The sequence below is a fragment of the Pantoea sp. X85 genome (assembly GCF_029623675.1).
Classification (GTDB): Bacteria; Pseudomonadota; Gammaproteobacteria; order Enterobacterales; family Enterobacteriaceae; genus Pantoea; species Pantoea leporis.
The window spans coordinates 4084589-4198224 of sequence record NZ_CP121108.1 but is presented as its reverse complement, the minus strand read 5'-3'; the positions used below and the strand labels follow the sequence as shown (position 1 = coordinate 4198224).

General features: G+C 52.3%; 114 protein-coding genes, 1 tRNA gene, 3 rRNA genes and 1 pseudogene (2 of these 119 running past the window's edge). 37 read left to right on the top strand and 82 right to left on the bottom strand.

Annotated features, from left to right (window positions below):
• From atpD to ravA, 15 genes and pseudogenes are all read right to left on the bottom strand, one after another.
• Positions 1-1128 carry the 5' portion of a F0F1 ATP synthase subunit beta gene (gene atpD / locus P6287_RS19635; RefSeq protein WP_008106718.1) on the bottom strand. The gene continues 270 nt to the left of window position 1, outside the view, so the window shows 1128 of its 1398 coding nt (coding positions 1-1128); its start codon is at positions 1126-1128; its stop codon lies beyond the left edge, outside the window.
• Positions 1129-1191: 63 nt separating this feature from the next.
• Entirely contained in the window at positions 1192-2058 is an 867-nt protein-coding gene (atpG, locus tag P6287_RS19630) for a F0F1 ATP synthase subunit gamma (protein WP_101763910.1), read from the bottom strand.
• Between the two features lie 52 nt (positions 2059-2110).
• A pseudogene (gene atpA / locus P6287_RS19625) lies at positions 2111-3651 on the bottom strand (F0F1 ATP synthase subunit alpha).
• A gap of 14 nt (positions 3652-3665) precedes the next feature.
• Positions 3666-4199 (bottom strand): F0F1 ATP synthase subunit delta, encoded by a 534-nt coding sequence (gene atpH, locus P6287_RS19620; RefSeq protein ID WP_008106723.1) that lies wholly within the window; start codon positions 4197-4199, stop codon positions 3666-3668.
• Positions 4200-4213: 14 nt separating this feature from the next.
• Entirely contained in the window at positions 4214-4684 is a 471-nt protein-coding gene (gene atpF, locus P6287_RS19615; protein ID WP_007893603.1) for a F0F1 ATP synthase subunit B, read from the bottom strand.
• Between the two features lie 107 nt (positions 4685-4791).
• The gene (gene atpE, locus P6287_RS19610; RefSeq protein ID WP_003849523.1) at positions 4792-5031 is read right to left on the bottom strand and encodes a F0F1 ATP synthase subunit C; all 240 of its coding nucleotides are present in this window, start codon (positions 5029-5031) and stop codon (positions 4792-4794) included.
• Between the two features lie 49 nt (positions 5032-5080).
• Positions 5081-5899: a F0F1 ATP synthase subunit A gene (atpB, locus tag P6287_RS19605; RefSeq protein WP_007893608.1), complete on the bottom strand. Its 819-nt coding sequence runs from the start codon at positions 5897-5899 to the stop codon at positions 5081-5083.
• An 8-nt stretch (positions 5900-5907) separates the two neighbouring features.
• Positions 5908-6288, bottom strand: a complete 381-nt coding sequence (gene atpI / locus P6287_RS19600; RefSeq protein WP_064738312.1) for a F0F1 ATP synthase subunit I — start codon at positions 6286-6288, stop codon at positions 5908-5910.
• Between the two features lie 713 nt (positions 6289-7001).
• Positions 7002-7619, bottom strand: a complete 618-nt coding sequence (gene rsmG, locus P6287_RS19595) for a 16S rRNA (guanine(527)-N(7))-methyltransferase RsmG (RefSeq protein ID WP_110868235.1) — start codon at positions 7617-7619, stop codon at positions 7002-7004.
• Positions 7620-7666: 47 nt separating this feature from the next.
• Positions 7667-9556: a tRNA uridine-5-carboxymethylaminomethyl(34) synthesis enzyme MnmG gene (mnmG, locus tag P6287_RS19590; RefSeq protein WP_192414273.1), complete on the bottom strand. Its 1890-nt coding sequence runs from the start codon at positions 9554-9556 to the stop codon at positions 7667-7669.
• 442 nt (positions 9557-9998) lie between these two features.
• Positions 9999-10439 (bottom strand): FMN-binding protein MioC, encoded by a 441-nt coding sequence (gene mioC / locus P6287_RS19585; protein WP_277974303.1) that lies wholly within the window; start codon positions 10437-10439, stop codon positions 9999-10001.
• A 154-nt stretch (positions 10440-10593) separates the two neighbouring features.
• Positions 10594-11055, bottom strand: a complete 462-nt coding sequence (gene asnC / locus P6287_RS19580) for a transcriptional regulator AsnC (protein WP_008106733.1) — start codon at positions 11053-11055, stop codon at positions 10594-10596.
• A 106-nt stretch (positions 11056-11161) separates the two neighbouring features.
• On the bottom strand, positions 11162-13288 hold the full coding sequence (gene ovoA, locus P6287_RS19575) for a 5-histidylcysteine sulfoxide synthase (protein ID WP_277974302.1): 2127 nt from the start codon (positions 13286-13288) through the stop codon (positions 11162-11164).
• Positions 13289-13355: 67 nt separating this feature from the next.
• Positions 13356-14816: an ATPase RavA stimulator ViaA gene (viaA, locus tag P6287_RS19570; protein WP_192236792.1), complete on the bottom strand. Its 1461-nt coding sequence runs from the start codon at positions 14814-14816 to the stop codon at positions 13356-13358.
• Positions 14813-16309 carry an ATPase RavA gene (gene ravA, locus P6287_RS19565; RefSeq protein WP_192414269.1) on the bottom strand — a complete coding sequence of 499 codons (1497 nt, stop codon included), beginning with the start codon at positions 16307-16309 and terminating at the stop codon, positions 14813-14815. The genes viaA and ravA overlap by 4 nt, the downstream gene beginning before the upstream one ends.
• A 297-nt stretch (positions 16310-16606) precedes the next feature.
• Between ravA and kup the strand changes: the two genes are divergently transcribed.
• Positions 16607-18475 (top strand): low affinity potassium transporter Kup, encoded by a 1869-nt coding sequence (gene kup, locus P6287_RS19560; protein ID WP_101763918.1) that lies wholly within the window; start codon positions 16607-16609, stop codon positions 18473-18475.
• A gap of 11 nt (positions 18476-18486) precedes the next feature.
• Here kup and qseC read toward each other — a convergent pair whose 3' ends face one another.
• Positions 18487-19818: a quorum sensing histidine kinase QseC gene (qseC, locus tag P6287_RS19555; RefSeq protein ID WP_277974301.1), complete on the bottom strand. Its 1332-nt coding sequence runs from the start codon at positions 19816-19818 to the stop codon at positions 18487-18489.
• The gene (qseB, locus tag P6287_RS19550) at positions 19815-20477 is read right to left on the bottom strand and encodes a quorum sensing response regulator transcription factor QseB (protein ID WP_137386813.1); all 663 of its coding nucleotides are present in this window, start codon (positions 20475-20477) and stop codon (positions 19815-19817) included. Before qseB ends, qseC begins: the two co-directional genes overlap by 4 nt.
• 180 nt (positions 20478-20657) lie before the next feature.
• Here qseB and P6287_RS19545 point away from each other — a divergent pair, with 180 nt between their 5' ends.
• From P6287_RS19545 to rbsR, 7 genes are all read left to right on the top strand, one after another.
• Positions 20658-21053 carry a YgiW/YdeI family stress tolerance OB fold protein gene (locus P6287_RS19545; RefSeq protein WP_277974300.1) on the top strand — a complete coding sequence of 132 codons (396 nt, stop codon included), beginning with the start codon at positions 20658-20660 and terminating at the stop codon, positions 21051-21053.
• A 172-nt stretch (positions 21054-21225) separates the two neighbouring features.
• Complete coding sequence (rbsD, locus tag P6287_RS19540) at positions 21226-21645, top strand: D-ribose pyranase (RefSeq protein ID WP_101763922.1); 420 nt, start codon at positions 21226-21228, stop codon at positions 21643-21645.
• Between the two features lie 7 nt (positions 21646-21652).
• Positions 21653-23161: a ribose ABC transporter ATP-binding protein RbsA gene (gene rbsA / locus P6287_RS19535; protein ID WP_101763923.1), complete on the top strand. Its 1509-nt coding sequence runs from the start codon at positions 21653-21655 to the stop codon at positions 23159-23161.
• Entirely contained in the window at positions 23158-24129 is a 972-nt protein-coding gene (gene rbsC / locus P6287_RS19530) for a ribose ABC transporter permease (protein ID WP_008106756.1), read from the top strand. Before rbsA ends, rbsC begins: the two co-directional genes overlap by 4 nt.
• 26 nt (positions 24130-24155) lie before the next feature.
• Entirely contained in the window at positions 24156-25031 is an 876-nt protein-coding gene (rbsB, locus tag P6287_RS19525) for a ribose ABC transporter substrate-binding protein RbsB (RefSeq protein WP_137386809.1), read from the top strand.
• 64 nt (positions 25032-25095) lie between these two features.
• A complete protein-coding gene (gene rbsK / locus P6287_RS19520) occupies positions 25096-26025 on the top strand; it encodes a ribokinase (RefSeq protein ID WP_101763925.1) in 930 nt (309 codons plus the stop codon).
• A 13-nt stretch (positions 26026-26038) separates the two neighbouring features.
• Positions 26039-27022 carry a ribose operon transcriptional repressor RbsR gene (rbsR, locus tag P6287_RS19515; RefSeq protein WP_210081088.1) on the top strand — a complete coding sequence of 328 codons (984 nt, stop codon included), beginning with the start codon at positions 26039-26041 and terminating at the stop codon, positions 27020-27022.
• Here rbsR and mdtD read toward each other — a convergent pair.
• Complete coding sequence (mdtD, locus tag P6287_RS19510; RefSeq protein WP_101763927.1) at positions 27019-28422, bottom strand: multidrug transporter subunit MdtD; 1404 nt, start codon at positions 28420-28422, stop codon at positions 27019-27021. The genes rbsR and mdtD overlap by 4 nt on opposite strands.
• Here mdtD and P6287_RS19505 point away from each other — a divergent pair.
• From P6287_RS19505 to rrf, 5 genes are all read left to right on the top strand, one after another.
• Positions 28361-28573, top strand: a complete 213-nt coding sequence (locus tag P6287_RS19505) for a hypothetical protein (protein WP_277974956.1) — start codon at positions 28361-28363, stop codon at positions 28571-28573. The genes mdtD and P6287_RS19505 overlap by 62 nt on opposite strands.
• Positions 28574-28976: 403 nt before the next feature.
• A 16S ribosomal RNA gene (locus P6287_RS19500) occupies positions 28977-30516 on the top strand.
• Positions 30517-30604: 88 nt separating this feature from the next.
• A tRNA-Glu gene (locus P6287_RS19495) sits at positions 30605-30679 on the top strand.
• A 215-nt stretch (positions 30680-30894) separates the two neighbouring features.
• Positions 30895-33810: ribosomal RNA gene (locus P6287_RS19490) — 23S ribosomal RNA — on the top strand.
• A gap of 102 nt (positions 33811-33912) precedes the next feature.
• Positions 33913-34028: ribosomal RNA gene (rrf, locus tag P6287_RS19485) — 5S ribosomal RNA — on the top strand.
• The 16S, 23S and 5S rRNA genes sit together here with 1 tRNA gene alongside, the layout of an rRNA operon.
• Before the next feature lie 75 nt (positions 34029-34103).
• Here rrf and mobB read toward each other — a convergent pair.
• Both mobB and mobA read right to left on the bottom strand, forming a co-directional pair.
• A complete protein-coding gene (gene mobB, locus P6287_RS19480; protein ID WP_277974299.1) occupies positions 34104-34607 on the bottom strand; it encodes a molybdopterin-guanine dinucleotide biosynthesis protein MobB in 504 nt (167 codons plus the stop codon).
• On the bottom strand, positions 34604-35179 hold the full coding sequence (gene mobA / locus P6287_RS19475; RefSeq protein WP_277974298.1) for a molybdenum cofactor guanylyltransferase MobA: 576 nt from the start codon (positions 35177-35179) through the stop codon (positions 34604-34606). The genes mobB and mobA overlap by 4 nt, the downstream gene beginning before the upstream one ends.
• A gap of 72 nt (positions 35180-35251) precedes the next feature.
• Between mobA and P6287_RS19470 the strand changes: the two genes are divergently transcribed.
• The 4 genes from P6287_RS19470 to polA all read left to right on the top strand — a co-directional run bounded on the left by P6287_RS19470 (position 35252) and on the right by polA (position 40376).
• Positions 35252-35527, top strand: a complete 276-nt coding sequence (locus tag P6287_RS19470; protein ID WP_277974951.1) for a YihD family protein — start codon at positions 35252-35254, stop codon at positions 35525-35527.
• Between the two features lie 46 nt (positions 35528-35573).
• Positions 35574-36560: a serine/threonine protein kinase gene (locus P6287_RS19465; protein ID WP_277974950.1), complete on the top strand. Its 987-nt coding sequence runs from the start codon at positions 35574-35576 to the stop codon at positions 36558-36560.
• Between the two features lie 26 nt (positions 36561-36586).
• On the top strand, positions 36587-37216 hold the full coding sequence (gene dsbA / locus P6287_RS19460; RefSeq protein ID WP_110868418.1) for a thiol:disulfide interchange protein DsbA: 630 nt from the start codon (positions 36587-36589) through the stop codon (positions 37214-37216).
• A 367-nt stretch (positions 37217-37583) separates the two neighbouring features.
• The gene (gene polA, locus P6287_RS19455; RefSeq protein WP_192415274.1) at positions 37584-40376 is read left to right on the top strand and encodes a DNA polymerase I; all 2793 of its coding nucleotides are present in this window, start codon (positions 37584-37586) and stop codon (positions 40374-40376) included.
• A 395-nt stretch (positions 40377-40771) separates the two neighbouring features.
• Here the strand turns inward: polA and yihA are convergent, their stop codons facing one another.
• Positions 40772-41413 (bottom strand): ribosome biogenesis GTP-binding protein YihA/YsxC, encoded by a 642-nt coding sequence (gene yihA / locus P6287_RS19450; protein ID WP_101760721.1) that lies wholly within the window; start codon positions 41411-41413, stop codon positions 40772-40774.
• A gap of 555 nt (positions 41414-41968) precedes the next feature.
• On the opposite strand from yihA, the gene yihI reads away from it, so the two are divergent.
• Together yihI and hemN are read left to right on the top strand one after the other, a co-directional pair.
• A complete protein-coding gene (gene yihI / locus P6287_RS19445; RefSeq protein WP_101760720.1) occupies positions 41969-42490 on the top strand; it encodes a Der GTPase-activating protein YihI in 522 nt (173 codons plus the stop codon).
• A 236-nt stretch (positions 42491-42726) separates the two neighbouring features.
• Positions 42727-44100, top strand: coding sequence for an oxygen-independent coproporphyrinogen III oxidase (gene hemN / locus P6287_RS19440; protein WP_277974297.1), 1374 nt, complete (start codon positions 42727-42729; stop codon positions 44098-44100).
• Positions 44101-44151: 51 nt separating this feature from the next.
• Here the strand turns inward: hemN and glnG are convergent, their stop codons facing one another.
• The 3 genes from glnG to glnA form a co-directional block, all read right to left on the bottom strand.
• Positions 44152-45561: a nitrogen regulation protein NR(I) gene (glnG, locus tag P6287_RS19435; protein ID WP_008109800.1), complete on the bottom strand. Its 1410-nt coding sequence runs from the start codon at positions 45559-45561 to the stop codon at positions 44152-44154.
• A 7-nt stretch (positions 45562-45568) separates the two neighbouring features.
• Positions 45569-46618, bottom strand: a complete 1050-nt coding sequence (glnL, locus tag P6287_RS19430) for a nitrogen regulation protein NR(II) (protein ID WP_277974296.1) — start codon at positions 46616-46618, stop codon at positions 45569-45571.
• Positions 46619-46805: 187 nt separating this feature from the next.
• The gene (gene glnA / locus P6287_RS19425) at positions 46806-48215 is read right to left on the bottom strand and encodes a glutamate--ammonia ligase (RefSeq protein ID WP_007885243.1); all 1410 of its coding nucleotides are present in this window, start codon (positions 48213-48215) and stop codon (positions 46806-46808) included.
• Between the two features lie 439 nt (positions 48216-48654).
• On the opposite strand from glnA, the gene typA reads away from it, so the two are divergent.
• The 5 genes from typA (at position 48655) to fabY (ending at position 53570) form a co-directional block, all read left to right on the top strand.
• Positions 48655-50475 (top strand): ribosome-dependent GTPase TypA, encoded by a 1821-nt coding sequence (gene typA, locus P6287_RS19420; protein WP_008109794.1) that lies wholly within the window; start codon positions 48655-48657, stop codon positions 50473-50475.
• A gap of 184 nt (positions 50476-50659) precedes the next feature.
• Positions 50660-51256, top strand: coding sequence for a glucose-1-phosphatase (gene yihX, locus P6287_RS19415; RefSeq protein ID WP_101760718.1), 597 nt, complete (start codon positions 50660-50662; stop codon positions 51254-51256).
• Complete coding sequence (locus tag P6287_RS19410) at positions 51257-52129, top strand: virulence factor BrkB family protein (RefSeq protein WP_101760717.1); 873 nt, start codon at positions 51257-51259, stop codon at positions 52127-52129. It abuts the gene before it with no gap.
• On the top strand, positions 52126-52563 hold the full coding sequence (dtd, locus tag P6287_RS19405) for a D-aminoacyl-tRNA deacylase (RefSeq protein ID WP_101760716.1): 438 nt from the start codon (positions 52126-52128) through the stop codon (positions 52561-52563). Before P6287_RS19410 ends, dtd begins: the two co-directional genes overlap by 4 nt.
• Before the next feature lie 59 nt (positions 52564-52622).
• Complete coding sequence (gene fabY / locus P6287_RS19400; protein ID WP_101760715.1) at positions 52623-53570, top strand: fatty acid biosynthesis protein FabY; 948 nt, start codon at positions 52623-52625, stop codon at positions 53568-53570.
• 92 nt (positions 53571-53662) lie between these two features.
• On the opposite strand, the gene P6287_RS19395 is transcribed toward fabY, so the two are convergent.
• From P6287_RS19395 to P6287_RS19385, 3 genes are all read right to left on the bottom strand, one after another.
• Positions 53663-55342: an AsmA family protein gene (locus P6287_RS19395; RefSeq protein ID WP_277974295.1), complete on the bottom strand. Its 1680-nt coding sequence runs from the start codon at positions 55340-55342 to the stop codon at positions 53663-53665.
• Between the two features lie 122 nt (positions 55343-55464).
• A complete protein-coding gene (locus P6287_RS19390; protein WP_277974294.1) occupies positions 55465-56850 on the bottom strand; it encodes a uracil-xanthine permease family protein in 1386 nt (461 codons plus the stop codon).
• A gap of 92 nt (positions 56851-56942) precedes the next feature.
• Positions 56943-57878 (bottom strand): zinc-binding alcohol dehydrogenase family protein, encoded by a 936-nt coding sequence (locus tag P6287_RS19385; RefSeq protein WP_277974293.1) that lies wholly within the window; start codon positions 57876-57878, stop codon positions 56943-56945.
• A gap of 70 nt (positions 57879-57948) precedes the next feature.
• On the opposite strand from P6287_RS19385, the gene P6287_RS19380 reads away from it, so the two are divergent.
• Positions 57949-58434, top strand: a complete 486-nt coding sequence (locus P6287_RS19380; protein ID WP_110868425.1) for a MarR family winged helix-turn-helix transcriptional regulator — start codon at positions 57949-57951, stop codon at positions 58432-58434.
• On the opposite strand, the gene recG is transcribed toward P6287_RS19380, so the two are convergent.
• The 5 genes from recG to gmk are packed head-to-tail and all read right to left on the bottom strand — an operon-like array spanning position 58431 to position 64293.
• The gene (gene recG / locus P6287_RS19375) at positions 58431-60509 is read right to left on the bottom strand and encodes an ATP-dependent DNA helicase RecG (protein WP_277974292.1); all 2079 of its coding nucleotides are present in this window, start codon (positions 60507-60509) and stop codon (positions 58431-58433) included. The genes P6287_RS19380 and recG overlap by 4 nt on opposite strands.
• Complete coding sequence (gene trmH, locus P6287_RS19370; RefSeq protein WP_101760710.1) at positions 60506-61201, bottom strand: tRNA (guanosine(18)-2'-O)-methyltransferase TrmH; 696 nt, start codon at positions 61199-61201, stop codon at positions 60506-60508. The genes recG and trmH overlap by 4 nt, the downstream gene beginning before the upstream one ends.
• A gap of 3 nt (positions 61202-61204) precedes the next feature.
• Positions 61205-63316, bottom strand: a complete 2112-nt coding sequence (gene spoT / locus P6287_RS19365; RefSeq protein WP_101760709.1) for a bifunctional GTP diphosphokinase/guanosine-3',5'-bis pyrophosphate 3'-pyrophosphohydrolase — start codon at positions 63314-63316, stop codon at positions 61205-61207.
• A 20-nt stretch (positions 63317-63336) separates the two neighbouring features.
• Positions 63337-63612, bottom strand: coding sequence for a DNA-directed RNA polymerase subunit omega (gene rpoZ, locus P6287_RS19360; RefSeq protein ID WP_007885265.1), 276 nt, complete (start codon positions 63610-63612; stop codon positions 63337-63339).
• Between the two features lie 57 nt (positions 63613-63669).
• Complete coding sequence (gene gmk, locus P6287_RS19355; protein WP_008109768.1) at positions 63670-64293, bottom strand: guanylate kinase; 624 nt, start codon at positions 64291-64293, stop codon at positions 63670-63672.
• Between the two features lie 240 nt (positions 64294-64533).
• Between gmk and ligB the strand changes: the two genes are divergently transcribed.
• Entirely contained in the window at positions 64534-66303 is a 1770-nt protein-coding gene (ligB, locus tag P6287_RS19350) for an NAD-dependent DNA ligase LigB (protein WP_277974291.1), read from the top strand.
• Here ligB and P6287_RS19345 read toward each other — a convergent pair.
• The gene (locus P6287_RS19345; RefSeq protein ID WP_008109765.1) at positions 66217-66834 is read right to left on the bottom strand and encodes a trimeric intracellular cation channel family protein; all 618 of its coding nucleotides are present in this window, start codon (positions 66832-66834) and stop codon (positions 66217-66219) included. The genes ligB and P6287_RS19345 overlap by 87 nt on opposite strands.
• Before the next feature lie 292 nt (positions 66835-67126).
• Here P6287_RS19345 and P6287_RS19340 point away from each other — a divergent pair, with 292 nt between their 5' ends.
• Positions 67127-67819 (top strand): LuxR C-terminal-related transcriptional regulator, encoded by a 693-nt coding sequence (locus P6287_RS19340; protein WP_101760707.1) that lies wholly within the window; start codon positions 67127-67129, stop codon positions 67817-67819.
• An 80-nt stretch (positions 67820-67899) separates the two neighbouring features.
• Here the strand turns inward: P6287_RS19340 and P6287_RS19335 are convergent, their stop codons facing one another.
• The 15 genes from P6287_RS19335 to P6287_RS19265 all read right to left on the bottom strand — a co-directional run bounded on the left by P6287_RS19335 (position 67900) and on the right by P6287_RS19265 (position 82348).
• The gene (locus P6287_RS19335) at positions 67900-68544 is read right to left on the bottom strand and encodes an oligosaccharide flippase family protein (protein ID WP_101760706.1); all 645 of its coding nucleotides are present in this window, start codon (positions 68542-68544) and stop codon (positions 67900-67902) included.
• Positions 68545-68618: 74 nt separating this feature from the next.
• Positions 68619-68885, bottom strand: coding sequence for a hypothetical protein (locus tag P6287_RS19330; protein ID WP_137386792.1), 267 nt, complete (start codon positions 68883-68885; stop codon positions 68619-68621).
• Between the two features lie 436 nt (positions 68886-69321).
• Positions 69322-69717, bottom strand: a complete 396-nt coding sequence (locus P6287_RS19325) for a polyketide cyclase (protein WP_101760704.1) — start codon at positions 69715-69717, stop codon at positions 69322-69324.
• A 106-nt stretch (positions 69718-69823) separates the two neighbouring features.
• Complete coding sequence (locus P6287_RS19320) at positions 69824-70966, bottom strand: alanine racemase (protein WP_277974949.1); 1143 nt, start codon at positions 70964-70966, stop codon at positions 69824-69826.
• A 115-nt stretch (positions 70967-71081) separates the two neighbouring features.
• Positions 71082-72521 carry an efflux transporter outer membrane subunit gene (locus tag P6287_RS19315; protein WP_277974290.1) on the bottom strand — a complete coding sequence of 480 codons (1440 nt, stop codon included), beginning with the start codon at positions 72519-72521 and terminating at the stop codon, positions 71082-71084.
• A 138-nt stretch (positions 72522-72659) separates the two neighbouring features.
• Positions 72660-73583 carry a kdo(2)-lipid IV(A) palmitoleoyltransferase gene (gene lpxP / locus P6287_RS19310; protein ID WP_101760701.1) on the bottom strand — a complete coding sequence of 308 codons (924 nt, stop codon included), beginning with the start codon at positions 73581-73583 and terminating at the stop codon, positions 72660-72662.
• Positions 73584-73880: 297 nt separating this feature from the next.
• Positions 73881-75593 (bottom strand): PglL family O-oligosaccharyltransferase, encoded by a 1713-nt coding sequence (locus P6287_RS19305; RefSeq protein ID WP_277974289.1) that lies wholly within the window; start codon positions 75591-75593, stop codon positions 73881-73883.
• Positions 75594-75606: 13 nt separating this feature from the next.
• Positions 75607-76404, bottom strand: a complete 798-nt coding sequence (locus P6287_RS19300; RefSeq protein ID WP_277974288.1) for a hypothetical protein — start codon at positions 76402-76404, stop codon at positions 75607-75609.
• The gene (locus P6287_RS19295) at positions 76404-76919 is read right to left on the bottom strand and encodes a fimbrial protein (RefSeq protein ID WP_277974287.1); all 516 of its coding nucleotides are present in this window, start codon (positions 76917-76919) and stop codon (positions 76404-76406) included. Before P6287_RS19295 ends, P6287_RS19300 begins: the two co-directional genes overlap by 1 nt.
• Positions 76920-76924: 5 nt before the next feature.
• Complete coding sequence (locus tag P6287_RS19290) at positions 76925-77392, bottom strand: fimbrial protein (RefSeq protein ID WP_277974286.1); 468 nt, start codon at positions 77390-77392, stop codon at positions 76925-76927.
• On the bottom strand, positions 77393-77884 hold the full coding sequence (locus P6287_RS19285; protein WP_277974285.1) for a fimbrial protein: 492 nt from the start codon (positions 77882-77884) through the stop codon (positions 77393-77395).
• An 11-nt stretch (positions 77885-77895) separates the two neighbouring features.
• Entirely contained in the window at positions 77896-78399 is a 504-nt protein-coding gene (locus tag P6287_RS19280) for a fimbrial protein (protein ID WP_277974284.1), read from the bottom strand.
• An 11-nt stretch (positions 78400-78410) separates the two neighbouring features.
• A complete protein-coding gene (locus tag P6287_RS19275) occupies positions 78411-79160 on the bottom strand; it encodes a fimbria/pilus periplasmic chaperone (RefSeq protein WP_271461475.1) in 750 nt (249 codons plus the stop codon).
• A gap of 71 nt (positions 79161-79231) precedes the next feature.
• Positions 79232-81748 (bottom strand): fimbria/pilus outer membrane usher protein, encoded by a 2517-nt coding sequence (locus P6287_RS19270; RefSeq protein WP_277974283.1) that lies wholly within the window; start codon positions 81746-81748, stop codon positions 79232-79234.
• A 72-nt stretch (positions 81749-81820) separates the two neighbouring features.
• Entirely contained in the window at positions 81821-82348 is a 528-nt protein-coding gene (locus P6287_RS19265; RefSeq protein WP_101760694.1) for a fimbrial protein, read from the bottom strand.
• Between the two features lie 478 nt (positions 82349-82826).
• On the opposite strand from P6287_RS19265, the gene P6287_RS19260 reads away from it, so the two are divergent.
• Complete coding sequence (locus tag P6287_RS19260) at positions 82827-83756, top strand: haloacid dehalogenase-like hydrolase (protein ID WP_277974282.1); 930 nt, start codon at positions 82827-82829, stop codon at positions 83754-83756.
• A gap of 1199 nt (positions 83757-84955) precedes the next feature.
• A complete protein-coding gene (locus P6287_RS19255) occupies positions 84956-85351 on the top strand; it encodes a hypothetical protein (protein ID WP_277974281.1) in 396 nt (131 codons plus the stop codon).
• Between the two features lie 25 nt (positions 85352-85376).
• Here the strand turns inward: P6287_RS19255 and P6287_RS19250 are convergent, their stop codons facing one another.
• The 4 genes from P6287_RS19250 to P6287_RS19235 all read right to left on the bottom strand — a co-directional run bounded on the left by P6287_RS19250 (position 85377) and on the right by P6287_RS19235 (position 87278).
• Positions 85377-85778 (bottom strand): protein-export chaperone SecB, encoded by a 402-nt coding sequence (locus P6287_RS19250; RefSeq protein ID WP_277974280.1) that lies wholly within the window; start codon positions 85776-85778, stop codon positions 85377-85379.
• Between the two features lie 2 nt (positions 85779-85780).
• The gene (locus P6287_RS19245; RefSeq protein WP_277974279.1) at positions 85781-86014 is read right to left on the bottom strand and encodes a hypothetical protein; all 234 of its coding nucleotides are present in this window, start codon (positions 86012-86014) and stop codon (positions 85781-85783) included.
• A 15-nt stretch (positions 86015-86029) separates the two neighbouring features.
• A complete protein-coding gene (locus P6287_RS19240) occupies positions 86030-86599 on the bottom strand; it encodes a hypothetical protein (protein WP_277974278.1) in 570 nt (189 codons plus the stop codon).
• A gap of 337 nt (positions 86600-86936) precedes the next feature.
• A complete protein-coding gene (locus tag P6287_RS19235) occupies positions 86937-87278 on the bottom strand; it encodes a helix-turn-helix domain-containing protein (RefSeq protein WP_277974277.1) in 342 nt (113 codons plus the stop codon).
• Between the two features lie 541 nt (positions 87279-87819).
• On the opposite strand from P6287_RS19235, the gene P6287_RS19225 reads away from it, so the two are divergent.
• Positions 87820-88161, top strand: coding sequence for a hypothetical protein (locus P6287_RS19225; RefSeq protein WP_277974275.1), 342 nt, complete (start codon positions 87820-87822; stop codon positions 88159-88161).
• Positions 88162-88257: 96 nt separating this feature from the next.
• On the opposite strand, the gene P6287_RS19220 is transcribed toward P6287_RS19225, so the two are convergent.
• The 26 genes from P6287_RS19220 to P6287_RS19095 all read right to left on the bottom strand — a co-directional run bounded on the left by P6287_RS19220 (position 88258) and on the right by P6287_RS19095 (position 105902).
• Positions 88258-88437 carry a hypothetical protein gene (locus P6287_RS19220; RefSeq protein ID WP_277974274.1) on the bottom strand — a complete coding sequence of 60 codons (180 nt, stop codon included), beginning with the start codon at positions 88435-88437 and terminating at the stop codon, positions 88258-88260.
• Positions 88438-88525: 88 nt separating this feature from the next.
• A complete protein-coding gene (locus tag P6287_RS19215; protein WP_277974273.1) occupies positions 88526-88849 on the bottom strand; it encodes an HGGxSTG domain-containing protein in 324 nt (107 codons plus the stop codon).
• Positions 88850-88912: 63 nt separating this feature from the next.
• Positions 88913-89182, bottom strand: coding sequence for a ribbon-helix-helix domain-containing protein (locus tag P6287_RS19210; RefSeq protein ID WP_277974272.1), 270 nt, complete (start codon positions 89180-89182; stop codon positions 88913-88915).
• A 161-nt stretch (positions 89183-89343) separates the two neighbouring features.
• Positions 89344-89502 (bottom strand): hypothetical protein, encoded by a 159-nt coding sequence (locus P6287_RS19205; protein WP_277974271.1) that lies wholly within the window; start codon positions 89500-89502, stop codon positions 89344-89346.
• A gap of 95 nt (positions 89503-89597) precedes the next feature.
• Positions 89598-93008 carry a tape measure protein gene (locus tag P6287_RS19200; RefSeq protein ID WP_277974270.1) on the bottom strand — a complete coding sequence of 1137 codons (3411 nt, stop codon included), beginning with the start codon at positions 93006-93008 and terminating at the stop codon, positions 89598-89600.
• A gap of 11 nt (positions 93009-93019) precedes the next feature.
• Positions 93020-93346, bottom strand: a complete 327-nt coding sequence (locus tag P6287_RS19195; protein ID WP_277974269.1) for a hypothetical protein — start codon at positions 93344-93346, stop codon at positions 93020-93022.
• Positions 93346-93519, bottom strand: a complete 174-nt coding sequence (locus P6287_RS19190; RefSeq protein ID WP_277974268.1) for a hypothetical protein — start codon at positions 93517-93519, stop codon at positions 93346-93348. Before P6287_RS19190 ends, P6287_RS19195 begins: the two co-directional genes overlap by 1 nt.
• Positions 93520-93712: 193 nt before the next feature.
• Complete coding sequence (locus P6287_RS19185; RefSeq protein ID WP_277974267.1) at positions 93713-94852, bottom strand: hypothetical protein; 1140 nt, start codon at positions 94850-94852, stop codon at positions 93713-93715.
• 42 nt (positions 94853-94894) lie between these two features.
• Positions 94895-95251, bottom strand: a complete 357-nt coding sequence (locus P6287_RS19180; RefSeq protein ID WP_033752613.1) for a hypothetical protein — start codon at positions 95249-95251, stop codon at positions 94895-94897.
• Between the two features lie 103 nt (positions 95252-95354).
• Positions 95355-95624: a PerC family transcriptional regulator gene (locus P6287_RS19175; protein WP_277974266.1), complete on the bottom strand. Its 270-nt coding sequence runs from the start codon at positions 95622-95624 to the stop codon at positions 95355-95357.
• Between the two features lie 172 nt (positions 95625-95796).
• On the bottom strand, positions 95797-98580 hold the full coding sequence (locus tag P6287_RS19170) for a TOPRIM and DUF927 domain-containing protein (RefSeq protein ID WP_277974265.1): 2784 nt from the start codon (positions 98578-98580) through the stop codon (positions 95797-95799).
• On the bottom strand, positions 98573-98929 hold the full coding sequence (locus P6287_RS19165; RefSeq protein ID WP_277974264.1) for a hypothetical protein: 357 nt from the start codon (positions 98927-98929) through the stop codon (positions 98573-98575). Before P6287_RS19165 ends, P6287_RS19170 begins: the two co-directional genes overlap by 8 nt.
• Before the next feature lie 10 nt (positions 98930-98939).
• Positions 98940-99551, bottom strand: coding sequence for a hypothetical protein (locus P6287_RS19160; protein ID WP_277974263.1), 612 nt, complete (start codon positions 99549-99551; stop codon positions 98940-98942).
• Positions 99548-99775 (bottom strand): hypothetical protein, encoded by a 228-nt coding sequence (locus P6287_RS19155; protein WP_277974262.1) that lies wholly within the window; start codon positions 99773-99775, stop codon positions 99548-99550. Before P6287_RS19155 ends, P6287_RS19160 begins: the two co-directional genes overlap by 4 nt.
• Complete coding sequence (locus P6287_RS19150) at positions 99775-99960, bottom strand: hypothetical protein (RefSeq protein WP_277974261.1); 186 nt, start codon at positions 99958-99960, stop codon at positions 99775-99777. The genes P6287_RS19155 and P6287_RS19150 overlap by 1 nt, the downstream gene beginning before the upstream one ends.
• Complete coding sequence (locus P6287_RS19145; protein WP_277974260.1) at positions 99957-100136, bottom strand: hypothetical protein; 180 nt, start codon at positions 100134-100136, stop codon at positions 99957-99959. The genes P6287_RS19150 and P6287_RS19145 overlap by 4 nt, the downstream gene beginning before the upstream one ends.
• A complete protein-coding gene (locus tag P6287_RS19140; protein ID WP_277974259.1) occupies positions 100129-100302 on the bottom strand; it encodes a hypothetical protein in 174 nt (57 codons plus the stop codon). Before P6287_RS19140 ends, P6287_RS19145 begins: the two co-directional genes overlap by 8 nt.
• Positions 100286-100504, bottom strand: a complete 219-nt coding sequence (locus tag P6287_RS19135) for a hypothetical protein (protein ID WP_277974258.1) — start codon at positions 100502-100504, stop codon at positions 100286-100288. Before P6287_RS19135 ends, P6287_RS19140 begins: the two co-directional genes overlap by 17 nt.
• On the bottom strand, positions 100497-101213 hold the full coding sequence (locus P6287_RS19130) for a host cell division inhibitor Icd-like protein (RefSeq protein WP_277974257.1): 717 nt from the start codon (positions 101211-101213) through the stop codon (positions 100497-100499). The genes P6287_RS19135 and P6287_RS19130 overlap by 8 nt, the downstream gene beginning before the upstream one ends.
• Positions 101210-101389, bottom strand: a complete 180-nt coding sequence (locus P6287_RS19125) for a DUF4222 domain-containing protein (protein WP_277974256.1) — start codon at positions 101387-101389, stop codon at positions 101210-101212. Before P6287_RS19125 ends, P6287_RS19130 begins: the two co-directional genes overlap by 4 nt.
• Positions 101389-101976 carry a BRO family protein gene (locus tag P6287_RS19120; protein WP_277974255.1) on the bottom strand — a complete coding sequence of 196 codons (588 nt, stop codon included), beginning with the start codon at positions 101974-101976 and terminating at the stop codon, positions 101389-101391. Before P6287_RS19120 ends, P6287_RS19125 begins: the two co-directional genes overlap by 1 nt.
• A 13-nt stretch (positions 101977-101989) precedes the next feature.
• Positions 101990-102409, bottom strand: coding sequence for a hypothetical protein (locus P6287_RS19115; protein ID WP_277974254.1), 420 nt, complete (start codon positions 102407-102409; stop codon positions 101990-101992).
• The gene (locus tag P6287_RS19110; RefSeq protein WP_277974253.1) at positions 102409-102618 is read right to left on the bottom strand and encodes an AlpA family phage regulatory protein; all 210 of its coding nucleotides are present in this window, start codon (positions 102616-102618) and stop codon (positions 102409-102411) included. Before P6287_RS19110 ends, P6287_RS19115 begins: the two co-directional genes overlap by 1 nt.
• 109 nt (positions 102619-102727) lie before the next feature.
• Complete coding sequence (locus P6287_RS19105; protein ID WP_277974252.1) at positions 102728-103582, bottom strand: hypothetical protein; 855 nt, start codon at positions 103580-103582, stop codon at positions 102728-102730.
• An 11-nt stretch (positions 103583-103593) separates the two neighbouring features.
• Positions 103594-104853 carry a site-specific integrase gene (locus tag P6287_RS19100; RefSeq protein WP_277974251.1) on the bottom strand — a complete coding sequence of 420 codons (1260 nt, stop codon included), beginning with the start codon at positions 104851-104853 and terminating at the stop codon, positions 103594-103596.
• A gap of 185 nt (positions 104854-105038) precedes the next feature.
• Positions 105039-105902 carry a YicC/YloC family endoribonuclease gene (locus P6287_RS19095; protein WP_061720336.1) on the bottom strand — a complete coding sequence of 288 codons (864 nt, stop codon included), beginning with the start codon at positions 105900-105902 and terminating at the stop codon, positions 105039-105041.
• Between the two features lie 156 nt (positions 105903-106058).
• On the opposite strand from P6287_RS19095, the gene P6287_RS19090 reads away from it, so the two are divergent.
• Positions 106059-106502: a DUF3574 domain-containing protein gene (locus P6287_RS19090; protein WP_210081787.1), complete on the top strand. Its 444-nt coding sequence runs from the start codon at positions 106059-106061 to the stop codon at positions 106500-106502.
• A 31-nt stretch (positions 106503-106533) separates the two neighbouring features.
• Here the strand turns inward: P6287_RS19090 and P6287_RS19085 are convergent, their stop codons facing one another.
• Positions 106534-107718: a nucleoside transporter C-terminal domain-containing protein gene (locus P6287_RS19085; protein WP_277974948.1), complete on the bottom strand. Its 1185-nt coding sequence runs from the start codon at positions 107716-107718 to the stop codon at positions 106534-106536.
• Positions 107719-107862: 144 nt separating this feature from the next.
• Between P6287_RS19085 and rph the strand changes: the two genes are divergently transcribed.
• Positions 107863-108579 carry a ribonuclease PH gene (rph, locus tag P6287_RS19080; RefSeq protein ID WP_101760691.1) on the top strand — a complete coding sequence of 239 codons (717 nt, stop codon included), beginning with the start codon at positions 107863-107865 and terminating at the stop codon, positions 108577-108579.
• Between the two features lie 49 nt (positions 108580-108628).
• The gene (gene pyrE / locus P6287_RS19075; RefSeq protein WP_008109749.1) at positions 108629-109270 is read left to right on the top strand and encodes an orotate phosphoribosyltransferase; all 642 of its coding nucleotides are present in this window, start codon (positions 108629-108631) and stop codon (positions 109268-109270) included.
• A 41-nt stretch (positions 109271-109311) separates the two neighbouring features.
• Here the strand turns inward: pyrE and slmA are convergent, their stop codons facing one another.
• The 3 genes from slmA to coaBC form a co-directional block, all read right to left on the bottom strand.
• Positions 109312-109908, bottom strand: coding sequence for a nucleoid occlusion factor SlmA (gene slmA, locus P6287_RS19070; RefSeq protein ID WP_008109747.1), 597 nt, complete (start codon positions 109906-109908; stop codon positions 109312-109314).
• A gap of 116 nt (positions 109909-110024) precedes the next feature.
• Entirely contained in the window at positions 110025-110483 is a 459-nt protein-coding gene (dut, locus tag P6287_RS19065) for a dUTP diphosphatase (RefSeq protein ID WP_167391166.1), read from the bottom strand.
• Complete coding sequence (coaBC, locus tag P6287_RS19060) at positions 110461-111681, bottom strand: bifunctional phosphopantothenoylcysteine decarboxylase/phosphopantothenate--cysteine ligase CoaBC (RefSeq protein WP_192415293.1); 1221 nt, start codon at positions 111679-111681, stop codon at positions 110461-110463. The genes dut and coaBC overlap by 23 nt, the downstream gene beginning before the upstream one ends.
• Positions 111682-111866: 185 nt before the next feature.
• Here coaBC and radC point away from each other — a divergent pair, with 185 nt between their 5' ends.
• The 4 genes from radC to mutM all read left to right on the top strand — a co-directional run.
• Complete coding sequence (radC, locus tag P6287_RS19055; protein ID WP_101760688.1) at positions 111867-112523, top strand: DNA repair protein RadC; 657 nt, start codon at positions 111867-111869, stop codon at positions 112521-112523.
• Between the two features lie 243 nt (positions 112524-112766).
• Positions 112767-113003: a 50S ribosomal protein L28 gene (gene rpmB / locus P6287_RS19050; RefSeq protein WP_007885297.1), complete on the top strand. Its 237-nt coding sequence runs from the start codon at positions 112767-112769 to the stop codon at positions 113001-113003.
• 11 nt (positions 113004-113014) lie between these two features.
• Positions 113015-113182 (top strand): 50S ribosomal protein L33, encoded by a 168-nt coding sequence (gene rpmG / locus P6287_RS19045; protein ID WP_001051798.1) that lies wholly within the window; start codon positions 113015-113017, stop codon positions 113180-113182.
• A 69-nt stretch (positions 113183-113251) separates the two neighbouring features.
• Positions 113252-113636, top strand: the 5' portion of a protein-coding gene (gene mutM, locus P6287_RS19040; protein WP_101760687.1) for a bifunctional DNA-formamidopyrimidine glycosylase/DNA-(apurinic or apyrimidinic site) lyase. 425 nt of this gene lie beyond the right edge of the window; 385 of the gene's 810 nt are visible here — the first part of the coding sequence; the start codon lies at positions 113252-113254; its stop codon lies off the right edge, out of view.

Sequence of the window (113636 nt, the reverse complement as noted above, 5' to 3'; positions counted from 1 at the left end):
CAGTTCCTGGTAACGCTGCAGCAGAGACTGCACGCCACGCGCAACGTCATAGTGCTCCTGACCCACGATCAGTGGATCCAGCTGACGGCTGGTAGAATCCAGCGGGTCAACGGCTGGGTAGATACCCAGAGAGGCGATCTGACGGCTCAGCGTAACGGTTGAGTCTAAGTGAGCAAAGGTGGTTGCTGGTGACGGGTCAGTCAAGTCATCCGCAGGAACGTAAACGGCCTGTACAGAGGTGATTGAACCCGTCTTCGTGGAGGTAATACGCTCCTGCAACACACCCATCTCTTCTGCCAGCGTTGGCTGATAGCCTACCGCAGATGGCATACGACCCAGCAGTGCTGATACTTCAGTACCGGCCAGGGTGTAACGATAGATGTTGTCGATGAACAGCAGAACGTCACGGCCTTCATCACGGAATTTTTCCGCCATGGTCAAACCGGTCAGTGCTACGCGCAGACGGTTACCCGGCGGCTCGTTCATCTGGCCATACACCAGCGCTACTTTATCGATAACGTTGGAGTCAGTCATTTCGTGGTAGAAGTCGTTACCCTCACGAGTACGCTCACCCACACCAGCAAATACCGAATAACCTGAGTGCTCAGCCGCGATGTTACGGATCAGCTCCATCATGTTTACGGTTTTACCTACACCCGCACCACCGAACAGACCGACTTTACCGCCCTTAGCGAACGGACACATCAGGTCGATAACCTTGATGCCGGTTTCCAGCAGTTCCTGCGAGTTAGACTGATCTTCATACGAAGGTGCTGCACGGTGAATAGAGGAAACCTCTACTACAGTGCCGTCGTCATTCTGCAGGTCGCCTTTCATGTCGATTGGCTCACCCAATACGTTCATGATACGGCCGAGGGTTGCTTTACCAACCGGAACCTGGATAGGTTTTTTCAGGTCGGTAACTTCCAGACCGCGCTTCAGGCCGTCAGAAGTACCCATGGCGATGGTACGAACCACGCCACCACCCAGCTGCTGCTGAACTTCCAGCACCAGACGAGCATCACCATTTTTCACCTCGAGAGCGCTGTATACCTGCGGTACCGCGTCCTGAGGGAATTCGACGTCAACTACGGCGCCGATAATCTGGACAATCTTTCCAGCTGCCATCTTGAATCCTCTACCTAATACGAAAATACCCAGCCGCGCTCGCGCGACAGGATATATGCCTGGTTAAACCGCGGAGGCTCCCGAGACGATCTCGGTAAGTTCCTGGGTGATGCTGGCCTGACGAGCTTTGTTGTAAACCAACTGCAGCTCTTTGATCAGGTTTCCGCCGTTGTCGGTTGCAGCTTTCATTGCAACCATACGTGCGGCCTGCTCACTGGCCAGGTTTTCCACCACACCCTGATAAACCTGCGATTCGACGTAACGACGCAGCAGAGTATCCAGCAGCGCTTTCGGATCGGGTTCGTACAGGTAATCCCAGGTCTTCGCCTTCATCTCTTCTTCACCTTCCGCTGGCGGTAACGGCAGCAGTTGGGTAATGGTCGGAGTCTGAGACATGGTGTTGTTAAACTTGTTGGCAACGATATACAGCTTGTCGATGCGACCTTCATCGTAGGCCTGCAACATCACTTTTACCGGGCCGATCAAATCAGACAGTGCAGGCTTATCGCCCATACCGGTGACTTGTGCCACGATGTTGCCACCTACAGAGCCGAAGAATGAATTGCCTTTCGAACCGATAACAGCCAGATCGCTCTGTACGCCTTTATCCGCCCAGCTTTTCATATCTGCCAGCAATTTTTTGAACAGGTTAATGTTCAAACCACCACAAAGCCCGCGGTCAGTCGAAACGACCAGGTAGCCGACGCGCTTAACGTCACGCTCATCCAGGTAAGGGTGCTTGTATTCCAGATTACCCAAGGCAAGGTGACCAATCACTTTGCGCATGGTATCTGCATACGGACGGCTGGCCGCCATGCGTTCCTGCGTTTTACGCATTTTGGAGGCGGCGACCATTTCCATCGCTTTGGTGATCTTCTGCGTATTTTTTACGCTTCCGATCTTACTACGTATTTCTTTTGCGCCGGCCATTAGCTTCTCCTCAAAGCCTTGCGGCCTGCCTTTTCAGACAAGCCGCCAGACATTACCAGGACTGGGTTGCTTTAAACGTTTCGAGGAGGCCTTTCAGCTTCTCTTCGATTTCGTTATTGAAGTTACCCGCTTGGTTGATTTCAGCCATCAGCTCAGCGTGATCGCGATCCGCGAACGCCAGCAGAGCGGCTTCGAAGCTGCCGACTTTCGCCAGTTCAACATCGTTCAGATAGCCGCGCTCAGCAGCAAACAGCACCAGACCCTGTTGCGCGACTGACATCGGCGCATACTGTTTCTGTTTCAGCAGCTCGGTCACTTTCTGACCGTGGCTCAGCTGTTTACGCGTTGCATCGTCCAGATCGGAAGCGAACTGAGAGAACGCAGCCAGTTCACGATACTGTGCCAGCGCGGTACGAATACCACCGGACAGTTTCTTGATGATCTTAGTCTGTGCAGCACCACCAACACGGGATACCGAAATACCCGGGTTAACGGCTGGACGAATACCGGAGTTGAACAGGTTAGATTCCAGGAAGATCTGACCATCAGTAATCGAGATTACGTTGGTCGGAACGAACGCAGAAACGTCACCCGCCTGAGTTTCGATGATTGGCAGTGCGGTCAGAGAACCGGTCTGGCCTTTCACTTCACCGTTGGTGAAGCGCTCAACGTAGTCAGCGCTAACGCGTGATGCACGCTCCAGCAGACGAGAGTGGAGATAGAACACGTCACCAGGGAATGCTTCACGACCTGGTGGACGGCGCAGCAGCAGAGAAATCTGACGGTAAGCAACAGCCTGCTAGACAGGTCATCGTACACGATCAGTGCATCTTCACCGCGGTCACGGAAGTACTCACCCATCGCACAACCGGCGTACGGTGACAGGTACTGCAGTGCTGCAGATTCAGAAGCAGAAGCGACAACCACGATGGTGTTAGCCAGCGCGCCGTGCTCTTCCAGTTTGCGTACTACGTTAGAAATGGTTGACGCTTTCTGACCAATCGCAACGTAGACACACTTGATGCCTGAATCGCGCTGGTTAATGATGGCGTCGATTGCCATTGCAGTTTTACCGGTCTGACGGTCACCGATGATCAGCTCACGCTGGCCACGGCCGATTGGAATCATCGCATCGACAGATTTGTAACCGGTCTGAACAGGCTGGTCTACTGACTGACGGTCGATAACGCCCGGTGCAATCACTTCAACAGGCGAGAAGCCGTCGTTTTCGATTGCGCCTTTACCGTCGATCGGTGCACCCAGGGTGTTCACCACACGGCCCAGCAGGCCACGGCCAACTGGAACTTCTAAAATACGACCCGTACATTTTACTTTCATGCCTTCCGCGAGGTCAGCATACGGGCCCATCACTACTGCACCAACCGAGTCACGCTCGAGGTTCAGTGCGATAGCGTAACGGTTGCCCGGCAGGGCAATCATCTCACCCTGCATGACATCGGCCAGGCCGTGTACGCGGATGATACCGTCACTTACAGAAACAATAGTACCTTCGTTGTGAGCTTCACTCACGACATTGAACTGAGCAATGCGCTGCTTGATCAGTTCGCTGATTTCGGTGGAATTCAGTTGCATATGCTCCAGTCCCCTTAAGACTGCAAGACGTCTGCCAGACGATCAAGACGGCCGCGTACGCTGCCATCAATGACCAGGTCACCCGCACGGATAACCACACCTGCCATTACAGACTTATCAATTTTGCAATTCAGCTTAACTTTACGTGACAGACGTTTTTCCATCGCGGCGCTGATTTTAGTCAGCTGACTGTCACTCAGCGTGCTGGCAGAAATCACATCAACTTCGGCTGTCGCTTCATAAGCGTCACGCAGTTGAATGTACTGAGCCAGTACGGCTGGAAGCGCTGTCAAACGTCCGTTTTCGGCCATTACCTTAATCAGGTTCTGGGCGTTTTCATCAAGTTGATCGCCACAAACTGCAATGAAAGAAGCAGACAAAGCTTCCGGTGCGAGCGCACCGGAAAGAAGATCTGCGATCTGTTCGTTGCGAGCCACTTCTGCGGCAAACGCCAGCATTGATTGCCAGCGATCGATGCTTTGATGCTCAACAGCAAAGTCAAAAGCTGCTTTGGCGTAGGGGCGAGCTACAGTAATCAGATCAGACATCAGCCCCTCCCTCCTTACAGTTCAGCGACCAGTTTATCAACGATGTCGCTGTTAGCAGCTTCATCCACGGAACGTTCGATGATTTTCTCGGCGCCAGCTAATGCCAGCAACGCGACTTGCTTACGCAGCTCTTCACGGGCACGCGAACGCTCGGCATCAATTTCTGCCTGCGCCTGCGCCACGATGCGGTTACGTTCAGTCTCAGCTTCGGTTTTCGCTTCGTCCAGAATCTGGGCACGGCGTTTGTTCGCCTGCTCGATAATGACCTGAGCGTCTTCTTTCGCTTTTTTCAGCTGGTCGGTCGCATTGGCCTGCGCGAGATCTAAATCTTTCTTCGCGCGCTCAGCAGAAGCAAGGCCTTCAGCAATTTCTTTCTGGCGCTTTTCGATGGCAGCCATAATCGGCGGCCATACGTACTTCATGCAGAACGCGACAAACAGAATGAACGCGATGGCCTGGCCGAGGATTGTTGCATTAATGTTCACAGCACAATGCCTCTTATTAAGTTAACTTGCTCTGCCGCTATCAGAGATAAACGGCAGAATCCGTCCCTCATCACACCAGGTGCCATGAGTGAACAAGGCTACCAGGTTTAAGCGACAGCAAACATCACGTAGAGACCCAGACCTACAGCGATCATCGGGATTGCATCCACCAGACCCATTACAACAAAGAACTGCGTACGCAGCAGAGGGATCAGATCCGGTTGACGCGCGGCGCCTTCCAGGAATTTACCTCCGAGGATGCCGATACCGATCGCAGCACCGATTGCCGCCAGGCCCATCATCACAGCGGCAGCCATGTACAGCAGATCCATATTCAGGTTTTCCATGACAGTCTCCAGTTTGTTTCAGTTAAAAGCTTAAGTGTTGAGATAAAAATCAATGTTCTTCAGATGCCATCGACAGATAGACGATCGTGAGGACCATGAAAATGAAAGCCTGCAGCGAAATGATCAGGATGTGGAAAATGGCCCAAGGCACATTCAACAACCACTGCGACCACCACGGCAGCAAGCCGGCAATCAGGATAAAGATCAACTCACCCGCATACATGTTGCCGAACAGTCGCAGACCCAGTGAAACAGGCTTGGACAGCAGGCTAACACCTTCAAGAATCAGGTTAATGGGGATGAAGATCGGGTGATTAAAAGGCTGCAGCGTCAACTCTTTGGTGAAGCCGCCAATGCCTTTCATTTTGATGCTGTAGAACAGAATCAAAATAAATACGCCCAGCGCCATAGACAGCGTGATGTTCACGTCTGCAGACGGCACGACGCGCAGCGCCGGCAGGCCTAAATAGTGCTCGCCGATAAACGGCAGCAAATCGATAGGCAGCAGATCCATGAAGTTCATCAGGAAGACCCAGACGAAAATCGTCAGAGCCAGCGGGGCGATAAGTTTGCTTTTACCGTGGTACATGTCGCGCACGTTGTTATCAACGAAGCCGACAACCAGTTCGATAGCCGCTTGTAATTTCCCTGGAACACCGCTGGTAGCGCTTTTCGCCACTTTGCGGAACAACACCAGGAAAATCAGTCCCAGCACCACAGAGAAAAACATGGAATCGATATTTAATACCCAGAACGTCGCGGGAGCGTCGTGCGGATTCACCAACTCGAAAGTACGCAGGTCCAACTGAAGGTTATTCAGGTGGTGACCTATGTATTCTTGCGGAGTAGAGATTTCTCCAGCAGCCATGATGCCTCTTACCCTTTGTTGTTAATTACAGCCGGAGCGACGATCTGCACCACCAGCACCGATAACCACGTGATTGCGAGTGGCCAGAAGACCGCTCCAAACACACCCAACGCCACCGCGAGGAAAATGACGGTTGTGAACACCTTCAACACTTCACCGAGGGCAAAGCTCCAGGCAACACGTCCTTTCGCAGGCGTTTGATCCTGCAGGCGCCAGGCCAAAAACATAAACAACACGTTCGGCAGCCAGGCTGCCACGCCACCCGCGATGGCGGAGGCGCCCCAGGTAACCTCTTTCAGGGTAAAGAGCGCACCGATGATGACAAAGGTCACCAGCTGAATGATCAGCACGGCCCGGGCTAATTTCACACTGTAAAGAGACACTGACATGACGCTGAACTCTCCTGCCCCGAACGGGGTATGTCGCGTGTCGTATAAGACTGCCTTTACTCATTTGAGTCAAGCAGCAAAAGCCGTGCAAATTATACGGGCGCCACCTGCGATTTCAATCGGTAAGTAGCGAAAAGGTGAACAATTATTTAAATTTCTTTCTGAAGGGCTATTTTTCAAAACATCGTCTTCAGGTAATGTCTGACTTTAAGTCTGAAAATGCCCGACCGACTTGCTTTTAAAGCGTGCTTTAGATCACATAATAAACAAGGAATGCCTGACTGAATTTGTTTCAGACAAGATTTATACGATTTCTAAATTGTATTAAGCACTTATAAATCAGAGTCTTAATTTTATTATTTAACTGTTGCGCTTCGATTTTCGAGAAAAACACTCTATTGACATCATGCGCTGCAATAAAAACGCAAAACTGATATTACGTACGCCAATTTATTGCAAAGTTATATTTTCACCAGTGATTATTTGGTTGGGTAAATACACCCAAAAAAGTGATCTCCGTGATAATGAAATGTGAATTATTCGTTAAATGTAACAGAGATTTTCGGATAATTTCCGCCGGGGATGTTAACTCGCGCGCCCTGCCCTGCGAAATAAAAGCTTTTACCTAAAAGTGTTCAATCGCTGCTTTTTCGTTCAGGGCAATAACTAAGACAAACGGCATGAAGCAGCTTAAATCCATACCGTTTAAAAGGCTATTGGCGAGTAATCACCACCAGATGACGTTCACCATCCAGCTCGGGTACCTGCAGCGGTTGAATTTTTTCCACCGTAAAGCCAGCGGGTAATGCAGCAATCTCATCATCCGGACGCACACCTTTCAGGGCATAAAAGCGACCTTCAGGACCCGGCAGATGATGACACCAGGTCAGCATATCCTCGAGTGAAGCAAATGCACGACTGATAACACCGTCGAATGGCGGCTCAGACGGGTACTCTTCAACGCGGCTCTGCACCGGCGTGACGTTAGTAAGTCCTAACTCATGTTGTACCTGACGCAGGAAACGCACGCGTTTGCCGAGGCTATCCAGCAAGGTGAAATGCGATTGCGGGCGCACAATGGCCAGCGGAATGCCTGGCAAGCCCGGACCGGTGCCGACATCAATAAAGCGTTCGCCCTGCAAATGTGGCTCAACCACCACGCTGTCGAGAATATGGCGTACCAGCATCTGCTGCGGGTCGCGCACTGATGTCAGGTTATAGGCCTTATTCCACTTATGTAGCAACTCAACATAGCCAACCAACTGCTGTTTTTGTTGATCGGTAAGGGAAATGTTTGCCGCTTTTAGCAGCGAGGAGAGTTTGTTGATCACAACGAGAATTCCATTAACGGGGGCGAGTTGCCTCGCCCCAAAGTCGATCAGGCGCTTTTACGCAGCAGGCCCTGTTTTTTCAGGTAAATCAGCAGAATTGAGATTGCCGCAGGCGTGATGCCCGAAATACGAGAAGCCTGGCCGATGGAGGTTGGTTTGTGATCGTTGAGTTTGGCGATCACTTCATTCGACAAGCCATTTACCTGACGATAGTCGAGCTCGACAGGCAACAAGGTGTTTTCATTGCGCAGCTGGCGATCAATCTCTTCCTGCTGACGCGCAATGTACCCTTCGTATTTCACCTGAATCTCCACCTGCTCAGCAGCTTGCTCATCTGACAGTGCCGGACCGTAGCTGGCGAGTGACGTCAGCAGCGGATAGGTCATCTCTGGACGACGCAGCAGATCTTCACCGCTGGCTTCTTTGGTGAGAGGCGCACTGATCACCGCGTTCACTTCCGCCACGTTATCCGATTTTGGATGCACCCACAGATCGCGCAGGCGTTGACGCTCCTGCTCAATCGCCTCCAGTTTCTGGTTGTAGCGCGCCCAGCGGTCATCATCAACCAGACCGAGTTCGCGACCGGCTTCGGTCAAACGTAGATCGGCGTTGTCTTCGCGCAGCATCAGGCGGTATTCAGCGCGTGATGTAAACATGCGGTACGGCTCTTTCGTGCCCAATGTGCACAAATCATCAACCAGCACACCAAGGTAAGCCTGATCGCGACGTGGCGCCCAGCCCTCTTTGTCGGCGGAAGCGCGTGCTGCGTTGAGGCCGGCCAGCAAACCTTGCGCTGCCGCTTCTTCGTAGCCAGTGGTGCCGTTGATCTGGCCGGCAAAGAATAGGCCGTGAATAAATTTGCTTTCCAGCGTCGGTTTGAGATCGCGTGGATCGAAGAAATCATACTCGATGGCGTAACCCGGACGGATGATCTTCGCGTTTTCCAGTCCTTTCATCGAACGTACAATCTGCATCTGGACGTCAAACGGCAGGCTGGTGGAGATACCATTCGGGTAGATCTCGTTGCTGGTCAGGCCTTCCGGCTCCAGGAAGATCTGGTGCGCATTACGATCGGCAAAGCGCATCACTTTGTCTTCGATCGATGGGCAATAACGTGGACCAATACCTTCGATGATCCCGGCATACATCGGGCTGCGATCGAGGTTATTGCGGATCACGTCATGCGTCTGTTCGTTGGTGTAGGTGATCCAGCATGGTACTTGTTGTGGATGCTGTGAAACCTTGCCCATGAACGAGAACAACGGCATCGGATTATCACCGTGCTGCGGTGTCAGCACCGAAAAATCAATCGAGCGTGCGTCGATACGTGGCGGCGTACCGGTTTTCAGACGGTTTACGCGCAGCGGCAGTGCACGCAGGCGTTTTGCCAATGGGATTGATGGCGGATCGCCTGCACGGCCACCGCTGTAGTTATCCAGCCCGATGTGGATTTTGCCATCGAGGAAGGTCCCGACGGTCAGCACCACGGTTTTGGCGCGGAACTTCAGGCCCATTTGCGTCACAGCACCGACGACACGATCGTTTTCCACAATCAGATCGTCAACCGCCTGCTGGAAGATCATCAGGTTTGGCTGGTTCTCTAATGCGGTGCGTACCGCCTGGCGATACAGTACACGGTCAGCCTGAGCACGAGTGGCGCGAACGGCGGGGCCTTTACTCGCGTTTAGTATCCTAAACTGGATACCTGCCTGGTCAATTGCCGTGGCCATCAAACCGCCTAAGGCATCCACTTCCTTCACCAGATGTCCTTTCCCGATGCCACCGATCGCCGGGTTACAGGACATTTGTCCAAGCGTATCAATGTTATGGGTGAGTAACAGGGTTTGCTGACCCATTCGGGCTGCGGCCATCGCGGCCTCTGTGCCCGCATGACCACCACCGATTACGATGACGTCAAAAGGATCTGGATAAAACATGAAGTGGGTCCTCGTTAGTGTTTCGGACAGGGATCGTTGCCCTGGGCGGTGGATTCTACTGAAATAATGTCGGCGGCGAAAGTCGCGGGATCCCGAGGTTTAAAAGAAAGGATCTTAAGTCTTTTATATGATCTTTCTGTTAGATCTACTATTAGGATCGCATCCGGCTGTTGATAACCCCAAAAAGTGAAGGCTAAACAGCAAATTAGCGAGGATCATTAGCTGTGAATGATCGGTGATCCTGATCCGTATAAGCTGGGATCAAAATGGCTACTTATGCACAGCCTAAAAAAGAAACAGGCGTTGTTCTTTGGATAACTACTGGTTATACGCATGAAACAGGCCATGTTATCCACAGTCGATCGCGGGTTTAAGGTAAAAAAACAGCGCAATCAACTGGGGATCATTCTATTTTCCCGATCCCCAGCCACTAAAGATCGTTTTAAATCTGCGTTTTCCATGTGGCGACCCACACTTCGGCCGGGTCTTCCGGGATCTCATGCTCCAGCACGTCGATCTCCAGTCGATCGCCAATGCGTTTGGCGCCCAACTGGTTCAATTGCTCTTCCAGCAGTTTGATCGCGCCGCAGAAAAGATCGTATTCATGATTACCAATGCCGACTGCGCCATAACGTAAGCCAGAGAGGTCCGGTTTTGTTTCCTGCAGTGCTTCATATAAAGGAAGCAAATTATCAGGCAGTTCACCGGCACCGTGCGTGGAGGTAACGATCAGCCAAATCCCTTCCGGTTGCAGCTCATCCAGCTCTGGGCCATGCAGCACCTCGGTTGAGAAGCCCGCTTCCTGCAGTTTTTCTTCCAGATGTTCAGCAACATATTCGGCGCTGCCAAGGGTACTTCCACTGATTAACGTAATATCGGCCATGATGCTCTCCCGCACTAAAGGCGAGCATTGTACGCTGTGATCAAGCCGTGATCCACCTGTGGAAAACAGGGTTAATAGTAGAAAGCATCAGGCGGCAAGTCGCGCCATACGCGCGATCTGCCGGGGATAAGTTTGTGCACAGATTAGAGAGGGGTTACGGCTTAATAGTGCGCATGATCGGGTTTTGCAGGGAGATCAGGGTTTCGGTGGACTGAATTTCGTCGATGGTCTGGATCTTGTTGATCAACACCTGTTGCAAGGCATCGATTGATCGGCACATCACTTTGATAAAGATGCTGTAGTGGCCGGTGGTATACCAGGCTTCCACCACTTCATCCAGCGCGTCAAGTTTGCTCAGAGCCGCCGGATAATCGCGCGCGCTTTTAAGGATAATGCCGATAAAGCAGCACACATCGAAGCCGAGCTGACGCGGATCGATCTCCACGCGCGTGCCCAAAATAATGCCCGCCTGACGCATCTTCTCCACCCGCACATGAATGGTGCCGGGGCTGACGTTGAACTGCTTGGCGAGCTCGGCATAGGCGGTACGCGCGTTCTGTAGCAGCGCATTCAGAATCCCGCGATCCAGGTTATCCAGCTGAAGGTGTTCCGCCATTGTCCATCCTCGTTGAGTTCTTCTTCTATGAATAGAGGAGAATGTGCAGCAAATTAGCGGTGCAGGCAAGGTGCAGACAACAGCCATGCCGTTGTCTGCCTGCTTTTTAGCGCTTACGCCAGAAGGTCACTTGCGCCTGCGTGTGCTGGAATTTGCGCGCCGTTTCGCGGATCACAAAGGGTACATCCTGCGGCGGTGCCACTTCGTCAAAGGCATCACGCAACAGACGCTGCAGCGCCTGATAGGTCGTCAGCGCTTCACCATTTTCGCGAACACCGCCCAGCCAGTTCTCTTTCGGCGTGAAATCTTCTAGCCAGGTATACGGCGATGACAGCACCAGCAAACCACCGGCGCGGATCATCGGCGTGACATCCTGCAGGAAACGTTTTGGCTGACGCAGACGATCGATCAGGTTAGAGGCCAGCACCAGATCGTAACGGTCCGGCTGCGGCTTCAGGTTACAGGCATCGCCCTGCACAAACTGAATACGCTGCGCTTGCTCAGCTTCCAGACCAAACTCTTTCAGCCGCACCTGACGATACTCCACCAGATCGCCCTCTTCGGGCACCACATAGCGGAAATCCTCACCGGAGGTCAGCTGCAGCGCAACATCAATAAAGCGCGCCGAGTAATCCATGCCCGTTACTGACTCGAAGTGTCGCGCCAATTCAAAGCTGGCCCGCCCGGTGGCACAGCCGATATCCAGCGCCTGACCAAGCGCAGTACAGTGCGGCAGCAGCTTTTCCACCAGCGCAGCTGCGTAGTTGGGTACGTTGTAGTAGCTCGGCCCGTACTGGAAATCGAGATACTGCGACACCATGCTGTCGGTTTCATAAGGATTGAGCGTCATGCTCTCTTCATGGGAAGAAACGACATAGCGGAAACCGGCGTGCTGGAAAAAGTGACGACGGAAAGCGTAGCGCGCAGATTTCAACGCTTCATTGCCGGTGGAAATCCAGCTGCCACCTTTGATTAGCGCATGTTTGCCATCAAAGGTGGGTGTGGAGAAATCGTCGTAGAGCGGATGCACCTTAAAGCCTTCGAAACCGTTGGTTGGCGTCGTGGTCCACTGCCAGACGTTGCCGACGATGTCGTAAAACTCACCTTGTGCGAAGCGATCGACCGGGCTGGAGGAAGCCCAGTATGCCAGATTGATGTTGCCCGGCGCTTCAGTCCAGTCCGGCTGATCGCCGCCAACTTGCTCACGCAGCTGCGCCCATTCGGCTTCGCAGGGAAGCTGAACAGATTTACCGGTCTCTTCCGCCAGCCAGCGACAAAACGCGGCGGCTTCCAGTTGATTCACTTCCGCTGGCCAATCCCACGGCATCGCCACTTCTTCGGCCAGCACGCGCAGTTTTAGCTGATCGGGCAGCTTTTCGTCACCGACCCAGAATGTCGGCATCTGCGCACCGGAAAATTCACGCCAGCCCCAACCTTCGTCATCCCACCAGCGGCGATCGTTATAACCGTCCGCCGCAATAAAACGATAAAACTCGGCATTGCTGACCAGCATTTTGCTGGCCTTAAACGGCTTCAGTTCGGTTTGCTGGCTACCGTATTCGTTATCCCAGCCATAAGTGTCGTCGGTTTTGCCCTGCTGCACACGGCCGCCGGGCATCGCGATCAGAGAATTTTCCGGTACCGATTGACGATCGTGACGCGCCTGCGGGCAAACTGGCCAGTGCGGCTGCGGCTTAACCCATTCAATCGGCAACTGGCGCATCAGCACGCTGGAGGTTTCCAGATGAATACGTTCGTGTTCGATGCCCATCAAAATCACCCACGCCGGGCTGTCCCAGTCGATCGGCAGTTCCAGCGGCATGGTGCGAATAAACTCACTCACCAGGCTTTTCACTTTGCCACGATAGTCGCGCACTTCTGCGATGGTCGGCCAGTCGTAATGGCTGTCGTTGAGATCGTCCCAGCTCATCTCATCCACGCCGATCGCCATCATCGCCTCAATACGATCGTCAACGCGTTGATCGAGGTAGCGGCCTGCCATCAGCTTATTAATGTAGAAGGTTGCGGTGTGACCAAAATAGAAGATCAGCGGATGGCGCAGCGAAATGGCTTTGTTAAACCAGGCGCGCTCGTCCGCCAGGCAATCAAACAAGCTTTCATACAGTTCCCAGGTTTGGGTGAAGTACGCCAGCAGCTCGGCCCGTTTTTGTTCGGAGTGTTGGCCGGAAAGTTTCAGCGTGCGGGTCGGTGCGGGAAGTTGGGCGGTCGTCACAAGGTGCTCCAGTTTGCTAAATGCTCGAACTTATCAATATAGCAAATTAGCATTTCCGCCAGATGAATTAGCGCTGCCAGCGGCGCAGCAGACGGCTTTTCAGGCCGGTATCGAAGCGCCAGATGTGATCGAAGATGCGCAGAATGCCGGGTTTGCCATGCAGCGACATTGCTACCGCGTGGAAGCGCTGTTGATGTTGGCGCTGACGCTGCTTAATGGTGCTGACGATGTCGTCCGGCAAACGCTGGGCAATAAAATCCGAAACGATCACCGCATCCGCTTCCTGCCACGCGCTGCCTTCCATGCGTTTCACCACCGCCGCAAGGCAGGCAGCGAGATCGGTACCGCCGCGAAAACGCTGGCTGAGGAAACGGATCGCCTGCTCAATGCCGTTATCAGCGGTGAGTTCATAACCGATCACTTCATGAGCAAACAGCATGATGTAGCAGCGGCGCTTATCCGCCAGCGCCACTTTCAGCAGCGCCAGGCAAAAGGCTTTGGCGCAGCGTTCATTGAAACCGCCCATCGATCCGGACGTATCAACGCAGACGATAAACGGGCCGCGCGGTTGCTCTTCATGCTGCTGGTGGCTGACCGGACTCATGGTGATTTTTTCGTGCCACGCATCGCCCTGTAGACGATAAGTCAGCAAGCGTTTCTCGACTAAACGCCGATAAAACTCCAGCTCTAATTCGCTAATGCTCAATGCCGCTAGCTCAGGTGGCAACAGACGCAGCACATCATCGCTTTGATGAATGCCGCTGACTTCTTCCGGTACGTTATCCGGTTCGCGCACCAGCTGGTGAAACGCTTCCAGCGGCGCATCCTGCGACGGCACCGATTTGGCCTCGCGGCTGCGACCCAGCTGCTGCGCCAGCTTCATCAATTCCGGCTGCTGGGCGAGGAAATCGCCGTACTGCACGATCAGTTCATAATCGCCGTGCTGCAGCGGCGCTTTGCTTAAATCCCACAGGCGTCCGGCGGCGGCTTCATCGTCATCGGTCAGGATCGGCGCCAGCTGACCGCTGATCGCCATGCGCTGCTGCAGCTCGGCCATCAAGCGTTCGCGCTGCTCTTCCAGAAGGGTTTCATTCAGCGTCAGCGTTTGCAGCGTCAGGCTGAGACGCCAGCGTTGCAGGAACAAGGTGTGTTGCGCGTTGCTGAGCTGGTCGCTTTCAGCATTCAGCAGCAGTTTGCTGGCTTCTTCGATGAACGGCGACGGCAGGCTTTTCAGCTGCGTCATAATGTTGGGTAACTGCTGGGTGAAATGTTGCGTGCTGAGTAGCTGCATCTGTTGAAACAGCTGAAACTCCTGCGCCAGCGCTTCTGGCACCGGCGTGACTTTGATCTGCTCGGCGATCTCCGATCGCCAGCGCGGCAGATCGCGCATCATGGCTTGTTTCAGGCGGGGAAATTTCTCAAAGAACAGCGCCAGTTGCGGCGAGGCGAGCAGCGCGATAATCAGCTCTTCGATTAACTCGGTTTCGCCAATCGACAACAGCGCACTCAGCGTCTCCAGTGAGATCATTTTCTCGCCTGTTTCAGCTGTTCCGCGACATCCTGCAGGCTGGTTTCGATGCGCGCCAGCCAGTCATCGCTAATGAACAGACAGCGCTGATGCTGGCTGAACAGCGTGCGCTGCGCGCGCAGCTGGGTTTCCAGCGCGTCATATTCATCAGCGATCTCCTGCGGCATCTCGCTGCTGCTGCTGGCGCCCGGCAGCGTCAGACGCGTGGATTGCAGGCTGGCATCGCGCAGCGTCAAACAGTGATGAGTATCCACCAGCATATCCAGCGTCTGACCAAAGCCGATGCCGTTCAGCTTGCCACGGATTTCACCGCCCTTCAGCAGCCACTGATCCAGCGCTTCGCGGCCAATCAGAATGTGCGTCACCTGCATGTCGTGCAGCATCAACGGTTGTTGCAGCATTAGCGTCAGTTGATCATCGGTGATGGCGGCGGGTAATTCGTAGTGCGGTTTGCGGCTGAACATGCCGCTGTGTTTCTCCAGCGTCAGCGCTTGCGCCACGCTTTGCTGCTGTTGCAGCGCCAGCTGGCGGCTTTTGATCTGCTGCAGCTTATGTAGCAGCGCCTGTTGCTGCCACGCATGTTGCGACATTAGCGTATCGATTTCGCGATCCAGCATTTTCATCGACGCCACGTCATGCCACAGGCAATCTTTCAGCAGCACTAAGTCGATGGGCGCGATGGCCACGCGGCCGCTGTAAAAGGCGCTAGCCTGCAACAGGTGAATGGCTTTCTTCCAGCGACGATCGGAAATGTACGGCGCGTCCGGCAGCGTTTCTAACTGCTGACGAAGCTGATAAATCAGTTCAAACACATGATCCGGCAAACTGACCTGGCTGATGCCTTTCTGCCACTGCTCATACTCTTCGTCGCTGATGCGCAACGATTCCGCCACTGGATTGTCGTTTTCATCCTGCTGGTGGGTGAGCATGCTGCGGAAGTTCTGCTTCTCATGCACGTTATCCAGCCACAGGCGAATCAACATGCGGTCATACAGCGCTTCGAGGCCACTATCGGCTTCCGGCAATTCGTTGGAAGCGGTAACCAGCAGGCGCATTGGGATTTTTTCTTCGCTGTCGCCATTGCGGAAGCGGCGTTCGTTAATGGCAGTCAACAAGGTATTAAGAATTGCCGGGCCGGCTTTCCAGATTTCGTCGAGGAAGACTATTTCGGCATCCGGCAGATAACCTTTGGTCAGACGCTGATAACGCCCTTCATCTTTTAGTGCCTGAATCGACAGCGGGCCAAACACCTCTTCGGGGGTGGAAAAACGGGTCATCAGGTATTCAAATGCGCGGGCGTGCTGGAAGGCATATTTCAATCGGCGGGCAATCAGACTCTTGGCGATGCCCGGCGGCCCGAGCAGAAACACACTTTCGCCACTTAAGGCAGCCAGCAAACAGAGGCGGATCGCATGATGGCGTTCATACAGCCCTTTTTCCAGAGCGTTGCTCAGGCGAGAAATTCTTTCTGCCAAAAGATGGGGTTGAGCCATAATCACATCATTATCCTTTTGATCCTGGTGCCGTCATAGTCTGGCGAGCGCAATACTCTACTGATTATCATGCGCGATTGCGTTGATAGCCGTCAGCTTTTTTGTTTCAGAAGGTTGATGCGAGAAAACTCGCCGCTTCCAACGGTTTTTTGGCGCTATTTTCGGCGAAAAACCGCGTCACCGACGCGATGGTGACACTTTGTAAGAGTAGGTTTTTTTGGGAATATGTGCATACTGTGCGCTTTTTGATGGCTTGAGCGGAAGGCAAGCGCCTCCGGCTCCAACAAAAGACAACTTATGAGCTCGGATAAGAAACAGTCCCTTGGGGCAGTCACGCTGGCGGCAATTGGCGTGGTGTATGGCGATATCGGTACCAGCCCACTCTATACATTGCGTGAATGCCTCTCTGGTCAGTTTGGATTTGGCGTGGAGCGCGAAGCGGTTTTTGGCTTCCTGTCGCTGATTTTCTGGCTGCTGATTCTGGTGGTGTCGCTAAAGTACATCAGCTACGTAATGCGTGCAGATAACGCCGGTGAAGGCGGGATTTTAACGCTGATGTCACTGGCCGGACGAAACACCGGCGCCAGAGCCACCGCGATACTGGTGATCATGGGCCTGATCGGCGGCAGCTTCTTCTACGGGGAAGTGGTGATCACGCCGGCGGTGTCGGTGTTATCGGCGATAGAAGGTCTGGAAATTGCCGCGCCGAGCCTCGATACCTACATCGTGCCGTTGGCGATTGCGGTGCTGACCTTGCTGTTTGTCATCCAGAAGCACGGCACCGGCATTGTCGGTAAGCTGTTCGCGCCGGTGATGCTGCTGTGGTTTATCATCCTCGCCGTATTGGGTGCGCGTAGCATCATTAATAATCCTGACGTGCTGCACGCCATGAATCCTTACTGGGCGCTGCACTTCTTTATTCAATACAAAAGTGTCTCTTTCTTCGCGCTGGGCGCCGTGGTGCTGGCGATTACCGGCGTGGAAGCGCTGTATGCCGATATGGGCCACTTCGGTAAATTCCCGATTCGTCTCGCCTGGTTTATCGTGGTGCTGCCTTCACTGGTGCTCAACTACTTTGGTCAGGGCGCGCTGCTGCTCAAACATCCTGAAGCGATCAAAAACCCGTTCTTCCTGCTTGCGCCGGATTGGATGCTGATCCCGATGTTGATTCTCGCCACCTTAGCCACAGTGATCGCCTCGCAAGCGGTGATTTCCGGCGTGTTCTCATTAACGCGTCAGGCAGTGCGTCTCGGCTATTTGCCGCCGATGCGCATTGTGCACACCTCAGAAGAGGAGTCCGGGCAGATCTACATTCCGGTGATTAACTGGCTGCTCTACTTCTCGGTGGTGATTGTGATTGTCGGCTTCGAACACTCCAGCAATCTGGCGGCGGCTTATGGCATCGCGGTCACCGGCACCATGGTGCTGACCGCCATTCTCTGTTCTACCGTGGCGATTCAAAACTGGCACTGGAACCGCTATCTGGTGGTGCTGATTCTGATTGCCATGCTGATCATCGATGTGTCGCTGTTCTCCGCCAACCTGATCAAGGTGTTCTCCGGCGGTTGGCTGCCGCTGACGCTGGCGCTGATGATGTTCATCATCATGACTACCTGGAAAAGCGAGCGTTTCCGTCTGCTGCGTCGCATGCATGAGCACGGCAATTCACTGGAAGCGATGATTGCATCGCTGGAGAAATCGCCGCCGGTACGCGTGCCGGGCACCGCGGTGTATATGTCGCGTGCGTTGAATGTGATTCCGTTTGCCATGCTGCATAACCTCAAGCACAACAAAGTGTTGCATGAGCGCGTGGTGCTGCTGACGCTGCGTACGGAAGATGCGCCTTACGTGCACAACGTCCGTCGTGTGACTATCGAACAGTTGTCGCCCACCTTCTGGCGCGTGGTGGCGAGTTACGGCTGGCGCGAAACGCCAAACGTCGAAGAGATTTTCCACCGCTGCGGTCTTGAAGGCCTGAACTGCCGCATGATGGAAACCTCCTTCTTTATGTCGCATGAATCGCTGATTATCGGCGATCGTCCGTGGTATCTGCGCCTGCGCGGCAAGCTGTTCCTCGCGCTGCAACGCAATGCGCTGCGCGCGCCCGATCAGTTTGAAATCCCACCGAACCGCGTGATCGAACTGGGAACCCAGGTCGAGATTTAACGCTGTGCGCGTCACCAACTTAAGGTGACGCGCAATCCTCCGCTGGCGCGCTGGCTGAACTGCAAGCGAACGCCGTGCAACTGGGCAATATTTTTCACGATGGAAAGCCCTAATCCGCTGCCGGTTTGCGCCTGTCCTGGCGGTCGCCAGAAGCGTTCACCCAACCTTATCAACTGCTCATCGCTGACGCCTGGCCCGTTATCATCAACGGTAATGGCGCGGGCATTGAGCTGCACATCAACAGTGCTGCCCGACGGCGAATAGCGCAGCGCGTTATCCAGCAGATTGCGCACCATCAACCCCAGCAACAGCGGATGACCGTTCATCACCGGTTCGGCATGGCTGGTGAACTGCAAAGCGGTGGTTTGTTGTTCTGCCTGCGGGAAGTGCTCCGCCAGCAGGTTTTGCAGCAGCGGCGCCAGCGCCACCGGTTGAAACTCGCTGCGCAGATCGTCTGCTTCCACGCGTGACAGCGTTAAGAGCTGATCCACCAGACGCGTGGCGCGCACGATGCCGCTATCCAGTTGCTGAATGGCGCGTTTGCGCATCGCCTCATCATCATCAGCCAGTTGAATCACTTCACTCTGCACGCGCAGCGCCGCCAGCGGGCTGCGCAGTTCATGGGCGGCATCGGAGGTAAAACGACGTTCGCGCTGCACCAGATGCGCCATACGACTGAACAAACCGTTAAGTGCCACCACCAGCGGCTTCACCTCTTTAGGCAAGCGCGTGTCCGGCAATGGCGTGGCATCATCCGGCGCACGCTGATGCAGGGAAAGCGTGAGGCGTTTCAACGGGCGCAGCTCGAACCACACCAGCGCCAGCAGCAACAGCAACATAAAGGGCATGGCGATCAGCCACGGCAGCAGGCTGCTGAGCGCCAGATCGCGCGTCATATCTTCGCGGTATTCCCACTCTTGCCCGACCACCACGCGATAACGCTTATCCTCGGAGGTGAGCCACACCAGGCGCCAGCTGTCTTTATCGCCGCGCAGTCGTCCATCAACAAAGCCATCGCGCTGATGATCGAATTGCAGATCGCGGCCGTTTTCGCCGTCGTTCAACAACGGTTGGCCTGCCGCGCTGAAAATGGCAAATGCCAGCGCATCATCATCCTGATCGCCGCGGTGATGGCGCAGGATCGCTTTGGTTTTCGGCAGCGTCACGTCCTGCAGCGAGGTGGGATCGAGCGCTATCAGCCGTTTGGCGAACAGCATTTGCTGAGTATCAAACAGCTCGTTCACCGTATCGCGGGTTTGATGCCATGCGCTGAGGCCGGCCAGGCCGCCGCACACTATAATCAGCAGCACAAAGCCGATGGCGAGGCGCAGAAACAGACTCATTCCGCCGCTCCCAGCGTATAACCGACGCCGTGCACGGTACGAATAAACTGGCTGCCGAGTTTCTTGCGCAGATGATGAATGTGCACTTCCACCGCATTGCTGGAGACATCTTCATCCCAGCTGTAGAGCTTCTCCTCCAGCTGACTGCGCGTCAGCACGCGGCCAGGATTACGCAGAAACAGTTCCAGCAGCGCCAGTTCGCGGCTTTTCAGGCTAACGGGTTCGCCATCGCACAGCACGCTGTGGCTGCCGGGCGCCATTACCACGTTGCCGTGTTTCAGTTCCGGCTGCAGTTGCCCATGACGGCGGCGGATCAACGCCTGCAAGCGTGCCGCCACTTCTGTTAATGCAAACGGCTTACACAGGTAATCGTCGGCGCCGAGTTGTAATCCCTGGACGCGCTGATCGAGCGCATCGCGCGCGGTGAGAATCAGCACCGGCACATCGTGTCCTTGCTGGCGCCACTGACGCAGGATATCCAGACCATCGCGTTCGGGCAGCGACAGATCCAGCACCACTGCGTCCCAGGGCGCGGCGGTCAACGCCTGAAATCCGGCTTCGCCGGAGACAAACCAATCCACGCTGAAACCGAGTTTGGTCAACCCGACTTTCAAACCGTCGCCAATCAGCGTGTCATCTTCAATCAGTAAAATGCGCATCAACTCTCCTTTTGTTAAGCGGAGTTATACGAAGCACAATTGCTCTTGTACAGCGAAAATCCCGTCAAATAGACTATTTTTCATGAATGTTAGCCAAACGGATTCTCTTAAGATCCTGTTAAGAACCTTATGGTGAAATAGCTCCCGTAAACCGACACATTCATGGAAAAGAGGTGAATTATGAAAAAGTCTGCAGCTCTGTTAGCGATTGTCGCCCTGGCCGCCACGCCGGTTCTTGCCGCTCAGCAAGGTGGCTTTGTTGATCCCAATGCGCCATCCGCGCAGGTGAAGTCCGGCGGGTTCAAAGCCGATAACACCAGCGTTGTCACGGTGAAACAGGCCGAAGAGATGAAAGACGATAGCTGGATTACCGTGCGCGGTACGCTTGAGAAGCAAATCGGTGATGAGGATTATCAGTTCCGTGATGCCACCGGCACCATGAAGGTTGAAATCGATCATAAACGCTGGAACGGTTTGACCATCACGCCGAAGGATAAGGTAGAACTGACCGGCGAACTGGATAAAGATTTCAACTCCATCGAACTGGACGTGAAACAGGTACGTAAACTGCCTTAATGCCATCTTCGGGGCCGCAGCAGCGGCTCCAAAATCCCACCAAACTCAAATTCTCTCCGGCACAAGCGAAACGTTTCGATGGCGATCACATTTCCGTGATGCCGCCATTGAGTTGCCGTGCGCATTTTATACACTCCCGATCAGCGAAACGTTTCGCTGTGGAGTGGAATAAATGAAAAAAGGTCGCTTGTTAAACGCTGAAGTCTCACATGTGATTGCTCGCCTGGGGCACACCGATACGCTGACGATTGCAGATGCAGGCTTGCCGATTCCGGCCGGTCCACAGCGCATCGATCTGGCGTTAACGCCGGGTACGCCCGAATTTCTACAGGTAGTTGACGTTGTCACGCAGGAGATGCAGGTCGAAAGCGCCCTGATGGCGGAGGAGATTAAGCAGCACAATCCGCAGCTCCACAGCGCACTGCTCGCCGTGCTCGAAGCCTTGCAACAGCACCAGGGGAATGTCATCACCATCCGTTACACCAGCCATGAACAATTCAAACAACATACGCAGCGTAGTCAGGCGGTCATTCGCAGCGGAGAGTGTTCTCCGTATGCGAATGTCATCCTGAGCGCCGGCGTGACCTTCTGAGGCCGCTATGCAACCGTTATTGCAACTCAAAGGAATTGAAAAGTCGTTTCCTGGCGTGAAGGCGTTGAATGGCGCATCGCTGGCCGTTTATCCGGGACGCGTGATGGCGCTGGTGGGTGAAAACGGCGCGGGCAAATCCACCATGATGAAAGTGCTGACCGGCATTTACAGCATGGATGCCGGTTCTCTGCAGTGGCTGGGTAAGGATGTGGCGTTCTCTGGCCCGAAAGCGTCGCAGGAAGCAGGCATTGGCATTATCCATCAGGAACTGAACCTGATTCCGCAGCTGACTGTTGCCGAGAATATCTTCCTTGGCCGCGAATGTGTTAACCGCTTTGGCCGCATCGAATGGAAAAAGATGTATGCCGAAGCGGATGCGCTATTAAAGCGCCTCAATCTGCGTTTCGACAGCCACAAGCTGGTGGGCGATTTGTCGATTGGCGATCAGCAGATGGTCGAGATCGCCAAGGTGCTCAGCTTCGAGTCGAAAGTCATCATTATGGATGAACCGACCGATGCGCTGACTGATACCGAAACGCTGTCGCTGTTCCGCGTCATCAATGAACTGAAAGCGCAAGGCTGCGGCATCGTCTATATCTCGCACCGCATGAAAGAGATCTTCGAGATTTGCGATGACGTCACCGTGTTCCGCGATGGGCAGTTTATTGCCGAACGCGCGGTGTGCGATCTCAGCGAAGAGAGCCTGATCGAGATGATGGTCGGCCGCAAGCTGGAAGATCAATATCCGCGTATCGATCAACAGCCGGGCGAGATCCGCTTAAAAGTGGAAAATCTCAGCGGTCCGGGCGTTGATAACGTCAGCTTTACGCTGCGCAAAGGGGAAATCCTTGGCGTGTCGGGTCTGATGGGCGCAGGACGTACTGAACTGATGAAAGTGCTGTACGGCGCGCTGCCGCGCAGCAAAGGCAAAGTGACGCTGAACGGCCGCGAGATCGTGACCCGCTCTCCGCAGGATGGCCTCGCCAGCGGCATTGTGTATATCTCGGAAGACCGCAAGCGCGATGGTCTGGTGCTCGGCATGTCGGTGAAAGAGAACATGTCGTTGACCGCGCTGCGCTATTTCAGCACTGGCGCGGGCAACCTGCGCCACAGCGACGAGCAGCTGGCGGTGGGCGATTTTATCCGCCTGTTCAACGTTAAAACCCCGTCAATGGAGCAGCCGATTGGTCTGCTATCTGGCGGTAATCAGCAAAAAGTGGCGATTGCGCGTGGCCTGATGACGCGCCCCGATGTGCTGATTCTTGATGAGCCGACACGCGGCGTCGATGTCGGGGCAAAAAAAGAAATTTATCAGTTAATTAACCAGTTTAAAGCCGAAGGGCTGAGCATCATTTTGGTGTCGTCGGAAATGCCGGAAGTGCTGGGCATGAGCGATCGCATCGTGGTGATGCATGAAGGCCATCTGAGTGGCGAATTTTCCCGTGAGCAAGCTACCCAGGAATCCCTGATGGCGGCGGCAGTCGGTAAGCAACACAGCGAGGAGTTAGTTGTATGAGCACCCAAACCTTACCCGCCAGCCGTCGTTGGTTTAGCAAAGCCTGGCTGCTGGAGCAGAAATCACTGATTGCATTGATCGTGCTGATTGCCGTGGTTGCCAGCCAGAGTCCGAACTTCTTCACGCTGGCCAACATGTTCAACATTCTGCAGCAGACGTCGGTCAACGCCATTATGGCGGTCGGCATGACGCTGGTGATTCTGACCTCGGGCATTGATCTATCGGTGGGATCGCTGCTGGCGCTGACCGGCGCGGTGGCGGCATCGATTGTCGGATTGGAGGTGAATGCGCTGGTGGCCGTTGCGGCTTCGCTGGCGCTGGGGGCGGCGATTGGCGGTATTACCGGCGTGATTGTGGCGCGCGGCAAGGTGCAGGCTTTCATCGCCACGCTGGTGATGATGTTGCTGCTGCGCGGCGTCACCATGGTTTACACCAACGGCAGCCCAATCAATACCGGTTTTAACGATAACGCCGATCTGTTCGGCTGGTTCGGTATCGGTCGCCCGTTGGGCATTCCAACGCCGGTGTGGCTGATGGTCGCGGTGTTCGGGCTGGCGTGGTACATGCTGCATCACACGCGCCTTGGTCGTTACATCTATGCGCTGGGTGGCAACGAAGCGGCCACGCGTTTGTCGGGCATCAACGTTAATCGCGTTAAAATCATCGTCTATTCGCTGTGCGGCCTGCTGGCGGCATTGGCGGGCACCATCGAAGTGGCGCGTCTCTCTTCCGCACAACCTACAGCGGGCACCGGTTATGAACTGGATGCGATTGCTGCGGTGGTGCTGGGCGGTACCAGCCTGGCGGGCGGTAAAGGTCGCATCATGGGCACGCTGATTGGTGCGTTGATCCTCGGTTTCCTGAATAACGGCCTGAATCTGATGGGCGTATCGTCTTACTACCAAATGATTGTTAAAGCCGTCGTCATTCTGCTAGCGGTGCTGGTGGATAACAAAAGCAGTAAATAACTCTGACCTTCACACAGGATTTAAAAATGAAAAAGTTAACTGCATTGGCCGTCATTCTTGGCGCCACCCTCAGTGCTGGCGCGATGGCTAAGGACACCATTGCTCTGGTGGTATCTACGCTGAATAATCCGTTCTTTGTGTCACTGAAAGATGGCGCACAGAAAGAAGCTGACCAACTGGGTTATAACCTCGTGGTGCTGGATTCGCAGAACAACCCGGCGAAAGAGCTGGCGAACGTGCAGGATCTGACGGTGCGCGGCACCAAGCTGCTGCTGATCAACCCAACTGATTCTGATGCGGTGGGTAACGCCGTGAAGATGGCGAACCAGGCGAATATTCCGGTGATCACGCTGGACCGCGTAGCAGCACAAGGCACCGTGGTGAGCCACGTAGCTTCTGACAACCGCTTCGGCGGCAAAATGGCCGGTGACTTCATCGCCAAAAAACTGGGCGATGGCGCGAAAATTATTGAACTGCAAGGCATTGCCGGTACTTCTGCGGCGCGCGAGCGTGGCGAAGGCTTCAAACAGGCAGCCGATGCCCATAAATTCAATATCCTGGCGAGCCAGCCTGCTGACTTCGACCGTACTAAAGGTCTGAACGTCATGCAGAACCTGCTGCAGGGACATCCGGATGTGCAGGCGGTCTTCGCTCAGAACGATGAAATGGCGCTGGGCGCGCTGCGTGCGCTGCAAACCGCGGGTAAAACCGACGTGCTGGTGGTGGGTTTTGACGGCACCGCTGACGGTGTGAAAGCCGTAGAATCGGGTAAACTGACCGCGACTGTGGCGCAGATGCCAGACAAGATTGGTATGATTGGCGTGCAGACTGCCGATAAAGTATTGAAAGGCGAGAAGGTGCAGGCGGTTAATCCGGTTGACCTGAAGCTGGTGACCAAATAATAAGTAAAGAAAAGCAGGGCAACGCGCCACCGTCCTGGTGGCGCATCTTTCTGGATGAATCCCAATGACCACAAGCGCAAAACTGGCCGTTCTCGGCAGCATCAATGCCGATCACATCCTTAACCTCGCCCATTTTCCACGTCCGGGCGAAACGGTGATCGGGAAACAGTATCACATTGCTTTTGGCGGCAAAGGGGCCAATCAGGCTGTGGCTGCGGGCCGTGCCGGTGCAGACATTGCTTTTATTGCCTGTGTAGGCGCTGATGATATTGGCGAGCGTATTCGTCAGCAGTTGCAGCAAGACCGCATTGATACCGCACCGGTTGAAACTGTCGCAGATGAATCGACCGGTGTAGCGATGATCTTCGTGAATGGCGAAGGCGAAAATAATATCGGCATCTATTCCGGTGCCAATGCCGCGCTGACGCCGGCTCGCGTTGCGCAGCATCAGCAGGTGATTGCCGATGCTGATGCGTTGCTGATGCAGCTGGAATCTCCGCTGGAAAGCGTTCTGGCCGCCGCGAAGATTGCGCGTGCGCAGCAGACGCAAGTGATCCTGAATCCCGCACCGGCCACGGCGCTCTCTGATGAGCTGCTCGCGCTTATCGACATCATCACGCCAAATGAAACCGAAGCTGAAATTCTCACCGGCATTGCGGTGAAGAGCGATGAAGATGCCGCGCGTGCTGCTGCGGCATTGCATGCGAAAGGTATTGCTACCGTGTTGATCACGCTAGGCCGTCGCGGTGTGTGGCTGAGTGAGCAAGGCAACGGCGTGCGCATTCCGGGCTTCAGCGTGCAGGCCATCGATACTATCGCAGCGGGCGATACCTTCAACGGGGCATTTATTACCGCACGTCTGGAAGGTGTGGCGATGCATGATGCTGTACGTTTCGCCCATGCCGCCGCTGCGATTGCGGTGACGCGTCCGGGCGCGCAGCCCTCAGTGCCGTGGCGCACTGAGATTGACGCCTTCCTGCAACAACAGGGCTAAGCGCTTGGCTACCATGAAAGATGTCGCCCGCCTGGCGGGCGTCTCTACCTCCACCGTTTCACACGTCATCAATAACAATCGCTTTGTCAGCGAGCAGGTGCGTGAAAAGGTGGAACAGGCGATTCGCGAGCTGAACTATGCGCCGTCCGCGCTGGCACGCAGCCTGAAGATCAAACAAACCCGCACCATCGGCATGCTGCTGACCGCCAGCAGTAACCCGTTCTATTCCGAAGTGGTGCGCGGCGTAGAAAACAGCTGCTACGAACGCGGCTACAGCCTGATTCTGTGTAATACCGAAGGCGATGAAGAGCGTATGAATCGCAGCCTCGAAACGCTAATGCAAAAGCGCGTCGATGGTTTACTGATGATGTGCACTGAAACCCATCTGCCGTCGGCGGAGATCCTCAATCGTTATCCCTCGGTGCCGATGGTGATGATGGACTGGGCGCCATTTGAAGGGCGCGGCGACATTATTCAGGACAACGCGCTGCTCGGCGGCGAACTGGCAACCCAGCATCTGATCGATCGTGGCTATACGCGCATTGCCTGTATCGCCGGGCCGCAGGATAAAACGCCCGCGCGTTTGCGTCTTGAAGGTTTCCATAAAGCGATGGCCAACAGCGGATTATCGGTGCCGCCGGGTTATGTGGTTGATGGCGATTTCGAGTTTCAGGGCGGCTTCAACGCCATGAATCAACTGCTGACGCTGGATACGCTGCCAGAAGCGATATTTACCAGCAACGATGCGATGGCGGTTGGCGTCTATCACGCCTTGTTCCAGGCCGGATTGCGCGTGCCGCAGGATATTGCGGTGATGGGCTATGACAACATTGAGCTGGCGCGTTACCTGACTCCGCCGCTTAGTACCATCCATCAGCCGAAAGATGAGTTAGGTGAACTGGCGATTGATACCTTGATTCATCGTATGGGCGATCCCGACGCCAGTCAGCAAACGCTGGTGCTGACGCCGGAGCTGGTGGAGCGCGGTTCGGTCTAAGTCGCTTTCTTCTTTTTCTCGCGGTTGGCGATCAGATTACGCCCATCGCTCGGACGTAACATCATAAAGGTAAAGGCAGACAACACCGTGACGACGCCCATCGTCAGGAAGGTGGCGTGGAATTGCGCGACGGTTGTGGCCTCGACATCCTGATAGAAACGCAGCACTGCGGCACTCACCGCCACGCCAAAGCTGATCGACAGCTGCTGCGTTACCGCTAGCACACTGTTCCCGCCGCTGGCGTTCTCATCATTTAAATCTGCCAGCGTGATGGTGTTCATCGCGGTGAACTGCGTTGACATCGCCATCCCCAGAATCAACAGTGCCGCCAGCAACATCACCACGCTGCCACCCGGCGATTGCAGTGAGAAGGTGGCGATCAATATGCCAATAATAATGGTGATACCTACCAGCGTATGGCGATAACCAAAGCGGCGTAGCACTTGCGTCACCGTGGATTTCGCCAGCAGCGCGCCAATCGCCGTTGGACCCATCATGCAACCGGCAATCAGTGCGGGATAACCAAAGCCCACCTGCAACATCAGCGGCATCAGGAACGGAATGCAGCCGGTACCCAGGCGCGAAGCTATGTTGCCAATGATGCCGACCGAGAAGGTGCGGGTTTTAAACATTGGCAGATTAATCAGCGGTGCCGGATGGCGACGCGCGTGCACTATATAGAGAAGAAGTAATGCAATGCCGCCAAACAGCACCAACAACGCTTGCCACGGCAACACCACGCGCTCGCCAAACAACTCGATACCGACCGAGATCAGCACCAGACCCAAACCAAACAGCAGGAAGCCTGAAAAGTCGAAGCGGCGTTTTGGGGTAGTGAAGTCCGGCATATATTTGCGTGCGTAGAAGATGCCAGCGATACCGATGGGAATGTTGAGGAGGAATATCCAGTGCCAGCTGGCGTAGGTCACTAACAATCCGCCCAGCATTGGGCCCAGAATCGGGCCTACTAAACCCGGCATGGTAACGAAGTTCAGCACCGGCAGCAGTTCACTGCGTGGATAAGCGCGTAACAACGCCAGGCGCGCGACGGGCATCATCATCGCCCCGCCTATCCCTTGTACCACGCGCGAGACCACCAACATGCTCAGCGAGCCGGATAAGGCGCAGGCCAGCGAACCCAGCGTAAATAGCGATACCGCAAGAATGAAGATTTTGCGTGTGCCGTAGCGATCGGCTAACCAGCCACTCACTGGAATCAGCATCGCTACCGTTAACGTGTAACTGATGATGGCGGATTGCATGGCAAGAGGGGAACGTTCAAGGCTGGTGGCGATAGCAGGAAGCGCAGTATTCAGGATGGTGGCATCAAGTGCTTGCATGAAAAACGCCATGGCGGCGATCCAGGGCAAGCCGGCCATGCTGCGCGCGGAGCGAATCATTGAAAGTCCTTCTCGAATAATTGTCAGCCTGCGACAAAGAAATTACGTTTGGTTAAAGAGAATAGCATTGGTGTTTAAGGTGATGGCGCTGATTTATGCCGATGAAGCGGCGGTTTTGACTGATTCTTCGCCGGGAAATGTCCGTTTTTAACGCGTTCGTTTAAAAAAGAGGCGCTCAGTCATTTTTTTGCAATTAACCCTTGTCACCTCCGAATAACTCCCTATAATGCGCCACCACTGAGACGGCAAAGCGGCAACGCAGACGGCTCAGCAGGGAGTGAAGAAATTCATCCCGCCGGATTAAAACGCTGAAAAAAGTGTTTGACTCCGAAGGAGAGTAGCGTAGTATACGCCACCTCGCGACAGGCGGTTCAGCCGCTGTTCGCAACGCTCTTTAACAATTTATCAGACAATCTGTGTGGGCACTCGCAGGATTGATATCCGCGTCTCCGGACGCAAAAAAATATCAAAGCCTCACGAGTGAACACATAATGAAATTCATTATGACGTTTTACAGATGAGCACCGCTGAACTGGTTTCAGCAAATCAAACTTAAATTGAAGAGTTTGATCATGGCTCAGATTGAACGCTGGCGGCAGGCCTAACACATGCAAGTCGAACGGTAGCACAGAGAGCTTGCTCTCGGGTGACGAGTGGCGGACGGGTGAGTAATGTCTGGGAAACTGCCCGATGGAGGGGGATAACTACTGGAAACGGTAGCTAATACCGCATAACGTCGCAAGACCAAAGTGGGGGACCTTCGGGCCTCACACCATCGGATGTGCCCAGATGGGATTAGCTAGTAGGTGGGGTAATGGCTCACCTAGGCGACGATCCCTAGCTGGTCTGAGAGGATGACCAGCCACACTGGAACTGAGACACGGTCCAGACTCCTACGGGAGGCAGCAGTGGGGAATATTGCACAATGGGCGCAAGCCTGATGCAGCCATGCCGCGTGTATGAAGAAGGCCTTCGGGTTGTAAAGTACTTTCAGCGGGGAGGAAGGCGGTGAAGTTAATAGCTTCACCGATTGACGTTACCCGCAGAAGAAGCACCGGCTAACCCGTGCCAGCAGCCGCGGTAATACGGAGGGTGCAAGCGTTAATCGGAATTACTGGGCGTAAAGCGCACGCAGGCGGTCTGTCAAGTCGGATGTGAAATCCCCGGGCTTAACCTGGGAACTGCATTCGAAACTGGCAGGCTGGAGTCTTGTAGAGGGGGGTAGAATTCCAGGTGTAGCGGTGAAATGCGTAGAGATCTGGAGGAATACCGGTGGCGAAGGCGGCCCCCTGGACAAAGACTGACGCTCAGGTGCGAAAGCGTGGGGAGCAAACAGGATTAGATACCCTGGTAGTCCACGCCGTAAACGATGTCGACTTGGAGGTTGTTCCCTTGAGGAGTGGCTTCCGGAGCTAACGCGTTAAGTCGACCGCCTGGGGAGTACGGCCGCAAGGTTAAAACTCAAATGAATTGACGGGGGCCCGCACAAGCGGTGGAGCATGTGGTTTAATTCGATGCAACGCGAAGAACCTTACCTACTCTTGACATCCAGAGAACTTAGCAGAGATGCTTTGGTGCCTTCGGGAACTCTGAGACAGGTGCTGCATGGCTGTCGTCAGCTCGTGTTGTGAAATGTTGGGTTAAGTCCCGCAACGAGCGCAACCCTTATCCTTTGTTGCCAGCGGGTAATGCCGGGAACTCAAAGGAGACTGCCAGTGATAAACTGGAGGAAGGTGGGGATGACGTCAAGTCATCATGGCCCTTACGAGTAGGGCTACACACGTGCTACAATGGCGCATACAAAGAGAAGCGACCTCGCGAGAGCAAGCGGACCTCATAAAGTGCGTCGTAGTCCGGATCGGAGTCTGCAACTCGACTCCGTGAAGTCGGAATCGCTAGTAATCGTAGATCAGAATGCTACGGTGAATACGTTCCCGGGCCTTGTACACACCGCCCGTCACACCATGGGAGTGGGTTGCAAAAGAAGTAGGTAGCTTAACCTTCGGGAGGGCGCTTACCACTTTGTGATTCATGACTGGGGTGAAGTCGTAACAAGGTAACCGTAGGGGAACCTGCGGTTGGATCACCTCCTTACCTGAAGATACCTTCCCGCGAAGTGCTCACACAGATTGTCTGATAGAAAGTAATGAGCAAGACGGCTGCGAAGTCGTGACACTATCGTGTCCCCTTCGTCTAGCGGTTAGGACTCCGCCCTTTCACGGCGGCAACAGGGGTTCGAATCCCCTAGGGGACGCCACTTGCTTGGTGACAGGTGAAAGGTGTCTCCACGATGTATCTCAAACGAAGCTTACGAGCTGCGTCTGAGATACTGCTCTTTAACAATCCGGAACAAGCTGAAAATTGAAACGACGTATCGTCTTCATTCTCCGTAATAAGAATGAAGCGGCGATATGTTCGAGTCTCTCAAATGCTTGCAGTCTGCACGCGTTGCAAAACGCCTGTGGGTTGTGAGGTTAAGTGACTAAGCGTACACGGTGGATGCCCTGGCAGTCAGAGGCGATGAAGGACGTGCTAATCTGCGTAAAGCGTCGGTAAGGTGATATGAACCGCTACAGCCGACGATGTCCGAATGGGGAAACCCGGTGCACCCAGTGCATCATCGCAACATGAATACATAGTGTTGCGAGGCGAACCCGGGGAACTGAAACATCTAAGTACCCGGAGGAAAAGAAATCAACCGAGATTCCCCCAGTAGCGGCGAGCGAACGGGGAACAGCCCAGAACCTGAATCAGTTTGTGCGTTAGTGGAAGCGTCTGGAAAGTCGCACGATACCGGGTGATAGTCCCGTACACGAAAGTGCACATTCTGTGAGTTCGAAGAGTAGGGCGGGACACGTGGTATCCTGTCTGAATATGGGGGGACCATCCTCCAAGGCTAAATACTCCTGACTGACCGATAGTGAACCAGTACCGTGAGGGAAAGGCGAAAAGAACCCCGGCGAGGGGAGTGAAACAGAACCTGAAACCGTGTACGTACAAGCAGTGGGAGCCTCTTTAATGGGGTGACTGCGTACCTTTTGTATAATGGGTCAGCGACTTATATTCTGTAGCAAGGTTAACCGTATAGGGGAGCCGCAGGGAAACCGAGTCTTAACTGGGCGTTAAGTTGCAGGGTATAGACCCGAAACCCGGTGATCTAGCCATGGGCAGGTTGAAGGTTGGGTAACACTAACTGGAGGACCGAACCGACTAATGTTGAAAAATTAGCGGATGACTTGTGGCTGGGGGTGAAAGGCCAATCAAACCGGGAGATAGCTGGTTCTCCCCGAAAGCTATTTAGGTAGCGCCTCGTGAACTCATCTCCGGGGGTAGAGCACTGTTTCGGCTAGGGGGCCATCCCGGCTTACCAACCCGATGCAAACTGCGAATACCGGAGAATGTTATCACGGGAGACACACGGCGGGTGCTAACGTCCGTCGTGAAGAGGGAAACAACCCAGACCGCCAGCTAAGGTCCCAAAGTCATGGTTAAGTGGGAAACGATGTGGGAAGGCACAGACAGCCAGGATGTTGGCTTAGAAGCAGCCATCATTTAAAGAAAAACGTAATAGCTCACTGGTCGAGTCGGCCTGCGCGGAAGATGTAACGGGGCTAAACCATGCACCGAAGCTGCGGCAGCGACACTATGTGTTGTTGGGTAGGGGAGCGTTCTGTAAGCCGTTGAAGGTGTGCTGTGAGGCATGCTGGAGGTATCAGAAGTGCGAATGCTGACATAAGTAACGATAAAGCGGGTGAAAAGCCCGCTCGCCGGAAGACCAAGGGTTCCTGTTCAACGTTAATCGGAGCAGGGTGAGTCGACCCCTAAGGCGAGGCTGAAAAGCGTAGTCGATGGGAAGCAGGTTAATATTCCTGCACTTGGTGTTACTGCGAAGGGGGGACGGAGAAGGCTAGGTTATCCGGGCGACGGTTGTCCCGGTTTAAGCGTGTAGGCTGATACCTTTGGTAAATCCGGGGTATCTTAAGGCTGAGGCGTGACGACGAGCCACCACGGTGGTGAAGTAACTGATGCCCTGCTTCCAGGAAAAGCCTCTAAGCTCCAGGTAGGTAACACGAAATCGTACCCCAAACCGACACAGGTGGTCAGGTAGAGAATACCAAGGCGCTTGAGAGAACTCGGGTGAAGGAACTAGGCAAAATGGTGCCGTAACTTCGGGAGAAGGCACGCTGGCGCGTAGGTGAAGGGACTTGCTCCCCGAGCCGAAGCCAGTCGAAGATACCAGCTGGCTGCAACTGTTTATTAAAAACACAGCACTGTGCAAACACGAAAGTGGACGTATACGGTGTGACGCCTGCCCGGTGCCGGAAGGTTAATTGATGGGGTTATCCGCAAGGAGAAGCTCTTGATCGAAGCCCCGGTAAACGGCGGCCGTAACTATAACGGTCCTAAGGTAGCGAAATTCCTTGTCGGGTAAGTTCCGACCTGCACGAATGGCGTAATGATGGCCAGGCTGTCTCCACCCGAGACTCAGTGAAATTGAAATCGCTGTGAAGATGCAGTGTACCCGCGGCAAGACGGAAAGACCCCGTGAACCTTTACTATAGCTAGCTTGACACTGAACATTGAGCCTTGATGTGTAGGATAGGTGGGAGGCTTTGAAGCGTGGACGCCAGTCTGCGTGGAGCCAACCTTGAAATACCACCCTTTAATGTTTGATGTTCTAACGTAGGCCCGTAATCCGGGCTGCGGACAGTGTCTGGTGGGTAGTTTGACTGGGGCGGTCTCCTCCCAAAGAGTAACGGAGGAGCACGAAGGTTGGCTAATCCTGGTCGGACATCAGGAGGTTAGTGCAATGGCATAAGCCAGCTTGACTGCGAGAGTGACGGCTCGAGCAGGTGCGAAAGCAGGTCATAGTGATCCGGTGGTTCTGAATGGAAGGGCCATCGCTCAACGGATAAAAGGTACTCCGGGGATAACAGGCTGATACCGCCCAAGAGTTCATATCGACGGCGGTGTTTGGCACCTCGATGTCGGCTCATCACATCCTGGGGCTGAAGTAGGTCCCAAGGGTACGGCTGTTCGCCGTTTAAAGTGGTACGCGAGCTGGGTTTTAGAACGTCGTGAGACAGTTCGGTCCCTATCTGCCGTGGGCGCTGGAGAATTGAGGGGGGTTGCTCCTAGTACGAGAGGACCGGAGTGAACGCACCACTGGTGTTCGGGTTGTCATGCCAATGGCACTGCCCGGTAGCTAAGTGCGGAAAAGATAAGTGCTGAAAGCATCTAAGCACGAAACTTGCCCCGAGATGAGTTCTCCCTGACCCCTTGAGGGTCCTGAAGGGACGTTGAAGACTACGACGTTGATAGGCCGGATGTGTAAGCGCAGCGATGCGTTGAGCTAACCGGTACTAATGACCCGTGAGGCTTAACCTTACAACGCCAGAGGCGTTTTGGTCTGAGAGACCAGAGATTTTCAGCTTGTTTACGGACTGGTCTGCGGCGCCTGAGAGGGGGCTGCGGACGAAACAGAATTTGCCTGGCGGCTTTAGCGCGGTGGTCCCACCTGACCCCATGCCGAACTCAGAAGTGAAACGCCGTAGCGCCGATGGTAGTGTGGGGCCTCCCCATGCGAGAGTAGGGAACTGCCAGGCATCAAATAGTGAAGAAGCCCCGGACGAAAGTCCGGGGCTTTTTTACGTCTGAATCTTATCCAAAATCTGGCTATTTCAACGCTTTTTAAGCCACTGAACAATAAAATCGGCAACCTGCATTGGCTGATTAATATCCAATATGGGCAAATTCAGTTCCATATACTCATCAGTAGCGACGGCAATCACATACTGATCCAGCAAATCCTTAATCTCACCTTTAACGCCACGCCGCCAAAGTGCAATTTTGGGGACCGGCTCATCTTTGAAGCCCTCGACCAGCACCAGATCCAACGTTGAGCTATCCATCTGTGATGCTAATTGCATTAGGCTTAAAGGCTTATTAGGTGATTCAACCATTAATGCCCAGCGCTGATTACTGGCGACGATCACCTGATCCGCCCCAGCTTTACGCAGCAAATAACTGTCTTTCCCCGGCGTATCGATATCCATCTGATGATGTGTGTGCTTAATTAAGCCTGATTGAATCCCCTGAGTTTTGAGAAGTGGAATGACTTGCTCAAGCAAAGTGGTTTTTCCTGTCCCGCTCCATGCGGAAATCGCCAGTAAGCGCACACTCATAAATACTTTTCCTCATTCATGAGATCGTCTGGCGTATTGATATTGCGGAACGCAGATTCTGGGTCTGAAAACGCAATAGCATGCCCGCCATGCTCACGTAAGAACTGCATTAAACGTCGCTCGCCGCGCAGTAGCCAGGTTTCAAGATCATCAGCCAATGTACGATTGACCAGCGCTAAGGCTGGATGATCACGCTGAGAGGATTTCACCCACACAGCGGGCGCATCATTACGCTGCTGCCACAGACGCGCGACAAAGTCATTGGGGATCCATGGCGTATCACAAGCGCAGAAAGCGACCCATTCATTTTTACTGCTGCGTAAACCACTGAGCATGCCGGCCAGCGGTCCGGGATAATCGGGCAATGTATCGATAACAACCTGACAACCGCTTGCCTGATAGCGATCAATGTTACGGTTAGCGCTTATCAACACAATATTGACCTGCGGCCGAAATCGCCGCAAAACGTGCTGATAAAGGGGTTCGCCCTGTAACATCAATAACCCTTTATCCTGGCCTCCCATACGACTGCCTTGGCCACCCGCGAGGATCACGCCGGTAAATGCTGTCATCTCCGTCTCCTTGCTTCATTCTGGACGATACTTACTTAGCGGCAGCGTACCATCTGCATAAAGGAATCAATGATGAAATATCACCGACTCAATGAACTGCTCGAGCTTCTGCAACCCGCATGGCAAAAGTATGCCGATCTCAACTTGCTGGCATTTTTGCAAAAACTGGCGCAGGAATCTGGTTTCAGTGGCCCATTAAGTGAATTAACCGATGATGTATTGATTTACCATCTTAAAATGCGTGACACAGATAGCCAGAGTGCCATTCCCGGCCTGAAAAAGGATTATGAAGTGGACTTCAAAACCGCGCTATTACGTGCACGCGGTGTGATTAAGGATGATGAGTAATGTTATCCTTGCGCATTAATCGCAAAGGTAACACACAGGCAAAATGATGAGCGAAGCCGCCTTTAATTTCCAGACGTTGAATCCCGATGTCATCCTTGATGCACTTTGGGATGCGGGTCTGCGTGTCGAATCAGGCTTAACCGCCCTCAATAGCTATGAAAACCGCGTCTATCAGTTCAGCGACGATGATAAACGCCGCTATGTGGCTAAGTTTTATCGTCCGCAGCGCTGGAGCGCACAACAGATCCTTGAAGAGCATCAGTTCACTCAGGATTTATTAGAGGATGAAGTGCCGGTTGCCGCGCCGCTCGTTCTGCAGGGCAGCACGTTGAATCATCATGCCGGCTTCATGTACGCGGTCTTCCCCAGTTTAGGCGGACGGCAGTATGAAACCGATAACGAGAATCAGATGGAATGGGTTGGCCGCTTTTTGGGGCGCATCCATCAAACCGCAAAGCTAAGTCTGTTTCAGCAGCGACCCACTTTCGGCCTTGAAGAGTATATTTTTCAACCGCGTCGGGAGCTGGAACAAAGCGCATTAGTACCGGCTTCAGTCAAAGACTTACTGCTTGCTGCCGTTGATAAGCTCAGCGCGACGCTGCAGCAGCGCTGGCATAGCCATTGGCAGCCGTTAAGGTTGCACGGCGATTGCCATCCCGGCAATATTCTGTGGCGTGAAGGCCCGATGTTTGTCGATCTAGATGATGCCCGTAACGGGCCAGCAGTGCAGGATTTGTGGATGCTGGTTAATGGCGATCGTCAGGAACGGTTGATTCAATGGGACATTCTGCTGGAAGCCTATAATGAATTCGGTGATTTTGATTTACATGAATTGTCACTGATTGAACCTTTACGCGCTATGCGCATGGTTTATTATTTGGCCTGGGTAGTACGCCGCTGGCAGGATCCCGCTTTTCCGCGCGCCTTCCCCTGGATGACAGATGAGGATTTTTGGCGCCGGCAGATTGCATTATTTATCGAGCAGGAAAGGCTGTTACACGAACCGCCGTTGCAGCTTAGCCCGCAATATTAATGAAGTACTCAGGAGATTGTTTCACGATGAAAAAGATCATGTTTGCGCTGGTAGGTTTAATGCTGGCATTTGGCGCCTCGGCGGCACAGTTCAACGATGGTAAGCAGTTCGTTACTTTGCCAAAGCCAGTGGCGGGTGAGCCGCAGGTTCTGGAGTTCTTCTCCTTCTTCTGCCCACATTGCTACCAGTTCGAACGCGTTTATCACGTGAGCGAGGCAGTGAAAAAGAACCTGCCGGCGGACACGAAAGTGACCAAATACCACGTTGATTTCCTTGGTGGTCCATTCGGTCCGGTTGTCACTCAGGCATGGGCTGTTGCCATGGCGCTAGGCGTAGAAAGCAAAGTTACTGCACCGATTTTCGACGGTATTCAGAAAACCCAAACCGTTACCGATGCAGCAAGCCTGAAAGAGACTTTTATTAAAGCAGCGGGTATCTCTTCAGAAGATTACGATGCAGCGTGGAATAGCTTCGCAGTAAAAGCGCTGGTTGCGCAGCAGCAGAAAGCAGCAGCAGACGTCAATCTGCAAGGTGTGCCAGCGATCTTCGTTAACGGCAAATATATGGTTAACAACGGCGGCCTGGATACCAGCTCAATGGACAACTTCGTTGCTGATTACGCCAATGTAGTGAAGTTCCTGGTAGAAAAGAAGTAATTTAGTTTTTAGAACGCCGGTACTGCCGGCGTTTTTTATTGCCTTCATTCTCTTATTTGTGCGATGTATTTATTAACCCTTCGCTTAATATCCACATGGACGATCGTCTTTTCATTAGGGCGAGCAAGATCACGATAAGTATTTAACTTGCTGATATAAATGAATTTTTAATATTAAAGCAATTGCAATTAACGTAAATAACAATACGTTATGATTTTTACGCACAAACTTATCCACAGTTTGATCCTTGCGATCCGTGCCGCGTAACGACGAAAAAGATCCTGACTTCCCCGAGTGCATTCAACATTCTCCTCTGGTTGTGGCATCCTTATAGCCCTCATTATCGCAACGAAGAAAATACGAACCTATGGCGCAAATTGCAGAAAATCCCCTGATTCTGGTCGACGGCTCATCTTATCTGTACCGTGCATATCATGCCTTTCCGCCGCTAACGAACAGTGCAGGCGAGCCAACTGGCGCCATGTATGGTGTGCTCAACATGTTGAAAAGCCTGTTGATGCAGTATCAGCCAAGCCATGTGGCTGTGGTCTTCGATGCGAAAGGCAAAACCTTCCGCGATGAGCTTTTTGAACACTACAAATCGCACCGTCCGCCGATGCCAGACGATCTGCGTGCGCAGATTGAGCCGCTGCATGAAATGGTGAAGGCGATGGGCCTGCCGCTGTTGGCGGTATCTGGCGTTGAGGCGGATGACGTTATCGGTACGCTGGCGCTAGAGGCGGAAAAACTCGGCCGTCCGGTGTTGATCAGCACCGGCGATAAAGATATGGCGCAGTTAGTGACGCCTGCGATTACCTTGATCAACACCATGACGAATATCGTGCTCGGTCCGGAAGAGGTCGAGCAGAAATATGGCGTGCCGCCAGCACTGATTATCGATTTCCTCGCCATGATGGGCGACAGCTCCGATAACATTCCAGGCGTGCCGGGAGTCGGTGAGAAAACCGCGCAGGCGTTGCTGCAAGGCTTGGGCGGTATGCAGTCAATCTATGACAATCTCGATAAAGTGGCCGATCTCTCGTTCCGCGGTGCGAAAACCATGGCGGCGAAGCTGGAGCAAAATCGCGACGTCGCGTTCCTGTCTTATCAGCTGGCAACCATCAAAACCGACGTTGAGTTGGATCTGACCTGCGATCAGCTTGTCGTCAATGAACCTAATGTCGAAGCGCTGCAAACCTTGTTTAGCCGTTATGAATTTAAGCGCTGGATCACCGATTTGCAGGATGGTTCATGGCTGCAACAAGGTAAGAAGAGCAACGCGCAGGCTAAGAAACCGCAGCTCAGCGAACCTGCTGCGCCCGCTGCCGAAGCGACCAGCGTGCTCTCTGCGGATGGCTACGTCACTATCCTCGATGAAGCGACATTTGCCGCATGGCTTAAAAAGCTGAAAAGCGCCGAGCTCTTCGCTTTCGATCTTGAGACCGACTCGCTGGATACTTTAAGCGCCAATATTGTCGGCATTGGTTTTGCCGTCGCGCCGGGTGAAGCCGCTTATCTGCCGGTCGCCCACGATTATCTGGATGCGCCAGATCAGCTGGATCGCAGCGAAGTGCTGAAGCAGCTAAAACCGCTGCTGGAAGATGGTAACGCGGCGAAGGTTGGGCAGAATCTCAAATACGATCGCGGCGTGCTGAAGAATTACGACATTGAACTGAACGGCATCAAATTTGACACCATGCTGGAATCTTATTGCCTGAATAGCGTGGGCGGAAAACACGATATGGACAGTCTGGCCGCGCGCTGGCTAAACCATAAAACGGTGACTTTCGAAGAGATCGCGGGTAAAGGTAAAAATCAGCTCACTTTTAATCAGATTGCTATCGAACAAGCCGGCCACTACGCGGCGGAAGATGCCGATGTCACGCTGCAATTGCATCTGAAAATGTGGGAGAAACTGGAGCCGGAAGCGGGGCCGAAACAGGTATTTGAAGAGATCGAAATGCCGTTGTTGAAGGTGATATCGCGGATTGAGCGCAACGGCGTGCTGATTGACCAGAATATCCTGGCCAAACACTCGCAGGAGCTGACCACGCGTGTGGCCGAGCTGGAGCTGAAGGCGCACGAGCTGGCAGGCGAACCGTTTAATCTCTCTTCACCCAAACAGCTGCAAACCATTTTGTTTGAAAAGCAGGGTATTAAACCGACCAAGAAAACGCCGGGCGGCGCGCCGTCGACCAGCGAAGAAGTGCTGGCTGAACTGGCTCTCGATTATCCACTGCCTAAAGTAATTCTGGAACATCGTGGTTTATCAAAGTTGAAATCGACTTACACCGATAAGCTGCCACTGATGATCAATCCGCTTACCGGCCGCGTACATACATCCTATCATCAGGCGGTAACGGCGACGGGACGACTCTCGTCTACCGATCCTAACCTGCAGAATATCCCGGTGCGCAACGAAGAAGGGCGCCGAATCCGCCAGGCGTTTGTCGCCGGATCGGGCAATCGTATTGTCGCCGCGGACTACTCACAGATTGAACTGCGTATCATGGCGCATCTGTCGCAAGACAAAGGCCTGCTGGATGCGTTTGCCCAGGGCGAAGATATCCACCGTGCCACCGCATCAGAAGTGTTTGGTGTGGCGTTAAGCAAAGTTTCAGGTGAGCAGCGTCGCAGTGCCAAGGCGATCAACTTTGGTCTGATCTACGGAATGAGCGCGTTTGGTCTTTCCCGCCAGCTCAATATCGGTGCGGGTGAGGCGAAGAAATACATGGATCTCTACTTTGAACGCTATCCGGGCGTGCTGCGTTATATGGAAGAGACGCGCGCGAAGGCAGCAGAGAAAGGCTATGTAGAAACGCTCGATGGTCGTCGTTTGTGGCTGCCTGATATCACCTCCAGCAATGCGATTCGTCGTAAAGCGGCGGAGCGAGCGGCGATTAATGCCCCAATGCAAGGCACGGCGGCAGACATCATCAAACGCGCGATGATTGCGGTGGATGGCTGGCTGTTGGAGCAAAAAGACGATGCCGTGCGCATGATTATGCAGGTACACGATGAACTGGTGTTTGAGATCCGCAGCGATGCAGTGGATAGCGCCATTAAGACCATCCGTGATCTGATGGAGAACAGCATGAAGCTGGATGTGCCGCTGCAGGTGGAAGTAGGCACCGGCGATAACTGGGATGAGGCACACTGATCATGCTGATTCAGCGGTATTTGCGTGCCGCTGGCATCATCATAAGAAAAAAGTTTACTTAATCGGTTCAGCAACCTCACAAAGCGGTCTATTAAATGCGCGTTTTGTAACTGCCTATCGGCTAAGCATTTTTTTAGTAATTAAACTACATCGAACGCGTGAAAGTGTGATGAGCTTAGTAAAAAAGATGTCGAATCCTGAAACTTAACAACAAAAAACCCTTTGTAGGGCGCTGAAAATCAGGTAGAGTTTGTCGCGTAGGGTACAGAGGTAAGATGTTCTATCTTTCAGACCTTTTACTTCACGTAATCGGATTTGGCTGAATATTTAGCCGCCCCAGTCATTTATGACTGGGGCGTTTTTTATTGGGCTTTTTCTCAAAAGCCGCAACAAAATCACTCTGCTGTTTCTTCGCCGTCGCCTTCTTGCGCTGGCTCTAGTTCGCTAAACCAGCTGTCCAGTTTCTTACGCACAATATCAACGCCCATCTTCTTCAGCGACGAGAACATTTCCACCTGCACATCACCGTTAAAGGCCAGCGACGCTTCGCGCACCATCGTCAGCTGTGCTTTGCGTGCGCCGGATGCCAGTTTGTCGGCTTTGGTCAGTAAGACCAGCACGGGAATCTGGCTCTGCACGGCCCATTCAATCATGTTCTGATCGAGGTCTTTCAGCGGATGGCGAATATCCATCAATACCACCAGACCCTTCAGCGCCTGACGTTTTTGCAAATATTCCGCCAGCGAGCGCTGCCATTTGCGCTTCATCTCTTCCGGAACCTGGGCATAGCCATAACCGGGTAAATCGACCAGACATTTACCTTCAACCACTTCAAACAGGTTAATCAGCTGAGTACGACCTGGCGTTTTACTGGTACGGGCCAGACCTTTTTGGTTAGTGATGGTGTTCAGCGCGCTGGATTTGCCTGCATTTGAGCGCCCGGCAAAAGCAACTTCAATACCCACATCCGCCGGTAAGTGGCGAATATCGGGGGCGCTGAGCATGAAATGGGTCATGTGATAGTTCAAAGCAGACAAAGTGAAACTCCAGCAAAATGAATCGGGCAATTGGGCTGATTATACCTGTAATGGCGCAAAAGTGCCCGATAGCGTCCAAATGCGCCATTTTGTAAGAGATCTATGATTTTTACTGCCAGCGATTACCGCTTCATTGAATATTAACAATCCATTTAGATGTTATATTTCAATGATTTGAAATTATTATAGGAAATACCACTCTAAAATAGAGACAAGTCTCACTTGTTCATTTTACCTATTAGTCTACATTTGTTGTCAGTGCACGGCAGCACCCATCAGGATGATGAGCTCAGGAGTGTCGGGGATGACCAAGAGCATGGCGGGAAGCGATTCAGGCAGGAATCGAACAAGGACAGGGATTAATCGCAGGAGCGATGTGGCGATGGAGCAACCGGGACGTTGTGAGCCGTAAAGGATTTATTCAGTGTTTCCTTCATATGAAGGTGCGATAAAAGGCGATAGCATAGGCTATCGCCTTTTTTCTTTGCTTACTTTCTGCTAGATTTCGCCGCAATTCTATACTGAACTCACAAAGCACCGCCGAGACCGGACACCATGAAGCAACCTGCATCAGCCCCGCGTGGCAAACCTGCTGCGAAAGCCAAACGCAAATCGCGTGAAGACCTCAATCAGGAAGCGCGCGATCGCAAACGCGATAAAAAACATAGCGGCCATAAATCTGGCAGCCGCGCCAATCCGGAAACGCAAGCCGCTGGCAAAGGTCAGGGTAAAAAAGCTCAGGATCCACGCCTGGGCAGCAAAAAGCCGATCGCATTAGTTGCTGATGGTAAAACCCAGCCGGCAAAAAAGCCTGAAGCGAAACCAAAGCCAAAAGCAGAAAAAGTTCGCCTGACGCCGCAAGAAGAGCTGGCGAAGCTGGAAAATGACGAACGTCTGGATACGCTGCTGGATCGCCTGGAAAACGGTGAAACCTTGAGTGGCGAAGATCAGGCCTGGCTGGATCAAACCTTAGACCGCATCGATGAACTGATGGAAACGCTGGGCATCGCGCTGGATGACGAAGCGGAAGATGAGCAGGCTGAAGAAGATATGATGCGCCTGCTAAAAGGTAATTAAGGCAAATTTTGATCGGCATGCGTTTTCGCGCATGCCGCGCTAAACAGGTATTCACCTATGTTTTGGCCTGGATCAATTTTCGCGCTGCTGCTGACATGTTATCTGCTCTGGTTATTGTTTAAACTACGCCGCCTGTCGCGTCTTAAGTCGCGTTTACGTCGGCGTTCAGCCCATCGCTTCGTCCACTCTTCAGCTACGCGACCCTCTCTCAGACGACGTCACCGTAAGGAGTGAGCATGTCATCGCAGCAGATTGATTGGGATCAGCGCCTCATCGAAAAATACAACTACGCTGGCCCACGTTATACCTCTTATCCCACCGCGCTCGAATTCAGTGAGAAATTTGGTGAGGCAGATTTTCAGCAAGCCGTGCAACGCTATCCCGATCGTCCGTTATCGCTGTATGTGCACATCCCGTTTTGCCATCGGCTTTGTTATTTTTGTGGCTGCAATAAAATCGTGACGCGCCAGCTGCATAAAGCCGATCGCTACCTTGATGTGCTGGAGCAGGAAATCCGTCAGCGTGCGCCCTTCTTTGCGGGCCGCTGCGTCACTCAATTGCACTGGGGTGGTGGCACGCCGACATTCCTCAACCAGCAGCAGGTGAGCCGGCTGGTGGCGCTGCTACGCGAGCATTTTACGATTGCCGATGACGTCGAAATGTCGATCGAGGTTGATCCACGTGAAATCGAACTGGAGATGATCGATCATCTGCGCGCGGAAGGTTTTAATCGCCTGAGCATGGGCGTGCAGGACTTTAATAAAGCGGTGCAGGAGCGCGTGAATCGCGTGCAGGATGAAGAAACCATCTTCGCTCTGGTGCAGCGTGCGCGTGAGCAAGGCTTCCGTTCGGTCAGCCTTGATCTGATTTATGGCTTACCGCTGCAAACGCCGGAAAGCTTCGCCTTTACTTTACAGCGCGTTATTGCACTCAATCCCGATCGCCTCAGCGTCTTCAATTATGCGCACATGCCTTCACTGTTCGCTGCGCAGCGTAAAATTAAAGATGAGGAGCTGCCAGGTGCAGCACAGAAACTGCAGATCCTGCAGGAAACCATCGCCACCTTAACCGGCGAAGGCTATCAGTTTATCGGTATGGATCACTTCGCGCGTCCGGAGGATGAGCTGGCGGTGGCACAACGCGCTGGCGAACTGCATCGTAATTTTCAGGGTTACACCACACAGGGCGAAACCGATTTGCTCGGTTTGGGCGTGTCGGCCATCAGCATGCTGGGCGACAGCTATGCGCAAAATCACAAAGAGTTGAAAGCCTATTACGCAGATGTCGAGCAGCGCGGCAATGCGCTGTGGCGCGGGCTTACCTTGAGTAACGATGATTGTTTGCGCCGCGATGTGATTAAAGCCTTAATCTGTAATTTCGCACTGGATTTTGCCGCGGTAGAGGCGCAATACCCGGTTGAGTTTGAACACTATTTTGCCGAGGATTTAGCGCTGTTAGCGCCGCTGGTGGCGGATGGATTGGTGGAGCAGCACGGTCGCAGCCTGCACGTTACCGGCGTCGGTCGGTTGCTGATTCGTAACATCTGTATGTGCTTCGATGTGTATATGCGCCAAAAGGTGCGCATGCAGCAATTCTCGCGAGTGATATAAAAAAACGGGGAGCCCATTCGCTCCCCGGTTTCAAAACGCAAAACGTGCGCGTTATTCCATCCCCAGCTCTTTCAACTTACGCGTCAGGGTATTTCGTCCCCAGCCGAGCAAGCGCGCCGCTTCCTGTTTGTGCCCTTGTGTATGACGCAGCGCGGTGGTGAGCAGCGTGCGCTCCATCTCCGGCTGTGCTTCCGACAACAGGTTTTGATGACCGGAACGCAAGGCGCGATCTGCCCACTGCGCCAGCAGCGTAGCCCAGCTGTCCGGCAACGATTGCACCGGATTGTCTGGCGTGCTGGATTCAAACAGTTCAGGCGGCAGATCCTGAATCAACACTTCCTGGCCAGCTGCCATCACCGTCAACCAGCGACAGGTGTTTTCCAGCTGGCGCACGTTACCGGACCAATGCAGACGCGTCAGCGCGGTTTCGGTTTCGGGATGCAGAATCTTCGCTTCCACCCCTAACTCGCGTGCAGCAACCTGCAGGAAGTAACGCGCCAGGCGCGGAATATCTTCACGTCGTTCACGCAGCGGCGGCAGATGAACGCGGATCACGTTAAGACGATGGAACAAGTCTTCACGGAATTTGCCTTCCTGCACGCGCAGCTCAAGATTCTGGTGGGTTGCCGCGATGATACGCACATCCACTTTTACCGGCGCATAGCCGCCAACGCGATAAAACTGGCCATCGGCCAATACGCGCAATAAGCGGGTTTGCACATCAAGCGGCATATCACCAATTTCATCAAGGAACAGCGTGCCGCCATCGGCCTGCTCAAAACGTCCCTGACGAATCTGGTTGGCACCGGTGAACGCGCCTTTCTCGTGACCAAATAGCTCAGATTCAATCAAATCTTTGGGAATCGCCGCCATGTTCAGCGCGATAAAAGGAGATTTCGCGCGTGGACTGTGGCGATGCAGCGCATGTGCCACCAACTCTTTACCGGTACCGGATTCACCATTGATCAGCACGCTAATTGAGGAGCGTGAAAGACGACCAATGATGCGGAACACATCCTGCATTGCCGGCGCTTCGCCGATAATGTCGGTGGTTGGGCCGCTGACAGGCTGATTACGCGGCTGCTGCTGCTCCTGATAGTGGCTAATCGCACGTTCAACCAGCGCGACCGCTTCATCAATATCAAACGGCTTTGGCAGGTAATCAAACGCACCTTGCTGATAAGCGCTGACGGCCGCATCCAGATCGGAGTGCGCGGTCATAATGATCACCGGTAGCATCGGATGGCGCTGCTTAATCTGTTTCAGCAGCGCAAGTCCATCCATGCCAGGCATACGAATGTCTGACAATAATACGTCTGGGGTTTTGCTTGCGAGCGCGTCCAATACCTCGTTAGCGCTGTCAAAGGTTGCACAGCTCAAACCGGCTCCAGTGAGTGCCCTTTCAAGCACCCAGCGGATGGAGCTATCGTCATCGACGATCCAGACTATCCCTCGTTGCATAGAAACCTCACTGGCGAATAGGCAGGTAAACCGAGAATTCGGTGTGACCTGGCCAACTGTTAAATTCTATTTTTCCTGAATGCTGATCGATCAGGCTACGGGCGATGGACAGACCTAAACCGGTGCCGCCTTCGCGTCCGCTAACCATCGGATAGAACAGGGTATCTTGTAGCTGGGCCGGAATGCCTGGGCCGTCATCTTCAATATCAATACGCGCGACTAAGCGGTAACGCGTGCCGTGCAGCGTGAGCTGGAAGGCGGTACGCGTACGAATCACAATGGTGCCGCCTTCATCGCCCAATGCCTGCAGCGCGTTTCGCACCACATTCAACAGCACTTGTTCAATCTGGTCGGGATCGTGCGGCAGTTCCGGCAGGCTTGGGTCGTAATCGCGCACCAGCGAAACGTTATCCGGCAGCTCCATCGACACCAGATTCACCACGCGTTCGGCAACCTGATGAATACTTTGCGTTACGTGCAAGCCCGGCTGTTGCGGGCCAAGCAGACGATCAACCAGATTACGCAGGCGGTCGGCTTGCTCAATGATGATGCGCGTATATTCATGCAGGGAAGGATCGGGTAACGCGCGAGTCAGTAGCTGCGCGGCGCCACGTAATCCTCCCAGCGGGTTTTTAATCTCATGCGCCAGACCGCGCACTAAATCGCGGGCAGCGACCTGCTGAGCATGCTGAATTTGTTCCTGGCTAAGACGACGTTGATTATCCATCGGCGCCATTTCCAGCAGAATTAAGCCATCCGGCAAGCGCTGTGCCGTGAGCGACATAATGTGCGCACGGCCATCAACCACCAGAGTGACTTCGCTATCGGTAAAGCCCTGGCCAGCTCCGAGACTCTCGCTCATCACCTCAATATTCAGCGAAAAATAGCCGGTTAATTCCGGTAATGGCGTGCCGAACAATTTACGTGAGCTTTGCGCCAGTAATTGCTGAGCCGCCGGATTGGCGTAATGGATAACTAAATCGTTATCGACCAGCAAAATACTGTTGATCAGGGAGTTGAGAATCTGCCCCGCGTCGGGCAGCGTGCCAGTTGCCATACAGCGTTCCTCTGCACTAATTTAGTGCATTATAGCCTTTCAGGACGGAAATCTGTGCTTCGAACCATGAATGCGCGGAGAAAAAAGCCCATCCGGAGATGGGCTAAAGTTTCCACGGCAATTAAAAATCTTTCAGGCTGTTCACGCAGCAAAAAGAGTGCGTGAACAGGGAGCTGAAATTTTTAAATTAAACGCTGTAGTACAGTTCGAACTCAACTGGGTGCGGAGTCATACGCACGCGGTCAACTTCTGGCTTACGCAGTTCGATGTACGCATCGATAGCGTCATCAGTGAACACGCCGCCACGGGTCAGGAACTCGCGGTCTTCGTTCAGTGCATTCAGTGCTTCTTCCAGAGAACCTGCAACTTTTGGAATCTCAGCTTCTTCTTCCGGTGGCAGGTCATACAGGTTTTTGTCCATCGCATCGCCAGGGTGGATCTTGTTGATAACACCATCAAGACCGGCCATCAGCAGCGCGGTGAATGCCAGGTATGGGTTAGCCGCTGGATCCGGGAAGCGTGCTTCGATACGACGTGCTTTCGGGCTGGCTACCACTGGGATACGGATAGAAGCAGAACGGTTACGGGCAGAGTAAGCCAGCATAACTGGCGCTTCGTAGCCTGGGACCAGACGCTTGTAAGAGTTGGTGGTTGGGTTCGCCAGGGCGTTGATCGCTTTAGCGTGCTTGATGATACCGCCAATATAGAACAGAGCAGTTTCAGACAGGCCGCCGTACTTGTCGCCAGAGAACAGGTTCACGCCGCCTTTTGACAGAGACATGTGGCAGTGCATACCAGAACCGTTATCGCCGAACATTGGCTTAGGCATAAAGGTTGCCGTTTTGCCGTACGCGTGAGCAACGTTGTGCACCACGTATTTGTAGATCTGAATTTCGTCAGCTTTTTTGGTCATGGTGTTGAAGCGGGTTGCCACTTCGTTCTGACCAGCTGTGGCTACTTCGTGGTGATGTGCTTCAACCACCAGACCCATCTGCTCCATGGTCAGACACATGGCAGAACGGATGTCCTGTGCTGAGTCAACCGGTGGCACTGGGAAGTAACCGCCTTTCAGACCTGGACGGTGACCTTTGTTACCGCCTTCGTACTCTTTACCGGTGTTCCAAGCTGCTTCGATATCGTCGATAGCCACGTGTGAACCTGAAGTAGAAGAACCGAAACGGATGTCATCGAACAGGAAGAACTCTGGCTCTGGTCCAAACAGCACGGTATCCGCGATGCCTGAAGAACGCAGGAACTCTTCTGCACGCTTAGCAATGGAGCGTGGATCACGGTCGTAGCCCTGCAGTGTGCCTGGCTCAAGGATGTCGCAACGGATGATCAGGGTCGAGTCTTCGAAGAACGGATCCATGACTGCAGTGGTTGCATCCGGCATCAGCACCATGTCTGATTCGTTAATGCCTTTCCAGCCACCGATGGAGGAGCCATCGAACATTTTGCCTTCTTCGAAGAAGTCAGCGTTAACCTGGTGAGCAGGGATAGTAACGTGCTGTTCTTTACCTTTGGTATCGGTAAAACGCAGGTCAACAAACTTAACTTCATGCTCGTTCATCATCGAGAGAACGTGTTCAGCGGACATACTCAACTCTCCTGGAAATGGTCATTATCGTCATGGTGAGAGAACTTCGTTGCCGGGAATGTGTCACGACTGCTGACCACTCCTAACCAAAGATCTCGGCAAGCTCTTTCAACCGTTTTATAACTGTCGTTTTCGCTTAAAATATATAAAGCGAATTCTGTGCCAACTTTATGACAATGGCGAAAATGGCGCTACAATGCGCCCTTTCGTGAGTCGAAGGCTGCACCAGGATGGATTGCATGCATCGTTATGGTGCGCCACAGGTGAAGTTAAGCACCAATTTGGTGCAAATTACTATCGCAGTGCAGATTAATGCACCGTAAACGGTGCTAAAAACCAGCGCTACAAGAAACTTTTGGCGAAATCTGTGATCATGTTCAGTCTTCCGCTTAATCCGTGTACAATACCGCGTTATTTCTATAATGCCTGAGGCAAAGCTGTGATCGAAAATTTGCGTAACATCGCCATCATCGCGCACGTTGACCATGGTAAGACCACCCTGGTTGACAAGCTGCTCCAACAGTCCGGTACTTTTGATGCTCGTACCGAAGCGACTGAGCGCGTAATGGACTCCAACGATTTGGAGAAAGAGCGTGGGATTACCATCCTCGCAAAAAACACCGCCATCAAATGGAATGACTACCGTATCAACATCGTTGATACCCCAGGACACGCCGACTTCGGTGGTGAAGTGGAGCGCGTCATGTCCATGGTGGATTCGGTGCTGCTGGTTGTAGATGCGATGGATGGCCCTATGCCGCAAACCCGCTTCGTAACCAAGAAAGCATTTGCTCATGGTTTGAAGCCGATTGTGGTTATCAACAAAGTTGACCGTCCGGGCGCGCGTCCTGATTGGGTTGTTGATCAGGTATTTGACCTGTTCGTTAACCTGGATGCGACTGACGAGCAACTGGACTTCCCGATCATCTTCGCTTCGGCGCTGAACGGTATCGCGGGTCTGGAACACACCGACATGGCTGACGACATGACCCCGCTGTATCAGGCGATCGTTGACCACGTTTCTCCACCTCAGGTTGAAGTTGAAGCGCCACTGCAGATGCAGATCTCGCAGCTGGACTACAACAACTATCTGGGCGTGATCGGCATCGGCCGCATCAAGCGCGGTACCGTGAAGCCGAACCAGCAGGTCACTATCATTGATAGCGAAGGCAAAACCCGTAACGGTAAAGTCGGTAAAGTGCTGGGCCACTTGGGTCTGGAACGTATCGAAAGTACCCTGGCAGAAGCGGGCGACATCATCGCGATCACCGGTCTGGGCGAGCTGAACATCTCTGACACCATCTGCGACACGCAGAATGTGGAAGCGCTGCCAGCCCTGAGCGTTGATGAGCCAACCGTTACCATGTTCTTCAACGTGAACACCTCACCGTTCTGCGGTAAAGAAGGTAAGTTCGTGACCTCGCGCCAGATCCTGGAGCGTTTGAACAAAGAGCTGGTACACAACGTGGCATTGCGCGTTGAAGAAACCGAAGATTCGGATGCGTTCCGCGTTTCCGGTCGTGGTGAGCTGCACTTGTCGGTTCTGATCGAAAACATGCGTCGTGAAGGTTTCGAGCTGGCGGTATCCCGTCCGAAAGTTATCTTCCGCGAGCACGAAGGCCGTAAGCAGGAGCCATTCGAAAACGTGACCCTCGACATCGAAGAAACCCATCAGGGTTCTGTGATGCAAGCGATGGGTGAGCGTAAAGGCGACCTGAAAAACATGGATCCAGATGGTAAAGGCCGTGTACGTCTCGACTACATGATCCCAAGCCGTGGCCTGATCGGCTTCCGTAACGAATTCATGACCATGACTTCAGGTACTGGTCTGCTGTACTCCACCTTCAGCCACTACGACGATGTTCGTCCGGGCGAAGTGGGCCAGCGTCAGAACGGCGTGCTGATCTCGAACGGTCAGGGTAAAGCGGTAGCGTTCGCCCTGTTCGGTCTGCAGGACCGCGGCAAGCTGTTCCTCGGTCACGGTGCGGAAGTGTATGAAGGCCAGATCATCGGTATTCACAGCCGTTCTAACGATCTGACAGTAAACTGTCTGACCGGTAAGAAACTGACCAACATGCGTGCGTCAGGTACTGACGAAGCCACCACTCTGGTTCCACCGCAGAAAATGACGCTGGAACAGGCTATCGAGTTCATCGATGATGACGAACTGGTAGAAGTGACTCCGCTGTCAGTCCGTATTCGTAAACGTCATCTGACCGAGAACGATCGTAAACGTTCTTCTCGCGGCAGCAAAGAGTAAGCGAAACAGTCTGATATTGAGCCCCGCACCCGCGGGGCTTTTTTATGCCTGCAACCCGCTGCAACGCTCGCTTAATGAAGTTTGCCTCCGCTTCCAGATTACTGATTTCCCGCCCCTCGTCCCTGTTCAGCTCCCACTTTTGCCGCTAAAGTGAATGATCCAGGGAACGAAAAGGAGAGGCGTCATGCTGTACATCTTTGATTTAGGCAATGTGATTGTTGATATCGATTTCAATCGTGTGCTCGGCGTCTGGAGCGACTTAGGGCGCGTGCCGTTATCCACGCTACAAAGTCGTTTCCGCATGGATGAGGCTTTTGAGAAACACGAACGTGGCGAAATCAGCGATCCAGAATTCGCTGCGCGCATTTGCGACCAGCTGGATATCGCGTTGAGCTATCCGCAATTCACCGCTGGCTGGCAGGCGGTCTTTGTCGGCGTGCGTCCGGAAACGCTGGCGATCATGAACAAGCTGCGTGCCAATGGCGAGCGCGTGGTGATCCTGTCCAATACCAATCAGCTGCACTTCGAGTTCTGGCCAACCCAATATCCCGATGTTCAACAGGCGGCCGATCATCTTTATATGTCGCAGGATATCGGCATGCGTAAGCCGGAAGCGCGCATCTACAACTATGTGCTGCAGCACGAAGGTTATCAGGCCGATCAGGCGGTATTTTTCGATGATAATCAGGCCAATATCGACGCTGCGCGCGCACTCGGCATTGAGAGCGTGCTGGTGGTTGATGAGAAAACTGTGCCGGACTGGTTTGCGGGTCGTCTCTGAGTGCTGAACCATCGACATCTGCGCCACTCGGCGCATGCCTTTTATTTGTGGGTAAAACTGCTGTGGCGACGCGTTGACGATGACAACATGACGACGCAGGCGGGTAATCTCGCCTACGTCTCATTGCTGGCATTGGTGCCGCTGATTGCCGTGGTGTTCGCTCTGTTTGCTGCTTTTCCGATGTTCTCGGACATCAGCGTGCAATTGAAGAACTTCATCTTTACCAACTTCATTCCGGCAACGGGCGACGTGATTCAGCGTTATCTCGATCAGTTTGTCGCCAACGTCAATAAGATGACGGCGGTCGGCATTGTGGGGTTGATCGTCACCGCGCTGCTGCTGATGCATTCGGTGGACAGCGCATTGAACGCCATCTGGCGCAGCGATAAACCGCGTCCAATGGTCTACTCCTTTGCTGTTTACTGGATGATCTTAACGCTGGGCCCGCTGCTGGCCGGCGCAAGTTTAGCGCTCAGCTCCTATCTGCTGTCGCTGCGCTGGGTGAACGTCACGGGCGTCACCAGCTTGATCGATCATCTGCTGCGCATATTCCCGCTGTGCCTCTCGATCCTCGCTTTCTGGCTGCTGTATAGCATTGTGCCGACGCGGCGCGTGCCGACGCGTGATGCACTGATCGGCGCCATTGTTGCCGGATTGCTGTTCGAGCTGGGTAAAAAAGGCTTTGCGCTCTATGTTACGATGTTCCCTTCGTATCAGTTAATTTACGGCGTTCTGGCGGTCATCCCCATTCTGTTCCTATGGGTCTATTGGTCGTGGTGTATTGTGTTGTTAGGCGCGGAAATCACCGTCACGCTGGATGACTATCGCCAGCTAAAACAGCAGGAACGCGAAAAAGAACGTGAGGAAACATGATTGCTTTGATTCAGCGCGTCAGCCGCGCCAGTGTCAGCGTTGACGACGCGACAGTGGGCGAAATTGGCGCCGGCTTGCTGGTGTTATTGGGTGTGGAAAAGGGCGATGACGAACAAAAAGCGCAGCGATTAACCGAGCGCGTGCTGGGCTACCGTATCTTTGCGGATGAGAATGACAAAATGAATCTTAATGTGCAGCAGGCAGGTGGCAGCGTGCTGGTGGTGTCGCAATTCACTCTCGCCGCAGATACCAATAAAGGTATGCGTCCCTCTTTTTCTGGCGGCGCAGAACCGGCGGAAGCCGAGCGCCTCTATGAATACTTTAGCGATTGCTGCCGAGCACAGGGCGTGGCCACCGCAAACGGGCGCTTCGCCGCCAATATGCAGGTTTCGTTGGTAAACGATGGTCCGGTGACCTTCTGGTTACAGGTGTGAGGGTTTCAGCCGAGCGGCAAGGACTTAGCCACGCAAGCTTCGAACGAGAGAATCACTTTATGTATCATCTTCGCGTACCGCAAACGGCGGAAGAACTGGATATGTATTACCAGTTCCGCTGGGAAATGTTACGAAAGCCGCTGCGTCAGCCGCAGGGTTCTGAGCGTGATGCCTGGGATGCGCTGGCGCATCATCAAATGGTGGTGGATGAGCAAGGCAAACCGGTGGCAATCGGCCGTCTGTACATCAATGCCGAGAACGAAGCCGCGATTCGCTTCCTCGCCGTGCATCCTTCGGTGCAGGGCAAAGGTCTTGGCACGCTGGTGGCGATGACGCTGGAATCGGTCGCGCGTCAGGAAGGGGCAAAACGCGTCACTTGTAGCGCGCGTGAAGACGCCGTCGAATTCTTTGCCAAGCTCGGCTACGTCAATCAGGGCGAAATCACCGCGCCGCAAACCACGCCGGTGCGTCACTTCCTGATGATTAAACCGGTTGTGACGCTCGACGATATTCTGCATCGCGCCGACTGGTGCGGACAGCTGCAACAAGCCTGGTACGAGCACATTCCGCTGAGTGAAAAAATGGGCGTGCGCATTCTGCAATATACCGGGCAGAAATTCGTTACCACCATGCCCGAAGCGGGCAACCAGAATCCCCATCACACCCTATTTGCGGGCAGCTTGTTCTCGCTCGCCACGCTCACCGGTTGGGGTTTAATTTGGCTGCTGCTGCGCGAGCGCCATCTCGGTGGCACCATTATTCTGGCGGATGCGCATATTCGCTACAGCAAACCGATCAGCGGCCGTCCGGGCGCGATTGCCGATCTCGGCTCGCTCAGCGGCGATCTTGATCGTCTGGCGCGTGGCCGCAAAGCGCGCGTGCAGATGGAAGTGGAGCTGTTCGGGGATGATGAGCTGGGCGCGGTATTCGAAGGTGTGTATATCGTGCTGCCCGCCGATTCTGACGGAGCACTGGAAGAGGGCGGCTCCGGCGCCCGTATCGATTAGTCCTGCAATTTTTTTACATACTGTAGCGGCGCAATTTATTGCGCATCGCTTTTTAAAGTCAAAAGAGCGCAATGAATCGCGCCGCTACAGAATTATTGCACTTGCCCGCCACGCATCGTTTGCTGTACAGCTTGGGCATCGGTGGTTACCGACAACGTGCCATCCACGCTGGGGCGCAGCGGCGCGCTGGCGTTCAGAGAACCTTTCAGCTGCAGCTGTAAATTACTGTTACCGCTAAACTGCAGCGTTGGCCAACCCCAATTGCCCAGCACGTTTGCCGGCACAGCCTGGCCTTTCAGATTCAGCGTCAACGGACGTTGCGCATCCTGCCCAACCGTTGCTGATCCTTCCAGTAAACCGCTGCCGTTAAAGGCGCTCAATTCCGTTACCTGAATCTGTTGATCGTTGGCATTCAGCGCAATGGACGGATGACGCAGATCGGTACGATTGAAGGTGGCTTCGGCCGCGTTGAAGCTGGCTTTACCGGACCAGATTCCCCACTGATGTTGACGCGCCAGTAGCAGATTATTCGCGTTGCCATCCAGTGACGTCATCTGGAACGGGAACGCCGGATTGATATCAATAATCAGGTTACGGTTGGCGGTAGCGCGGGTTATTAGCACGCTATCCAGCCAGTCCGGTAAGGTTTGCTGCCAGCGTTCACGCCAGTTTTGCGGCAAAGTATATTCCAGCCCGGCGATCGCCAGTTCATCCAGCGTCAGACGTTTGTCGCTGCGCGTCCAGTTGCCGCTGGCGCGCACCACGCCATTCACCCAGCGCGAACTGAACTGCGTCAGCGCGATGCCCTGCGCCGAGAGATCGGCATTGACGATAGGATCGTTGAGCTCAAAGCCACCGTTAATAAAATTCCCGGCATTCATGGAGAGAGAACCGCCATCGCTTTCCCAATCATCGCCGCGCAGGGTGACATTTTTCAGGGTTAAATCGAGATCGGTCACCGCCCAGTCAGGTCCTTGCAGGCGCGCATCGGTCATATCCAGACGGTTGATGCTCACAGAAGGCACAGCGCGCAGCGGATTGAGGAAGTCGCTCAGGCTTTGATGGGTTTGCAGGCGGATATCGTTGAGGCGCAGTTGGTCGATCTTCCAGTTGCCCTGCGCATCGCGCTCGGCGTTGCCGGTCATCGAACCGCGCGCCAGATCGGCGCCGATATTGCTCAGCACCAGACGACGTTGCTTGATACTGCCCTGCAGCAGCACGTTGTTACCCGGTACGCCATCCAGCGTCAGGGTGCCAGCGCTGATCTGGAACTGCGCATCGCTGCCCAGCACGTCGTTAGGCAGCGGTTTCCACGGCAGAAGACCGCCGTTCACGCGCTGAGCGGTCATCGGCAATGCGCTGTGCGGATTCTCAATACGCACATTATTCAGCTGCAGGCGATTGGCCTGAATCGGCAGCGTGGTATCGGGCGCTTGATTGGCGAGATTGATTTCACCGTCGCGCACTTCGATGCTGTTGAAGTGCAGTGGATCGCTGAACTGAACCAGCGCCAGGCCAAGATCAACGCGTTTCGCCACCAATACGGCGGGTTGACCATCATGACCAAAGCTGAAGTCATCGAGAATGATATGCGAAGGGGAGGAAAAGTCGTGCTCAATCTTGCTGAGAGAGAGATGCCAGGCGGTTTTATCGCTTACCCAGCGGCTAAACCAACCTGCGCCCCATTGTGTTTGTAGCAACACATACAGCACTACCAGCGCCAGCAGAATTAGCAGCAGTAAGGTAAGGAAAAACTTGCCTAAAAATTTCATCGCACTCATCCATCCCGATATTTATCCGGTGAGTGGTTGTTATGCCTGAATTACCGTTACAGCTCAACAGCCTGGATGTAAATGCGGATAAATATCAGGCAGGCCGAAGCCTGCCTGCAGGATTACTTTTCTTGCGGGAAGATCAGGTTCAGCACGATGGCGGTAATACCACCGGCCGCAATGCCAGATGAAAGCAGGGTTTTCAGCCAGTCCGGGGCAAATTGCAGAATCAGCGGCTGCTGAGAAACGCCCAAACCTACCGCCAGCGACAGCGCGATAATCATGATGGCACGACGATTCAGCGGTTCACGCGAAACGATGCGCACGCCAGATGCGGCGATGGTACCAAACATCACAATGGTGGCACCGCCCAGCACCGATTCTGGAATATGCTGCACAAAACCACTCACGGCTGGGAACAGGCCAAGCACGATCAGCATCAGCGCCACGACAAAGCCCACATAGCGGCTGGCAACGCCGGTAAGCTGAATCACGCCGTTGTTCTGGCCAAAACAGGAGTTCGGGAAGGTGTTGAACAGCGCTGAGACAAAGGAGTTAAGACCGTTGGCCAACACGCCGCCTTTCAGACGCTTCATATACAGCGGGCCACTTACCGGCTGCTCGGAAACATCAGAAGTCGCGGTGATGTCGCCGATGGTTTCCAGCGAGGTCACCATAAACACCAACATCAGCGGGATCAGCAGATTCCAGTCAAAGCCCAGGCCGTAGTAGAGCGGCGATGGCACGGCAATCAGCGGCTGATCGGCTGGCGTGCTGGTGGCGGGCAGCATATCCAGCGCCCAGGCCAGCGCATAACCTACCGCCATCGCGATCACCAACGAAGCCACGCGCAGATAAGCATTACGCTGACGATTAAGCAGGATAATCACCACCAATACCGAAGCCGCCAGCAACAAGTTTTTCGGAGCGCCAAACGTGTGATCGCTCATCGCCGCAAAGCCGCCGCCGATGGAGGTCAAACCGACCTGAATCAGCGACAGGCCAATAATCATCACCACAATGCCGGAAACCAGCGGCGTAATGATGCGGCGCGCCAGGTGCAACACGCGTGACAGCACCATTTCGGTACAAGACGCCACCATCAGCGTGCCAAACAGCGCCGCCATCATGGTCGGCACATCAACGCCACCATTTTTCAGCGCCATGCCGCCCATGATCAGCGGCGTCACGAAGTTAAAGCTGGTGCCCTGAATCGACAACAGGCCAGAGCCCACGGGTCCCCAGGTTTTGATTTGCAGAATGGATGCCACGCCCGAGGCAAACAGCGACATGCTGATGATGTGTTGCGTGTCCTGTGCCGGTAAACCCAGCGCCTGGCAAATCAGCAGCGCAGGCGTAATCACCGCGACAAACATCGCCAGCAAATGCTGACAGGCAGCAAACAAGGTTTGCGGTAACGGTGGACGGTCTTCGAGGCGGTAAATCAGTTCACTTTTCGGGCTTGCAGCGCTGGCAGGCTGGCGAGTTTCAGCGGTGTTGACGGACATGGTGGACGTTCTCAATTACAACAAAGGGGCGATTTTAAACGGTTGCGTTGTGAAAGCAATCGTTTGCAATGCCCCTTTTTACTTCCGTTGATCTAAAGCGTAAACACCGTACGGCAACGGCTGTCATCTTCCTGCCACGCCAGCGCGACGTCACTCAGCGAGCGCATCTGGAAGGCGATCGAAAAATCGCTCTCGGCGGCGGCCTTCAGCATTTCGCCGATGCAGGCGATCAACTCTTTATCCGACACGCTGCCGAGGCCGCTGCCCATTAATGTCAGCCCGGACGAGCGCAGCAGTTTGCTGTGCAGGGTAATTTCCTGTCCGCTTAAGGAACCGATTTGTACAAAGCGTACCGTTTTCTCTCCGCCCGCTACGGCGGCGTGCATGATATCGAGTGCGCTCTGGCCCCACAGATAATCGAGTACCACATCAACACCTTCTTTCATCAACGCCGGTAACGCGTCCGGCAATTCATCCAGCGTGAAAGTGAGGTCGGCGCCCTGCGCGCGCAGTTGATCCAGCGCGGCGCGATTACGACCGGTGGCGATAATTTTGCCTGCACCCAGATGCTGTGCGATACGCACCGCTAAACCGCCCGACGTGCCGGTTGCTCCATTGATCAATACGGTTTCACCAGTGCGCAGCTGGGCGCGTCGGGTTAATGCCGCCCAGGATGACATGCCCGGATTCGCCAGCGCAGCGGCCAGCACCGGATCCAATTTCGGCGGCAACGAAACGATGCTGTCGGCGGGCACTAAGGTTCTCTCCGCCATGCTGCCCCAAGGTGCATTAAAGGCAAGGAAGTAAACCGGATCGCCATTACTCAGCGTGCCGGTACCATCAATGCCGGTAATAAAGGGATAGTGCGCGGCCGCGCTGTAATGCGTTCCGGCGGCGCGTGCTTTTGCCAGCTGGCTAACGGCGGCGGCTTTCACTGTTAACACCACATGGCTTTCATCGGCCTGCGGTTCAGGAAAATCACCGTAAACGGGCAGTTCACCTGCCGCGGAAACTATCGCTGCTTTCATGCTTTCACCTTCAGTTAAGTGGAAACTATGTGTAATATGCACACATTAGGCTTGCCTCAGGATAACGTCAATGAAAAGCGTGCAAAATACACATAATAGTGCTGCATTTGATGATCTGCACAATGCGCTGCTGATGATTGTAGGAACTTTCAATCGTCCACAACGTGATGAATTATTGATAAAAGAGTCAAATATTCAGCTTGATCGCGCGCTGTTTCCGCTACTGATTCAAATCGGTCGCTTCGGGCCAATTGGCGTGGTGGAGCTGGCGGAGCGGGCCGGACGCGATTACACCACCGTCAGTCGTCAGGTGGCGAAGCTGGAGGAGTTAGGGCTGGCGCAGCGCCAGAAAAATGCCAAAGACAAACGGGTGAATGAAGCGGTGATCACTGCGGCAGGTAAAGCAATGACCGACAAAATCGATGCGGCGCGCGCGCAAATTTATCAGAACCTGTTTGCCAGCTGGCCGGATGAAGAGCGCGCCGAGCTGGCGCGTCTGCTGCAGAAATTTGTTGGGGATTTTATTGCCATCGATAAAAGCAAGACGGCGGATTAAGCGTTACTGTAGCGCTCGGTTTCCGGCAGCCAGCGCTCAATCAGTGCCTGCGCCTGCTCTGGATAGTGCTGGTGGATATGACGCGCCACGCGCTGAACTTCGGGAATCATGCCCTGATCGCGCAGTAAATCCGCTACTTTAAACTCGGCGTTGCCGGTTTGACGTGTGCCGAGCATTTCACCCGGACCGCGAATCTCCAGATCGTGCTGGGCAATCACGAAGCCGTCATTGCTATCGCGCAGCACCTGCAACCGCTTCTGCGCGGTTTTGCTGAGCGGCGCTTTGTACAACAACACGCAGTGTGAAGCGACAGCACCACGCCCAACGCGGCCGCGCAGCTGATGTAACTGAGCCAAACCGAGACGTTCCGGGTTTTCGATTATCATCAAGCTGGCGTTCGGCACATCCACGCCCACTTCGATCACCGTGGTGGCGATCAGCAGCTGGATTTCATTAGCCTTAAACGCCGCCATCACCGCCTGCTTTTCGGCGGGCTTCATGCGGCCGTGCACCAGACCAACCTGCAAATCGGGCAGCGCCACTTTCAGCTCTTCCCACGTTGCTTCCGCCGCCTGCGCTTCCAGCACTTCTGACTCTTCAATCAGCGTACACACCCAATAAGCCTGACGCCCTTCGTGACAGGCGCTTTGCACACGCGTGATGATCTCACTGCGGCGGCTATCGGGAATCGCCACCGTGGTCACCGGCGTACGACCTGGCGGTAATTCGTCGATGGTGGAGGTATCGAGATCGGCGTAAGCCGTCATCGCCAGCGTGCGCGGAATCGGCGTAGCGGTCATGATCAGCTGATGCGGATGGAAACCTTGTTCCTCGCCTTTTTCCCACAGCGCTAAGCGCTGGTGCACGCCAAAGCGATGCTGCTCATCAATGATCACCAGCGCCATGCCGTTGAATTTCACCTGTTCCTGGAACAGCGCGTGGGTGCCGACCACCATCGCGACCTGACCGCTGGCAATGGCTTCCTGCTGCGCTTCGCGCGCTTTGCCTTTCTGCTTGCCCGCCAGCCAGCCCACTTCAATTCCCAGCGGTGCAAACCACTGGCGGAAGTTGTTGGCATGCTGCTCGGCCAGCAGTTCGGTCGGCGCCATCAGCGCTACCTGTTTGCCGTGTGCGATGACGTTCAGTGCCGCCAGTGCGGCTACCAGCGTTTTACCGGAGCCGACATCGCCCTGCACCAAACGCATCATCGGAAAATCGTTGGCCAAATCCTTTTCAATTTCTGCCACCACACGCTGTTGCGCACCGGTTGGCGAGAAGGGCAGCGCCGCCAGTAGCTGATCAACCAGCTCGTGGCGCGCCGTCATCGGCAATGCATGATGGCGCTGCGCACCGGCGCGTACGGCTAGCATGCTGAGGTTATGCGCCAGTAGCTCTTCCAGAATTAAGCGTTTCTGTGCCGGATGGCGGCCGGTTTCCAGCTCGCTCAGACGCAGATCCGGCGGTGGACGATGCAGCGTGCGCAGGGCATCCGGCAGGCTAATCAGCCCGCCGCTCAGCTCGGACGGTAGCAGCTCGGCAATTGGGCAGCTCTCCAGCAACGTCAACGCCTGATCGGTGAGATTGCGCAGTGTCGCCTGGCGAATGCCTTCGGTAGTGGGATAAACCGGCGTCAGGGTTTCCTGCAGCTCAACGCCGCCCTGTTCGCCCTGCACGCGATACTCGGGATGAATGATTTCAGCACCGCGCTGACCGCGCTTAATCTCGCCGTAGGCGGTGACGCGGCGGCCCGGCGACAGGCTGTTTTTCATCCCGGCATTGAAATTGAAGAAACGCATGGTCAGCATGCCGCTGCCGTCGCTGATCTGGCACACCAACATGCGGCGGCGACCAAAAGTGATTTCGCTGCTCAGCACTTCACCTTCCACCGTGGCATAAACGCCCGGCAGCAGGTCATTGATTTTATACAATTGGGTGCGGTCTTCGTAACGCAGTGGCAGATGCAGCAGTAAATCCTGAATGGTGAACAGGCCAAGTTTGGCCAGCTTGCCCGCCTGACTGGCGCCGACGCCGGTCAGGGTACTGAGCGGGATGGCATCCAGCAGACGGCCTTTCATTTTCTACCTGTTGATTGCATGGTGGCCCACCACTCGGCGTCGGCTTCTACTTCGCCCTGACCATTGATGTGCGGATACGGCAGGCCTTTCTGCTTGGCAACGCGCGCCAGCACCGGATAACCACCTTCGAATAGCAAACGCTGCTGCTCATCTTCATCCAGCAGGCTATAGGTGCGCTGATACATTCCAGCATTCTGTCGCTGACGTTGCGCTTCATACAAAATCAGCGCGGAAGCCACCGAGACATTGAGCGACTGCACCATGCCCACCATCGGCACAACGATGTCCTGATCGGCCAGCGCCAGCGCTTCAGCGGTAATACCGGTTTTTTCCTGACCCATCAGAATGCAGGTCGGTTTGGTGTAATCGATGTCGCGAAAATCTACCGCTTTGGCGGACAGATTGGTCGCCAGCACCTGCATGCCTTCATCCTTCAGATGACGTACTGCATCTGCAATATGCTGATGCGTTTTAACCTTCACCCAACTGTTGCTGCCGGCCGAAGCGGAAACCATGGTGCGCATACGCACGCTTGGCCAGACGGCGTGCACTTCATGAATGCCCACCGCATCGGCGGTACGGATCACTGCCGAGACGTTATGCGGTTTATGCACCTGTTCCATGCAAACGGTGAGATCGTGCTGGCGCAGGGCCAGCATCTCCTGAATTCGGGCAAAACGTTGAGCGTTCATGGGCTAATTACGGTTGCGGTGAACTTTGATCACGTCCGGCATTACGCGGATTTTGCGCATAATATTCGCCAGATGGACGCGATCGTTCGCGGTGAGGCGGATAAAGGCGCTATACACGCGACCATCACGCTCTTCGGTATTCAGGCTCTGAATATTGGAACTGGCGGTGTTGATTGCCGCGGTCAGATTCGCCAGTGCGCCCTGATGATTGAACATGTCGACTTTAATCTCTGCGACAAATTCCTGGTCGGTCACTTTATCCCACTCAACCGGCATGAACTTTTCAGGCTCTTTTTGGTAGCCACGGATGTTACGGCAGGATTCGTGATGCACCACCAAACCTTTTCCGGGACTAACGTGCGCCACAATCGGGTCACCAGGAATTGGACGGCAGCATTTGGCAAAGGTAATCAGCACGCCATCCGCGCCTTTGATCGGCAGCTTTTTGCGTTTGCTGTTGCTCTGCGGCTCTTCACTGCCTGACTGCAGCAAGTTCTTTGCCACCACCACGCTCATGGCGTTGCCCAGGCCGATTTCTGCCAGCAAATCATCGATGGCGGTCAGCTTCATGCGCTCAAGTTCGTGCTGAATGTTCTCAACCGGAATCTCTGCCAGCTTCTTGCTGCCGCCGAGCGCGTGGCTCAACAGACGACGACCCAGGTTGACGGAGTCTTCACGTTTGAGGTTTTTCAGCAGCTGACGGATTTTGGCGCGCGCTTTCGAGCTGACGACGAAATTGAGCCAGGCAGCGTTCGGACGAGCGCCCGGCGCGGTGATGATTTCAATGGTTTGACCGCTGGTCAGCGATTGTGACAGCGGGTAAGGCTGGCGATCGACGCGTGCGCCGACGCAGGCATGACCGATATCGGTATGCACCGCATAGGCGAAATCGACCGGCGTGGCGCCAGCCGGCAATTCGACGATGCGGCCTTCCGGCGTGAACACGTAGATCTCATCCGGGAAGAGATCGGATTTCACGCTTTCGATAAATTCAAATGAGCTACCGGCGCTTTGTTGCAGCTCCAGCAGGCTTTGTAACCAGCGCTGAGCACGAATCTGCGCGGTAGTACCGCTGACTTCGCCGCTCTCTTTATACGCCCAGTGTGCTGCCACACCCATTTCTGCCATCTGATCCATATCTTCAGTACGGATCTGCACTTCAACCGGTACGCCGTGTGGGCCGATCATTGAAGTATGCAGCGATTGATAGCCGTTGGCCTTGGGAATGGCGATGTAATCTTTTACGCGTCCGGGACGCGGTTTGTACAAGCTATGCATCTGTCCGAGCACGCGATAACAGGTATCCAGATCTTTCACGATGACGCGGAAGGCATAGATATCCATGATCGAGTGAAAACGCTGCTCTTTCAGGTGCATTTTGCGGTAGATCGAGTAAAGATGTTTTTCGCGTCCACTTACGCGGCAGGGAATACCTGCTTCCTGTAAGCGACCGTCGATTTCAGCAAGGATCTTCTGAATCATCTCTTTACGGTTACCGCGCGCCGCTTTCACCACCTCTTTAATCACGCGGAAACGGTTCGGGTAGAGCGCTTCAAAGCCGAGCTCTTCCAGTTCTGTTTTCAGGTGATGAATACCAAGGCGGTGCGCCAGAGGACTGTAAATCTCCAGCGTTTCCAGCGCGATACGGCGTTTTTTATCCGGACGTAACGCGCCGAGCGTGCGCATGTTGTGCGTGCGGTCAGCCAGTTTGATCAAGATGACGCGGATATCCTGCACCATCGCCATGATCATTTTGCGGAAGTTTTCAGCCTGCGCTTCTTTCTTGTCGCGGAACTTCAGCTTATCGAGCTTGGATACACCTTCTACCAGTTCGGCAACGCTTTTACCAAACAGCTGTTCCATATCCTGGTAAGTGGCGGGCGTATCTTCGATCACATCATGCAGCAGCGCCGCCATTAGCGTTTCATGGTCGAGTTTCATCTCGGCCAGAATGCAGGCGACAGCAACAGGATGGGTGATATAAGGCTCGCCGCTGGAGCGTGTTTGACCCTCGTGGGCATCACGCGCGACTAGATAAGCTTGCTTGAGGCGCTTAATTTGCTCCTCAGGCAAGTATTTTTCAATCAGTTGATTGAGGCTTTCAAACAGATACAAGGGCGACCTGCGAAGTGCTGTTAACGACGACCTTCAGCGATAGCGGTAACGGCTTGTAACTCAGCGGCTTCCTGCTCATGCTGTTCCTGACGATCACGGACATCCAGAATCTGGGTAGTGATCAAACCTTCTTCGATTTCGCGCAGGGCGATAACGGTTGGCTTATCGTTCTCTTCCGGAACCAGCGCATCTTTACCGCCTACCTGCATCTGACGTGCACGACGTGCAGCGACCAACACCAGGTCAAAACGGTTACCAACTTTCTCTACTGCGTCCTGAACGGTTACGCGTGCCATAGGTGTGCTACTCCACAGATGATGAAGAAATGACTGGGCATAATACTGAAAGTGAATTCAGACTGCCAATAGTTTGCTGATTAAAGCATCATGTCGCGATTTTTGGCGACCCATACGCAGACGTTCTGCGCGAATAATGGTTTTCAGATCTGACAGCGCCAGATCGAAATCATCATTAACAATTAAATAGTCATACTCGGCGTAGTGGCTCATTTCCGCCACGGCCTGTTGCATACGACGGGCAATCACCTCTTCGCTGTCCTGACCGCGGCCACGCAGGCGACGATCCAACTCTTCGGTAGAAGGCGGCAGCACAAAGATGCTGCGAGCGGCAGGCATTTTCTGGCGAATTTGCTGCGCACCTTGCCAGTCGATATCCAGGAAGACGTCCACGCCGGTCGCCAGCACCTGCTCAATCGCAGCGCGTGACGTACCATAATAATTGCCAAACACTTCCGCATGTTCGAGGAAGTCGTCTGTTGCAATCATGGTCTCGAATTCGGACTTAGAGACGAAAAAGTAGTGCTCACCATGAGCTTCACCGGGACGCACGCCACGGGTGGTATGAGAAATAGACACCTGCGTATCGTACAGCGGTTGTGTCTTTAACAGCGCCTGAATCAGGCTGGATTTACCCGCGCCGCTGGGGGCGGAAACTATATAAAGCGTGCCTTGAGCCATGGTTATCTTGAATTGAGTAAAGAGCGGAGTCGATTTCCTGCACAGTATACACGGCTTGGGGTGGTCACGCAGCGTTTGCCGCTTGGCTGAGGCAATTCTTTTTTCTGTGAAGCCGCGCCAGAGGCTGATGTAGCAGGCTGCAACAGCAATTTAATCTCTGGAATCTGCATCCAGCGCACAATCTTCATGGCTGGTAAAGGCCTGCGCTGCGCGCTCCAATAGCAAAAAAGGAGAGCGAAGATGAAAGGATGCCTGAGTCTATTGTGTTGCTTATTCAGTATGGGTTGCTGGGCCGAAGCGCTCTGCCCGAATTGGTCGCCGGTGCGCGCGGGGCAGGAAATCACACAGCTGCAAACCCAGCTACGACAGTGGGATGACGCGTATTACCGGCAGGGCACTAATCTGGTGACCGATGCCGATTACGACAGCCTGCAACAGCGATTACAGCAGTGGCAGCGCTGTTTCACTCCGGCGCACGCCACCTACGATGCACAACTCACCACCGATGGCAGTACGCATCATCCGGTGGCGCATACCGGCGTGCGCAAACTGCGCGATAAGCTGGCAGTGGCGTACTGGATGCAGGACAAATCTGCGCTATGGCTGCAGCCGAAAGTCGATGGCGTCGCCGTTACTTTAGTATATCGACAGGGTAAGTTGGCCTCATTGATCAGCCGCGGCGATGGTTTGCGTGGCGAAGAGTGGCTGGCCAAATCCGCACATATTCCCTCCATCCCGCAGCGGCTGGATACCTTGCGTGAGGAAGTGGTGCTGCAAGGTGAGCTGTTTCTGCAAATGACCGATCATCAACAGGCGCGTGACGGCGGCAAGAACGCGCGCGCTCAGGTGGCGGGAGCGATGATGCGCCACGACACCAGCCCGCTGCTTGAGCGCCTTGGCGTATTTATCTGGGCGTGGCCGGATGGACCCAATTCAATGCCCGATCGTCTGGCGCAGCTCACACAATGGGGATTTGGGCTGGCGCAGAGCTGGAGCCGTCAGGTGAGTAATGAAGAGGAAGTCGCGGTATGGCGCGATCGCTGGTTCCGCGAATCGCTGCCGTTTGTCACCGACGGCGTGGTAATCCATCAATCACCTGTCAGCGCAGGGCGCGACTGGCAGCCCGGCCAGGGCAGTTGGTCAGCGGCATGGAAGTATCAACCAGCAGAAGTCAGCAGCGAAGTGCTGTCAGTGGATTTCAATGTGGGCCGCACGGGCAAGATCGCTGTGGTGCTAAATCTGATACCGGTACAACTGGAGGACAAAACGGTACGCCGGGTAAACATTGGTTCCCTGCGACGCTGGCGGGAACTGGATGTGATCGCGGGTGATGAGGTGACGCTCACGCTGGCGGGATTAGGCATTCCGCGACTGGAGCGCGTGATTTGGCGTGTGGCGCAGCGCGATTATCCAGCGTCGCCACAGGAGGGTGAATTCCACGGCTTAACCTGTCTGCACTTTAGCGCCGACTGCCGGGCGCAGTTTTTATCTCGCCTTAGCTGGCTCAGCCAGAAGTCGGTACTCGATATTGCGGGTGTTCAGCGCAGCAGCTGGCAGCGCCTACTGGATAGCGGCGCTATCAGCCATCTCTTTTCCTGGCTGACCCTGACGCCGGATCAGATTGCGCAGGCTAATGGCATCACGCCGGCTCGCGCGCAACTTATCTGGCACCGCTTTAACCTGACGCGTGAGCAGCCGCTGCGACGCTGGGTGAGTGCGCTTGGCTTGCCGTTGCCGCGTGCAGCGTTACAGGCTTTACCGGATGCGCAGTGGTCGCAGTTGCTGGCGCGAACGGCGGAAAGCTGGCAGCAACTGCCCGGTATCGGTAGCGTGTTAGCACAACGGATTGTGATGATGCTGCAGGATGCGCACCTGCAGCAGTTGATTCACTTTCTGCAGCAGCAGGAGATTCCTGCAACTGATTCAATGTTCAGGATGGGGATAGTTGAAGATCGGCAAACCGAGGCGGAAACGCAGCGCCAGCAAGCGGGCGAAGAAGCCGAACAGTAGCGTGATGATCACCACCGCTTCATGCGCCAGCGGCGTTTTCAGCAACAGGATATACATCCAGCCCGAGGCGAAAGCGATACCGGCATACAGCTCTTTCTGGAACACCAGCGGAATACGGTTGCAGAACATATCGCGCAGCACTCCGCCGAATACGCCAGTGATCACGGCGGCGATGGCTGCAATGATGGAGGCGTGCCCGCTATCCAGTGCAACCTGGGCGCCAATAATGGAGAACACCACTAAACCCAGCGCATCCAGCACCAGAAAAACTTTGCGCAGGTGCGTCATTAGCGGTGCAACAAAAGTGGTCACAACCGCAGCCGCAGCCACGATCATGATGTACTCCGGGTTTTTAACCCAACTGAGCGGATAGTGGCCCAGTAGAATGTCACGCACCGAACCGCCGCCAATGGCAGTGACCGAGGCGATGATAATCACGCCAAACAGGTCCATTTTACGACGTCCTGCCGCCAGCGCGCCGGTCATGGCTTCGGCTGTAATACCAATAATATAGAGAACGGTTAATAACATAGAGCACTCCAGTAAATTGGCGGCAAGGCTAAAGATTTCCCAGAGTGTAGACCACTGAGATTTTCTAAATTAAGCGTCATCGGATTAGGCATTTTGATGGTGTGCATGTTAACAGGCTTAACGTGCGGGATATATCTGCAGTTAATGACCTTTTCGCATAAGTATAAATGATGCGAAGAGAGGGCTGATCTTCTCTTCTTAAGTTCCATCCAGTTTGTGTCGTACGTGATTACTGGCAAATAAACCCGGCTTTCCGCTCTCAGGCATCACGCGTAGCAACTATTGGACAGGCATGAAAACTCGTAACGAAGACATCCTCTTTTTCTCCTCTGACAAACTGGCGGCGCTGGGGCTTGAGAGTCTTTTGTCCTCGTTACCTGTTGCGTGTCAGCTGCATGAGCTATGGTCTCTCAGCACGGTCATGGCGAAGTGCGAAAAGATGAAACCGCGTTTGCTGGTGTGTATCTTTCATGAAAATATGCCGCTAACCGGCACCTTAAAAGTGCTTTACGCCTTACAGCAGCAGTTTCCCACGATGCAAATCGTGGTGCTGACGCGGCGTTTGTTACCCCTGATGCATGCGCTCAGTCGTTACCTGCCTTCGCTGACGGTGTTGGACTTAAAATCATCTCGTCAGATACTTTCCAGCCGTCTCCTCACCAGCATCAACACTAATGCCCAAATTCAGTTAGTTGAAGGCGCGGATATTCTTCTGCCAGACAGGCAATTAAGGGTGCTACTGATGATGGCGTGGGGTTACAGCATTGAGCACATCGGCATTCGCCTGGGCATCAGTCATAAAACAGTGAATGCACACAAACTCAATGCACTGGCGCGACTGCAGGTCAAAAGCAAGAATGATATGGCCGATCTCTACATGGTGATTGATGAGTTACGCATGATAGTGAGTTGGCTGCGCTTGCAGCGTAACGGCAAGTTAAGTGAACTCAGTTTTCAGTCACTGGAAGAGTTACTGGAAGCCTAAAAAGAAAAAAGCGTGCTGGCGACCAGCACGCGAACGCATCTTTTCAGATGCCCAGAGCCCACCATACAGACTTGTTTTTATTATCCGTTTCTTGCTCGCACGTTAGCGAAACTTTTCAGGCTAAAGCGGTATTCTGGCTGGAACCAGGAGCGACCGTAGTAGCAGTAAATCAGCATTCTGATGGATACCATGGCGAGGTAGCCCCAGATGGCGCACAGCACTGAAGGTGTCAGCCACACGGTAAACAGTGTGACGCTTAATCCCACCAGTACAGAAGATGTTTCCGCGAAAGCGATGCGTGAAAATTGGTTTTCCCGCTGTAATATGGCGCGATAATGTTGTCCCTGCGGAATAATAATGAAGATGACCGAAATCATTTCCAGCATTATTGCCATTTCGGGTTGATTCATTATTCGGCTAGAAATATCGCTACCAATAAACAGCGCGGCAAAAATAGCGAGTCCGCTTAATACATTCCCCCAATATAATATTGAGAGATCGCTATTGTTCAGGTTTTTAGTTCTGATAATGGTATTGCCAAATCCGCGATCGGCCAGTGTGTCAATAATCAATAACATTACAATAGCAATGGCGAGTAAATTTAACTCGTTTGCCTGGAGTATTTGTGCCAGAAGTGAAAGTTGTAAAACACCAATGCCGACGATTTTAATCGATGACAAAATTGACCATTTAGCGTTGGTCAGATTTTTTTCTCTTATCGCCATATTCTGCTCATTATGGTATATGTACCAGTGCAATTAAGGGGTTACTCTGGCCACAGGCCAAAGCACAGCTTACATCAATGCAGCGCATCCTGACGCAGCCCTGATATACCTTTCAGGTTTTGCCACGTAAAAATGCGTTCAATTAAATGATGTTCTGAATTTATTAAGATGACCCTGGCGCTTAATGATGTTGTTGTCTTAATGGTATCTCCTCCTGTACGGAGGAAATCCGTAAGATCATTATAAAATCCCTTTGAGTTTATATATTCCCCGGCCAGCATCCGGCTGGCAATCTCAACAAATTCTTTTTCTGATAACAAAGGATAGGTTGAGCGATCCATGTTATTTCCCTGCTGTTGTTATTATGGTTACTGCTGTGTGTGAAATGAGTTATACCGTGTTTTAATTAATTTAACACCATCAGAAAACTCCTATAAATAGACCGCAGGAATAAATGGTTTCAGAATTTGCATCAGAATATATAAGGCGAATGATTTACTATTTATTAGTGCTTTTCTTCATTCCATACGGTTGAATGAATCGGCGATAAAGAAATACAGAAAAAACTTTGATAAATCAGAGGCACTCAGCATTTTTCTGCACATCCTCACCAGGAATTTTCCTGTTGAGGATGCTTAAGCCAGACTGGTGATTAGCAGATAAATACGTGAAGGCTTGAGCAAAACAGTTAAACGCTACTGAGCAAAAAAGTCAGCGATTTTTATTGATTGATTCCAGCATGCGTTAAAGAGGCTATCTCTGCATAATCCATTGATTCTAATGAGTTAACAGATGAAGAAGCTGTTCCAGATCGCGTTTTACCCATGCAACATCCTCGGCAAACTTCTCGTCAGACATGAATGCTTGACGATAAACCACCATCACCACTTCCGCACCTTGCTCATTGGCAATCACCCGCATCGGCATATAAATCTCTTTACCCGTTCCGGTATCAATCCAGTGATCCATCACGCCAAAGGGATTGTGTGGGGTAAAGCGAATCTTTACCGTTCCCTCGGGACCTTTGGCTTTCCAGCTGTTCCCTTCCTGCGTCAGCGTACTGGCGCTGAGTCCGCTAGCCCATTTGGCAAAGCATTCCGGTTTCCAGATGGTTTCATACAAATCTAACCAGTTGCGTGGAACCGTTAGTGTGACGGTCTGAGATGGCAGCATGGGACCTCCTGATGTGATACAGCCATTAAAGCACGCTGATACCGGGCTGCAAACGGCCCGGTCATGGAAGTGTGGGTCAGCAGCGGTTTCCGTGAAAACGCTGTAATCAGATAAACTTGCCGCGTCCCTGAATAGCCTGTTCTTCACCCGTACCATCAGCATGGCGCAGCACGAAGCGATCGGACTGCGCAACTACCGCGCAGCTGTGATTAGGGAAGATGCGTAGCAGCGCGCCAACGGCGGGTGCCTGTTCAGCATATTGCAGGAAACCATGCTCCTCCGACAGCTTCAACACTTCATAATGATTGCCTTGCTCATCGACGGCGATACCAAATCCGCTGGCATTGGTGCCGTGCGGCCCTTTGTCAGAGCTAAGCATTTTGGAACCGGCATCAATAATGGCGAAGTGCGGATTGACCGCTACCACGCGCGTTACCACGCTCAGCGCCAACGCCTCTGGCGTGCAAAGACCTAAACGCCATGCGGTAAGATCGAGCAGCGCATAATTGCCGGGGCGGATTTCATCGCTGCCCTGCGCGACGGGTGCCGCCAATGCCGTTGGCGTTGAACCGACTGAAATCGGGCAGTGCGCAAAACCAGCGGCAATCAGGCGCTGCTGCAGAGCACGCATCCATGTGATTTCCTGCAGGGCAACGTCGGCAATCGCTGCGGCGTTGCCTGCGCCATAAGCGTGACCGGCATGAGAAACCAGCCCGGCAAACGTGAGGCCCGCACCCTGTATCTGCTGCGCCAGCGTAACGGCGGCATCGCCGTGCGGATCAACACCGATGCGATGTAATCCCACATCCACTTTGATGGCTAACGCCAGCTGGCAATCGGGCTGGCGCTGATGTGCAGCCGCTATTGCCGCCACGCCATTCGTGCAATCCGCAATGCAGGTAATGCGCGCCTGATGTTGTGCGGCCACCGCCAAAAATTCTTTCAGCGTTTCGGCATGCACTACGGGGTAAGCCAGCAGTAGATCGCGTTCGCCAGCGAGAATAAAAGCGATGCCTTCACTCGGTTTAGATACGGTAATGCCGCGCGCGCCGAGCTTTCGCTGCTGCTCAGCAATCCAGACGCTTTTATGGGTTTTGATATGAGGACGTAGCGTGACGCCAGCGGCATCGGCTTTTTGCTGCATCTGTTGCAGGTTGCGTTGCAGGCGCGCTGCATCAATTTCGAGGTAAGGTGTGAGTCGGTCGGCAATCAGAGGCCGCAACCAACCAGCCTCAATATTCTGTTCCATCATAATAGTCCGCAGGTGATTACACAGTGCGGACTATGATTCATCAATGCACGGTAGAATGCCAGCCGACAAAATCGGCACATTCCTGCGCAGGGCCGCCATTGATGGTGACTTTTTAAACTTTAGAGTTGGAGCTCTGGAATCCGCCGCCCAAATCTTCTATCAAAACCACTGCAAGGTTAATCTGCTGCGCCTTCAGCGCCACCCGTTTTTGGTCGGATTCGATCAGCTGATTTTGGATTGTCAGCACATCAAGATAAGGACGCAGGCCCGCTGCGTATTCACGATGCAAATCATCCCACGCGCTGTGAATCAGCTGGTTGGCGCTTTCCTGTTGCGCCAGCTGATCCTGAATCGACTGCAACTGAGTAATGGTGTCGCTGATATTGCCCAGTGAACTAATCAGCAACTTGTTGTACTGCGCCACCGCCAGATCGTAATCGGCGTCGCTCTCTGCTAAATCGGCGCGACGTTTGCCCGCGTCAAAGATTGGCAATGACAAACTCGGTCCCACATTAAAGAAGCGGCTTGGTGCACCAAACAAGGCATCGCCGAGCAGTGATTTGGTGCCGGCTTCGGCCACCAAATTGATGTTGGGATAGAACTCGGTTTTGCTGGCGGCGATCTGTTTCGATGCCGCTTCAACGCGCCAGCGCGCGGCCACCACATCCGGACGACGACCCAGCAGTTCGGCCGGAATGGCGTTTGGCAGCATGGCGGCGACCGGCACATTCATCTGCGCCGGTTTTAGCTGATGCCAGTAATCCGGGCCTTTACCTATCAGCGTCGAAAGCTGAATACCGGCATCAGTGACTTGCTGTTTAGCTTGCGTCAATTCGGCTTGCGCGGTTTTCTGCTGCGACAGCGCCTGCTTATATTGGTAATCGGAAGTGAGTCCAGCGCTGACATATTGCTGCTGAATTTTGGCGATACCCGCCGCACGCTCGGCATTCTGCTGCGCCAGTTCGGCATTATTCCAGGCGAGATTAAGGTGGTTCCACGCTCGCGTCACGTTCGCGGCCAGCGTTAACTGACTGGCCTGACGATCCAACTCGCTGGCACGTGCTTGCCCCAATGCGGCTTCAGCGGCATCTTTTTTGCCGCCCCATAAATCGAAGGTGTAGCTCAAGCCAACGTTAGCGGTGCGCAGCGTGCTGTAGCTTTTCCCCTCCAGCAGCGGATCATCCACTTTTGCTACACGCGAGCGCGTAATGCCCGCGTTGAGATCGACATCCGGATAGCGTTCGGCATCGGCGGCAATCACTTGTGCATTGGCTTTATCCGCTTGCGCGTTGACTACCTGCAAATCCGGGTTGGATGCCATCGCATCATCAATCATTCGATTGAGTTGAGCATCGTTAAAACCTTGCCACCATGCGCTCTTTGGCCAATTCGCGGCGCTGAAATGCGCGTTTTTCAGGGATTGACTGGCTTGCAGAGCGTTAGCATCAAGCAGCGTGTTTTTGGGGTGTAAGCCGTGTGGATTGGCACAACTGGCCAGCAGCGCAGTGGCAACGGCCAGCGCGAGAAATTTGCAGTGAAAGTGCTGTGTCATGGTTCTGGTCAAAGAGAGGTGAAGGCGACCATTACAAGAGGCGGGGCAGATTTTGACAAACCTGTTTTTCGTTAAGAATGGTTGTTAAATGTGAGCAGAGAAAATGAGCAGCAGGTGAAAACCTGCTGCATCAAGAGATTAGATATAGAGAGACGCTTCACCCGGCGGACGGGTTTTAAAGCGACGATGCAGCCACAGATATTGGTCGGGCGCGCGCAGAATTTCATTCTCAATCACGCGATTCATGTAAGCAGCGGCAGCGGCTTCATCTTCATACGGATAATTTTCCAGTTCAGGCTGAATAATCAGCTGATAACCGCTCTTATCCTGGTTTCGAATCAACACGATGGTCAGCATTGCCGGTTTTGCCAGACGAGACAAAACATAGGTGCCGTTGGTGGTCGCCGCTTGTTTCACCGCAAACAGCGGAGCAAACACGCTGCCTTTGGGGCCGTAATCCTGATCCGGTGCGAACCAGACCGCTTCGCCTTTTTTCAGCGCCTGCACCATGCCGCGCAAATCGCGACGATCAATCATTGCTTTATTCGAACGCATGCGACCTTTGGTTTGTGCCCACTCCATCGCCTGATTATTGTGCGGACGATACATCGCCATCATTGGCTGGCATAAACCGGTAATGCGGCCGCCCAGCTCCAGCGACATAAAGTGCACACCGATGACCATCACACCACGCTGGTGGCTTTGTGCGTGCTGCAGGTTTTCCAGACCATGCACTTCGAAGTAACGACGCACGCGTGCATCAGACCAGAACCAGGCAATGCCGGTTTCTGCCAGCGCCATTCCTAGCGATTCGAAGTTGCCGGCGATCATCGCCTCGATTTTCTCTTCCTTAATATTGGGGAAGCACAGCTCAATATTGCGACGGGTGATGCGTTCGCGGCGCTTCAGGAAGTGACGCGACAATTTGCCAGCGCCAGCACCAAGCCGGATCAGAATGGGGTAAGGAAGTTGCACCAGCAGCCACAGCACACCTAGCCCAAACCAGGTAAACCAATAACGGGGATGCAGAAGTTTGGAACGGAACTGCCTGGATTTCGTCATAACGCCTTCATGTCGGGGAAAAAATGTATCGCACGAAGAAAAAGGGTCCCTGAGTTCCTGGAGCGGTACAACTGTATTGATTACGACCAGCACTTTAGCAAAAAGTGCCGTCAATGTTACCCAATCTCTGCAATCCTCAGGATTGAGCACATTCATGGTTAGAACGGCCTTATTCTATCACCTTTTATTCATTCCCTTTAAAAACAGCAGGGTAAACTCATCCTATAGAAGTCAAAATACCCATCACATAGTGGATTAAGAACTGTCTGTTAATAAGGACACACTAATCTTTACGCTTTATTTACTTTGCTCAGGAAGATTAAAGCGTTTGTCTTCAGGAAAAAGCTGATGACCGCGCTGATGCAGTCTCTGTTGCCATTCCATGTCTCCCTGCAACATGGCAATTTTAAGCAGTGAGTAGGTTACGTTGGCATCATGGTGCTTTGTCAGGTATTCCCTGGCCCACACTTTGAATTGGATTAATTGCCCGACATCGTTTGTGCTGTTAAACGTCATTAGACGATGAAGGTTTGCATCAAACTGATAGCGCTCCCATTGGGCGTAAGGATTAATAAGTTGCTCAGCATGGGAAAAATCAGCAAACCTGTTGCGCTCAATTTGCGTCAGGATGGCATTGGTGTGCAAACCTGTTGCCGCAAAAACCATCAATGCGAGAGCAAAAAGGGTGACAAACCCAGCCGCAGCGTAATGCGCCAACGGGCGCAGAGTCAGGCTTTGCAGATCTGACTCAGATTGCATCAGACGGATCAGCAGTAGTAATACCAAACCATGCGGCGCGGACTGGTAGAGTGGATACTCAAAAAGCAGATGGGTCACGATAGGTAAGGTCATCGTCCAAAACGTAAAGGCGCGTCGCCTTGCATGAGGGCTGCCGGTTACGACGGGCTTGAACCATGCCCAAATTATTAGTGCCACTCCCGCCAGCGCAATAACGCCATTTTCCACCCACTGAAACAGGATTTCATTATGCGGGTGCGTTGGGGGACGAGAATTCAACGGATGCGCCGTTTCCTCACGTACGTGCAGCAGATAATCGTGCTCAAAATGACCGGCACCCCAACCACGTAAAGGACGTTCGGCGATCATATGCAGGCTGTGCGTGATCATCTGCACACGGCCTGCCGTTGAATGGGTTTTATCCACTTTTTGTAATCCCGCCATGGGTGCATACGCGAGCAGGGTCTGGCAAGCTATCACAATTGCTAATGCAATCGGTAAGCCAATCAAGAGGTGTTGCCGCCAATGGCGATGCCGGCGGAATGTCCAGAAAAGTAAAGCGCTACTGGCCGACGCACCAAGCCAGGCAACGCGAGACTGGATGATCATTAAAATCACCAGCAATACAGCCATGATCGCTGCCAATAGTAAACGAAGCCCGCCATGACGCACCTTAAAGCTAAAATACAGCGCTAACGTCCAGCCAGTAGCCAGAAAACTACCCAGTAAATTTACCTGCTGGAAAATGCCATAGACGCGGGTGCCATCTGCCGGAAATTCCATCCAGTTATTTGCCCCAGTCATGAAGAGTTGGCATAGCGCCAGCATCGCTTGCGCCACGGCCGCAGTAATAATGCATACCAGCCAGAGCCTTTTAACGTTTGGCGAAAGGGGGATTTGTAGCATGGCCAGGTAAAACAGCACTGCCAGAGCATAGGCAGTTAACTGGGGGAGTAAGGTCACATCATGATTGCCGTTAAACGTACAGAGTACGGGCTGGCTAAGGATCAGAAACGCTAGCAGCCATGTCGGTGTCACCTTTGCCACTCGCACCCCGTCCGTTGAGGGGGGCGAAAGGAGGCATTTTATTGCCACGATAAAAATACAGGTGCCCATAAAAATGAGCGTAATAAGATTTTGCGGCAGGCGAAAACCTGAACCGCCCATATTGGCAACGTAAACTTGCAGCATCAATATTAAGTCGCTCGCCACGACTAATGAAACAAGCAATGTAGTAAATGGGGGCTTGCGAACAGTAGGGCTGAAAAACATGGTTTTCTTCTAATCAATAAGCGGAAATGATGAGCGTGCCGGCACCATTAAATGCGCCAGGTGTGACTGCTCCATGAGTACGCAGCGTTGAGCTAAGCGTAAACGTTGCCAGCGAGTCGGCTGAATTAACTTCAATCTCAATGCCTTCAGAAGCATCTTGATCGTTGACTTTTAATTCAGTCTGCAAACTGTCATCCGAACGGAGTGAGACAATATTGGTGTTAAACCCTACCGCGTAAATTTTTGCCGTTGCCGCTGAGCTACAGGATAGTGTTAACTGCGTTTGAGCAGTATTACCGTTTATGCTTTTATCAGAAACATAGCCGTGATAGAGATTAGTATCACCCAAAAGTGAACAACTAACAGGATATTTATGATCTCTGATACATATATTATCAGGCAGAAAGGTTGCATCATGCCAATCATTTTGAAATGTTGCCAGTCGGAAACAATTATAATCAGTGGACCATCCGTCTATCTGGAAGGTATGTTCTGTCGATAAAGGATATTTAGCTTTATACGCTTTTCCCAGTTCGCCAATGGTTGCATAGTTTTCTGCGAATAAAACATTTGGCGCATGAATGTCAGCAGGAACATTATTATTTTCGGGAAAGGACGCGATTTTACAGCCCGGCTGCTTATAACACGGATTTTTTAAAGGGCTATCTTCATCCCAGTGATCAACATAAACACGAAAGGTAGTATATTTCCCTACCCAGGAAAAATAAACATTATGGCTGATGATTGTGGCTTGTGCTGATGCAGGAGTAATTATGCAAATAAAATAAATGATGAGTTTAAAAATGCTCATTAGTGATACTCCAGTTCTACGGTTGCGCTGGCATTGATTGTACCGGGATGTAATTCGTTATTTTTAATGCTTTCACGATTAGCAGACAGGAATAAGTGATAGACCATTTTGTTGTCACCAGAATGGAAAATCCTCTCGACGCTTTTGTTTATCGGAATAAAAATACCTTTTTCTTCAACGCCAATGGCGATGCCTTTTGCGGTACTGGATGGATCAAGTGCCATCATGCCCGCTTGTTGCACATCTTCTGTTGCCTTAAAGGTGATTGAGAGTTTATCGGATGTTGAGGTATCGCAACCCTGTAAATTAAGCGTTATGGAAATACCTGCGGTACGTTGATAGCGATAAAGAAATTTATTAATGACGCTGCCAAAATCAATAACAATATCACTGCTGTTGGGGTCGAGAATGCAGGGTTCCTGCACTAATCCGCCTGTAAAAGAAAAGTCAGCAGCTGCAAAGGCGTTTATAGAACATGTTGATAGCAGAGTTATTAACATAATATGGAAGCGCATAATCATTACTCGTATTTAATAACAAGCGTTGCAAGCGCTTTAAAACGTCCGCTTTTCAAAGCGCTGCCAGCTCGCTTTATCGGAACGGCATAAAATATTGGCTGCGTAAGATCATCAAGCGTAAAGCGCTGATTGATTATAATGGGTTGATTATTTTGCATTATCCTGATACCTAAATCATCAATCCCTGTGAATAATGCGCTGGCATCAAAATTGCTGGTTATGCCCAAAAATGCCAGTTCCAGCTGTTTTCCCGGCGGGGTCCGACATACGATACTGATGGGAACACGCTGTTGATATCTCACACCATCAACATGATTTACTCCTACTGCATCACCAAAATCAACGTCTGCCGGTTTGTCATTGTTTATTACGCAATTAATACTGATCAGTGTGGCTGAAAAATTTATTTTCACAGCGTGTGAATTACAACAATAAATAAAGAGTGACAGTATGAGCATTGCAGTTTTCATTCACTGAGGCTCGACAATCAGTTGAGCACTTATTGTTAACTTACCTGGCAAGGGTATTGAACCAGATTTTTTAACAGGAACCACCTTTAGAGAAAAATCACCTGTCTGCACGTAATTGTATTTTTTGTTTATTTCGAGTGGTGTGCCATCTTTACCATTGATGAATTTTATCCCAACGTTAGTGATGTTAGTGCGTATTGCTGCTTTATCAAATATTGCTGCGTTGCCCGATACACGGAAGTAAAGGTTTTCGGAATAGTTTTCATCACACTTAATCGACAGCGTTAGCAATTCAGTGTATTTCAGGCCATCTATTTCATTAATATCCACACTGTCGCCAAAGTTAACATCAATATCATTATTATTGTCAATTTTACACGGGACGTTAATCAGCTTTCCTGAAAAATTGACGCCTGCATTGGCACTAGACAACGTGCTATGCAACGCAAATGTAATGATCAGTGGACAGAACATTATTTTTAAGATCTGCATTCCGCGTCTTCTCAACGAACATTCAATACCATGGTAGCGGTTGCAGTAAATTCCCCCGCTGTGACTTTGACCTTGTTTTTAACCGGTACGGCAATCAATGTGTTTGATACTCGCCAGTCAATATTGTGTGCTTTATTTATTTCAATGTCTTTACCGTTTAATATTAATTTGATGCCCACATTGCTGTTGGTGGTAGAAATGACATTTTTATCAAACACCGCCGCTGTAGCTGAGATAAAAACTTCCTGCTCCCCGTTGAAAGCTCCCGGACACGTGACGGTGAATGGCACCGATTTACTGAACCGGATACCATCAATTAGTTGAATGATGATATCGCCGAAGTTAACACGACTTTCTCGATCACCATTCAAAGTACATTGGGAGCTGACGATAATCCCCGACACATTAATTGGATATCTATTCGTGCCGGGGATAATTTCTTCATGCGGCGCGATCGGCGCTGAGAAGAGCATTTTGCAGTGCAGCAGTGCGAAGAAGATGACCAGCCACTTCATGCTGTTCATGCTTATTCGCGGCTATCGGTGACACGGCACACATTGGCTTTGCAACTGAATGTCAATTTTGGCCGACCGCCGAAATCGTCGATATAGCTTAATACCGGATGCGAACCTAACTTACTGGCTTTTACGTTAATAGCGGCACTGCCTTGTGGCGGAATCATGATCGGTTTAAAATCACTTTCTTCTTTACCATCAACATGACTGGCTGCAGTAATCAGCGTGACATAATATCCGGTAGGATTTATCACCGTGTATTGATCACCGTTTTTTTTCAACGTGAGTTGATTTTGTACGGGTTTGATTGAAGCTCGTGGATCGATCATTAATTTTTCTGGACGATAAAATAGTTTGATGCGGGTCTGTAACGCAATTTGTAATACGTTTTGTTTTTCACTGCGTGGCGGAATCTCGCGCAAATTAAAGTAAAACAAAGATTCACGATCCTGAGGCAATGATTTTGCGGCAGGTAAAGATTGGATTTTAATCGCGCTTTTATGACCCGGCTCAATACGCTGAACTGGAGGGAGCGCCATAAGCGGCGACTTTATTTTTTTTCCTTGCTCATCTTCCAGCCAGCTTTGCGCCAGATACGGACGCGCTTTATTTTCATTGCTGATATTCAAACTGATTGAGCGTTCAGCGCCGTCATAAATGACGCGGGTGCGATCCAATGCAACAGCAGCCAGCGTGCTTTGTGAAAAAATCATAGCGCCAAACAGCATCGCCACGGTAGCGAGAGAAGCCTTCAGGTTCATAAAATTAATACTCACTCTATATGTCTGGGGTAATAGAGCGACAGATACTCAACAAACTTTAATGCGCAAAATTATTCTTTTTCTGTACACGGAAGCAGCAGGTTTGTTTCTCCACTCTCATCAATGGGTAATATTTTTGGGAAGGTAATTTGGCATTGAATATTGCCGTTCCAGCGAACATCCATCAGCATTTCAGGGTTTACACCACTAAGCCAGACGCTACCCATCTCATCAACAATGCCGGTCTCACGCCCTTTACTTAATACGCTCGCGCCAAACGGCGGATAACTGCCATCACTTAGGCGAATAACCGCCATTAGCTTTTGACCTTTAATTAATCGAAAGCGACGATAGCCAATGGCGCCTTCGGTTAAGGTTAATTGCAAAACGGGCGACTCCGCTTCAATGTCATCGTTGAGTTGGTTGATATCCAGATGTGCCTGATTACGTATATAGCTACTGACATCCGCCAGTACCGCTTTTCCGAATTTGTTGCTATGAGTGGCCGCACCGGAAGACTTAATGGGCACATCGCTAATACCTTCAGTATCCAGCATCAGACGCGTGCCTCCAGGTATTATGGTGCGATGTAATGCTGCTCCATGTGCTGTGGCCGTTAATCCCCCCTGCATGGACAGGGCTGCGGAGCGATACTGACCGGGTTTATAACTGGCACTATAGTTCGTTAGCGTGTTATCGCCGGTATGGGTGTAGTAGCCACTGTAAGCGCTTCGTTGTTGGCGATCGACATTGGCGCCTAAGCGATAACTGTTGCGTTCATCCATGCGGTTATACCAACTCAGGCTATTGATTTGGCCGGCATCTGAATTTTGTGCATTGATATTCAAGCCCGATGAGGTCCCGAAAGGCACGTTCAGGCTTAAGAACACTCCGTCATCTTGTATACCTGAATTTTGTGCGCGATAGGCGGAGAGATTGAAACTGACGTTTTTAAAATTTCCCACATCGAAATAACGCGCAAACGACATATTCCAGCGGCTGGTCGCCTGACGATTCCAGTAAGTCTGATAGTTATAATTTAAAAATGCGCTGACGCCGAGTGTACGGAATTGTTTATTAAGTGAAACGGTATAGGTCTGCTTATTCGCTGCATTATTACGAATAACCAAATGCTTACGGCTCGCCTCAAGATATTGATTTAGACTAAGATAGCTCTTCTCCGTAAAGCGATAACCTGCGAAGGTAACCTGCGTGTCATAGTTTTCGAAGCGTTTAGAATAACTCAGGCTATAGGAGCCGCCAGAGCGCGTTTGGTTATTAGGCAGCTTTGCATAAGATTGGGTTGCGGTGAGTGCCAGGGCCCCAAACGATAAGAGGTCACGCCCTGCACCCAACGACGCGGCATGATATTTTCCAGAGGATAATCCACCCCCGAGCAGCGACCAACCGTTACTAATACCCCATGAGAATTCCCCTGCCATTAACCTTTCATTCTGCAGATGAAATCTATCGTCTGTCGTTTGCCCTACCGCCGCCTTAAAGCGAACCTGTCCAGGGCGACTAAGATAGGGAACAGATGCGGTTTCGACCTGAAAGGTCTGAATGCTGCCATCTTGCTCTTCAACTTTGACATCCAGCGTGCCAGTAATAGAGTCGCTCAAGTCCTGAATAATAAAAGGACCGGGAGCCACCTGGCTTTCATATAACACACGTCCAGCGTGACTAATGGTGACTTTTGCATTGGTCTTCGCCACGCCACGGACCTCCGGTGCGTATCCACGCAAATTGGGGGGTAACTGGCTATCATCACTAATAAGGCTGGCGCCAACATAGCGTGCATTTTCAAACACATCACTGGCGAGGTCATTTTGACCAATAATTAATTTTGCGCCCCAAGGTTTGATTGCCCTAAATGCCTGATATTGATTCCAGTTAAAAGTAGAGGTTTTAGTGTTATTGGCAGTGTAATGAGTACCATTCCAGAACGCACGCATACGCCAGGGACCGGCGTTGACACCTACCACGCCATTACCGCTTAATTCGCGTGATTCACTGCCTTGTGCCGGGGAGGAGTAATTAAAATTGGTGTTATAATCCGCAATAAATCCAGCAATCCCTTCGTCCCAGCGTGAAGGGGGATCCCAGTTAGCAGTTTGATATTCAATATATGCCTGAGGAACATTCATGTAGAGCGTTGATGACGCGAGATCAGGACGCAAAATGATACCCGGCATGATATCAAGCCGGGCACATTTTTCAATATTCCAGTAGGTAACTTTATCTAACCATAACTTCTTTAAACCGAAGCCTGCCATCATTTTTGGTGTTAAGCAGGCGACAGTTTCGTTTTCATCATGTTCAGACGGTAAAAAAGTAACCTCCTCGGTGGGTGATTCATTGTCATTAATTTTGATTGCCATGTCATATTGACCAGGCATCATATAACCTGCCCGGGAAAATTGACTCATATCAATGTTTTCCCGGTCGGAAATATCCATGTTGTCCAGATTAAACTCAACTTCCTCTGCTAATGCACTGCTAAAAAAAGCCAATGATAAAGCAATTACTAACGGGCGTAAGCGCCAGTTATTTTGAAAAGGAAATGAGTTCCTGGTATGGACTGACATACTACTAACACCCTGTTGAAATAAACAAGAGATGCGCAGATTACGCATGTCTCTAATTAGCGTGGAAAACGATTACTGATAATCCAGGCTAAAGTCGACGGTGCTTTGAAATACCCCCGGTGTGATGGTTGCAGAGGCACCATCACCCTGCAGATATGCAGAGAACGACAAAGTGTTGCTACCATTCTGCAGAGTCATGGTTGATGGCTGACCCAATTTAATTAGCTGGCCTGAGCCATCTGTCAGGCCAATGCTGGCACCGCTAGCGGTACCGGTCATGCCAATTAGAGTCGGTACGGCAGCAGAGGCCTGTCCGGTAAAGGTCACACTCACATCTTTACCTGCGGTGAAATCGCAATTCTCCAGTTTGATGTTGAAGGGTACCGGTGTTGATTTACCACCCGCTGCCAACTGCTTTTTCGATACCTGACCCAGATCAATGGTTTGATCCTGCGAGCCTGGGTTGATTGAACAAGGTGCATCAATAATTGAGCCCTTAATGGTGACAGTACCTGCACCCTGGCTATTGACAGCGTTAGCCAGGCTGGCGGTCATCATCAATCCCAAGCCGAGTGCGACTGACATCTTGTTAAATCTCATAATATTTACCTGTTCCTATATGGGTGTTTGAAGGCGCAAAGGAAAAGAACCGCGACAGTGATGAGCATAAAATTCGCTTTCCTTAAACGATCCATTGCATGTGCACGAATTGAAGGGCGACAGGTTTCTCGAAAAAATTAATAGGAAAAGTAAAATATTACGATCACGAGTAATATTCAGAAAAACAGGGTCTTTTTCTTTTCATCCTTAGGGCATTAATAAGTTTTGTGCTAGAGATATTAAGGAGAAAATTTCAAATTAGAGACATTTCTTATACACGGAAAAGAAAATGTCTTATTTAAAATGAAATAAGGCGTTGCCTGATGATGAACATTTTTTTCATGTATAGCTTTCGCTACCTGGTACAGGGGATATTTACGAAGAATTGATCAGGGCGAATATCTTTTGGATCCCTAACTGTTATTTTATGCATAATTTCCCGATCTTAATCTGATGCTTACCAAAGAGAATAAATTCTATGACACATAAACGTTTGCTGGATTGCTCAGCTTCCGAGCTGCTGCCGATGGATAAAGATGCGTTGATATATGCTGTGCGTGCCAGCGAAGGGCGGGTGGTAGTCAGCGAAACTATCGGCATGACTTCACCCTTGCTGCATAATATTACTAACGCCGAATTGGCGGCCTCTCAGGGGGCTGATATTGTATTAATCAACATGTTCGACAGTGAAAATCCTATTATTCATGGCATGCCCGCAAACATTGCGCCGGAGCAAACTTTACATGAATTATGCCGGCTGACCGGGCGTATTATTGGGGTCAATCTTGAAGCGGTAGATCCTGATTTTAATGCCACGCATCTTGATGAATTACAAATGATGCCAGGGCGCGCGGCAACAGCGGAAAACGCCTGCCGTTTGGTGCAAATGGGATCCAAAATTTTGGTTCTCACGGGCAATCCTAATAACGGCGTAAGCAATCGTGCATTGGCTAAAGCGGCGAAAATGATTCGCGAGGCGGTTGGTAACAGCGCACTCATTATCACCGGTAAGATGCATGGTGCTGGCATTGTTCAGGAGAGTGGCAGCGGCATCCTCACCGAGCAAGATATTGCTGAGTTCGTGCATCAAGGGGTTGATGTGGTGTTAGTGCCTGCACCCGGCACACTACCGGGTATGAGTCAGCAGAAAGTTACCTCACTCATTGAATGTATTCATTCGCATGGCGCTTTGGCGATGACAGCGATCGGGACATCGCAAGAGGGGGCAGATGTGAATACCATTCGTCAAATCGCGTTAATGAGTAAGATGGCGGGCGCAGATCTTCATCATATTGGTGACACCGGTTACATCGGGATGGCATTGCCTGAAAATATCATGGCTTACAGCATTGCCATTCGCGGTATCCGACATACTTACACGCGCATGGCACGCTCAATAAATCGTTAACCCACATTAATCGTCAAGCCCGTAGGATGACGGACTTGACGTTATTAATGGAGGGCGTGATCACTCGATGTTCTGAATCTGATTATTGAGTATCTACCATGAGGCCCTTCTACTGCTAGCTTATGGTGTTGAGTATTTTTAAGGGGGTACACTCTTGTGTACACGTTAAAAACTAGTGCCCTATGGTTTTGATGATAATCTGATCTGCCCCATAAGTACGCACGAATAATGCGTACCATCACTGCGTACCAAAGTGCGTACTGCTCGCCGCGCTCCCCACTCTTACCTTTACACGTCACCTCAGAGATTCGCCGGTTTCACTCATTACCCCGGGGTTTTTGGTGCTCCAAGGCACCAAGTCTGTAAAGGTGAATAAAAGTAAATGTGGGCTCAACGCATAATTGTGTTCGCGTGCCTATGTAGATAATTGGTCGTTATGCTGGAAACCGGCGTGGAAACCACGAAATGGAAACCGACTGTTTTGGTGGATACCGGTATGGATACCTTGCTAACTGGATACCATCATCAATGTTTATTTTTAGAAGCCTTCCATCAAAGCAGGGGGCTCACCCCTAGTGAAACCGCCGGTTAATCGATCTCATGGTGCCTGAGCTTCCAAAGCATTCCAAAGTTTTAGCTGATAGATGGGCGCATCCGATGATGGGGTGTGCGTTACTTTGGGTAACTCACAAATTGGGACGCGACAATCTTGGGAACCGTGCTGATCACAGCATGGGCAAGCACTCCTCACTGTAGCGGTTTTTAATCCGTCCAGGCCTGTCCATAATTTCAGGTGGTGGATAGTCATTCCACCAGCTAATGGGGGCGTGACTTTTAAGTCACCAAAGTGTGAAAAGGCACTTTGCTTACAATGGGGTTACCCTTGCGCCAAGCTGTATGAATCGACCCGTACCAAAAAGGTGGATCATCAGGGGTAGTGGTTACCAAACCCGGTTACTGGTTACCACGTTTGGTTACTATTTCTCGCGCACATTATATAGGCAAAAACATGTCGTTCAGTTGGTTCAGTTGGTTCAATTCGTAAAGGTAATTGTTTTAAAAGGATTAATTTCAAAAAAGTAAACCAACACAACCCCGAATTGAACCAACAACGGAGGCATTCTGAACCAACATATTTTAATGTCTTACACTGTCTTACAGTGATAAAATAGCCGCCTGTTCCTCCAGCATGGTGTGTTATGAGCAAATCCCTATCCGTTACCTTCCGAGTGCCCGCTGAATTAAGCGAGGCTTTTACTGGCGCAGTGAGTGCTGCTGGTGGAGATAAAACCGCCTGGCTAGTCGATGCCATCAGGCAGAAGCTGAACCTGCCTGAGAGCAATCCTGATGCGCGTATGATGGCGCTGGTGGAAAGAATGGAAGTAGCAGCGGCTGCTCTCATTGGTGGGAAGCGGGGGATACCTCCTTTACCATACGATGAGCCAGCAGTTATGCGCATTGTTGAAGATGCTATTGCGCAGGGGTTCGATAACGGGCGCATCATCGCTGAGCGGCTCAATGATGCTGGCTATCAGACTAAAGCAGGAAAGGCGTGGGACAAGGATATTTACAGCGCTTGGAAGCGCAAACGATAAGGGCTCACTTGCATGAGCCCTTTTTCTAGAGTGCTACCGGCTTTGGTATATTTTCTTGAGCAAAATTTTGGAAATTTATACTCGGCAGCAAAATCGGTTGATGCCCACTACTGATGAGCAGGTTAGCCAGGAACGCCCTTAAAAAAGGGAATGCTATGGCTGGAGCGTTAACCACAGGAAACTTGGAGGTGCGAAATCCATCGTCAATATCTGAGTCAGTTACAAAGTAGCTATGAAAATCCACTCTAAGATATTTTTTATCTGCAGTTATGTATTCAAAATCGAATAATATTTTGAATTGCCTAGGGTTTTCCTCTAAGAAAACAGGTTCAAAGTTCAAATTGAAGTCGGAGCTCAAGGTTTGATCCTCTTCAGCATCAACCAAAATCAACTGATTAACCTTGTTTTCACTTAATGAAAGCTTCATGGCTATGCCGCTTCACCCATGTCATAAGCTTCCGAAGAAAAGGTAATATTTCCTCGGGTTGGAGCATCGAGATTGCTAGGCTCGATGACAATAACACTTTCAGACACTGAGACTACGTGCGCAGCCAAGGATGGTCCGAAAGCTGGGAATCCTGATAGCTCCGCAAAGAGAGATTCCGGTGTATGTTCTTCAAGCGCTGCGTCTAACAAAGCCATTCTTTCTTCAAAGGAAAGCATAATTTCCTCCTGATATTATTTTTTGTACTCTTGTGGGGACACGAAACATGTGAAAGTGATTCTGTCCCTTGCGTGAGCAAAAACGCACATTTGTTGCCTTGTTGCTAAACAAAGTTCTTCACGGCGATACTTGGTAAAGAGCATGCTTTTGAAGAAGCCCACTTTAGCGTTGTCTTGTGCTTTGACAGCTAAGTAAGGGAAAAGTCCCGACGACTTAGACTGCCCTTCTAGTTTCCTGAAGTATGCTATCACTTGACTTACAGTAACCTTAGCAACATCACGAACTTTAAGATGTTTCGCAACACGATTACGCATAGTTTGAAATTCAAACATCTGACGCGTATTGCCAACCAAGTCTAGCAGCTCATCATCCTCATGAAACGTGATGGTGAATTCACTGATAGTTGTCTTCTGACCTAGATTCCACCTTTCAGCCCAGTAGAGCGAATCAGTCCAGAAGTAATAACCTTGAGTAAGCCATTGATTATCACCGCCGCCGCTTAAGAAAGGGACGCTGCTGCGAAGATGATCATAGCCTCCTTCATCACGACAGTTGTGATATCCAACGTGAGTTTGGCGACCCATGCGTAACAGTACCACCAGCTAATTCGTTGATTTAATTAGTGTTGACTTTTCTTTAAGACAACTCCTAATTCATTGGGTGCGAATTATACACTTTTTCATCACATAGCCAATGTATGTTTAACAGGCACTTTTAACGCCCATACATGCTTAACATCAACATACTATGTAGAAGGCTAAAATCCAAAAACTTGCCGCACTCTAGATAATTTCGGCACGTTAATCTTAATCTTTAGGTTAAAACTTAGCGTTTGTATAACCTTTACCCTTACCTAATAGTGCGTTAACTCGAAATTTTTTTGAGTCAGGGAGATTATTTCAAGGTCGACCCAATCATAGCCTAGCCAATACTGTTGCGCCTTTTAGCGTTGGTGCTTCGCTGTTTGAGCACCTCTTCCAGCCGCTTAGCAGCGTCGTTTCTGTTTGATCTGATCACATCAGTTTGAGAAGGCTCTGCTGATTGGGTTGGTGAAAAATTCCGTGATGTTAGCTGGTCAGTTTGTCCATGCCTTAAAGCAGCTATGCAGTCTTCTCGAGTAAAGAGGTAACGTGAGTTTTCTTTATCGCTTATCTTAATGGCGCGCAATCTGCCGGTTTTTACCCACTGACTAACGGTGGCGGTTGAGATGCCTAAGATTACCGCGGCTTCTTTTCTGGTAAGAGTGAGCTTTTCCAGTTTCATAAGGTTTCTCACTTGAATACATCGTCACAACATGGGTTTATAGTTGATAGGACGGTAACGTTACAGTTAGCTAATTATACTTTTGTAGAATTAGCCTTTCGGTGACAATAACCGCCTTCTTGGTGGTTTCTGCCATTTAAACTCTGGCGCCGTCATTCGCTGTCGATGGCGTTCTTTAGCCTGTAGAGCCTGTGCCACGCTGGTACGGATCGTATAGAGGGTATGCCTATCCAGCGGTTCGCCATTCTGGCGGGCAATACGTAGCAACGTCATCTCAATCTTATATCGGTTAATCATTTCGCACGCGCCTGTTTACAGTGAACGTTAAGTCATTCTTTATGCTAAATGCGGCTGGTGGCGTCAACTTCATCTCTTCGACATATGTGGAATCATACATTTAGTTAGTTCAAGACTGCTTTTTACATCTCAGGGGTGTTATTTTCCATCTATAGTGAAATTCAATTGACCATATGGGAGTTCATGTGCACTATAGGTGGGTAAATTGAATCTATGGCTAACTAAATTCCATCTGGGGGTAATAATGAAGGTCACTCAAGAGCGCATTGATGAAGTTGCCGATATATTGAATCGTGAAATCTATGAAGCAACGTTTGGTGGGAAAACTCGTGGTCGATTCATTATCGATAGAGAGCAAATGAGGGACTTGCTGGGAACGTCAAAACTTCATGAAACTACTTTGGCAAAACTTTATGTTGCGTGCTTAGATATTGACTTGGTAATGATTGATTTAGATGGGGTTTTTGCTTTTATTGAGGCTGGTTTAGTTCGTAAATACCGTAAGGCGCCTGTGAGGGTCACTAAGGCTTTTGAATGTAATAAAAATCAAAATGTGGACGCTTTTGATGAAGATGAAGACGATTGAATTGCAAGCCCAATTGAAGCCTACCTAACTTGCATGGAGCAATTTTCCTGCATTAAAAAACCGCCCGAGGGCGGTTTAATTAATGGGTGGGAGATATCAGTCTTCACCTTTCTCCATCTGCTTTATAACGTCATCGTGTGCTGCGTCCCAATTATCATCGTCATTTTCATAACCATAATCAGGAACAAAATCTTCGTCGTCTTCTTCTGAATCGTCTTCGATCTCTTCGTCATCTAACTCTTCATCATCAAACTGGTCGTCATCATAATCTGTCATAAGGCACCTGCTGTTTTAGACTAAGTTTAAATCAACGTGAAGCTGTCAAATGTTATCACAGCAGATTAGATAATCGCGATGTGTGCACTTAATGATCACTAAGAGTTTTTTTATGCAGTTGCCAACGTCGATATCCTTCCAACTGGCGGGCTTTGCCTTCAGCCGTTCGTGCGCCGGTACTATGGCCGCCGTGAAATTTGCAGCGACCATTTGCGCTGATGTCAGTGCGCTTGCACGGAGTTCCCGCTCTGGTCTTAGCTGCGCATGGGATGTGGCGTAATTCTTCCTGAATCGGCTCATGGATAGGCTTTAATTCGTGTCGATACCCTGACTCCTGCCATCGGTCAAATCGCTCTCTGCTGCGCTGGTGATAGGCTTTCAGCTGCTTAAGTAGTGCTGCCCTGCTGTCCATCTCGTTTCGCCTCAAAGTTAACTTTTGTCAGGTATTCATGGGGTAGGGCAATGCGTGCGAACTTTAGCCGCGAACCACAGTGCGAACTTGGCGTTGTTCACGCTCTAATTTTTCAGCGATCGCCTGACGCACAAACTCAGCCCGGTTACCAAAGCAGGGATGACTGTAATCGCCGCCACGGCGTTTAATCATGCTATCCAGCTTATCTACCAGCTCACATTCAACGGTTACTATCAGGCGGCTGGTGGGCGCACCGTTAAAGTACCGGTTAACCTGCTTTTTGATGCTTGAAGCCATGTTTTTAACCTTCATTTGGCGGCCGATTTTGTTCACACAGAGTGACTTTCTGTCACTTTGTCTCAGAACTCGCGCGTGCGTGCGTAATGGTGTGAAAATCATCAAAGCTAATCGGCCTAACGTGTCCTGAAATCATCACTGACTCTTCCCATAGCTTGACCAAACTCAACATGATCGCGTCCCTGCGATCGTTCAGATTACTTTTTGTGGAGCAAGCCACCGGGGCGCTGGGCGTTCTTAATCGTTTCGATTGTTGTTTCGCGCACAATCTTTGCCAGCTCTTCAGGTGCTTTCATCTGCGCTTTTACCTCAGCTAACTCCGCCTTTAACGCTGCAAATTTCTGTTCTAAATTCATGTGATATCTCCTGATTTATTATGGAATCTGCTCAAACACAGCAGCTGGTTAGTAAGCGTCGCCGGCCAGTGAAATGATTCAGGTCGGCGATTGGGTTATCGTTTTCTGGGTAGCGTCCCTCCTGGCCTTTGCTGGTCTTGGATGGCGCGCAGTGATTGCTCATAAGCGATTTTTGCCATCTGATTAGCGAGTTCCTGTGGATCACCGGTGCTGGATTGAATGGTGAAATAGTTGTGCTGCTGAATGCCCGGGCTATTGCCTCCAGAGCCGCTAATATCCTTATTGCTGATTACCGAGCCGTTATCGCCCGGGATCATGTACTGGCTGCCGTTGCTGGCTTTGAAAATCTCCGGCTTACCGCCTTCGCCCACCCGGTACATTGAGTTAGCCAGAACAGGCCCGCCATGCTCACGCGCCCCGGCCACTGCCAATCCTTTAGAAGCCATTAATGCGGTTGAGTAGGCTGTTGAGCCTACAGTTGACGCTGCCCCCATCGTGGCGATAGAGGCGCTCATTGCTGCCGGTGCCCACATTCCAGTTGCTGCGGTTGCCTGAGTTGCTGTAGAGGTAAGCGCTGCGGTTGCCGCCACCTGACCTATCATCATGTTTTTCACATATTGAAGGCCCATCTCCACCAGTCCACTCACGACGCTATTGAGGATTGTGGTGCCGATGTTGGCGAATGCCTCACTGAGGCTCTGAGTGCCATTCAGAAGGCCGGTAATGGCATTAGTCGCGCCACCCTGAAGAGAATCAACCGCGTCAGCCAAAAGGCTGTTAGCGGCGCTCTGGTTGCGATAAATCTCCCACTGAGCCGCTATGCGCTGTTGCTCATATTGCGTGTTAGCAGCATTCATTAATGCCAGGCCATTGAGCGTGATTTGCCCCTTGGCAGTTTCGAACTCCTGTATCAATGCGAGCTTTTTGGCGTTCTCATTAGCCAGCGCCTGAACGGGATCTATAGTGCCTTGCGCTTCCTGTAGTGGGGTAATTCCGGCATTCTGCGTTGCCCGGATTCGGGCTAAATTTACCTGGTGCTGTTGTTCCATCTGCTCGGCGGCTGTGTCGTGCTGCTTCTGCGTGATGGTCTTTTGTTCCAGCGCGATTTTGAGATCGGCAACATCTTGTTTGTATCGAGTGTTTTCTGCCTGCTCAGGAATTAGCTTCATAGCGGCCGCCTGTGCGCGGATTGCTGCGGACGTATCCCATATCTCGCCACGATACTTACCGGCAAGCGCAATCTGATCCTGAGTGGCCCCTTTTCCCAGTGACAACTGAGCCTGGAGAACGGCCTGAGCACGGCTCATCTCAGTGGTTGAGTCTGCCGATAGCTCAGATTGTTGGCGTAGATTTTCGATTTTCTGAGTTATGGATTCAGTTTGCGCGGCTGATTTTTTATCCTCCGCGTTGCCAGCCTTTTTTGCTGCTGTATTTTTCTGAGTGGCTGCATATTTATCCTGCAGATTCTTAATTTCCTTTCCGTCGGTCAGACCAGCATCTTCTGCGTCGTACTGCGCTTGTAGGCGGGCTCTCGCTTCACCTTCGAGCTTCGATAGCGCCAGCCTGCGTTCGGCATTTCGAATAAGATCTTGTGCTTTGCTGGATAGCTCAGGCTCTTTAGGTTTGACTCCGCCACTTACCTTGGCATTCATTTCATCCAGAACCTGCATCGTGGAGACCATCGCAGCAATAGCTGCTGAACTGGCGTTAGGTATTCTCTCCATGAGGTTGTTTGCAAGCACTTTAAAGGCGGCGTCCGACTCCCTAACTTTCTGATTTAATTCTTCCTGAATTTGTCCCTGTTTTTTGAGTGTAGAGCCCAGCAATGTTGATGTGGTATCAACATCAGATGAGGCCTTATCTAGAGCTCTCATCGAATCAGTGAGCCGCTTTTGGGCATCATTTACCACTTCAAGCGGCGCACCTGATTTCCTCAATCCATCAAGTTGGCGTTGGAACTCAGAAACACTATCTCTGGCTCTGTCTTGCTCCTTTGTCTGGTCAGCAAGCTTTTCCCTCAATGCGTCTACCGCATCGGCGGTCTTAGCAAGGTCACCTTTTAGCTGTACCTGGCTCATTTCTTTCATCTTGGAAATGACGGTATCCAGTGTGCTGGCGAATTCGATGCTTTCCTGTTTAGCCTGCTGAGCTTTCTGGTAAAAATAGAACAATCCTGCCGCCGCAATCATGGCGAAACCAGTTGGGCCACCTATTAAAGCCAGAGCGTTTCTCGCAAGGCCGCCAATGGTCGTTGTGGCTGCCGCTGCTGCTGCCGTAGCCGTGCGCGTTGCCGCCGCCTCTGCAAGCTGGGTCTCTGCGTGAGTCGCTGACATCTGGATAGCGATTGATTTCTTCGCTATCAGGTTATCGAGAGCAAAAGCCTCTGCCGCTGTTCCTCTGGCGACGTTATATTCCGCCTGAGCCAAAGCCAAATTAGATAACGCCTGCTCTTTATCGAGACCAGCCTTGATAGCTGAGACGCGTGCGGCATTCGCTGTAGCGGCAGCGGTTTCGGCTGTTGCTTTGGCCTGTGCTTTCGCCGCCAACATGTCATCAATACGAGCTTTCATTGCCAGAGCCAGCGCACCCGCAAAACGGCCGCCAAAAATGACTGCTGCGACGGCGATCGCATTCGCTACAACATCCAGATTTTGACTGAGGGAAATCACGCCCTCATTAAACACGCGAATTGAAGTGGAAACGCTTGAACTTTCCCCAACGAACTTAGTGATGTTGTTGGTGGCGATCGTGAATGCCTGGCCCATTGTAACGGTGGTGTTTGCAAACTCCTTGGCAATCGCTCCGCTCTGTTTTAGCAACCCATTCACAACCACTTCTGTTGTCAGCTTTCCTTGCGCCGCCATCGCTCGGAGCTGTCCAATAGTTACTCCCAGCGAATCAGCAAGCGCCACAGCTAAGCGGCTACCATTTTCTGAAATTGAATTGAACTCCTCACCGCGCAGAACGCCAGACGCGAGAGCCTGTGAAAGCTGCGTCATCGTTGAGCTGGCTTCTTCAGTGGTGGCGCCAGATACCGCTAACCCCTTGTTAATGGTTTCAGTCAGCGTGATGAGATCTTGCGTGCTAGTGCCGGCGCTTCGAGTTGCACGCTCAAGGCGGCCATAGAGCGTTGCCGTTGCCGCCAGGCTGCTCATGGTGTTCTGAGAAATGTCGAAAACGCGCTGTGTCACCTCCGCCAGTGATTCATTGGCCCGAACGGAGTTAGCCAGTTTGTTGTTGACCGTTACCCACTCATTGCCATACGCGGCTACCTGCTGAACTGAGATAGCCGCAATCACGCTGCGAGCTACTGCGCTCAATCCTGACATTGTGCGTTGGAGTGAAGAAACAGACCTTTCAGCCCGGTTAACGCTAACGTCTAAGCGTCCGACAGTGCCGCCAAGACCATTCAAGGCCGCGTCTATTTCACGCCTGGCATCTAGCAGCCTGCGAGTATCCATATCTACTTCATAAACGAGCCTGCCTGCGTTCATCGTGCCTGCCATATCAACACCTCTTAGTGACTAACTGGCTTTGCGCCTTTAGATAGGGCGCTGCGGCTCATGGTGTCGATAACGGCGCGGCCGTGGCGAGTAATCTGGTATTCACGGCCATCTAGGGAGATTAATTTGCCAAGCATCATGTAAGCCTCGTGCTCAAAGTTCTCCCGGTTGAGGTTTTTAGCTGCAGAAATACAGTTATCCACCAGCCCTGATGCCAGTTGCTCTCTTTTCACTTCGCCGGATTGGTCATCATGGGTGACGATGGCGTTACCATTACTGCGCTGAAGATCGCGAATGTAGGTTTCTGCAATGGTTTCAGCTAAGCGTTGGAGTTGTTCCATTAAGCCTCCTGCGCCAGCTGTGCGAGTGCTTTATCCATTAGGCCGCGAGCAATAACATGAATGGTTGGAGCTACGCCTAGCACGGATTTGGCGCGCTCCTGCTCCTGAATTTTGCGGAGTGCTTCGAGTTGTTCAATGCTGAGAAGTACGGGCTTAACGCGATTCGGAATCATAATCACCTCCTGATAAATATACAGTGATTATAATTGCGTTAAATGAAATGATTAATATTTATATGCCAATTTATGAAACGATGATTTGATCGTTTCGATCGAATATTTTGCACATAAAAAACCTCGCCGAAGCGAGGTGTGGTGTGGTCGAAAAATTTTATAAGCGCTTATATAGCAAAATACAGAAGAAGGTTTATAACGAGCTTTTCTTAGCGTCCTCAATCTCCACGTTGCAAGCATCTATGTTGTCAAAATCATACTGAAGGAAAACATACCCCTTGCCAGAGCTATTGGCTCTAGCTTCCATGGATACCAATGCAAGTTTGTTTTTGAGAGGTGTTGCGGGCGATCCTTCCCATAGGGTTGAGAGGAAGCGTTCCTTTTTGTTTAGCGCCATCATCCAGTCTTGAGGTTCTTTCCAGATTGAGCCTGAAAGTAAAAAATCGGTACTTTTAGGTTTGCCATAGATTGAAGATAGAGAATCCATAAGCTCTTTGTATTTTGACTGGAGCGCAAGTCCATAGCTGTCTGTATCAATATTTTTACCTAACGCTCTGATTTGACATAGGCCAGACTTTGGCGAAATTAATAGACCAAAACCCTCAAATTCAGCGTTCTTTTTTGGTGGAGACTTTACCGTATAGAGATTTGGCACGCCCTCATAGGGCTTGAGCTCTTCACCGGTCATATCTTCGATATTCTTTTTGCTTAAACCTGATTCCAAGCCAAATGGCCCATCTCCCGGCGGAAGTAATGGCTGATTATTGCTAGTCTGAGCTGGTTTATCGATTTGCTTTGCTTCAGCAACATTGCCCTGCTTCAAATCAGATGGCATAGCGTTAGCAAGTCCATACTTGGCTGACAAATAGCGTTGTTGAAGCATCGCCATGGTTTGCTCTTGAGTTGCGATTGCTGCCAGTTTCATCGCAAGAACCAGGCCACCGCTATACTGGTTGGCTTCTGATTTAGCCTGAGAAATCTGAGCATTTAACGCATCTATTTCGCTCTTCACTGACTCAGCCGTCGCCTCATCAGGTTTTGCTCCTGGCACATCCATTGTTATTTTTGCGCCTGATTCAATAGCATCAATTCGCTGCTTAATTAGCGCCTGGTTTGTTTTGAGAACCTCCACTCTGGCGTTGATTAATGTCTTAATCAGCCCGCCAGAGTAATTCTGATTTGCGGCATTCGCAGACGAGATATCACTTTCTGTTTGTGATAATTCCATCTTGAGTTGCTCTACCTTTTGTTTCTCTTCAGGAGAAAGCTCTTTTGGGCCACATCCTGTCAAAATGAACACAAATGTAAGACATGCCAGAATAGACTTTTTCATTTCCTTGCCCCATTGAAAAAGCCACCCGAAGGTGGCTTAGGATCAGATGTGGTTTTCACATCCCATCTGTGATTTATCGATGATTTGCGTTCCCTCAACACGGAAACCGTAGGTGCCGAAGAGGAAGGCGTGGTTTAACTGGTAGATAACCACGTCACTCAATCCTACCGCACACTTATCTTTCTCAATAGCATGATCCATCGCCGTTTTAACGTTCGGAATACCTAAAGGGAAAATTACGATTGGCGCTTTATCTTCGCCGGTAACGCGAGCGCCTTTCTCAAACTTAGCTGCGTTCAGATTGTAGTTTTTGGTACTTGCGACAGTCATATCAGCAACACGCACAGTACATCCCGAAAGTAACAGCGCCCCAAGCGCCACTGCCAAAACCTTTTTCATTATTTATATTTCCATTAATTGCAATCGGAAACATCCTATCAATAATTGTTAACATTGCAATTGTTGTTACGCCTTTGTTTTCCGGTCTTACTCGATGGATAACTCACTTAGTTTTTAATCTGAATGCCTCGCCGCCCGGCTTAGCTAAGCCCATCCTGCGCTGTGTATCTGCCGCCGCTTTGGTCACATCACCAAATGACTCGATAATCACAGCACGCTTAACGCGCTTAGCCAGACATTCATTACGCCGGTTTCTGAGCCATTCACGACCGGATTCAGTGTCACATTGGTCAAACACTTCCAGCCAGCGAGAGGCCGCTCTTCTGTACAGGCCTTTCGCCTCAAGCTCTTCTGCTTTTTTGTCATTTACCATGCGCGGCATCCTGAATAAACATGTTTTACGCTGAGTTTGTTGGTTCAAAACAGCCATTTGTTGGTTCAGTGTTGGTTCAGTTTTTAGATAAAACGCTTTTAAAATCAGAGCATGAAAACAAATGAACTAACTGAACCAACTGAACCAACACTATTTCTCTCACGTGTGAGGATTAATCCTCTTCGGCCTCATCCTCTGGCCGGTACTGGATGACATAGACGTTGTACTGCCGCTTGTTAATCCTCGGTGACTTACGCTGGAATCCTCTGCCGCTGGCTGGTGGTGTCATCATTCCGCTTTCTACCAGCACGCGAGCGAACTGCTTCGGGTTGAAACCGCTGGCGATCTCCTGCTCAAACGTTGCCGGGAAGGTGTAAAAGACGATTGGATCATCTTCATGGTTGCCGCTGGCGCGATAGCCCGCCATCTCACGGATAGGCAGCGATTGAGGGTCATACGGGAATGGGGCGAACCGGCTGAAACCATTGGCATTCAGAAATGCTTCGCACTGAGCAATGATTTGCTGATGCTCTTTGTTACCTGTGCCAAATTCTCTCACCCATGCGTTATAGCTGTGCTGAACGGCATCACGGCAGGTTTGCTCATCCCATCCGGTGATAACCCGGCCCAGCAGCAGCGCAGCCTCGAGAATGGCAAAGCGTGCGCCTACGCGATGAACCTGCTCGCCGTATTCTGCCGGAATCAGGCCGCGCCAGCGGGCCTCTGCCTCCCTGACAGCCTCAGTGGCCTGCTGCTGATTGCCAGCTAACCATTTAATCCACTTCCGACCTGCTGCGCCGTGGTGATTCTGCCAGGCATCCTTCAGGGCGTCGGCGTGCTGTTTGCCGTTCTCATGCTGGTGGAATCTCACAGCCTTACTCAGCGGTATATTCAGGAGCCTGACCAGCTGGCCCGCTTTGGCCTTGCGCCCGGCCATTGCGATAAACGTTTCTAAATCCATTTCGCCGGTGCTGATTGCCACGGTGCGCCAGCGCTTCAGGTCACGGTTGCCGCCTTCTTTGGCTCCCTGCAGTTTTCCCACTCCGTTGAACAGGGCGTAAGCTGATTGTGAGACGCTAACCGGATCCGCGCCTTGTCCTACCTCATCCAGCGGCATCAGCGCGTCGTTGTGCGCGGCGGCTTCGTTCGCCAGGCCCAATGCGGTGCCGTACCACGTCAGGCGCAGCTGGTCAGGGTTACCGTAAAGGCTGCTGGCAACGTTGGCGGTTGTGGTTTTACCGGCGCTCGATTGTTCATAGAAGTGAATACCGAACCCATCAGCGCCCGCCAGGCCAATCAGTGGAGCAGCCAGCGCAGCAGCAACGCCGGTCATCATTGAGTAATTGCCTGCAGCCAGTGAGCCAACACTTTGACGCCAGCCAGCCGCATTCCCTTTGCAGGTGTAACCGGCAGCGGCTGAGCTGCGCCCGTTGAACAGCACCGGCTTATCTGGTGTGCCGATGATTTCACCGTCAGGCATGATATAAGCGCCGCACTGCCACCCTGTAGCGTGCGCGACTCTCCATACCTCTCGTGACCCGTTCCGCTGTAACCAGTCCGCCAGAATCGCTCTCAGGCCGCTTTTAGTTGTGACGTTCACGCCACCAGCTTTGAGTGTTCTCCATCCTTCTCGCTCACCAATGTCTGCAAGCGGGATAGCCTGTGTGGTTTCACTGTCTGAGCCCCAGGCCAGCCAGCGAAGTATCAGATACTGGTCTTTGTCATCGCGCCCGGTGCCGATCACCTGCAGGGGAGAGCAGAGCCAGCTTTCACGGTTGATGATTTCCCCGGTCTGCTTATCGGTGTTTGGCTCAACCCAGTACACGCCATCCTGACGGCTTTCAATCCGGGGTTTTAGCGCATCGCGATCCGTCGCGGTTGCTTTGCCGCCTTCAATCACTTCCAGTTGAGCGCACATGCTTTCCCCCTGCGGTTGGTACAATGAATCGTTGAATGCTGTCGTGGCGCTATCCAGCCCGTTTTGCTGGCGGTAATCATCCCAGTCAGCCTTGTAGCTGGTGGGTGGTAATGAGACATAGCCATTAACGGCTTCAGCGGCTTTTACGGCGAATATCTTTCCACCGTTAACTTTCGGCTTGCCGTGTTCGTCGAGCTCACCCGGTTCATGCCAGTCGTTATCAGCAGCGATTATGATTTTGGCCTCCGGGTAAAGCTGGCTCATAGCCTGCGCTACCGTGGGGAGGTTACCGGCGTCGAGCGCCACGACTGCAAGCGCTGTGGGGCGCATCAGGTGAGCGGTGAGTGTCGTAGCCAGCCCTTCAGCGATGATGATTTCGCTAACGTCCTGCGGCTGGTTAACGAGGTGCCACGCACCGCGCTTGGAAGAGCCATAGAGAACCTTTTTTTCGCCCTGCGGCGTAATGGTCTGCGCTGCTGCTACATCTCCGGATTCATCCACCAGCGAAAGCAGAATTGAACCATCGGGCAGGCACGGCAGGGGGAAGCCGTCCAGCCCTTTGGCGATCAGGTATTCGCTTTCACCCGGAGTAGATTGCTCTGCCAGCCTCTGATAGTGGCTCACAAAACTATCGCGACGGTGTGCGGCCTCGGCTGACTCTTTCTTCTGGCGCTCCTGCTCCTGCTGGTGGCGCTGTTCGTCGAGTTGCTGCCTTCTCTGGCTGGCTGCTTTCTGGTCAGTTTCTGTTGCCCGGTAATCAATACCCAGCACATCAGCAGCCAGGCGTGCGGCCTCAGTTGCCCCGCACTCGTTGACTCGCTGGATCAGGTCTAAGCCGTCACCCGCACCGCACTGATTGCAGAAGAAACTGCCACGCCCTTTGTCATCGAAGCGAAAGCGGTCAACACCACCGCAGGCGGGGCAGGGCGCGTGCTGGCGGGGAGAACGGGGCACTTTAATTCCGAGCTGGCTCAGCACCAGCGGCCAGCGGTTAGCCGCTGCGCTGGTAGTCTCCCGGATAAGGTCATAATTACGCATGGAAAGGACTCCCTTTCTTCGAGAGTGTGGTGCTCATATCGTTAATCATGCTTTGCCAGATATCTTTTCCACGCTCAGTCGGCTCATTTCCTTCTAGGCACAGGTTCAGCAGATTCGATGCAAGCTGCTCCCAGTGGGAATATTCCTGCTTCAGCGGCTCAAGCAGATAACTGTCCACCAGCAGCCTGATACCTGCGGAGCCGTCGGTAATGGCAACCTCAATCCGCTGGCCATTAACATTCATCGGAAACCAGGCGCCGCCGTTCTGCTCCCGGATGTGGTTATAAATGGCTGCGGAGTACTGGTTAGCGAGCGCATTCAGGCGGAAGTTTTTAGTCATGATCGTCATTAATTTCCCCTTAGTGCGCTGTCGGTGCGGCTGGAATGCCTTCAGTTTTGAGCAATTCGATATAACCATCGTGGAGCATTGCTAAGCCTTCGCGCCCCCACTCAGATAGAGCCATGCCCCCATCTGCGGACGGTTCGATCATTGATTGATAGAGCATTAACGCTTTCTGGTGCGGGTCATCATGGGTGAAGTCTTTCAGCATCAGCTCTTCAACGTTGAGCGCCAGTGAAAAGCGCTCAGTTGCCGGATAAACCACGATGCCGCCATGCTTACCCATGTAGAGGGTCTGGTTTGACGTTGTGCCGTCATCCTGAGTAACCGGCGTAGTGCCGTGCTCTCTCATCTGCTCGACGATAAACACACCTGCCACCATCCAGCGCCAGACGTTAACCTGCTGCTCTATGCTGGGTTTGAACCAGCTTCGTATTTCAGCGAGTGATAGCTCAGCAATCACACCAAACCCCTCCGATAGAGGCTTATCAAAGCGGCCTTCATCCAGTTGGCGAATGACGGATGAGAAACCTACAAGCCGGCTGCCGATACGCACCCCGTCAGGCGTGGCTTCTGCTGAGAAAGAGCCGGATTTCTCCGGCATTTTTGGGAATTTGAGTAGGTTATTCATGGTTTAGCCGGCGCTCCTTTACCGCGAGATTGGAGATCGGCATCAACAGCTGCCTCCAGCGCCTTAATAGTGTCGTGAACGGTTCCGTGGGCGAGACTAATGAGCCAGGTTAAATCCTCGTTTTCACCGGTGCCCGGCATCGTATCAAGCAGTACTGAGAGAACAGCGCGCGCTTTCTTCAGATTGGCCGCTTGCTGATCAATTTCGGCAAATAAAATAGCCATTACTTTTCCTCCATCTGCTGCGCAATAGCGTCAGGCAAGCCGTCCAGAATGGTGAGGACTGAATCAACCATATCGGGCACGAGACCATCGTCTGTGGTCATTGTTTTGAGCCAGACTGTTAGCACTGTCTGGGCTTGCTGGATACGACACATAACGTCACTTAATTCGATTTGCTGTGCTTTCATGCCAGCACCTCCTGCGCATGACTGATGCGTGCTTGCTTCAGCCCGTCAAGGCGCGCTTTTTTCAACGCGTGGGCTTTGGCGTAAGCGCTTGAGGATGAAATCACCTGATAATTTATCGCTACGGTATCGCCACGATAGTTGAGCCCACGAGCCTGGATCTGGAAGTGACTACGCATTGTCATCCTCCCGGCTCTTTTGGGCATTTCGTGCAACATCTTCGATGATGCTAAGCAGCTCGCTTTGCGTTTTACGCTCATCGTCACTTGATGTGAGGAACTGCGCAGCAATGACCAGGCTCTCGATTTTGTTCATGGCGTCAACGAGCTCAATTGGATTGCGCATTGCGGCTCTCCTCTTCAGCGACCATTTCAACGAGAAACGCGGTTACGTCACCTGTGAGCCGGCGCAGCAGTGCTGAAATTGCTGTTAAATCACCTTCCCCGATCTCGTCTGAGCTGAGCTCAATTAAGCGGGAGATAATTTCTGCCTGATGAGCACGCTCGGCGGCTTGCTTGAGGGTAATTTCATAAACGGGATTAAACATGTGCCACCTCCTGAACTGGCAGGCGTGCGGCTAATGACAGGATTAAATGAGGAGCCAGAACGCGGCGAGCTTCTTTCTCGCTGGTGGCCTGAACAGAGACGCGGCAAGGTTTGGCCTGCATGTCAGCGCGTGACAGAGCCAGGAAACGAAACTCAAAATTGGGTGTGACTTGGGTGAGGGTAGTAGCCATGATGGCAGCCTCCGATAACTGGTATTTGATACCACCACCGGAAACGCCAATTTCACTGGTGGTGGACTGAACAGGGTTGGCGTAACCGGCGTTATCGGAAACCGGCGCGGATTTCTCCGCCCCCATCCAGCCCACCATTACTTCGTGAGCGGCACGGATTATAACCGCATCGCTGAAAAATGGGTGAGTTAGATTAACGACATAAAAAAAGACGCTAGGCGCGTCATATGTCGCCGATAACATAACCAGGACGCCAATCCTGTCACCGGATTTTGCCGGTGAAGGTTGAGCATAGTCCGAATATTGCGACCTGAGCAAGCTGTTTTTTAACGGATTGTGACAGCAGGCAAAACTAACGTAAGACGGCGTCTTACGGCTCGGCATGTCGGGTTTTAACAGGTTTTTAGCCGAATCTCTGGCTGAGTAGCCGTTAAGATTTGTTAAGATCTGACTAAGTTTGGCTAAGTCCAAATGCGGCTTTGCACGCAGCTGTGATCCACACCACGACGCAGCAATCATTGCGCCACCCCCGTGTACTCCCGGATGAAGCGCTCAACTGATTGTGTGCATGGTGAGTCATACCCGTCACGATAGAACGTCACGCGATTAAATAGCACACTGTGTACCGTCACTAATTCGCCGCTGGTGTCCTGATAGCGCTGATTAGGTTCTGGCTGGTAGGCGGGTTTAGCCATTAGTGAACCTCCGGCAACTGAGGCTGGTACTTAAGCCAAAGAGCGGCCTCTTCAGCGGCAAGGCTAGCCTTCTCCCCTTTGCAAGCCTGCAGTTCTTTACCGCGCTTACTGGCCTTCTTCTCATATTCAGCTTTGCGTTTGCTGTGGTCGTTCAGGAACGCGAATGGCACGCCGTAGGAGCCGGTTTTACGGATTGACGGGATAACCTCACCAAATACCCATTCGCTGAATCGGTTAGCTGCTGTTCCGGGGATCGATGCTTTACGGCTCCGCGCTATAAGTTTGTAAAAACCGGACTCAGAGACAATTGTCATAGTCTGAATTCCGCCAAGGGTGGGTATTGAATACCCCTCCTTTTCATTGTCATTCAGGCGGCGCATTGGAACTTTGTGATCAACGATTTCCAGAGCAGCACAAATATCTTTGGCAACAAACCAGGGCTCACCAAACACGCTGACTATGCGCACGGATACGCCTTCAAATTTGATAACAGAAATATCGCCTTCGCCTGCGGTAAAAATAGCGGCCATGCTGGTGGCGGGTTGAGGGGCGGCCTCAGAAATTAATCTGCATTTTTCAGTTTTCATTTATCAGGCTCCGTTAAGCGGCGTCGAACGCATCCGGGTAGAGGGAAAGAATGTCGTTAACCTCGAGCGTGGAAAGACCTGTGTACCCACCAGCGGCAGCGTTTTGATTAACCAGCTGAATCACTCGCATTACGTCGGCGCGGCAGGTAATGCGATAGCGGAAGTGGCTACCAATGCCGTCACCATTGGGCTCGTCGAGGCGCTCCAGGCGAATATCAAGCCTTCTTTCCAGCTCAGTCGCATAGTTTCTGGCGCTGGACAACCGGCAATACCGGAGGATCTCATTCTCAGTGAAGCCGTTAACGCCCGTGCGCATCATGTAGACGCGAGCCCGGTGCTTCTTGGGTGTTGGCTTAATGACTGTGGCAGGCGTAATATCAGAGCTGTCAGCATCCTGATTAGCCGCCTGTAATGGGCGGTTTTTCATTTTCATCACGCCACCTCGCGTCGTTCTGCCAGCCAGCGATTAACTTCAGCCGCATCAAAAGCAGTGCTTTTCTCGCCTAACTTAACTGGTGATGGCAGTCGCTTATCTCGAACCCAGCGATCAATGGTTGCTACATGGACACCCAGCGCTTGAGCTAGGCGGAAGCGGCGGATGTAGCCACTGGTGGGAAGTGATGTTTCTTGAAGTGTCGTCATGTTGCCCGTAACCCCTTGTTGGTGGTTTATGCGTCGTTACGGGCTAAATTTAACTGTATGGATGAACATGCATAAGACACAGTAGACTTACTGTACCCATATTGTAATTTTACTCTACCCCTTTACCATTAACAGCAGACCTAAGATGTTTCAGTATGACCTGCTCATTATTGATCTGAAGAGGGGGAATCTCATTGAGATGACTGAAAATACAATCCCTCCATTTTTCAGGACTGATTTCTTTTTTAATTCCTCGGCACTCATCAGGATATTTACTAAGTATAAAGATAGCCGATTTAAATAAATCCTCTCTATTGACTGCGTGTCGTTCTTTGCTCTTAGACTCACGTGCCCCGTCGTTTATTAGCTTAGTGGATGTCTTTCTGTCATAGCTATCAACTTGAGAGCCACCCTTAATAAGAAGGTCGAATTCATCTTTTAGAATAAATATCTTATCAATGCTAAAGCTCAGCAAGTCGTGAAGAACAATCGACTGAAATGCATAGCCGGGGGTGATGTCTGAATCGCCAACCCTTGGAGCCTGAAACTCAGAAAAATAACCCATTTGTAATGATTCATCGGTGAGTGTTTCTTCCTCTCTATAAACATCCCATCTAGATATGGCCAGAAACCCCTTGATAATCATCGTATGTTTTTTTTCAGTAGGGATGTCAAATCCCTCTTCAATGTAAAAATAATCTGATTCGTATTTAGCAAAAATATGTTCAATTCCTTCCTCATTATTGTTTGGGGCGCGGAATCTGCTTTCTGTATCAAAATCTATACTCGTCCAAGTTGGCTCACCAACTTCATTTTCTCCATCAGAATGAAACCCGTACTCTGGGATTTTGATGCAAAGCTGAAGTGAGCCATTAGCTGCAAAATGGAGTAGATCGTTTATATCGCAATCAGCTCTTTTGGCGGCTTGCTTAAGTGTGAAATAGGTGTGAGATGGTAATGGCATCGCTTATCCCTTTAATTTGTTTTTTTAATAGGTGTCACGTTGTATTGTTCTCCGCGCTCCAGCGCCTCCAGCAGATCGGCCCATTGGCTGAGAGCCGCTTTTCTCTCATCAAAATACTGGTGCCGGTTATAGATTCCTTCAACGCCCTTTATGCGGTGGTTCAGGCAGCGTTCAGCTACTACAGGATCGCACCCCAGTGCGGCCAGATGAGTACGCGCCGTGCGGCGGAAGTCATGAATGGTGAAGTTTGGAGCATCTGCCATCTCAGCTCGCACTTTCGCCAGCGCAACCGGCAAGGTGCTTTCCTGAATGTGGGGAATCATACGGTTTTGCATCTTTCTGGCCGGCAGCACCCATTTGCTGTTGCAGGAAAAGGTATGAAGCTCTTTCAACCAAGCCATTGCTGGTGGTGACAAAGGAATGTCGATCGCATCTCCATTCTTTGTACGCTCAGATGGCAAATGCCAAATACCCTCATCCAAATCAAACTCTGCCCACTGCGCAGCGCATAGCTCCATCTTCCTGACGCACAGCGCCAGCAACAGCTTAAATGTGAGTTCATTCTGGCGACTGAAGCCTTTAGCCGTTCTCATTGCCTGAAATAGCTTTATCAGCTCATCACGAGTTAACCAGCGGTCGCGGCTTATCTCTTTGCCACCAGCATCAGAAATCTCAAAGGCGGAGCATGGGTTAACTTCCAGAGCATGACGCTTGATGCCGTAATCAAAGATGCGACGTGTCCAGCGCAGAACGTCAGTAGCGATAGTAGGAGCGCCGCGATCAACAATGCCTTTCAGCATGTCATCGATGTGGCGAGGTTTAACGTCCTCTACCTTCATATTGCCGATACATGGGTTGATGTCTTTATCAATGCGGCGTCGCAATATGTCGGGGTGCTTCCAACGCGGCAGGATTTGACGCTCGAAGTATTCAGCTGCCAGCTGTGACACACGCATAGCGTTTTTTTCAGCATCTATCTTTGCGATCGCATCGGCTTTGCGCTGTTGTTTCTCTCCGGCCACGTCATAGCCCAGCGCCACACGCGCGGATAGCTCTTTAACCGTTTCCCTAGCCTTAGCCAGAGAAAGCTCTGCGTATGAGCCAATTAACATCGCCCGTGCTTTGCCAGAGAATTTATAGCGGAAGCGCCAGACGGGTGCTTGATAGTTCTCTCGGTAGGAGAGGTAAAGCCCGTTCCCGTCCGATCTCCCCTCAAATCTCTCGCCGGCTTTTATCCAGGCGCGTATCTGCGCATCAGTTAGCTTTGGCATCTCAGAATCCAGTGTTGATTATCTGTGTACACCCAAGTCATCCAAGAATGCGCTGGGGGTACACTGAGGTGTACACATTAATCATGCGCTTTCATGCGTCTTTATGCTAGCTCTTGATAACAAAAAAGCCCGGCTATATGCGGGCTTTGCTAGTGGTATGCTGCTTTATGATTTTTACTGCGTCGTTACTCGATGTTCTGAATCTGTTCACGCATCTGTTCAATCAACACTTTCAGCTCAATCGCTGATGTCGTGATCTCGGCATTAATTGATTTCGAAGCCAGCGTGTTCGACTCGCGGTTGAACTCCTGCATCATAAAGTCGAGGCGGCGGCCAACGGCTTCTTTCTTTTTCAGGATGTTGTAGGTTTCTTTAACGTGCGCATCCAGGCGATCCAGCTCTTCCGACACATCGGTGCGCTGCGCCATCATCACCAGCTCTTGCTCCAGGCGATTATTTTCCAGCTGCACTTCGGCTTCTTCCAGCTTGGTGACCAGACGCTCGCGCTGCCATTTAATCACTTCTGGCATCTGCGCGCGCACTTTGCTGACTTCGTGCGATACGCCTTCCAGACGCTGTTCAATCATCGCTTTCAGCGCGGTGCCTTCGCTTTCACGCGCTTCGATAAAGTCATCTAACGCGCCATCCAGCGCCACCAGCAGTTCGGCGTTGATGGCATCGAGATCCTGCTCTTGCGCAGACATCACGCCCGGCCAGCGCAGAATATCCAGCGGATTAATCGCGCCTTCATCACTCTGCATCTTCACCCAATTGGCGGCCTGCACCAGCTGTTTGGCCAGTGATTCATTCAGCTGCAGTTCGCCTTGCGCGCTGGCATCGGCGTCATAACGCAGGTTGCATTCGATTTTACCGCGCGTCAGGCGATTACGGATGCGCTCGCGGATGACCGGCTCCAGGCCACGAAATTGCTCCGGCAGACGGATATAGGTTTCCAGATAGCGCTGGTTAACCGAACGAATTTCCCAGGCGGCGCTGCCCCAGTGGCCTTTGGCTTCGCGGCGGGCGTAAGCGGTCATACTGCGGATCATAATCGTCTTCTCTTTTTCAGAAATGTTGGGTGAAGTATAGCGAGGCAGCCTCGACGCTAACAGGCATAAGCGCACTTAAGCGTGAATAACAAAAAATTACCTCTTTTACCGACAGACACTTATGCTTAGCGCTGGTTCGCTTAAAAGGATGAAGTGATGTTCCGCTCTCTGGCTCTTCCTGCTTTATTAACCTTACTGCTCGCTGGCTGTCAGGCTCCGTCGACGAAAACGCATCAGATCCCGCCCAACACCGCGCCGGTTGCGGTATGCGGTTCTGGTGACGTGATGATGCAAACAACGTTGTGGTTTGGCATGAACAAACCGAAAGGTGGCATCGTCAGCAGCAGCGAATGGCAGCAGTTTGTCGATAACGATGTGACGCCGCGTTTCAAAGACGGTTTATCGGTATATGACGCCAAAGGTCAGTGGCTGGGCGAGAACGGTAAGCTGGCGCGGGAAAACAGCAAAGCATTGATGCTGATTCACACTCCGGATGTGGCGAGTTCTGACAGCATCAACAAACTTCGTGATGTGTATAAACAGCGCTTCGAGCAGGAATCGGTGATGCGGGTTGATTCACTGGTGTGCGTGGCGTTTTAAAAAATGGCGGCCATGCAGCCGCCATGCGTTATCAGATAAACAGCCCGGCGAACGCGGCCGACAGCAAGCTCACCAGCGTGGAGCCATACACCAGCTTCCAGCCAAAACGGGAAACCACATTGCCCTGTTTCTCGTTCAGGCCTTTAATCGCACCGGCAACGATGCCGATTGAGGCGAAGTTAGCGAACGAAACCAGGAACACTGACAGAATCCCCAGTCCGCGTGGCGTCATTTCAGCCGCCACTTTCTTCAGCTCGATCATCGCAACAAATTCATTCGCTACCAGTTTGGTGGCCATAATACTCGCCGCCTGCAAAGCATCGGCGGAGGGAATGCCAACCAGCCATGCAAACGGATAGAAAACGTAGCCAAGCAGCTGCTGGAAGCTGTAGCCAAATACCGCAGAAAACAGCGCATTGATTGCTGCAATCAGCGCGATAAAGCCAATCAGCATCGCCATGATGATCATCGCCACTTTAAAGCCGGCGAGAATGTATTCGCCCAGCATCTCAAAGAAGCTCTGATCTTCATGCAGCTTATCCAGCGCAATCTGCTCTTCGTTTTCCGGGCGGGTTGGATTGATGATCGACAGGATAATAAAGGTGCTGAACATATTAAGCAGCAGCGCCGCAACCACATATTTGGCATCAATCATCGACATATACGCGCCAACAATCGACAGCGAAACCGTCGACATCGCCGTCGCCGCCATGGTGTACATGCGTGGCGCGGAAATATCAGCGAGAATGCCTTTATAGGCAATGAAGTTTTCCGACTGGCCCAGAATCAAGGTGCTGACGGCGTTAAACGATTCCAGCTTGCCCATGCCATTCACTTTTGACAACAGAGTGCCTACGGCGCGAATCAGCAGCGGCAGAATGCGCCAGTGCTGCAAAATGCCGATCAGTGCGGAAATAAACACAATCGGGCAGAGCACGCCGAGGAAAATAAAGGCTAATCCCTGATCTGCCATATTGCCGAAGACAAAGTTGGTCCCTTGCGCGGCGTAGGTTAATAAGGTTTCAAAGAAGCCGCCCACCGCAGTGACTACCAATTGGCCGCCGGCCGAGTGCAGGAAGAACCAGCCCAGCGCGGCTTCGACAATCAGCAGCTGAATAATAAAGCGAGGACGAATGCGTTTGCGGTCGTGGCTGACCAACAGCGCAAGGGCAAAAATCACCACCAGCGCCAGCAGGAAATGGAGTATCGCGATCATCATTTATCTTTTTAAGGGAGGAAACGCGCATTTAGCCACAGCCACCACAGAATTTCATCCAGGATTGTGGCGATCGCGGGCGGGACAGCCGCAGCTGAAGTCCGTATAATGCGCAGCCAAACCTAAGCAAGCCGGAGAGAAACCATGCGTCCAGCAGGCCGTAGTGCATCTGAAACACGTCCCGTCACACTCACTCGTCACTACACCAAACATGCAGAAGGCTCTGTGCTTGTTGAATTCGGCGAAACCAAAGTGCTGTGCACCGCAACCGTCGAAGAGAGCGTGCCGCGTTTCCTCAAAGGCAAAGGTCAAGGCTGGATCACCGCGGAATACGGCATGCTGCCGCGTTCGACCCACAGCCGCATGGCGCGTGAAGCCGCCAAAGGCAAACAGGGCGGACGTACGCTGGAGATTCAACGTCTGATCGCCCGTTCACTGCGCGCAGCAGTGGATTTGCAAGCGCTAGGTGAATTCACCATCACGCTGGATTGCGACGTGATTCAGGCCGATGGCGGTACGCGTACTGCATCCATTACCGGTGCCTGCGTGGCGCTGGCCGATGCGCTGAATGCGCTGGTTGCGGCTGGCAAGCTGAAAGCCAGCCCGCTGAAAGGTATGGTGGCGGCGATTTCTGTGGGTATCGTCGGCGGTGAAGCGCTGTGCGATCTGGAGTATGTGGAAGATTCCGCCGCAGAAACTGACATGAACGTGGTGATGACCGAAGACGGCCGCATGATTGAAGTGCAGGGCACCGCAGAAGGTGAGCCCTTCAGCCACGACGAGTTACTGCAGCTGCTGGCGCTGGCGCGAGGCGGCATTGAGCAGTTGATTCAGGCGCAGAAAGCGGCGCTAACTAATTGATGTAACAGGCGACCATAGAGTCGCCTTTTCTTTATTTGAGGAGTGAGAAATGAAAGCCTGGCAGCGTCAGTTTATTGAATTCGCCCTGAACAAAGGGGTGCTGAAGTTTGGTGAGTTCACCCTGAAATCGGGACGTAAAAGCCCCTATTTCTTCAATGCCGGTCTGTTTAATACCGGTCGCGATTTGGCGCTGTTAGGCCGTTTCTACGCGCAAGCGCTCGTTGATGGCGGCGTTGATTTCGATCTACTGTTTGGCCCGGCGTACAAAGGCATCCCAATTGCCACCACTACCGCAGTGGCGCTGGCCGATCATCATGAACGTGACGTGCCTTACTGCTTCAACCGCAAAGAAGCCAAAGATCACGGCGAAGGCGGTTTGCTGGTGGGCAGCCCGCTGCAAGGCAAAGTGATGCTGGTGGATGATGTGATCACCGCCGGTACTGCGATTCGTGAATCAATGGATATCATCAGTGCGCATAATGCGACATTGGCGGGCGTGTTGATTTCGCTGGATCGTCAGGAACGCGGTCGCAGCGATATTTCGGCGATTCAGGAAGTGGAACGTGACTATAAGTGCAAAGTGACGGCGATTATTACCCTGGCTGAGCTGATTGATTACCTGGAAGAGAAGCCGGAGATGGCTGACCATCTGGCGAAAGTGCGCGCGTATCGTAAAGAGTACGGGATTTAATTATTCGGTAATGAGGTCGGCATTTATGCCGACCTGGTCTTTTAAACCAACTGCGCCGCCATCAGCGGCCAGCGGCTCTCGAAATCTGCGGTCGGACGAAAGCGGAATTCGGAGCGCACATAGCGCGACAACAGCCCTTCACAAAACGCCAGTAACTGGCTCGCCAGCAGCGTTTCGTCGTTCTGGAAACCTTCACCATCACGCATTTTCTTCTCGCGCATCACCTGACGCAGCTGCACTTCAATACGCTCAAACAGCTGATTAATACGCCCTTGCAGGCGATCCTGTTCAAACATCAGCGCGTGGCCGGTCAAAATACGCGTCAGCCCCGGATTACGCTCACCAAATCCCAGAATCAGCTGCACGATTAAACGCAGGCGCGTCAGCGTCTCTTTTTCATCTTTCAGGATCAGATTGATGCGGGTAATCAGACTGTCTTCAATAAACTCGATCAGGCTGTCAAACATGCGCGTTTTGCTGGGAAAGTGGCGATAAAGCGCCGCTTCCGACACGCCGACATTAGCGGCCAGCTTCGCGGTGGTGATGCGCTGACTGCCATCGCCCGACTCCAGCATTTGCGCCAGCGCCTGCAAAATCTCTTCGCGACGATTCCGTTTCGCGACTTTTTTTTCTGCCATGACCTTCAACACCCCTGAAATTCACCAAAAACAGGCAATACTGCCTCATCTGCCACAGACATAGCGGCCTGTGGCGACAAGAAATAAAAAGATGGCTAAGCGAAAAGTGTCGCGTATTACTGGCGGCCTGAGTGACCGAAGCCGCCTGCGCCGCGGTCGCTGGTGTCAAAATCTTCCACCAGGTTAAATTCGGCCTGCACGACCGGCACGAAGACCAGCTGTGCTAAACGGTCGCCTGGCTGCAGCGTGAAGCTGTCCTGACCGCGGTTCCACACGGAAACCATCAGTTGGCCCTGATAATCGGAGTCGATTAAACCGACCAGATTACCCAGCACGATGCCATGTTTATGGCCAAGACCGGAGCGCGGCAGAATCACGGCGGCAAGAGCAGGATCGGCAATGTGAATCGCCAAACCGGTGGGAACCAGCGTGGTCATGCCTGGTGTGATTTCAAGCGCATCATCCAGGCAGGCGCGTAAATCGAGGCCTGCGGAACCAGAGGTTGCATAAGTCGGCAGCGGGAATTCGTTGCCCACGCGTGCATCAAGAATTTTAACGTCGATTTTTTTCATCATAACGGCTGACAATCTCGTCTAGTAATTGTTGGCCAAGGAGCGTCTTATCACTGAGCGGTAAGACTTTTTCTCCTTCCTGCCAAAAAAGGTGAAGAGCATTGGTGTCGCTATTGAAGCCCTGACCCGCCTGCGCCACATCGTTCGCACAAATCAGATCCAGGTTTTTTCGCACCCGTTTTTGCCGCGCGTATTCTTCCACATTCTGGGTTTCGGCAGCAAATCCCACAACATAAGGGCGATTTTCCTGCAGCGCCGCGACGCCTGCGACAATATCGGGGTTCTTCACCAACTGCAGCGTGACGCTGTCGTCGCCACCCTGTTTTTTGATTTTCTCTGCGGCAATGTTAGCCGCCCGGTAGTCTGCCACGGCTGCGCTGGCAATGAAAATATGTTGTTGCTGGATTTGCGCCATCACCGCCGCTTCCATCTCCAGCGCGCTGTCGACGTCCAAGCGTTGCACGCCAACTGGCGTTGGCAGCGCCACCGGGCCGGTAACCAATGTCACCTTCGCACCGCGTTTGGCCGCAGCCGCAGCAATCGCAAATCCCATCTTGCCCGAGCTGTGATTGCTGATATACCGCACCGGGTCCAGCGCTTCGCGGGTTGGACCGGCGGTGATCATAATGCTGAGATGTTGCAGATCGTTGACGGGCGCAGCCCACTCCAGCGCGTGCGCCACAATCGCCAGCGGATCGAGCATGCGGCCGGGACCCACATCGCCGCACGCCTGGCTGCCGCTGTCGGGGCCCCAAATCAGTACGCCGCGCTGCTGCAGACGCTGCAGGTTCTCTTGCGTGATCGCCGCGCGGTACATCTGTTGATTCATGGCCGGGACGATGGCAACCGGCGCTGCGCTTGCCAGGCACGCGGTGGTGACCAAATCATTCGCCATGCCGGCAGTGACGCGGGCAATCAGATCGGCGGTAGCCGGCGCCAGCACAATTAAATCGGCCCATTTCGCCAGTTCAATATGGCCCATCGCCGCTTCGGCTGCCGGGTCGAGCAAATCATCAAATACCGGATAACCGGAAACCGCCTGCAGGCTCAGCGGAGTAATAAAGGCCCTGGCCGCTTCGGTCATCATTACGCGCACATCAGCACCGCGATCGCGCAGCCGACGCACCAGCTCCGGCGCTTTGTATGCAGCAATGCCGCCGCTCACGCCCAGCAGAATTTTCTTTCCAGCTAATCCCGTCATGTTGTTCGCCTCAAAGCAAATTGCCGCGTCAGGGGCGGCAGATGCAGGCAACTTTATCACAAAATCCACAGTGCGCCTTTTCACTGCCTGCGGCCTTTGCGAGCTGGCTCTGAAATCGTTCAGCGCGTGCTGGCGCTGACGGTGGCTGACGCGCAGAATCGCCGCATCGCAGGGAGGAGATGGTCATGACGGAACTGGCACCACGGGAAAAACTGATGTTAATGGGCGCTGAAGTGTTGAGTGATGCTGAGCTGCTGGCGATTTTTTTGCGTACCGGCATCAGCGGCACCAGCGTGCTGCTGTTGGCGCATCAGATGTTGAACGAGTTTGGTTCGCTCTATCGCATTATGACGGCCAGCAAAGAGGAACTCGGGCAGATTAAAGGCGTGGGCAGCGCCAAAATGACGCAGCTTTATGCCATCGCGGAACTGGGAAGGCGATTTTTTGCCAGCCAGCTGGCGCGGGAAAACGTGATGGAGAATCCGCAGGTGACGCGCCATTACCTGCAAAGCGTGCTGGCGCATCAGGAGCGCGAAGTGTTTATGGCGCTGTTCCTCGATAATCAGCACCGCGTGTTGCAGGCGCAGAAGATGTTTTCCGGCTCGATTGCCAGCGTGGAGGTTCACCCGCGCGAAATCGTGCGCGAAGCGCTGAAACTTAACGCGGCGGCGGTGATTCTGGCGCACAATCATCCGTCGGGAATCGCTGAACCCAGTCGCGCCGACCGCGATATTACCGGAAAAGTCGGGCAAGCGTGCGCGCTGCTCAATATCCGTTTACTTGATCATTTGGTGATCGGTCACGGCGAGTTTACCTCTTTCGCCGAGCGCGGTTGGTTGTAATTCATCGATTCAACTGAACAGAAATAGGGCATTTTTGCGCGATCCAGAGGGATCTTTATCTGTTCGGGACTTGAGCACTCGGGCTGAGCGGCGTATACTACGCCACCTTTGAGAATCTCGGGTTTGGCGTTTGGGCCAGCTTAGCGGGTTCACATGGAACTCGCCTGGGCGGGCTAAGGCCTGACGAGGCGGCCAAAACCTAGTTTTTAAAGCTCGAGCTGATTTGATTTTTGGAGAATAGAAATGTCACGAGTCTGCCAGGTAACTGGAAAGCGTCCGGTAACGGGTAACAACCGTTCCCACGCAATGAACGCGACGAAACGCCGTTTCCTGCCGAACCTGCACTCTCACCGTTTCTGGGTTGAGAGCGAAAAGCGCTTCGTTACTCTGCGTGTATCTGCTAAAGGTATGCGTGTTATTGATAAAAAGGGCATCGATACGGTTCTGACCGAAATCCGCGCCCGTGGTGAGAAGTACTAAGGAACTGAATCATGGCTAAAGGTATTCGTGAGAAGATCAAGCTGGTTTCCTCTGCTGGTACAGGTCACTTCTATACCACCACGAAGAACAAACGTACTAAACCAGAGAAATTAGAACTGAAAAAGTTCGATCCGGTTGTACGTCAGCACGTGATCTACAAAGAAGCTAAAATTAAGTAATTTTAGTGTTCTGTGAAAAACCCGGCTTCGGCCGGGTTTTTTGTTTCTGCGATTCGTTGAGGAGATGAGATGCCTGAATTACCTGAGGTAGAAACCAGTCGTCGCGGTATCGAACCCCACATGGTGGGTGCCACGATTCTGCATGCGGTGGTGCGCAATCCACGTTTGCGCTGGCCGGTCTCGCATGAAATCCACGCGTTGAGCGACCAACCCGTATTGAGCGTGCAGCGTCGCGCTAAATATCTGCTGCTCGAACTACCGCATGGCTGGATCATCATTCACCTCGGCATGTCCGGCAGTCTGCGCGTGCTACCCGGCGAACAACCGGCCGCCAAACATGACCATGTCGATTTAGTGATGAGCAACGGCAAAGTGTTGCGCTACACCGATCCACGTCGCTTTGGCGCCTGGCTGTGGAGCAATGACCTCGCAGGCAGCAGCGTGCTGGCGCATC

What these genes read in the sequence shown, in the direction of transcription:
- P6287_RS19265 (WP_101760694.1), bottom strand. Translation starts at nt 82,348, where the DNA reads ATGAGATTTAACAAGATGTCAGTCGCACTCGGCTTGGGATTGATGATG.
- P6287_RS19175 (WP_277974266.1), bottom strand. Translation starts at nt 95,624, where the DNA reads ATGGTAAATGACAAAAAAGCAGAAGAGCTTGAGGCGAAAGGCCTGTAC.
- P6287_RS19235 (WP_277974277.1), bottom strand. Translation starts at nt 87,278, where the DNA reads ATGAAACTGGAAAAGCTCACTCTTACCAGAAAAGAAGCCGCGGTAATC.
- rbsD (WP_101763922.1), top strand. Translation starts at nt 21,226, where the DNA reads ATGAAAAAAGGTCGCTTGTTAAACGCTGAAGTCTCACATGTGATTGCT.
- viaA (WP_192236792.1), bottom strand. Translation starts at nt 14,816, where the DNA reads ATGATCTCACTGGAGACGCTGAGTGCGCTGTTGTCGATTGGCGAAACC.
- rpmB (WP_007885297.1), top strand. Translation starts at nt 112,767, where the DNA reads ATGTCACGAGTCTGCCAGGTAACTGGAAAGCGTCCGGTAACGGGTAAC.
- P6287_RS19250 (WP_277974280.1), bottom strand. Translation starts at nt 85,778, where the DNA reads ATGAAGCTTTCATTAAGTGAAAACAAGGTTAATCAGTTGATTTTGGTT.
- P6287_RS19380 (WP_110868425.1), top strand. Translation starts at nt 57,949, where the DNA reads ATGAAAAGCGTGCAAAATACACATAATAGTGCTGCATTTGATGATCTG.
- P6287_RS19215 (WP_277974273.1), bottom strand. Translation starts at nt 88,849, where the DNA reads ATGGACAGCAGGGCAGCACTACTTAAGCAGCTGAAAGCCTATCACCAG.
- kup (WP_101763918.1), top strand. Translation starts at nt 16,607, where the DNA reads ATGAGCTCGGATAAGAAACAGTCCCTTGGGGCAGTCACGCTGGCGGCA.
- P6287_RS19395 (WP_277974295.1), bottom strand. Translation starts at nt 55,342, where the DNA reads ATGAAATTTTTAGGCAAGTTTTTCCTTACCTTACTGCTGCTAATTCTG.
- P6287_RS19105 (WP_277974252.1), bottom strand. Translation starts at nt 103,582, where the DNA reads ATGCCATTACCATCTCACACCTATTTCACACTTAAGCAAGCCGCCAAA.
- P6287_RS19470 (WP_277974951.1), top strand. Translation starts at nt 35,252, where the DNA reads ATGAAATATCACCGACTCAATGAACTGCTCGAGCTTCTGCAACCCGCA.
- rbsK (WP_101763925.1), top strand. Translation starts at nt 25,096, where the DNA reads ATGACCACAAGCGCAAAACTGGCCGTTCTCGGCAGCATCAATGCCGAT.
- P6287_RS19200 (WP_277974270.1), bottom strand. Translation starts at nt 93,008, where the DNA reads ATGGCAGGCACGATGAACGCAGGCAGGCTCGTTTATGAAGTAGATATG.
- P6287_RS19145 (WP_277974260.1), bottom strand. Translation starts at nt 100,136, where the DNA reads ATGCGTAGTCACTTCCAGATCCAGGCTCGTGGGCTCAACTATCGTGGC.
- P6287_RS19305 (WP_277974289.1), bottom strand. Translation starts at nt 75,593, where the DNA reads ATGTTTTTCAGCCCTACTGTTCGCAAGCCCCCATTTACTACATTGCTT.
- mioC (WP_277974303.1), bottom strand. Translation starts at nt 10,439, where the DNA reads ATGGCCGATATTACGTTAATCAGTGGAAGTACCCTTGGCAGCGCCGAA.
- mobB (WP_277974299.1), bottom strand. Translation starts at nt 34,607, where the DNA reads ATGAGTGTGCGCTTACTGGCGATTTCCGCATGGAGCGGGACAGGAAAA.
- P6287_RS19255 (WP_277974281.1), top strand. Translation starts at nt 84,956, where the DNA reads ATGAGCAAATCCCTATCCGTTACCTTCCGAGTGCCCGCTGAATTAAGC.
- mdtD (WP_101763927.1), bottom strand. Translation starts at nt 28,422, where the DNA reads ATGATTCGCTCCGCGCGCAGCATGGCCGGCTTGCCCTGGATCGCCGCC.
- rbsR (WP_210081088.1), top strand. Translation starts at nt 26,039, where the DNA reads ATGAAAGATGTCGCCCGCCTGGCGGGCGTCTCTACCTCCACCGTTTCA.
- lpxP (WP_101760701.1), bottom strand. Translation starts at nt 73,583, where the DNA reads ATGACGAAATCCAGGCAGTTCCGTTCCAAACTTCTGCATCCCCGTTAT.
- recG (WP_277974292.1), bottom strand. Translation starts at nt 60,509, where the DNA reads ATGAAAGGCCGTCTGCTGGATGCCATCCCGCTCAGTACCCTGACCGGC.
- P6287_RS19270 (WP_277974283.1), bottom strand. Translation starts at nt 81,748, where the DNA reads ATGTCAGTCCATACCAGGAACTCATTTCCTTTTCAAAATAACTGGCGC.
- P6287_RS19545 (WP_277974300.1), top strand. Translation starts at nt 20,658, where the DNA reads ATGAAAAAGTCTGCAGCTCTGTTAGCGATTGTCGCCCTGGCCGCCACG.
- P6287_RS19300 (WP_277974288.1), bottom strand. Translation starts at nt 76,404, where the DNA reads ATGAGCATTTTTAAACTCATCATTTATTTTATTTGCATAATTACTCCT.
- mobA (WP_277974298.1), bottom strand. Translation starts at nt 35,179, where the DNA reads ATGACAGCATTTACCGGCGTGATCCTCGCGGGTGGCCAAGGCAGTCGT.
- P6287_RS19150 (WP_277974261.1), bottom strand. Translation starts at nt 99,960, where the DNA reads ATGAAAGCACAGCAAATCGAATTAAGTGACGTTATGTGTCGTATCCAG.
- radC (WP_101760688.1), top strand. Translation starts at nt 111,867, where the DNA reads ATGACGGAACTGGCACCACGGGAAAAACTGATGTTAATGGGCGCTGAA.
- ligB (WP_277974291.1), top strand. Translation starts at nt 64,534, where the DNA reads ATGAAAGGATGCCTGAGTCTATTGTGTTGCTTATTCAGTATGGGTTGC.
- rph (WP_101760691.1), top strand. Translation starts at nt 107,863, where the DNA reads ATGCGTCCAGCAGGCCGTAGTGCATCTGAAACACGTCCCGTCACACTC.
- P6287_RS19110 (WP_277974253.1), bottom strand. Translation starts at nt 102,618, where the DNA reads ATGACGACACTTCAAGAAACATCACTTCCCACCAGTGGCTACATCCGC.
- rbsB (WP_137386809.1), top strand. Translation starts at nt 24,156, where the DNA reads ATGAAAAAGTTAACTGCATTGGCCGTCATTCTTGGCGCCACCCTCAGT.
- asnC (WP_008106733.1), bottom strand. Translation starts at nt 11,055, where the DNA reads ATGGCGGAACACCTTCAGCTGGATAACCTGGATCGCGGGATTCTGAAT.
- P6287_RS19085 (WP_277974948.1), bottom strand. Translation starts at nt 107,718, where the DNA reads ATGATCGCGATACTCCATTTCCTGCTGGCGCTGGTGGTGATTTTTGCC.
- P6287_RS19340 (WP_101760707.1), top strand. Translation starts at nt 67,127, where the DNA reads ATGAAAACTCGTAACGAAGACATCCTCTTTTTCTCCTCTGACAAACTG.
- P6287_RS19160 (WP_277974263.1), bottom strand. Translation starts at nt 99,551, where the DNA reads ATGAATAACCTACTCAAATTCCCAAAAATGCCGGAGAAATCCGGCTCT.
- rpoZ (WP_007885265.1), bottom strand. Translation starts at nt 63,612, where the DNA reads ATGGCACGCGTAACCGTTCAGGACGCAGTAGAGAAAGTTGGTAACCGT.
- P6287_RS19225 (WP_277974275.1), top strand. Translation starts at nt 87,820, where the DNA reads ATGAAGGTCACTCAAGAGCGCATTGATGAAGTTGCCGATATATTGAAT.
- P6287_RS19170 (WP_277974265.1), bottom strand. Translation starts at nt 98,580, where the DNA reads ATGCGTAATTATGACCTTATCCGGGAGACTACCAGCGCAGCGGCTAAC.
- P6287_RS19390 (WP_277974294.1), bottom strand. Translation starts at nt 56,850, where the DNA reads ATGTCCGTCAACACCGCTGAAACTCGCCAGCCTGCCAGCGCTGCAAGC.
- P6287_RS19220 (WP_277974274.1), bottom strand. Translation starts at nt 88,437, where the DNA reads ATGACAGATTATGATGACGACCAGTTTGATGATGAAGAGTTAGATGAC.
- rpmG (WP_001051798.1), top strand. Translation starts at nt 113,015, where the DNA reads ATGGCTAAAGGTATTCGTGAGAAGATCAAGCTGGTTTCCTCTGCTGGT.
- P6287_RS19290 (WP_277974286.1), bottom strand. Translation starts at nt 77,392, where the DNA reads ATGAAAACTGCAATGCTCATACTGTCACTCTTTATTTATTGTTGTAAT.
- atpG (WP_101763910.1), bottom strand. Translation starts at nt 2,058, where the DNA reads ATGGCCGGCGCAAAAGAAATACGTAGTAAGATCGGAAGCGTAAAAAAT.
- P6287_RS19100 (WP_277974251.1), bottom strand. Translation starts at nt 104,853, where the DNA reads ATGCCAAAGCTAACTGATGCGCAGATACGCGCCTGGATAAAAGCCGGC.
- atpH (WP_008106723.1), bottom strand. Translation starts at nt 4,199, where the DNA reads ATGTCTGATCTGATTACTGTAGCTCGCCCCTACGCCAAAGCAGCTTTT.
- glnA (WP_007885243.1), bottom strand. Translation starts at nt 48,215, where the DNA reads ATGTCCGCTGAACACGTTCTCTCGATGATGAACGAGCATGAAGTTAAG.
- polA (WP_192415274.1), top strand. Translation starts at nt 37,584, where the DNA reads ATGGCGCAAATTGCAGAAAATCCCCTGATTCTGGTCGACGGCTCATCT.
- qseC (WP_277974301.1), bottom strand. Translation starts at nt 19,818, where the DNA reads ATGAGTCTGTTTCTGCGCCTCGCCATCGGCTTTGTGCTGCTGATTATA.
- P6287_RS19245 (WP_277974279.1), bottom strand. Translation starts at nt 86,014, where the DNA reads ATGCTTTCCTTTGAAGAAAGAATGGCTTTGTTAGACGCAGCGCTTGAA.
- P6287_RS19120 (WP_277974255.1), bottom strand. Translation starts at nt 101,976, where the DNA reads ATGAAAACTGAAAAATGCAGATTAATTTCTGAGGCCGCCCCTCAACCC.
- P6287_RS19130 (WP_277974257.1), bottom strand. Translation starts at nt 101,213, where the DNA reads ATGATTGCTGCGTCGTGGTGTGGATCACAGCTGCGTGCAAAGCCGCAT.
- hemN (WP_277974297.1), top strand. Translation starts at nt 42,727, where the DNA reads ATGTCATCGCAGCAGATTGATTGGGATCAGCGCCTCATCGAAAAATAC.
- atpB (WP_007893608.1), bottom strand. Translation starts at nt 5,899, where the DNA reads ATGGCTGCTGGAGAAATCTCTACTCCGCAAGAATACATAGGTCACCAC.
- P6287_RS19155 (WP_277974262.1), bottom strand. Translation starts at nt 99,775, where the DNA reads ATGGCTATTTTATTTGCCGAAATTGATCAGCAAGCGGCCAATCTGAAG.
- P6287_RS19205 (WP_277974271.1), bottom strand. Translation starts at nt 89,502, where the DNA reads ATGAATTTAGAACAGAAATTTGCAGCGTTAAAGGCGGAGTTAGCTGAG.
- P6287_RS19275 (WP_271461475.1), bottom strand. Translation starts at nt 79,160, where the DNA reads ATGAACCTGAAGGCTTCTCTCGCTACCGTGGCGATGCTGTTTGGCGCT.
- P6287_RS19345 (WP_008109765.1), bottom strand. Translation starts at nt 66,834, where the DNA reads ATGTTATTAACCGTTCTCTATATTATTGGTATTACAGCCGAAGCCATG.
- P6287_RS19090 (WP_210081787.1), top strand. Translation starts at nt 106,059, where the DNA reads ATGTTCCGCTCTCTGGCTCTTCCTGCTTTATTAACCTTACTGCTCGCT.
- dtd (WP_101760716.1), top strand. Translation starts at nt 52,126, where the DNA reads ATGATTGCTTTGATTCAGCGCGTCAGCCGCGCCAGTGTCAGCGTTGAC.
- pyrE (WP_008109749.1), top strand. Translation starts at nt 108,629, where the DNA reads ATGAAAGCCTGGCAGCGTCAGTTTATTGAATTCGCCCTGAACAAAGGG.
- atpE (WP_003849523.1), bottom strand. Translation starts at nt 5,031, where the DNA reads ATGGAAAACCTGAATATGGATCTGCTGTACATGGCTGCCGCTGTGATG.
- P6287_RS19195 (WP_277974269.1), bottom strand. Translation starts at nt 93,346, where the DNA reads ATGGAACAACTCCAACGCTTAGCTGAAACCATTGCAGAAACCTACATT.
- qseB (WP_137386813.1), bottom strand. Translation starts at nt 20,477, where the DNA reads ATGCGCATTTTACTGATTGAAGATGACACGCTGATTGGCGACGGTTTG.
- P6287_RS19095 (WP_061720336.1), bottom strand. Translation starts at nt 105,902, where the DNA reads ATGATCCGCAGTATGACCGCTTACGCCCGCCGCGAAGCCAAAGGCCAC.
- P6287_RS19330 (WP_137386792.1), bottom strand. Translation starts at nt 68,885, where the DNA reads ATGGATCGCTCAACCTATCCTTTGTTATCAGAAAAAGAATTTGTTGAG.
- P6287_RS19285 (WP_277974285.1), bottom strand. Translation starts at nt 77,884, where the DNA reads ATGCAGATCTTAAAAATAATGTTCTGTCCACTGATCATTACATTTGCG.
- P6287_RS19295 (WP_277974287.1), bottom strand. Translation starts at nt 76,919, where the DNA reads ATGCGCTTCCATATTATGTTAATAACTCTGCTATCAACATGTTCTATA.
- P6287_RS19320 (WP_277974949.1), bottom strand. Translation starts at nt 70,966, where the DNA reads ATGGAACAGAATATTGAGGCTGGTTGGTTGCGGCCTCTGATTGCCGAC.
- coaBC (WP_192415293.1), bottom strand. Translation starts at nt 111,681, where the DNA reads ATGACGGGATTAGCTGGAAAGAAAATTCTGCTGGGCGTGAGCGGCGGC.
- P6287_RS19315 (WP_277974290.1), bottom strand. Translation starts at nt 72,521, where the DNA reads ATGACACAGCACTTTCACTGCAAATTTCTCGCGCTGGCCGTTGCCACT.
- yihX (WP_101760718.1), top strand. Translation starts at nt 50,660, where the DNA reads ATGCTGTACATCTTTGATTTAGGCAATGTGATTGTTGATATCGATTTC.
- P6287_RS19465 (WP_277974950.1), top strand. Translation starts at nt 35,574, where the DNA reads ATGAGCGAAGCCGCCTTTAATTTCCAGACGTTGAATCCCGATGTCATC.
- P6287_RS19185 (WP_277974267.1), bottom strand. Translation starts at nt 94,852, where the DNA reads ATGAAAAAGTCTATTCTGGCATGTCTTACATTTGTGTTCATTTTGACA.
- gmk (WP_008109768.1), bottom strand. Translation starts at nt 64,293, where the DNA reads ATGGCTCAAGGCACGCTTTATATAGTTTCCGCCCCCAGCGGCGCGGGT.
- P6287_RS19280 (WP_277974284.1), bottom strand. Translation starts at nt 78,399, where the DNA reads ATGAAGTGGCTGGTCATCTTCTTCGCACTGCTGCACTGCAAAATGCTC.
- P6287_RS19125 (WP_277974256.1), bottom strand. Translation starts at nt 101,389, where the DNA reads ATGGCTAAACCCGCCTACCAGCCAGAACCTAATCAGCGCTATCAGGAC.
- P6287_RS19190 (WP_277974268.1), bottom strand. Translation starts at nt 93,519, where the DNA reads ATGATTCCGAATCGCGTTAAGCCCGTACTTCTCAGCATTGAACAACTC.
- P6287_RS19325 (WP_101760704.1), bottom strand. Translation starts at nt 69,717, where the DNA reads ATGCTGCCATCTCAGACCGTCACACTAACGGTTCCACGCAACTGGTTA.
- P6287_RS19240 (WP_277974278.1), bottom strand. Translation starts at nt 86,599, where the DNA reads ATGGGTCGCCAAACTCACGTTGGATATCACAACTGTCGTGATGAAGGA.
- ravA (WP_192414269.1), bottom strand. Translation starts at nt 16,309, where the DNA reads ATGGCTCAACCCCATCTTTTGGCAGAAAGAATTTCTCGCCTGAGCAAC.
- trmH (WP_101760710.1), bottom strand. Translation starts at nt 61,201, where the DNA reads ATGAACGCTCAACGTTTTGCCCGAATTCAGGAGATGCTGGCCCTGCGC.
- dut (WP_167391166.1), bottom strand. Translation starts at nt 110,483, where the DNA reads ATGATGAAAAAAATCGACGTTAAAATTCTTGATGCACGCGTGGGCAAC.
- atpI (WP_064738312.1), bottom strand. Translation starts at nt 6,288, where the DNA reads ATGTCAGTGTCTCTTTACAGTGTGAAATTAGCCCGGGCCGTGCTGATC.
- rbsC (WP_008106756.1), top strand. Translation starts at nt 23,158, where the DNA reads ATGAGCACCCAAACCTTACCCGCCAGCCGTCGTTGGTTTAGCAAAGCC.
- mnmG (WP_192414273.1), bottom strand. Translation starts at nt 9,556, where the DNA reads ATGTTTTATCCAGATCCTTTTGACGTCATCGTAATCGGTGGTGGTCAT.
- glnL (WP_277974296.1), bottom strand. Translation starts at nt 46,618, where the DNA reads ATGGCAACTGGCACGCTGCCCGACGCGGGGCAGATTCTCAACTCCCTG.
- glnG (WP_008109800.1), bottom strand. Translation starts at nt 45,561, where the DNA reads ATGCAACGAGGGATAGTCTGGATCGTCGATGACGATAGCTCCATCCGC.
- P6287_RS19165 (WP_277974264.1), bottom strand. Translation starts at nt 98,929, where the DNA reads ATGACGATCATGACTAAAAACTTCCGCCTGAATGCGCTCGCTAACCAG.
- P6287_RS19180 (WP_033752613.1), bottom strand. Translation starts at nt 95,251, where the DNA reads ATGAAAAAGGTTTTGGCAGTGGCGCTTGGGGCGCTGTTACTTTCGGGA.
- rbsA (WP_101763923.1), top strand. Translation starts at nt 21,653, where the DNA reads ATGCAACCGTTATTGCAACTCAAAGGAATTGAAAAGTCGTTTCCTGGC.
- dsbA (WP_110868418.1), top strand. Translation starts at nt 36,587, where the DNA reads ATGAAAAAGATCATGTTTGCGCTGGTAGGTTTAATGCTGGCATTTGGC.
- slmA (WP_008109747.1), bottom strand. Translation starts at nt 109,908, where the DNA reads ATGGCAGAAAAAAAAGTCGCGAAACGGAATCGTCGCGAAGAGATTTTG.
- P6287_RS19135 (WP_277974258.1), bottom strand. Translation starts at nt 100,504, where the DNA reads ATGTTTAATCCCGTTTATGAAATTACCCTCAAGCAAGCCGCCGAGCGT.
- P6287_RS19140 (WP_277974259.1), bottom strand. Translation starts at nt 100,302, where the DNA reads ATGCGCAATCCAATTGAGCTCGTTGACGCCATGAACAAAATCGAGAGC.
- P6287_RS19335 (WP_101760706.1), bottom strand. Translation starts at nt 68,544, where the DNA reads ATGGCGATAAGAGAAAAAAATCTGACCAACGCTAAATGGTCAATTTTG.
- P6287_RS19260 (WP_277974282.1), top strand. Translation starts at nt 82,827, where the DNA reads ATGACACATAAACGTTTGCTGGATTGCTCAGCTTCCGAGCTGCTGCCG.
- yihI (WP_101760720.1), top strand. Translation starts at nt 41,969, where the DNA reads ATGAAGCAACCTGCATCAGCCCCGCGTGGCAAACCTGCTGCGAAAGCC.
- fabY (WP_101760715.1), top strand. Translation starts at nt 52,623, where the DNA reads ATGTATCATCTTCGCGTACCGCAAACGGCGGAAGAACTGGATATGTAT.
- P6287_RS19505 (WP_277974956.1), top strand. Translation starts at nt 28,361, where the DNA reads ATGAAAAACGCCATGGCGGCGATCCAGGGCAAGCCGGCCATGCTGCGC.
- P6287_RS19115 (WP_277974254.1), bottom strand. Translation starts at nt 102,409, where the DNA reads ATGAAAATGAAAAACCGCCCATTACAGGCGGCTAATCAGGATGCTGAC.
- P6287_RS19385 (WP_277974293.1), bottom strand. Translation starts at nt 57,878, where the DNA reads ATGAAAGCAGCGATAGTTTCCGCGGCAGGTGAACTGCCCGTTTACGGT.